98 protein-coding genes, 1 tRNA gene, 1 pseudogene and 1 riboswitch (1 of these 101 running past the window's edge) are annotated in these 115,343 nt (G+C 69.0%); of the genes and pseudogenes, 62 read left to right on the forward strand and 38 right to left on the reverse strand.

Going from position 1 to position 115,343, the window contains the following annotated elements:
* Positions 1-385: 385 nt before the first annotated feature.
* Complete coding sequence (locus ACZ3II_RS34770; RefSeq protein WP_465523390.1) at positions 386-574, reverse strand: hypothetical protein; 189 nt, start codon at positions 572-574, stop codon at positions 386-388.
* A 48-nt stretch (positions 575-622) separates the two neighbouring features.
* On the opposite strand from ACZ3II_RS34770, the gene ACZ3II_RS34775 reads away from it, so the two are divergent.
* The 5 genes from ACZ3II_RS34775 to ACZ3II_RS34795 all read left to right on the forward strand — a co-directional run bounded on the left by ACZ3II_RS34775 (position 623) and on the right by ACZ3II_RS34795 (position 4,682).
* A complete protein-coding gene (locus ACZ3II_RS34775; protein ID WP_465523392.1) occupies positions 623-886 on the forward strand; it encodes a hypothetical protein in 264 nt (87 codons plus the stop codon).
* Between the two features lie 136 nt (positions 887-1,022).
* A complete protein-coding gene (locus tag ACZ3II_RS34780; RefSeq protein WP_465523394.1) occupies positions 1,023-1,367 on the forward strand; it encodes a hypothetical protein in 345 nt (114 codons plus the stop codon).
* Positions 1,364-1,735 (forward strand): hypothetical protein, encoded by a 372-nt coding sequence (locus ACZ3II_RS34785; protein WP_465523396.1) that lies wholly within the window; start codon positions 1,364-1,366, stop codon positions 1,733-1,735. The genes ACZ3II_RS34780 and ACZ3II_RS34785 overlap by 4 nt, the downstream gene beginning before the upstream one ends.
* Positions 1,736-1,944: 209 nt before the next feature.
* Complete coding sequence (locus ACZ3II_RS34790) at positions 1,945-3,048, forward strand: AAA family ATPase (RefSeq protein ID WP_465523398.1); 1,104 nt, start codon at positions 1,945-1,947, stop codon at positions 3,046-3,048.
* 29 nt (positions 3,049-3,077) lie between these two features.
* Positions 3,078-4,682 (forward strand): VWA domain-containing protein, encoded by a 1,605-nt coding sequence (locus tag ACZ3II_RS34795; protein WP_465523400.1) that lies wholly within the window; start codon positions 3,078-3,080, stop codon positions 4,680-4,682.
* Positions 4,683-5,049: 367 nt separating this feature from the next.
* Here the strand turns inward: ACZ3II_RS34795 and ACZ3II_RS34800 are convergent, their stop codons facing one another.
* On the reverse strand, positions 5,050-7,182 hold the full coding sequence (locus ACZ3II_RS34800; protein ID WP_465523402.1) for a S8 family serine peptidase: 2,133 nt from the start codon (positions 7,180-7,182) through the stop codon (positions 5,050-5,052).
* 339 nt (positions 7,183-7,521) lie between these two features.
* Positions 7,522-10,719 (reverse strand): BTAD domain-containing putative transcriptional regulator, encoded by a 3,198-nt coding sequence (locus ACZ3II_RS34805; protein WP_465523404.1) that lies wholly within the window; start codon positions 10,717-10,719, stop codon positions 7,522-7,524.
* 410 nt (positions 10,720-11,129) lie between these two features.
* Here ACZ3II_RS34805 and ACZ3II_RS34810 point away from each other — a divergent pair, with 410 nt between their 5' ends.
* From ACZ3II_RS34810 to ACZ3II_RS34830, 5 genes are all read left to right on the forward strand, one after another.
* A complete protein-coding gene (locus tag ACZ3II_RS34810) occupies positions 11,130-12,989 on the forward strand; it encodes an Hsp70 family protein (protein ID WP_465523406.1) in 1,860 nt (619 codons plus the stop codon).
* A gap of 3 nt (positions 12,990-12,992) precedes the next feature.
* Positions 12,993-14,672 carry an AfsR/SARP family transcriptional regulator gene (locus ACZ3II_RS34815; protein ID WP_465523408.1) on the forward strand — a complete coding sequence of 560 codons (1,680 nt, stop codon included), beginning with the start codon at positions 12,993-12,995 and terminating at the stop codon, positions 14,670-14,672.
* A 77-nt stretch (positions 14,673-14,749) separates the two neighbouring features.
* Entirely contained in the window at positions 14,750-15,499 is a 750-nt protein-coding gene (locus ACZ3II_RS34820) for an 8-oxoguanine DNA glycosylase OGG fold protein (protein WP_465523410.1), read from the forward strand.
* 177 nt (positions 15,500-15,676) lie between these two features.
* Positions 15,677-16,249, forward strand: a complete 573-nt coding sequence (locus tag ACZ3II_RS34825; RefSeq protein ID WP_465523412.1) for a hypothetical protein — start codon at positions 15,677-15,679, stop codon at positions 16,247-16,249.
* A gap of 547 nt (positions 16,250-16,796) precedes the next feature.
* On the forward strand, positions 16,797-17,930 hold the full coding sequence (locus ACZ3II_RS34830) for a toll/interleukin-1 receptor domain-containing protein (RefSeq protein WP_465523414.1): 1,134 nt from the start codon (positions 16,797-16,799) through the stop codon (positions 17,928-17,930).
* Positions 17,931-17,947: 17 nt separating this feature from the next.
* On the opposite strand, the gene ACZ3II_RS34835 is transcribed toward ACZ3II_RS34830, so the two are convergent.
* The 3 genes from ACZ3II_RS34835 to ACZ3II_RS34845 form a co-directional block, all read right to left on the reverse strand.
* Positions 17,948-18,169 (reverse strand): DUF397 domain-containing protein, encoded by a 222-nt coding sequence (locus tag ACZ3II_RS34835; protein ID WP_465523416.1) that lies wholly within the window; start codon positions 18,167-18,169, stop codon positions 17,948-17,950.
* A gap of 562 nt (positions 18,170-18,731) precedes the next feature.
* Positions 18,732-19,355, reverse strand: coding sequence for a hypothetical protein (locus ACZ3II_RS34840; protein ID WP_465523418.1), 624 nt, complete (start codon positions 19,353-19,355; stop codon positions 18,732-18,734).
* 73 nt (positions 19,356-19,428) lie between these two features.
* Positions 19,429-20,340, reverse strand: coding sequence for a helix-turn-helix domain-containing protein (locus ACZ3II_RS34845; RefSeq protein ID WP_465523420.1), 912 nt, complete (start codon positions 20,338-20,340; stop codon positions 19,429-19,431).
* 638 nt (positions 20,341-20,978) lie between these two features.
* On the opposite strand from ACZ3II_RS34845, the gene ACZ3II_RS34850 reads away from it, so the two are divergent.
* The 3 genes from ACZ3II_RS34850 to ACZ3II_RS34860 all read left to right on the forward strand — a co-directional run bounded on the left by ACZ3II_RS34850 (position 20,979) and on the right by ACZ3II_RS34860 (position 23,495).
* Positions 20,979-21,899 carry a DNA-processing protein DprA gene (locus tag ACZ3II_RS34850; protein WP_465523422.1) on the forward strand — a complete coding sequence of 307 codons (921 nt, stop codon included), beginning with the start codon at positions 20,979-20,981 and terminating at the stop codon, positions 21,897-21,899.
* Positions 21,886-22,650, forward strand: a complete 765-nt coding sequence (locus ACZ3II_RS34855; protein WP_465523424.1) for a phosphoribosyltransferase — start codon at positions 21,886-21,888, stop codon at positions 22,648-22,650. Before ACZ3II_RS34850 ends, ACZ3II_RS34855 begins: the two co-directional genes overlap by 14 nt.
* Positions 22,651-22,946: 296 nt before the next feature.
* Positions 22,947-23,495 carry a ComF family protein gene (locus ACZ3II_RS34860; protein WP_465523426.1) on the forward strand — a complete coding sequence of 183 codons (549 nt, stop codon included), beginning with the start codon at positions 22,947-22,949 and terminating at the stop codon, positions 23,493-23,495.
* 375 nt (positions 23,496-23,870) lie between these two features.
* On the opposite strand, the gene ACZ3II_RS34865 is transcribed toward ACZ3II_RS34860, so the two are convergent.
* Positions 23,871-24,722: a tyrosine-type recombinase/integrase gene (locus ACZ3II_RS34865; protein WP_465523428.1), complete on the reverse strand. Its 852-nt coding sequence runs from the start codon at positions 24,720-24,722 to the stop codon at positions 23,871-23,873.
* A 10-nt stretch (positions 24,723-24,732) separates the two neighbouring features.
* Here ACZ3II_RS34865 and ACZ3II_RS34870 point away from each other — a divergent pair, with 10 nt between their 5' ends.
* Entirely contained in the window at positions 24,733-24,897 is a 165-nt protein-coding gene (locus ACZ3II_RS34870; protein ID WP_465523430.1) for a hypothetical protein, read from the forward strand.
* On the opposite strand, the pseudogene ACZ3II_RS34875 reads toward ACZ3II_RS34870, so the two are convergent.
* Positions 24,856-24,942, reverse strand: a pseudogene (locus ACZ3II_RS34875) (hypothetical protein); the annotation flags it as partial. The gene ACZ3II_RS34870 and the pseudogene ACZ3II_RS34875 sit on opposite strands and share 42 nt — an antisense overlap.
* Before the next feature lie 660 nt (positions 24,943-25,602).
* On the opposite strand from ACZ3II_RS34875, the gene ACZ3II_RS34880 reads away from it, so the two are divergent.
* From ACZ3II_RS34880 to ACZ3II_RS34900, 5 genes are all read left to right on the forward strand, one after another.
* Positions 25,603-31,911, forward strand: a complete 6,309-nt coding sequence (locus ACZ3II_RS34880) for a carboxypeptidase regulatory-like domain-containing protein (RefSeq protein ID WP_465523432.1) — start codon at positions 25,603-25,605, stop codon at positions 31,909-31,911.
* The gene (locus tag ACZ3II_RS34885) at positions 31,908-38,303 is read left to right on the forward strand and encodes an RHS repeat domain-containing protein (protein WP_465523434.1); all 6,396 of its coding nucleotides are present in this window, start codon (positions 31,908-31,910) and stop codon (positions 38,301-38,303) included. The genes ACZ3II_RS34880 and ACZ3II_RS34885 overlap by 4 nt, the downstream gene beginning before the upstream one ends.
* A gap of 229 nt (positions 38,304-38,532) precedes the next feature.
* A complete protein-coding gene (locus ACZ3II_RS34890) occupies positions 38,533-39,633 on the forward strand; it encodes a HEAT repeat domain-containing protein (RefSeq protein WP_465523436.1) in 1,101 nt (366 codons plus the stop codon).
* A gap of 574 nt (positions 39,634-40,207) precedes the next feature.
* Positions 40,208-40,276, forward strand: a tRNA-Lys gene (locus ACZ3II_RS34895).
* 86 nt (positions 40,277-40,362) lie between these two features.
* A complete protein-coding gene (locus tag ACZ3II_RS34900) occupies positions 40,363-40,548 on the forward strand; it encodes a hypothetical protein (protein WP_465523438.1) in 186 nt (61 codons plus the stop codon).
* 283 nt (positions 40,549-40,831) lie between these two features.
* Here the strand turns inward: ACZ3II_RS34900 and ACZ3II_RS34905 are convergent, their stop codons facing one another.
* The 4 genes from ACZ3II_RS34905 to ACZ3II_RS34920 form a co-directional block, all read right to left on the reverse strand.
* Positions 40,832-41,548, reverse strand: a complete 717-nt coding sequence (locus ACZ3II_RS34905) for a hypothetical protein (protein ID WP_465523440.1) — start codon at positions 41,546-41,548, stop codon at positions 40,832-40,834.
* 2 nt (positions 41,549-41,550) lie between these two features.
* A complete protein-coding gene (locus ACZ3II_RS34910; RefSeq protein WP_465523442.1) occupies positions 41,551-42,105 on the reverse strand; it encodes a SigE family RNA polymerase sigma factor in 555 nt (184 codons plus the stop codon).
* A gap of 196 nt (positions 42,106-42,301) precedes the next feature.
* Entirely contained in the window at positions 42,302-43,474 is a 1,173-nt protein-coding gene (locus tag ACZ3II_RS34915) for a calcium-binding protein (RefSeq protein WP_465523444.1), read from the reverse strand.
* Positions 43,475-43,549: 75 nt separating this feature from the next.
* Entirely contained in the window at positions 43,550-44,473 is a 924-nt protein-coding gene (locus tag ACZ3II_RS34920; RefSeq protein ID WP_465523446.1) for an SDR family NAD(P)-dependent oxidoreductase, read from the reverse strand.
* An 82-nt stretch (positions 44,474-44,555) separates the two neighbouring features.
* Between ACZ3II_RS34920 and ACZ3II_RS34925 the strand changes: the two genes are divergently transcribed.
* Positions 44,556-45,107 (forward strand): TetR/AcrR family transcriptional regulator, encoded by a 552-nt coding sequence (locus ACZ3II_RS34925; RefSeq protein ID WP_465523448.1) that lies wholly within the window; start codon positions 44,556-44,558, stop codon positions 45,105-45,107.
* Positions 45,108-45,298: 191 nt separating this feature from the next.
* Positions 45,299-45,694: a hypothetical protein gene (locus ACZ3II_RS34930; RefSeq protein WP_465523450.1), complete on the forward strand. Its 396-nt coding sequence runs from the start codon at positions 45,299-45,301 to the stop codon at positions 45,692-45,694.
* A 4-nt stretch (positions 45,695-45,698) separates the two neighbouring features.
* On the opposite strand, the gene ACZ3II_RS34935 is transcribed toward ACZ3II_RS34930, so the two are convergent.
* Positions 45,699-46,478 carry a L,D-transpeptidase family protein gene (locus ACZ3II_RS34935; protein WP_465523452.1) on the reverse strand — a complete coding sequence of 260 codons (780 nt, stop codon included), beginning with the start codon at positions 46,476-46,478 and terminating at the stop codon, positions 45,699-45,701.
* A 99-nt stretch (positions 46,479-46,577) separates the two neighbouring features.
* On the opposite strand from ACZ3II_RS34935, the gene ACZ3II_RS34940 reads away from it, so the two are divergent.
* Together ACZ3II_RS34940 and ACZ3II_RS34945 are read left to right on the forward strand one after the other, a co-directional pair.
* Complete coding sequence (locus ACZ3II_RS34940; RefSeq protein WP_465523454.1) at positions 46,578-47,174, forward strand: CGNR zinc finger domain-containing protein; 597 nt, start codon at positions 46,578-46,580, stop codon at positions 47,172-47,174.
* Between the two features lie 124 nt (positions 47,175-47,298).
* Positions 47,299-48,087: a zf-HC2 domain-containing protein gene (locus tag ACZ3II_RS34945; protein WP_465523456.1), complete on the forward strand. Its 789-nt coding sequence runs from the start codon at positions 47,299-47,301 to the stop codon at positions 48,085-48,087.
* Between the two features lies 1 nt (position 48,088).
* Here the strand turns inward: ACZ3II_RS34945 and ACZ3II_RS34950 are convergent, their stop codons facing one another.
* The 3 genes from ACZ3II_RS34950 to ACZ3II_RS34960 form a co-directional block, all read right to left on the reverse strand.
* Positions 48,089-48,322, reverse strand: coding sequence for a hypothetical protein (locus tag ACZ3II_RS34950; protein WP_465523458.1), 234 nt, complete (start codon positions 48,320-48,322; stop codon positions 48,089-48,091).
* A gap of 54 nt (positions 48,323-48,376) precedes the next feature.
* Positions 48,377-48,829 carry a large conductance mechanosensitive channel protein MscL gene (gene mscL, locus ACZ3II_RS34955; RefSeq protein ID WP_465523916.1) on the reverse strand — a complete coding sequence of 151 codons (453 nt, stop codon included), beginning with the start codon at positions 48,827-48,829 and terminating at the stop codon, positions 48,377-48,379.
* Positions 48,830-48,921: 92 nt separating this feature from the next.
* Positions 48,922-49,275, reverse strand: a complete 354-nt coding sequence (locus tag ACZ3II_RS34960) for an STAS domain-containing protein (protein WP_465523460.1) — start codon at positions 49,273-49,275, stop codon at positions 48,922-48,924.
* Positions 49,276-49,441: 166 nt separating this feature from the next.
* Here ACZ3II_RS34960 and ACZ3II_RS34965 point away from each other — a divergent pair, with 166 nt between their 5' ends.
* Genes ACZ3II_RS34965 through ACZ3II_RS34990 form a run of 6 tightly spaced genes read left to right on the forward strand, consistent with a single transcriptional unit; the run spans position 49,442 to position 55,024 of the window.
* Positions 49,442-50,275: an STAS domain-containing protein gene (locus ACZ3II_RS34965; RefSeq protein WP_465523462.1), complete on the forward strand. Its 834-nt coding sequence runs from the start codon at positions 49,442-49,444 to the stop codon at positions 50,273-50,275.
* A 1-nt stretch (position 50,276) separates the two neighbouring features.
* Positions 50,277-50,696, forward strand: coding sequence for an STAS domain-containing protein (locus tag ACZ3II_RS34970; RefSeq protein ID WP_465523464.1), 420 nt, complete (start codon positions 50,277-50,279; stop codon positions 50,694-50,696).
* The gene (locus tag ACZ3II_RS34975) at positions 50,693-51,097 is read left to right on the forward strand and encodes an ATP-binding protein (protein ID WP_465523466.1); all 405 of its coding nucleotides are present in this window, start codon (positions 50,693-50,695) and stop codon (positions 51,095-51,097) included. Before ACZ3II_RS34970 ends, ACZ3II_RS34975 begins: the two co-directional genes overlap by 4 nt.
* Complete coding sequence (locus tag ACZ3II_RS34980; RefSeq protein ID WP_465523918.1) at positions 51,094-52,125, forward strand: SpoIIE family protein phosphatase; 1,032 nt, start codon at positions 51,094-51,096, stop codon at positions 52,123-52,125. The genes ACZ3II_RS34975 and ACZ3II_RS34980 overlap by 4 nt, the downstream gene beginning before the upstream one ends.
* The gene (locus ACZ3II_RS34985) at positions 52,122-53,465 is read left to right on the forward strand and encodes an ATP-binding protein (protein ID WP_465523468.1); all 1,344 of its coding nucleotides are present in this window, start codon (positions 52,122-52,124) and stop codon (positions 53,463-53,465) included. Before ACZ3II_RS34980 ends, ACZ3II_RS34985 begins: the two co-directional genes overlap by 4 nt.
* Positions 53,462-55,024: a SpoIIE family protein phosphatase gene (locus ACZ3II_RS34990; RefSeq protein WP_465523470.1), complete on the forward strand. Its 1,563-nt coding sequence runs from the start codon at positions 53,462-53,464 to the stop codon at positions 55,022-55,024. Before ACZ3II_RS34985 ends, ACZ3II_RS34990 begins: the two co-directional genes overlap by 4 nt.
* Before the next feature lie 28 nt (positions 55,025-55,052).
* Here ACZ3II_RS34990 and ACZ3II_RS34995 read toward each other — a convergent pair whose 3' ends face one another.
* Both ACZ3II_RS34995 and ACZ3II_RS35000 read right to left on the reverse strand, forming a co-directional pair.
* Positions 55,053-56,213, reverse strand: coding sequence for a serine hydrolase domain-containing protein (locus tag ACZ3II_RS34995; protein WP_465523472.1), 1,161 nt, complete (start codon positions 56,211-56,213; stop codon positions 55,053-55,055).
* A 92-nt stretch (positions 56,214-56,305) separates the two neighbouring features.
* Positions 56,306-58,360, reverse strand: a complete 2,055-nt coding sequence (locus ACZ3II_RS35000) for a S9 family peptidase (RefSeq protein WP_465523474.1) — start codon at positions 58,358-58,360, stop codon at positions 56,306-56,308.
* 107 nt (positions 58,361-58,467) lie between these two features.
* Between ACZ3II_RS35000 and ACZ3II_RS35005 the strand changes: the two genes are divergently transcribed.
* Positions 58,468-59,547 carry an FAD-binding oxidoreductase gene (locus ACZ3II_RS35005; RefSeq protein WP_465523476.1) on the forward strand — a complete coding sequence of 360 codons (1,080 nt, stop codon included), beginning with the start codon at positions 58,468-58,470 and terminating at the stop codon, positions 59,545-59,547.
* On the opposite strand, the gene ACZ3II_RS35010 is transcribed toward ACZ3II_RS35005, so the two are convergent.
* Positions 59,544-60,164 (reverse strand): dihydrofolate reductase family protein, encoded by a 621-nt coding sequence (locus tag ACZ3II_RS35010; protein WP_465523478.1) that lies wholly within the window; start codon positions 60,162-60,164, stop codon positions 59,544-59,546. The genes ACZ3II_RS35005 and ACZ3II_RS35010 overlap by 4 nt on opposite strands.
* 281 nt (positions 60,165-60,445) lie before the next feature.
* Positions 60,446-62,479, reverse strand: a complete 2,034-nt coding sequence (locus ACZ3II_RS35015; protein ID WP_465523480.1) for a SpoIIE family protein phosphatase — start codon at positions 62,477-62,479, stop codon at positions 60,446-60,448.
* Between the two features lie 112 nt (positions 62,480-62,591).
* Here ACZ3II_RS35015 and ACZ3II_RS35020 point away from each other — a divergent pair, with 112 nt between their 5' ends.
* From ACZ3II_RS35020 to ACZ3II_RS35040, 5 genes are all read left to right on the forward strand, one after another.
* Positions 62,592-66,989: a HAMP domain-containing protein gene (locus ACZ3II_RS35020; RefSeq protein ID WP_465523482.1), complete on the forward strand. Its 4,398-nt coding sequence runs from the start codon at positions 62,592-62,594 to the stop codon at positions 66,987-66,989.
* 33 nt (positions 66,990-67,022) lie between these two features.
* A complete protein-coding gene (locus tag ACZ3II_RS35025; protein ID WP_465523484.1) occupies positions 67,023-67,571 on the forward strand; it encodes a response regulator in 549 nt (182 codons plus the stop codon).
* A gap of 146 nt (positions 67,572-67,717) precedes the next feature.
* Entirely contained in the window at positions 67,718-69,205 is a 1,488-nt protein-coding gene (locus ACZ3II_RS35030) for a pectate lyase (RefSeq protein ID WP_465523486.1), read from the forward strand.
* A gap of 61 nt (positions 69,206-69,266) precedes the next feature.
* Positions 69,267-69,782 (forward strand): SigE family RNA polymerase sigma factor, encoded by a 516-nt coding sequence (locus ACZ3II_RS35035; protein WP_465523488.1) that lies wholly within the window; start codon positions 69,267-69,269, stop codon positions 69,780-69,782.
* Positions 69,779-70,582, forward strand: coding sequence for a hypothetical protein (locus ACZ3II_RS35040; protein ID WP_465523490.1), 804 nt, complete (start codon positions 69,779-69,781; stop codon positions 70,580-70,582). The genes ACZ3II_RS35035 and ACZ3II_RS35040 overlap by 4 nt, the downstream gene beginning before the upstream one ends.
* 120 nt (positions 70,583-70,702) lie before the next feature.
* Here ACZ3II_RS35040 and ACZ3II_RS35045 read toward each other — a convergent pair whose 3' ends face one another.
* Entirely contained in the window at positions 70,703-71,032 is a 330-nt protein-coding gene (locus tag ACZ3II_RS35045) for an STAS domain-containing protein (protein WP_465523492.1), read from the reverse strand.
* A 125-nt stretch (positions 71,033-71,157) separates the two neighbouring features.
* Between ACZ3II_RS35045 and hemL the strand changes: the two genes are divergently transcribed.
* Genes hemL through ccsB form a run of 6 tightly spaced genes read left to right on the forward strand, consistent with a single transcriptional unit; the run spans position 71,158 to position 77,035 of the window.
* Complete coding sequence (gene hemL, locus ACZ3II_RS35050) at positions 71,158-72,495, forward strand: glutamate-1-semialdehyde 2,1-aminomutase (protein WP_465523494.1); 1,338 nt, start codon at positions 71,158-71,160, stop codon at positions 72,493-72,495.
* A gap of 2 nt (positions 72,496-72,497) precedes the next feature.
* Complete coding sequence (locus ACZ3II_RS35055) at positions 72,498-73,154, forward strand: histidine phosphatase family protein (RefSeq protein ID WP_465523496.1); 657 nt, start codon at positions 72,498-72,500, stop codon at positions 73,152-73,154.
* Positions 73,154-73,714, forward strand: coding sequence for a TlpA disulfide reductase family protein (locus ACZ3II_RS35060; protein ID WP_465523498.1), 561 nt, complete (start codon positions 73,154-73,156; stop codon positions 73,712-73,714). Before ACZ3II_RS35055 ends, ACZ3II_RS35060 begins: the two co-directional genes overlap by 1 nt.
* Positions 73,714-74,514 (forward strand): cytochrome c biogenesis CcdA family protein, encoded by an 801-nt coding sequence (locus tag ACZ3II_RS35065; protein ID WP_465523500.1) that lies wholly within the window; start codon positions 73,714-73,716, stop codon positions 74,512-74,514. Before ACZ3II_RS35060 ends, ACZ3II_RS35065 begins: the two co-directional genes overlap by 1 nt.
* Entirely contained in the window at positions 74,511-76,103 is a 1,593-nt protein-coding gene (gene resB, locus ACZ3II_RS35070) for a cytochrome c biogenesis protein ResB (protein ID WP_465523502.1), read from the forward strand. Before ACZ3II_RS35065 ends, resB begins: the two co-directional genes overlap by 4 nt.
* On the forward strand, positions 76,103-77,035 hold the full coding sequence (gene ccsB / locus ACZ3II_RS35075; protein ID WP_465523504.1) for a c-type cytochrome biogenesis protein CcsB: 933 nt from the start codon (positions 76,103-76,105) through the stop codon (positions 77,033-77,035). The genes resB and ccsB overlap by 1 nt, the downstream gene beginning before the upstream one ends.
* A gap of 53 nt (positions 77,036-77,088) precedes the next feature.
* On the opposite strand, the gene ACZ3II_RS35080 is transcribed toward ccsB, so the two are convergent.
* Positions 77,089-77,910 (reverse strand): hypothetical protein, encoded by an 822-nt coding sequence (locus ACZ3II_RS35080; RefSeq protein WP_465523506.1) that lies wholly within the window; start codon positions 77,908-77,910, stop codon positions 77,089-77,091.
* 75 nt (positions 77,911-77,985) lie between these two features.
* Here ACZ3II_RS35080 and ACZ3II_RS35085 point away from each other — a divergent pair, with 75 nt between their 5' ends.
* From ACZ3II_RS35085 to ACZ3II_RS35105, 5 genes are read left to right on the forward strand one after another with little or no spacing between them, the layout of a single operon-like run.
* On the forward strand, positions 77,986-79,446 hold the full coding sequence (locus tag ACZ3II_RS35085) for a menaquinone biosynthesis decarboxylase (protein ID WP_465523508.1): 1,461 nt from the start codon (positions 77,986-77,988) through the stop codon (positions 79,444-79,446).
* On the forward strand, positions 79,434-80,336 hold the full coding sequence (gene mqnP / locus ACZ3II_RS35090; RefSeq protein WP_465523920.1) for a menaquinone biosynthesis prenyltransferase MqnP: 903 nt from the start codon (positions 79,434-79,436) through the stop codon (positions 80,334-80,336). Before ACZ3II_RS35085 ends, mqnP begins: the two co-directional genes overlap by 13 nt.
* 31 nt (positions 80,337-80,367) lie before the next feature.
* Positions 80,368-80,880: a SigE family RNA polymerase sigma factor gene (locus ACZ3II_RS35095; protein ID WP_465523510.1), complete on the forward strand. Its 513-nt coding sequence runs from the start codon at positions 80,368-80,370 to the stop codon at positions 80,878-80,880.
* On the forward strand, positions 80,864-81,916 hold the full coding sequence (locus tag ACZ3II_RS35100) for a hypothetical protein (RefSeq protein WP_465523512.1): 1,053 nt from the start codon (positions 80,864-80,866) through the stop codon (positions 81,914-81,916). The genes ACZ3II_RS35095 and ACZ3II_RS35100 overlap by 17 nt, the downstream gene beginning before the upstream one ends.
* A gap of 12 nt (positions 81,917-81,928) precedes the next feature.
* Complete coding sequence (locus ACZ3II_RS35105) at positions 81,929-82,552, forward strand: UbiX family flavin prenyltransferase (RefSeq protein WP_465523514.1); 624 nt, start codon at positions 81,929-81,931, stop codon at positions 82,550-82,552.
* Here ACZ3II_RS35105 and ACZ3II_RS35110 read toward each other — a convergent pair.
* On the reverse strand, positions 82,549-82,824 hold the full coding sequence (locus ACZ3II_RS35110; RefSeq protein WP_043522826.1) for a BldC family transcriptional regulator: 276 nt from the start codon (positions 82,822-82,824) through the stop codon (positions 82,549-82,551). The two genes, ACZ3II_RS35105 and ACZ3II_RS35110, sit on opposite strands and share 4 nt — an antisense overlap.
* Before the next feature lie 211 nt (positions 82,825-83,035).
* On the opposite strand from ACZ3II_RS35110, the gene ACZ3II_RS35115 reads away from it, so the two are divergent.
* The 3 genes from ACZ3II_RS35115 to ACZ3II_RS35125 are packed head-to-tail and all read left to right on the forward strand — an operon-like array spanning position 83,036 to position 85,924.
* The gene (locus ACZ3II_RS35115; RefSeq protein ID WP_465523517.1) at positions 83,036-83,485 is read left to right on the forward strand and encodes an Lrp/AsnC family transcriptional regulator; all 450 of its coding nucleotides are present in this window, start codon (positions 83,036-83,038) and stop codon (positions 83,483-83,485) included.
* Positions 83,485-84,582, forward strand: coding sequence for an L-cysteine desulfhydrase Cds1 (cds1, locus tag ACZ3II_RS35120; RefSeq protein ID WP_465523519.1), 1,098 nt, complete (start codon positions 83,485-83,487; stop codon positions 84,580-84,582). The genes ACZ3II_RS35115 and cds1 overlap by 1 nt, the downstream gene beginning before the upstream one ends.
* Positions 84,583-84,640: 58 nt before the next feature.
* Positions 84,641-85,924 (forward strand): gluzincin family metallopeptidase, encoded by a 1,284-nt coding sequence (locus ACZ3II_RS35125; protein ID WP_465523521.1) that lies wholly within the window; start codon positions 84,641-84,643, stop codon positions 85,922-85,924.
* A gap of 59 nt (positions 85,925-85,983) precedes the next feature.
* Here the strand turns inward: ACZ3II_RS35125 and ACZ3II_RS35130 are convergent, their stop codons facing one another.
* Positions 85,984-87,618 carry a DEAD/DEAH box helicase gene (locus tag ACZ3II_RS35130; RefSeq protein WP_465523922.1) on the reverse strand — a complete coding sequence of 545 codons (1,635 nt, stop codon included), beginning with the start codon at positions 87,616-87,618 and terminating at the stop codon, positions 85,984-85,986.
* A 411-nt stretch (positions 87,619-88,029) separates the two neighbouring features.
* Positions 88,030-89,148: a hypothetical protein gene (locus tag ACZ3II_RS35135; RefSeq protein WP_465523523.1), complete on the reverse strand. Its 1,119-nt coding sequence runs from the start codon at positions 89,146-89,148 to the stop codon at positions 88,030-88,032.
* 22 nt (positions 89,149-89,170) lie between these two features.
* Between ACZ3II_RS35135 and ACZ3II_RS35140 the strand changes: the two genes are divergently transcribed.
* A complete protein-coding gene (locus ACZ3II_RS35140) occupies positions 89,171-89,902 on the forward strand; it encodes a hypothetical protein (RefSeq protein ID WP_465523525.1) in 732 nt (243 codons plus the stop codon).
* 130 nt (positions 89,903-90,032) lie between these two features.
* On the opposite strand, the gene ACZ3II_RS35145 is transcribed toward ACZ3II_RS35140, so the two are convergent.
* Positions 90,033-91,760: a C40 family peptidase gene (locus ACZ3II_RS35145; RefSeq protein WP_465523527.1), complete on the reverse strand. Its 1,728-nt coding sequence runs from the start codon at positions 91,758-91,760 to the stop codon at positions 90,033-90,035.
* A 248-nt stretch (positions 91,761-92,008) separates the two neighbouring features.
* On the opposite strand from ACZ3II_RS35145, the gene mqnE reads away from it, so the two are divergent.
* The 7 genes from mqnE to fliQ all read left to right on the forward strand — a co-directional run bounded on the left by mqnE (position 92,009) and on the right by fliQ (position 97,286).
* The gene (gene mqnE / locus ACZ3II_RS35150; RefSeq protein ID WP_465523529.1) at positions 92,009-93,178 is read left to right on the forward strand and encodes an aminofutalosine synthase MqnE; all 1,170 of its coding nucleotides are present in this window, start codon (positions 92,009-92,011) and stop codon (positions 93,176-93,178) included.
* 21 nt (positions 93,179-93,199) lie between these two features.
* On the forward strand, positions 93,200-93,610 hold the full coding sequence (locus tag ACZ3II_RS35155; protein WP_465523531.1) for a hypothetical protein: 411 nt from the start codon (positions 93,200-93,202) through the stop codon (positions 93,608-93,610).
* 12 nt (positions 93,611-93,622) lie between these two features.
* Positions 93,623-93,940, forward strand: coding sequence for a DUF4229 domain-containing protein (locus ACZ3II_RS35160; protein ID WP_465523532.1), 318 nt, complete (start codon positions 93,623-93,625; stop codon positions 93,938-93,940).
* Positions 93,941-94,106: riboswitch (cobalamin riboswitch) on the forward strand.
* Between the two features lie 91 nt (positions 94,107-94,197).
* Positions 94,198-95,121: an ABC transporter substrate-binding protein gene (locus tag ACZ3II_RS35165; protein ID WP_465523534.1), complete on the forward strand. Its 924-nt coding sequence runs from the start codon at positions 94,198-94,200 to the stop codon at positions 95,119-95,121.
* Positions 95,118-96,173, forward strand: coding sequence for a FecCD family ABC transporter permease (locus tag ACZ3II_RS35170; protein ID WP_465523536.1), 1,056 nt, complete (start codon positions 95,118-95,120; stop codon positions 96,171-96,173). The genes ACZ3II_RS35165 and ACZ3II_RS35170 overlap by 4 nt, the downstream gene beginning before the upstream one ends.
* On the forward strand, positions 96,170-96,940 hold the full coding sequence (locus ACZ3II_RS35175) for an ABC transporter ATP-binding protein (RefSeq protein ID WP_465523538.1): 771 nt from the start codon (positions 96,170-96,172) through the stop codon (positions 96,938-96,940). The genes ACZ3II_RS35170 and ACZ3II_RS35175 overlap by 4 nt, the downstream gene beginning before the upstream one ends.
* Before the next feature lie 76 nt (positions 96,941-97,016).
* A complete protein-coding gene (gene fliQ, locus ACZ3II_RS35180) occupies positions 97,017-97,286 on the forward strand; it encodes a flagellar biosynthesis protein FliQ (RefSeq protein WP_465523540.1) in 270 nt (89 codons plus the stop codon).
* 2 nt (positions 97,287-97,288) lie between these two features.
* Here the strand turns inward: fliQ and ACZ3II_RS35185 are convergent, their stop codons facing one another.
* From ACZ3II_RS35185 to ACZ3II_RS35210, 6 genes are all read right to left on the reverse strand, one after another.
* The gene (locus ACZ3II_RS35185) at positions 97,289-98,050 is read right to left on the reverse strand and encodes a VOC family protein (RefSeq protein ID WP_465523542.1); all 762 of its coding nucleotides are present in this window, start codon (positions 98,048-98,050) and stop codon (positions 97,289-97,291) included.
* 51 nt (positions 98,051-98,101) lie between these two features.
* On the reverse strand, positions 98,102-98,839 hold the full coding sequence (locus tag ACZ3II_RS35190; protein ID WP_465523544.1) for an ABC transporter permease: 738 nt from the start codon (positions 98,837-98,839) through the stop codon (positions 98,102-98,104).
* Positions 98,836-99,717, reverse strand: coding sequence for an ABC transporter ATP-binding protein (locus tag ACZ3II_RS35195; RefSeq protein ID WP_465523546.1), 882 nt, complete (start codon positions 99,715-99,717; stop codon positions 98,836-98,838). The genes ACZ3II_RS35190 and ACZ3II_RS35195 overlap by 4 nt, the downstream gene beginning before the upstream one ends.
* 44 nt (positions 99,718-99,761) lie before the next feature.
* Positions 99,762-100,286, reverse strand: a complete 525-nt coding sequence (locus tag ACZ3II_RS35200) for a winged helix-turn-helix domain-containing protein (protein ID WP_465523548.1) — start codon at positions 100,284-100,286, stop codon at positions 99,762-99,764.
* Positions 100,283-100,915 carry a transporter gene (locus ACZ3II_RS35205; protein ID WP_465523550.1) on the reverse strand — a complete coding sequence of 211 codons (633 nt, stop codon included), beginning with the start codon at positions 100,913-100,915 and terminating at the stop codon, positions 100,283-100,285. The genes ACZ3II_RS35200 and ACZ3II_RS35205 overlap by 4 nt, the downstream gene beginning before the upstream one ends.
* Positions 100,916-100,984: 69 nt before the next feature.
* Positions 100,985-101,806 carry a hypothetical protein gene (locus ACZ3II_RS35210; RefSeq protein ID WP_465523552.1) on the reverse strand — a complete coding sequence of 274 codons (822 nt, stop codon included), beginning with the start codon at positions 101,804-101,806 and terminating at the stop codon, positions 100,985-100,987.
* Between the two features lie 467 nt (positions 101,807-102,273).
* On the opposite strand from ACZ3II_RS35210, the gene ACZ3II_RS35215 reads away from it, so the two are divergent.
* The 3 genes from ACZ3II_RS35215 (at position 102,274) to ACZ3II_RS35225 (ending at position 105,153) form a co-directional block, all read left to right on the forward strand.
* On the forward strand, positions 102,274-102,972 hold the full coding sequence (locus ACZ3II_RS35215) for an SDR family NAD(P)-dependent oxidoreductase (RefSeq protein ID WP_465523554.1): 699 nt from the start codon (positions 102,274-102,276) through the stop codon (positions 102,970-102,972).
* Positions 102,973-103,158: 186 nt separating this feature from the next.
* Entirely contained in the window at positions 103,159-103,584 is a 426-nt protein-coding gene (locus tag ACZ3II_RS35220; protein ID WP_465523556.1) for a GNAT family N-acetyltransferase, read from the forward strand.
* Positions 103,585-103,623: 39 nt separating this feature from the next.
* On the forward strand, positions 103,624-105,153 hold the full coding sequence (locus ACZ3II_RS35225; protein WP_465523558.1) for a hypothetical protein: 1,530 nt from the start codon (positions 103,624-103,626) through the stop codon (positions 105,151-105,153).
* A 1-nt stretch (position 105,154) separates the two neighbouring features.
* On the opposite strand, the gene ACZ3II_RS35230 is transcribed toward ACZ3II_RS35225, so the two are convergent.
* The 3 genes from ACZ3II_RS35230 to ACZ3II_RS35240 form a co-directional block, all read right to left on the reverse strand.
* Positions 105,155-106,030 carry an LLM class flavin-dependent oxidoreductase gene (locus ACZ3II_RS35230; protein ID WP_465523560.1) on the reverse strand — a complete coding sequence of 292 codons (876 nt, stop codon included), beginning with the start codon at positions 106,028-106,030 and terminating at the stop codon, positions 105,155-105,157.
* On the reverse strand, positions 106,030-108,036 hold the full coding sequence (locus ACZ3II_RS35235) for a HelD family protein (protein WP_465523562.1): 2,007 nt from the start codon (positions 108,034-108,036) through the stop codon (positions 106,030-106,032). Before ACZ3II_RS35235 ends, ACZ3II_RS35230 begins: the two co-directional genes overlap by 1 nt.
* Positions 108,037-108,195: 159 nt before the next feature.
* Positions 108,196-109,914 carry an ATP-binding protein gene (locus tag ACZ3II_RS35240; protein ID WP_465523564.1) on the reverse strand — a complete coding sequence of 573 codons (1,719 nt, stop codon included), beginning with the start codon at positions 109,912-109,914 and terminating at the stop codon, positions 108,196-108,198.
* 116 nt (positions 109,915-110,030) lie between these two features.
* Between ACZ3II_RS35240 and ACZ3II_RS35245 the strand changes: the two genes are divergently transcribed.
* On the forward strand, positions 110,031-110,882 hold the full coding sequence (locus tag ACZ3II_RS35245; RefSeq protein ID WP_465523566.1) for a menaquinone biosynthetic enzyme MqnA/MqnD family protein: 852 nt from the start codon (positions 110,031-110,033) through the stop codon (positions 110,880-110,882).
* A gap of 62 nt (positions 110,883-110,944) precedes the next feature.
* Entirely contained in the window at positions 110,945-112,468 is a 1,524-nt protein-coding gene (locus tag ACZ3II_RS35250) for a COG1361 family protein (protein WP_465523568.1), read from the forward strand.
* A 3-nt stretch (positions 112,469-112,471) separates the two neighbouring features.
* Here ACZ3II_RS35250 and ACZ3II_RS35255 read toward each other — a convergent pair whose 3' ends face one another.
* The 3 genes from ACZ3II_RS35255 to ACZ3II_RS35265 all read right to left on the reverse strand — a co-directional run.
* Positions 112,472-113,443 (reverse strand): aldo/keto reductase, encoded by a 972-nt coding sequence (locus ACZ3II_RS35255; protein ID WP_465523570.1) that lies wholly within the window; start codon positions 113,441-113,443, stop codon positions 112,472-112,474.
* Between the two features lie 110 nt (positions 113,444-113,553).
* A complete protein-coding gene (locus tag ACZ3II_RS35260) occupies positions 113,554-114,369 on the reverse strand; it encodes an SWIM zinc finger family protein (protein WP_465523572.1) in 816 nt (271 codons plus the stop codon).
* A gap of 1 nt (position 114,370) precedes the next feature.
* Positions 114,371-115,343: the final stretch of a DEAD/DEAH box helicase gene (locus ACZ3II_RS35265; RefSeq protein ID WP_465523924.1), read on the reverse strand. The gene runs 1,994 nt beyond the window's last position; the window shows 973 of its 2,967 coding nt (coding positions 1,995-2,967); its start codon lies off the right edge, out of view; its stop codon occupies positions 114,371-114,373.

Raw genomic sequence — 115,343 nt, forward strand, 5'->3', positions numbered from 1 at the left:
TTCTACGGCAACACCGGCTCCGCCCAAGCGGTGAGAGCAAAAGTCGGCTCCGACACGAATGAACGGGTTCCAAGGACCACGTCGGCGGCATGAGACCCGATATGCCCGTCAGGAACTCTCATGACCCGACTACGGCCACGAAGCCCAACTCGGACTAAATAACGCAAACCCTCAATATTAACAACACCACACTCGCCGGCCGACCAATCGACGTCATCGTCCAAGGCCTCGACCTGCCATCCAGCCTTGCGCGCAAGATGGACCCACGCACCGAATACCTGCTCCTGATGCTTCGCGACCAGCTCACTCGGCCGGGCGATGATCTGGACGGGGTCTGGACGTTGATCCATGCCACCTCACTCCTGAGGACCAAGAGTCGATCTTGTCAGACGCGCCGATCCGCAATACCGGGCGGCCGGTAGTCGAAGGCACCTGTCCAGAACGCATTAGTGCAGGTCAGGAATAAAATCTGGACGCAGAAGTCGAGATAAGCGCCGCGATCGTCGACCGGATCACCTTCGGCGGCAACATCATCGAGACCGGCACCGACTCCTACCGCCTCGCTCAGACCCACGCTCGAACCGAAGATGCGACTCGCACGCAATCTTGAATCGGCCGCCTCATGAACACCGACGAACCCCACAACGATCTGCTGCCGCTACTACTCGGGATCTGCGAAGACTTCTTCATCGACGGCGGCCCCGCCGTCCACCACGACCTTGACGCACTCCTACAAGCCAGGCACATCACCGGCGGGCGTGGCTGGCTGATCGACATGCTCGCACTCACCCGCCAACGCCTCGAGACGCCGGTCGAGCCCTACGGATCGCGCTCCCGCCAGATGGCCGGCTCACATGAGAGTGGCGCTCGAACTCACCAACATTGATCATGCCGACCGACGCGAGCTGGCTCTGAAAATCGCCTACAAACGGCTCCGCTTCTCGCGGACATAATCACGCACCCTGCGCGCCGACACCCTGGAGGACTTCCGCCAAGCCTGCCCGCCCCTGCAACATCAGCAGGTGCTGGCGCCGACCGGCCGGCAGTGGCAGCGCATCGACCTGATCGCTCACGGCCTCACCGTCGCGATGTCCGTCGAGGTGCCGGCCGATGCGACCGCACCCTGGCCACTCGTCAAGGCCGATCTTCGGCTGATCGACAGGCTCGTCGGACTGGCGGCATCACCGCAGCCGCAGATCCCGGTACTGCGCGGGCCAGTGGACGGGGCCGTCCGCCTCGACCACCACGGCAACCGCCGGTGGATACTGCCCGACGCGGACCACCGATACTGGCTGCACGGTTTCGCCTGGTCCACCCCACCCGGGGACGACACCCACGCCGCGGCCGGGGAAGGCGACAACCGGTGAACCACCCCGACGCCGACGCCGACGCCGACGCCGGCGAGCCGGCGATGACCGGACCGGACGGCCTGTCGGTCGGGGACCCGGTCACGATGAGGACCCGGCGGCTGGCCCGGATGTGCGACACCTGCGTGTTCCGGCCCGGCAATCTGATGCACCTCCAGACCGGTCGCCTTCGCGACCTGGTGGAACAGGCACGGCAGGCGCAGAGCTACATCGTCTGCCACAGCACCCTGCCCGGCATGGCCCCCGACGGCGTGGAACCGGCGGTCTGCCGCGGCTTCGCCGACCGGTATCCCACCCAGGCCCTGCAGGTCATCGAGCGGCTCTTCGGGTTCACCGACGTCGAACCGCCGACCAGACCCTGCGCCTGACCCACCCCTACCGGCCATCCGGCCGGCCACAGCACGACCCGGCGTTATGCCCGATGACCACCACCCAGAACCCGGGTGCGGCGTTCCCGACCCGATCCCAGCGATCGAGGCCAGGGGCGATCCCCGCCCGTCTCCGCTGTGCGGCTGCATGCCTGCGCACCCGGAGACGGGTGTGCAGGCATGGCCGCCTTCTCCAGGAAGGCCCACCCGTGACCGCATCCTCGACCACCGATCCCACTCCCGGCGGCGCCGGCTACCTGTACCGCAAAGTCGCCCTCTACCTGCGCGACCACCCGGACCAGCTCCTCAAGACCGGCGAGATCACCAAAGCCCTCGGCGTGCCCTCGACCGGCGCCGTCTTCGAAGTCGGCAAGAAGATGGCGGCCGCGGGACACGCCACCCACCACACCAACCCGCACCGCTTCCAGATCACCCAGGCCGGCATCGACGCCGCCGGCGCCCTCCCCGCCCCCACCGGCGGCAGCCGCGGTGGTGGCACGCGCGGCAGGCCGGGGAAGCCGGCACCGATCACCCGGCCCAGCGGACAGCTGTACTACCCGCGCCGGCTCGGCGGCGACTGGGACGTCAACGTCCTGCACCGACTACGCCGGGAGAAGATGCCGGTCCTGCTGTACGGCCCGCCCGGCACCGGCAAGACCGCCATGGTGGAAGCCGCGTTCCCGGACCTGCTCACCGTCGCCGGCACCGGCGACACCATCGTCGACGACTTCCTCGGCTCGTACGCCCCCCTGCCCGGCGGCGGCTACGCCTTCGTCTACGGACCGCTGGTCCAAGCCATGCGCGAAGGCCGGGCGCTGCTGGTCGACGACGCCACACTCATCGCGCCCCGCGTACTCGCGGTGCTGTACCCGGTGATGGACGGCCGCGGCAAAGTCACCGTCACCACCCCGCACGGCACCGAGATCATCGACGCCGCCGACGGGTTCTACATCTGCGGCGGCCACAACCCCGGCGTCCACCAGGCCGTCCTCACCGAAGCACTCAGCAGCCGGTTCACCGTGCAGGTCGAGGTCACCACCGACTGGGACCTCGCCGCCGACCTGAAGGTACCCAGGCAGGTGGTCGCCGCCGCCGTCGACCTCAACCTCGACCTGGCCGCCGGCCGTCTCACCTGGGCGCCGCAACTGCGTGAACTGCTCGGCTTCGTCAAGGTCAAGGACACCCTCGGCATGACCGCCGCCCTGGCGAACCTGGCCGGCATCGCCCCTGACGACGCCCGCGAGGCCGTCACCAGCGCGCTGTCGCGGCACACCGGCAAACCGATCACTGCCCTCGCCCTCGGCAAACGCTGACCCACCCCCGGGAAAGGAGCAGAACTCTCATGTCGCCTACGCACCCGCACCGCCGCACCGGCACCGCTCCCAGCACGCCGGCCGACGCCGACTGGCAACCCTGGTCCGATGCCTGGACCCGACACGTCCCCACCTTGACCGGCCGCACCGACCTGCACGTCCACGTCGCCCCCGGCGCCGGCGGCGGCGCCCCCGAATGCTTCTATCCCGCCCAACGCCGCATCGAGGTCGACGCGACCTACATCGCCGACAGCCCCACCATCACCGACCCCCGCCGCGCCGGCCACAAGAACGTCGTGCCCACCGGCTACGGACTCCTCGTCCACGGCGCCGCACACGCCGCCCACAGCCTGTGGACAACTCCCGACGGCACCCCACCCATCCTCGCCGAGGTCGCCGACCTCCTGGAGGAGTCCCGCGCCGAGGGCCGGCAACGCGGCCGCCGCCGCACCGACCGCCGCTGGCTGCGCCACACCGTCATCACCATCCTCATCGACGCCAACACTGCCCCCGTCGACGACCCGTGGCACGCCGGCGTCCTCGCCGCCCTGCTCCTGGCTCGCGTCGACGTCCGTATCCTGACCAGCAAAGACGTCCGCCCGATCCGGGCCGCCGTCACCGCGGTTTTGGGCCGGCCTCGCCTGCACCGGCTCCGCGAGATCTGGCGACAGGCCCACACCGTCGACGACACCGACGCCACCACCATGATCAGACTGGCGCGACAGTGGTGCGAGACCCTCGGCATCGACCCGCGACACCAGCCGGCGATCCCCACCGCCGATCCCGGTGTCTTCCCCGGCCGCCTCGCCCAAGCCCTCACCGACCTGCTCGCCGCCCTCGCCGGCATCACCCCCGCCGACTACCAGGCCCGGATCCGCGCCCACCGGCACACCCCACCCTCCGACTGGCCGCGCACCGAACCGACCGCCGGGCAGCACGCCGCCGCGCGGCACCTCGCCGACCGGATCCAGCAGGCCCGCACCCGCAACCCCGAACCCACCCGGCGCGGCGCCGCCCTACCGCCCGGCCGGCTCCGCACCCGCCACGCGATCACCGCCGACGCCCAAGCTGCCACAGGCCAGACCCCCACCGCCCAGCCGTGGCAGCACCGCACCCAGCAACCGCCTCCGAAACCGGTCCTGCACCTGGCGATCCTGGTCGACCTGTCCGGCTCCATGACGTCTTATGCGGCCGAACTGTCGTCCGCGGCGTGGATCTTCGCCCACGCCGCCCGCCGAGGCCAAGCTGTCACCACCACCATCGGCTTCGGCTCGAACACCACCCTGCTCGTGCCACCGCACAGCCGACCCCGCCAGGTTCTGCACATGCGGCCCGGCGGTGCCACCCACACCTTCGGCGACACGGTCAAACTCGCCGACCAGCTCCTCGACCTGCGCCACGGCCGGACCTTGCGCCTGTGCGCGGTCGTCTCCGACGGCGACCTCCACGACAAACCCGCCGCCCAGAAACTCATCACCACCCTGCACCGGGCCGGTTGCGCGGTGCTGTGGCTGCACCCGGCCGGCATCCGCAGCCACACCTTCACCGACACCACCACGATCACCGTCGCCGACCCGATCGACGCCGTCACCCGCATCGCCGACGCCGCCGTCACCGCCCTCGAAAAGGCCTGAACACCGCGGCCCTCCCCGCCGCCGCACCCAGTCAGGTCATACACCGCGGGCATGATCGCGCCGTGGCGGTGCGTGACCAGGAGACCCGGGCGGTTGATGCCGACCGAAGACGCATCGAGGCCGCCGAGTACCGGGACTCGGCGGCCTCGGGCTGCCAGGACAGGATTTTGAAAGTAGCGGCGCGTTCAGGTACGCCCCGGACGGTCAACGGGTACGCATCCATCACCGATGGCAGGGATTGGCCGCTGGTGATCGCGCGTGTTTCTAATCAGCGTCAAGGCCAGCGGGACTCGGGCCGTGCGAGCTGCCCGGGGGCGGCGATCGTCAAGGGGCGACCTCACCGCCGGCCGGCGAGCGGGACAGGTGGTCAGCGGTACCAGACGCGGCTAGCGGTGTAAGTGACGTTGCCGAGCCGATCGTATGCGCGTACCTGGATCCACATGGTCTTCGCCTGCTTCTTGGTATCGAGGGCCAAGACGTAGGGGGCGGCGGTGTCTCGGGCGGCCACCACCTTGCCGTTGACCACGAGGTCCACCCAGACGATACCGCTGGCATCGGCGGCTGTGGCATAGACCTTAACGGTGCCCTGCACCTTCGCCTTGTTCGCGGGAGCACTGGTGATGGCCACGGCCGGAGGCTTGTTGTCGGCGACGACGACGCGCGCCGGAAGCGTCCGCGACTGACCCCAGCGATCGGTGACCTTCCACACCAGCGACACGTTCCCGCTGTACGTTCCGGTCTTCACCGCCAGAGCGTAAGGAGCGGTGGAGTCGGCGCCCACCAATGCGCCATTCGCCCACAGCTCCGCCTTCGCGACCCCACTGGCATCGGTGACACCGGTCAGGGTGCTGGTGAAGCTACCGCGCACCCTCGTGCCGGCGGCCGGCCCGACAGCCCCGCCGGCCGGCGGGGCGTTGTCGGCGACCAGCGTGCGCTGCAGATAGGTGCGGTTTCCCGCCTTGTCCACCGCGCACAGGTGCAGTGTCATACCCAAGTCCAGAGGAACCTTGCCCGTCCAGAGGTTCGTGCCGGCCACTCGGGTCAGTCGGCTGTTCACACCGTCGACCTGCAAAATCGAATAGACGTAGTCGATATCGGTGTCCGGGATGGCGACGGTCGCTGTAACGGCTGAGCCGTGCACGGGTTCAGCCGGTCTCGGCGCGACCATGGTCATCGTGGGCGCGATGGTGTCGGCCTGCACGGTGACCGTGACGGGAGCGGCGTTGCCGGCGAAGTCGTAGGCGACGACCGTGACCGGCAGCGGGCCGTTGGCACCCTTCGGCGGGGAGAAGAAGACCTGGCTGCCCGAGCGGCCGGTGTTGAGAACGCGCCCACCGACGACATAGTCGATGCGCTGGACGCCGTGGTCGTCGGTCGCCTTGGAGATGGCCGACACCCCGCCGGCCGGGACCGGCTGGTTCTCGGTCAGCCCGGCCTTGACCAGTTCCGGCTTCGTCGTGTCGGTGCCACCGAAACCGTAGACCACCTGCGCGGCGTTGACGATGCGAGGCTGGTAGGCGTAGGTGCCGAAGGTGGGCAGCGGCGCTGTTCCCCGGATTGCCGTTCGTACCTCGTCGGCGGTCGCCGTGGGCTTCATCGAGAAGGCAAGCCCGGCGATACCCGATGCGGCAGCGGTCGCCCCGGACGCAAGGGGCAACTGGGTCCACTCGCCGTCGGGCCCCAAGGCATCCTCGGCGTAGGTGCTGGTATCCACCCACTGGTCCGTCGAGGAGTTCCTGACCGTTCCCGCATGACTGACCGCCAGGACGGGCTCATACGCCGCCGGGTACCGGCGTGCCGTCGATTCGACGTTGCCGGACGAGGCGACGATCAGCGAGCCCGCGCCGACGGCATGATCGACGGCGTCCTTCAGTAACCGGCTCGGCGTGGCGGTGCTGAGCGACACGTTGATCACCTGTGCGCCGTGGTCAGCCGCCCAGGCGATGCCAGCCGCGACGTCCGCGGTCGTTCCCTGCCGGCCCGCCATCACCCGGACCGGCATGATCGTGCACTTCGGGCAGGCACCTACAGTGCCGACGCCATTGCCTCCCTCCGCCGCGATCAGGCCGGCGACGACCGTGCCGTGACCGTTGACGTCCGTGGCGTCGGTGTCCCCATCGACGACGTCATAGCCGGGCGCCAACCGACCAGGGCTCAAGTCGGCGTTCGGAGCCACCCCGGTGTCGACGACGGCGACCTTCACGCTCGCCTCGCCTCGGGTCCACGTCCAAGCCTCGGGCAGCTGCAGGATGCTCCAGGAATTCGGCGCTGTCGCACCGTCGGCTCCGACCGCAGCGCCACGTTCGGCGTATCGCACCCCGGCGGTCGATGCGAGTACGGCGAGGGCGGTGTCGGCCCTGTCGGCGCGGACATCGAGGGCTACCGCGTTCAAGCCCGTGACCGGTTTGTGGCTGACCACCGTGTCCCCAAGGACATCGATCACGGCAGAGGCCTCGGTGCCCGTGACGAGCCCGACGTCCAGCCGGACGGTGTCCGCCACGGCCACAGCCGGCCGTGGCGAGCTGACGCTCAAAAGACCGGTGCAGAGCAGACAGGAAGCGGCGACCCGCATGCCCGCCCTGACTCTGAAAGAAATCGATACACCCCGCATGAAACGGAACCGTATCGACGTCACAAATAGCCGTCAAGATCCATCACCTGAGTGAGTCGAACACCCCAGTGAACCTGCATCCGAGACCCGGCCGAAGCGATTCTTGTCGCTGTATGACCGACATCGCCCGGTTCCGGGGCCCGGCCCTGACGTGCCCGGACACCGAGGACCAAATCTGGGTCCTTTTTTGTTTCGGCACGTCAGCAGTAAGCCGGGTCTGGCGGCGAGTCAAGCGGGACGCGACGCCACGGTGGCGGCACGGCGGCCGGAGTGCTGTAGCTGGTCGATGAGTTGATCGGCAAGGTCGAGGGTGCCGTCGGACGGCTCCGCGTCGATCTCAGCCAGAGCACGGCTTAGACTCCGGCGCAGTGTGCGGATCGCGTCGAGGTGCCCGAGCGCGGCGCGGGCCCGCATCGCCTCCCGATACACCTCTTCGGCGTACGGGCTGTGAGCGATGGCGTCATCCAGGACCCGTACTCGGGCTGCCGGGTCATCGGCGAGCGCTTCCGCCAACGCGAGATGGGCGTCGAGAGCCTGCTGCCGGATGGCCTCCCGATACGGTTCGACCCACTCGTAGTCGGCGCCGTCGGCGAGCGGCCCCCGATAGCAGTCGACCGCCTGCCGCAGCGCGGCGATGCGCTGCCCAGGATCCGTCGCCTGCTGAGCCTGCCGCAGCGTGGCGCGCATCCGCCACAGGTCGATGCCGACAGCCTCGGGGTTGAGCGCATACCGCTGCTGCGGGTGGGTCAGGTAGGTGGCGGGACCGCCGATCCGGCGCATGACGGCCCGCAGATCGGACACGTAGGTGTAGAGCCGCTCGGCGGCCTTGCTGGCCGGAGCATCAGGCAGCAGGTCGTCGAGGATGGCCTCGACCGTGGCGCTACCGTCGTGCACGGCGAGGTAGACCAGCAGCTCGAGGGACTTCTTACGGGGCAGCCGGTCCGGGTTGACGGCGACGATGCCCGCCGGGCCCAGCACCGTCACGTCGACCCGGCCCGCCGGCCCGGCAGCATCGGGCTGCAGCGCGGGACTCTCGGTCCGGTCGCTGGTGAAGGTGACCTGCGGATCCCGGCAGGCCAGGGCGTCGCCGATGGCGGCGTACCGGCCGCCCGCCGGGGCCTCCGGATCGCTCGCCGCGACCGGGGCGGCCGAGGCCGGCGTGGTGGCGGGAGCCGGGGCGGTGGCCTCCCGGCCGGCGTCGGTGGGCCGCCACGAGGTCTGCCCGGTGTCGGTGCGAAACGTTTCGGCGTGACCACGGAACTCGGCGGCGACGAGCGCGGCGGTGACGGCCGGGTACGGCAAGCCGAGATCGCCGGCGAGCCGGGCCGCGGTGGCCTCGCCCGCCTCCACCAGACCCGCCAGCACCCTGCCGGCCTCGCTCGGCTCCGCGCCGCTGGTGTCACCGGGCTGTGCTCGAGGGCCGGCGGCGGGGGAGGGGAGCGGCCGGCCGGTATGGGCCTCCGCCAGCGTGGCCAGGACAGCGAGGGTCTCGGCCGGGTTCAGGACGGCGAGTCGGCCGATGTCGGCCGGATACCGGTCCGGGCGGTGCTCCTCGCCGACCGTGGTGGTTCCGTCCGCGGCGACGACGACGGTGTCCCCGGCCGGCCACGCGCCGAGCAGGACACCGTGCACATCAAGGCGTCGGCCCTGCGTGAGCAGCGCCGCGACCCGCGTGCGGTCCTGCTCCTGCGGGGCCTCCGCCAGCAGCAGCAGCGGCGGCACCGGTTCCTCGTGGGGATCCGCGGCGCGCATCGCGGCGACGGTGTCGGCGGCATGGTCGTCCAAGAGCCGGCCACGGTGCAGGACGTGTTGCTCCACCATGGTGAGGGCGGCGTCGAGGTCGGCGGTGACGATCAGGTCGGGCGACGGGGGCAACCCGCCCGCGGTGGCGCCCAGCAGGGCCGCAGCCGTGGCGGACGGCAGCACGACCTGGCCGTGCGGTGCCTGCGGATCCGTGTCGGCCAGAGCGGCGGTCAGCAGGCCACGCGCCGCCGCCTCGGCGCCGGGGCCGGTCAGGCCGAGCCCGGAGGACGCCCATGCCGGTGCGGCCGGGTTGCTCGGCGACTCAGTCGCGGGACGGTGAGCCGGTGCGTCCTCCTGGCTTTCTGTCTCACCCGTGGCGCGGACGGGCTTGCTGTCGGGGGCGTCGGCCGGTGGGTGGATCGTGGGGGTTGCGGTCGCCGTGACCGGCGGTGTCGATGCGGGGGTGCAGCGCGGGGCGGCGGCGTCGCGCAGTTGACGGCGGACCTCGGTGATCACCGGAGGCAGGGGAGTGAGGTCCGTGTCGTCGAGGCGTAGTTTGGGAGTAGGCGGGCGATGGGCGTAACGGCGGCGCCGGTGGGCCCACACGAGCCCGGCGGCGGCCGCGACGGCGGCGGCGAGGCCGAGATCCAGCCAGCTGCCACTGGCCAGAACTATCCCGGCCGTGCGGTCCTCCTCGGTCTCCTGCACCGCAGCAGGCGGGGCAGGTTGCGTTGCGGCCGGGGAGGCCGATACTCCGGTGGGCCGGAGTGACGTTGTCCCGGGTTCGGTCGTGCGGGCGGCGGTCGGCGACGGCGCAGCCGTGGACGGGGTCCCGGCGGCCGGCGGGCCGGCAGTCTGGTCGTCGCCGATACCGTCAGAGTTCGACGGGGAAGGCCGGGTAGCCGGCGCCGTTCCGGGCGGCGCGGTGGGCCGCTGCGGATGGGCGGTCTGCCCAGACGCGCCCACGGTCGGCAGGTCGAGCCGCCAGCCGGGGTAGATCACGTCCGGGTTCCGCAGCGTCCCTCCGACACCGGTGAACCGGGTGCCCCGGTTGAGCGCGAAGATCTCCGGCCACCGGTCGGCGTCGCCGAGACATGCCGCGGCGATCCCGGAGAGCGTGTCACCGCGCCGAACGGTATACCGCTCACGAACGTTTTCAGGCGAGGCCGCGTCCCCGCTGACGGGCACCTCCATCCGGCCATGCCCGGCTGCCGGCCCGCTGTCGCCGGACTCCGCGGTGAGGCTGGTGGTGCTGGTCTGCAGCCTCGCCGGCAGCGCGTTCACCGGCACGGTCTCGCTGTCACCGGGCGCAGCGGCGGCCTGAACCGGTGCCGCCGGAGCTACGGCGGTGACCGCGGCAGCCCCGAGCAGCGCGGCCGTCAGACCCTGCAACGGAGCCGGCAGATAGCCGGTCAGCCGTGCCCACCGCCAGCGCCGCAGCCGTGCCACAGCAGCCACGACCGTGACCCCGATCGCCATCAACCACAGCAGCCAGGCTGCCCCCAACGCCAGCGTCACGATCATCCCGCCGCCCAGGGGCTGATTCGTCCACTGCTGGACCTCGGTCGCCGACGGGATCCGGCTGGGCAACGGATTCCCACCGAGAAGCAGCAGCACGGGAACCCCGCCCACCCAGCCGGCGAGCAGCAGCATCGATCGCAGCACCACGAACACGCGCGCCATGAGACGTCGGCCTCCCCCTCGACTGCCAGACGCCACCGCGCCCACGGACCCCTCCGGAAAACATCGGCGGGTGGCTATGCCGAAACGCTAAGCCGACACGACCGCGCGGCGCTGCCACCGAGCACTCACAACTACTCACAAACCGCTGTGCAGCGCTTACACCTGGGGCGGACCGGTCGGCGGTAGTGGCATCACCGCGGCCACTGACTCGCTCGCAGCCCCCACGGACCCGGTGAGTTGGCGCGAGAGGCAATCAGCGCGCACGGAACGCGGTTCGGAACGGAGACGGTCGACGTGCCGTGGCGGGCGGTGGCGTCACGCCGGGCACGGAAACCATGACGGAATACGAACAGTGATTCCCGGATGACGCATTGGCGATCTTCTGTTTCACTGGGCCGGTGAAGTCATCGGTGGTGATCGATTACGGGGCGGCTGTCACACGCGCGGTTCTGATCCGAACCGACGGCACTCTGACCCCGCTGCAGTTCGACGGCGGCTGGCTGTTGTCCTCCGCGGTGCACACCAAAGACGACAAGGTCACGGTAGGCGCGCAGGCGTGGCGCGACGCCGCGACCGACCCCGACGGGTTCGTGGCGTCCCCCCTGCACGCCGGCACCGGACAGGTCACCGCCGGCGCGACGACGGTGGAGGCCGCCGACCTCGCCGCCGCCACCCTGCGCCACGTCACTGCCGAGGCGACCCGGGTCGCCGGCGAACCCGTCGAACAGGCGCAACTGCTCGTACCCGCCGGCTGGGGCCCACGCCGCAAGACCTGGCTGCGCCACGTCGCCCGCACCGCCGGGCTGCACGCGTCCCGGCTCATCGAAGTACCGACCGCCGCCGCCCACCGCCTCGCCCCTGCCCCGACCCCGACGGACGACCGGTACCTGCTGATCATCGACATCGGCACCGGCTGCGAGACCACGGTGCTCCACCAACACGGCAACGCCACCGAGGTACTGGCTACCCTCCACGACCCGGCAGCCGGCGGCGACCGCATCGACTCGCTCCTCACCACCACGCTCACCGGCACTGCCGCCGACGACCCGCCCACCACCCACCGGTGGACCACACTCGCCACGATCCGCACGGCACAACAGGCCCTGGCACAGCAGATGGCGGTCGCCGTGACGATGCCCGGGGCCACTACACCACTGGTCGTCACCCACACCCACGTCCTGCAGACCGCGCAACCCATACTGGAACGAGCCGGACAGCTGGCCGCCGCCACGGTCGCCGCCGCCGACCTCACCCTGGCCGACATCCACGGCGTACACCTGATCGGCGGCGTCGCCTCGCTTCCCGGAACCGCGGATCTGATCGCCGCGAAACTGGGCGCCATGCCGCAGGTCGCCGACCAGCCGACCCTGGCGGCCGTGCTGGGCGCAGCCGAGGGCGACCCGGCAGCCGCCGCCCGCCGCGAACACCGTGACGCCGAGCCGCTACGGCTACCGCCGCTGCGAAGGCTGCTCCTGCTCGGCGTGCCCGGCCTGGCGTCGATCCTGCTCTACATCTTCTTCCTCGCCAAAGCCGACCTGTACGGCAGCGACCCGTTCGGGCCGTACCGCCGCGGCTACTACGAGCTGACCGCCGCCTGGCCCCAGCTCACCATCGCCGTCCTCCTCGCCCAGATCGGCCTGATCCAGGCGGCCTCCGTGTTCGCTGCCCTGCTGGACAAGAACCCCGCCACTCCCGGCCGGGCCGGCTCCATCAGCAGGATCACCGCCGGCCTCGGCATCGCCGCCGTCACCGGCCCGGTCATCGCCTACCTCTACGCGCTGCTCGCCACGGCCTACTTCAACGGCGACGGCACCAACGTCCCCGCCTGGACCACGCAGTGGGCCCTCTGGCCGAGCCTGCCCGTAGCCGCCGGCGTCGCCGTACTCGCCATCACCGCACCCCGCCACCCACAACCCTCCGGCGGCTGGGACCAGCTGCTCAGCTTCCCTGCCAGCTCCTGGACCCTCGCCACAACGGCAGCCGTCCTCAGCGCCTTCTACAAGGTCATCCCACTGCCGTACTGGCTCGACGGCTGGGGAACGGCCATCAGCTACGCCAGCAGCGCCCTGTTCGCCGCCGCCATCGCCTGCGCCCTCGCCCGCCAGCCCACCCTCCGCATCACCTTCGCCCTCGTGCTCACCGTCCCGCTGCTGATCCTGGCGGAGACCTGGTGGGGCTACCGGATGCTCGGCGCCTTCTACGCCGCCGCCATCACCGTCTGGCTGCTCACCCGCCTGTGGACGCTGCTCGCCGGACGCCGAACGAGGTGACCCATGCGCCGGCTCGCCCGCGTCACCACCGCGCTGATCACCGCCGCGTTCTTCGGCGGCCCACCCCTCCTGGCCGGTCTGTGGCTCCTGCACCGACCAGCACCGCACCTGACCATCGACGGCGTCCACGACTGGCTGCAGCGACCCCGCACCGCCACCGACATCGTCGGCGCCGTCATTGTCGTCGCCGCCCTGCTCTGGCTACTGCTCGTCGCCCACCTCACCCGCCGCGGCCTACAAACGCTCCGCAAGCGATGGCAGTCACGGCACACCCTCGCCCTGCCCACCCCGGCCCAGATGACCGCGAGCTCACTGGTCGGCGTCGCCGCGCTCACTCTCCCCACCACCGACGCCAGCTACGCCTCGGCGCCCGTGCCGGTCACGCCACAGTCCGCGCCCGATCACGCCGACACCGCCGACGCGCCGCCCGGCATCACCCTGCCCGCCGGCGGCTGGCTGCCCTACCCCACCGCCCTCGCCGTCGCCGCGACCGCCGCTCTCCTGCGACGGCACCGCCGTCACCCGAACCCGACCGACACCGGCCCCGCACGGCCCCCACGGCAGCAGCTGCCCCCTACCGTCGACGCCATTACCACCGCCCTCGCCGCGAACCCGCCACCCCACCCGCCGGCGCCGCTACCCGAGCGGCTCCCGCCCGGCATCCTGCACCTCGACGGGCCCGGCGCCGCCGCAGCGCTCCGCGGCCTGCTCGTCACCGCCGCCGTCACCGCGACACCTCACCCCCGGATCCAGGTGCCCGCCGAAGAGTGCCGACGCGTCCTGCCTCACCTCGACATCACCCATCCCAGCCTCACCGACGTGATCGCCACTGACACCAGCCCCCGCCGACCAGCCCTCGGAACAGACCCGACAGGCCACCGCGGCGACCCCCACTCATCACGACGCACGGATCTGCCCGCCATGAGCGGCTCTCCCCGGGAACCGACGGTGGTCACGCTGGATCCTGGCACTGCCGACGCGGCCCGCTGGTTCATCGCCGCCGACGGCACCGTCATCGGCTGGCCGTACCGCCTCTGCGTCCTCGACCACCAAGCAGCCACCGATCTGCTCGACCTGGTACGCGACACCCACACCGCCGCCCGACAGCAGGCACCCGCCGAGGCCGACCGAGCCGCCGACCCCCGAGAAACCGACCTCGGCCACCGCAGCATCGCCGAGATGACCCTGATGGGCGCGTGCCACCTCACCATCAGCGGCGCCCCAGTGAAGCTGCGGCGCACCGCCGCTCTACAGATCCTCGCCTACCTCGCCATCCACCCGGGCGGGGCGACGCGCACCGAACTCGTCCGCGCCGTCTGGCCCCAACTACCGCCCGCCTCGATCGGCCAGCGCCTCCACACCACCCTCAGCGACCTCCGTCAACAACTACGGCCGCTACTCGACGACGAACCGGTCATCCGCCGCGATGACCGGTACCACCTCAACGACCATGCCATCAGCACCGACCTGCACCGGCTGCGCGCCGTGGCCCAGGCCGCCACCGACCCGGCCGCCACCACCCACACGCGCCAGGAAGCCCGCCGGATACTGCACGAACACCCCCGCCCACTCGCCGCTGGCCGAGACTGGCCCTGGCTGACACCCGCCCGCGAGGCATTGACCCGCGACCTGGACCACGCCCGCGCCGCGCTCACCGGACAGCGGCCCACACGAACGCCGTGACCGGAAATGTGAGAATTCGCGGTGATGTCGCACGACCAGCGCCGTCATAGAGTCAGAAGGACGGAGCACCGAGCCGGATGATCACCGACACCGATACCCTGCAGCTGCCCGCCTACTGGCGCGAACCCCAGCCTATCGACCGGGAACAGCTGCTGGACACCACGCAGCGAGTGAACATCGGCTGGTGGAACCAGCAGCTTACCGCGATGGGACTGTCGGGCGGCCCACTACAGGGCCTCGACGCAAGCACGCCGGCCGACCGGATCAGCCGACGGATGATCCTTACCCTGGATCCGACAGCGCCCGACGCGGACCTGCGCCGACTCTGGTACGCCGTGGCGTGGGGGACCGGCATGAAACCCCGCAAAGGACTTCAACGACTGACGGCGATCGCCGCCGACCTGCCCAAGACGTTGAACCTGCTGGGCACAGCGGCCGCGATCGCACACCGTAACCCTCCGCAGGCCTATGCCCTGTTCTTCCCCACTGACCGCCGATACGCGATCAGTCATCTCGGGGCCGCGTTCTTCACCAAGTACCTCTACTTCTGCCCGAGCGCTGCCGCCGACCGGCACGCGCTGATCCTCGACGACCGCGTGGCCGACGCGTTACGTCACCGGCACGGCTGGACCAGCCTGCGCCTCGGCGGCTACTGGCCGGCCACCACGTACGACCGGTACTGCCGCCTGATGGCCCGGTGGGCGAGCGAGGCGTCGGTATTCCAGGACCGGCCGGTATGGCCGGAGGAGATCGAGTACCGCCTGTTCAGCGAGGGCGCAGGACCGGCCGTACGTCGCGAACGCGGCGCTTCCACCGCTGCCTCTTGACTCCCGGAGCATCATCGCGAGCTGACCACCGCAGCCGACGAATCGGCCCTCGCCATGCCCTAACCTGTCGCTCCAGCGATCGATCTGTGGAAGAGGGTCGCCGGCGAAGTCAAGCTAATCGATTAATTCAAGAATCGCGTGCTTCCGCTGTCGGGCGAGCGCAGCGACAATAGGCGCATGGCTGTTGCCGCCACGCCCGCCATCGCACCTGCCATCATCACCGCCTCGGCGAGCATCGTGGTCGCCGTTGCCGTGTTCATCGCCAATCAGTACACGCGGCTGCGTAACGAGCGTCGGCAAGCCGCTCTGACGCGGGTCAACGACCAGCTACGGGCGCTGTACGGCCCCTTGTTCGCCCTTGTAGCGGTCAACGAGCATCTCTGGACCACCATGCGGAGCGCGCAGCTGCCGGATCGTGAGCGTCGCCGGGCCGGCACGTTGAGTGATCGCGAGGCCGAGGAGTGGCAGCACTGGCTGCAGGAGGCCCTGATGCCAGTCAACAGGAAGATGCGCGACCTGATCGTGGAGCATGCCGACCTGATAGCCGAGAACGACATGCCTCAGCCGCTCCAGGACTTCTGTGCGCACGTCGCCTCATATGAAGTCTTCCTGGCCCGCCCTGCCGACAAGCGGCTAGTCCGCGCATTGATCGGGCACCCGGGCGAGCCCTACGTGACGTACGTTCGTGACAGGTTCGCCAGCTTGAAAGCCAGACAAGCCAATCTCCTGGACGGCAAGCGTACGAGTTGACTCCGCGCGGCCGCCCTCAACGACGCGGGCTGGGACTGCAGATGTCCTTCCGGTCGCAGTGTCACCTGGGAGTGGCCCACACCTTCCTGAACCGGGTGGCTGCCGCCCAGCATGTCGCCCGGCAGAGGGGTCGCGCGGGGATCGGCCTGCGGCCGCCGTAAACCGATTGTTGAATCGTCCGGGCGGATCCTGGCCGAGTGGCAGATCCGCTGACCGGTGATGTCGCCTCCGGCCCAGCGCCGCACGTGAGTCCGGCCTCCTCACGCGAGTCCACGGCTGCGGCTCTCGTCCCCTGCGGCCAGTAGCGTTCCCGAGGCGTCGCTTCTTGCTGAGCATCGTGATGTCGCCACGGCCGTGTGCTTCTGACCCTGTAGATGGCGCCGCAAGCTCACATGAGCCATGCTGAGGACAGATAGGCGATTCGAGATCGACGATTTCCTGCTGCCGCAAGCAACTTCCAATGATCATTAGAAGTGACTCGAACACGCTTGTCTTGAGGGCCTACAAGAGATCTTCTTGCTGGATGTAGAGAGGTACCCCAGGCAAAATGATCAACGTCTTCCTGAGCTGGTCGGGGGAAACGAGTCAAGAGGTAGCGAAAATTCTCAAGCGCTGGCTACCTCGTGTATTACAGAACGTGAAGCCCTTCATGTCGGCGGAAAGCATCCCCAAGGGGGCCAAGTGGCTGCAGGAGATGATTGCCCAGCTCGAGAAATCAAGTTACGGGATCATCTGCATCACCTCAGACAATTTCCATGCTCCCTGGCTCAACTTCGAGGTCGGCATGATGTCCCACTCGATGCAAGGAGCGCGGGTGGCTCCGTTGCTGTTCGGTGTCGACGTCGCGAACGTCACCGGCCCCGCTACAAAGATCTACCAGGTCACGACCGTCACGAGGCATGACATCTACCAACTCGTGGAGGACATCAACAACTTCGCCACCGAAGGGAAAGTGTCTTCAGAAAGCCTTCAAGCATCTTTCGAGGCATTCTGGCCAGAGCTTGAAAAGTCATTCGATGAGCTCACTAAAAAAGCCCCCTCGCCGGCGATACAGCCGCGAAGCGCGAACGATCTGCTCGTAGAGGTCCTCGAGGCAGTGCGTGGTCAAGGCCGCTTACTAGCCGATCCGGCCTCACTTCTTCCCGCCGACCATCTGACCGACGCCATCACGAGGGTATTCGCCGCCCGCAACGGCGCCGCCCCGGAGGGTGGTGATGAGCTGAGTCCGGTGCTCGCTATCGCTACCGCCAAGTACGCTGTATCAGGAATTCTGAACTGCGGTATCGGCGATTCTTATGACGCCGACAAACTGGACGCCTTCTTGGAGTACCGCGCTAGCGACCGAGTGCGCGTCCGCCGGATCGTCGTCACTGACCAAACGGGCGGCCCGGCGGATCTGGTCTCCAGCCTCGCGAGCCAAGCGAAGCGCCACCAGAGCTACGACGTGAGGGTTATGTCGGCAGCCGAGGCACCAAACCTTGGCGGTTGGGCCTTCTCGGTCGTCGACCGGCAGGTTGCCGTCATCAGATTGCCCCATAATGAGGCTTTCGCGATCCGTAATGACCGGGCGGCCCATCTCCTCATGGAACTCTTCGAGCTCCTGTGGGTCGGCTCGAAGCCCGCGGTCGGGGGCTCGGTGGCTCCGTCGCAGCGTACCGGCGTCGAGGAGCCTCAACCGTGACCGGGCCGGCGATCACGTCAGGCCTCGTCCACATTGACGCTTTGGTCCCAATCGCCATTTTTCGCAGAAGAAATAAAATTGGTCCATGCTGTGCGGCTGAATGTGAGGTGGCCTGCCGCAAGATTCTTGGAATCCCGGACTAATACGGAATCTGCTTGATCGGCTACCTCGACGCAATTGCTAGTGCCGCTCTTCGAGCTCTTCCGCCAGTTCGGCGCCTCAGGATCTTTGCTGCTCATGCGCACTCCCGGATGTAAATAGGCTATTCGGCCAGTCTGTTCGGCAGGGTGTGCCTGTTAGCTGGGCGTATATTGCCTAACTTCCGCCGTCCTGCGACAGTGTAGAAGGACATCAATGGATGAACTAGATGACCGGTTTTCCTCGAACGGCCAGAGAGTATGCATGCCCATGCCGGATCTCGGTCAGGCGCGCACTGTCGGTGATCCATCGCAGCATGACGCACCAGGAGGGTGACGGCGTCAAAGTTCGCCCGATACGGTCGTGCATCATCAGGCGTGCCGTCGTGGCGGCCTCGGGCGTTAACGTGGAGAGCAACAGGTCGGAGATGGAGGCAGCGTGACGAGGACAGCGCGCGATGAGTTCGCAACGCTTGAGGCGGCATCCCGACCGCGTCCGGAAATGCCTCGATCGGATGCCTACAAGAACGCCGCTGTCGCCGCGAGCTGGCCACGTCTTCTGATGTTCGGAGTAGCGGCCGGAACTCTGGCGGCCGGCACCGCCTACGTCCTCGGTGGTCTCGGCGTCGCCCTCGCCGGGCGACCTACCTACCTCGGGGCGTTGTTACAGATTCTTATCGTCATACTGATATTGGGAGTAGCCGGGGTTACCGCTGATCGGGTCCTGGCCGCCATCCGCCGGCGGACCGACGCGCTCCGACGTCGGTTCTGAATGCTGTCCGTACCGGGATGAGGGCTCCAGCGGCTCATCCTCGCGGCGACCGTTCGTGTCCCGGGGGTCCCAGGGCGGGGCGGACCGCTCTCTCCGGCGAGCCATCCGCCGTTGCCACAGGGTGATCAGCACCACCGCAGTGGCACCACCCGGGATCAGCACCCACATCGGCACGACCGTGCCCAAGGGCCTGAGGTTCAACTCCTTCGGGACCAGCATCGCCAAGGCGATCAACAGCGTCAGGCACAGCAACGCGTACAACGCTGGCCGCACGAAAATTCGGTACGCCTGCCGAAACTGCTGCTCGTCGCCTCGTGCGGCGTTGCCCAGGATCTGCAGGAGCTCCCACAGAAGGTCGATCAGCGTCCGGGGGCGTCTCGGCCCCTCCGTCTCCGACTGCGAGCGTTCCCGACCAGGCTCGCCTGCAGTACGGGAAGGACCCGGCGAAGAAGCTGTGCTGTTTTCGCGAGGGCGCGGGAAAGCATCACGGGCTTCGAAGCGATCGTGCAGCGTCACGCGGAGGTCCCCCTTTCACGCTTCGACTGGTCCACGGGATCCCGAGCGGCTCGCAGCCGGGAGGATCTCAGACTTACAAGCTCTGAGCCAGAACCGAGTGGGCGATCGAGTCCAACATGGCGTTGGTCTCCTCAGCTGGCCGAATTCTCTTCTTGAGGTGGGAGAACATATCGATGTGCCGCGCCATCGCGTCGCTGTCCTCCCTGATCACGATGTCGCCATCGGGATTCTCGAAGAACATCATCGTCTCCAGGTTCCGATCATCGAACTCAGCGATCTCGAAGGCGCTCCGCATAGAGGAGTAGGCGCCGAGCTTGAACGGAACGATCTGGATGGAGATGTTCGGATTCAGGTCGGCCTCAATACTCTCTCCCGCAACCCGACGTCCTTTGGTGTTCAGCCTCTTCAGTTGGGCGAACTGAGACTCCATGGCTGCGAATCCCTGATGGCCATCCTCGTTGCCCACCCACCGCCAAAGCGCACTCTCGTCGATGATGAAGTCCATCTTGGGCCCGTCGGGGCCGATCAGCGGAGCGGACCGCTCGAACCGGGCCTCTACGATCCGCTTCGCAGTCTTCTCATCGCGCTCGGTACCCAGTAGACCATCCACGATGCCCGTAGCGTAGTCATCGGTCTGCAATACACCTGGCACGAATTGCGTCTCGTACTGCCGGATGGCGGTCGCATACGCCTCGTATTCGAGCCACTCAGCGAACTCCCTGCTCAGGACGTCGCGATACCGGCTTGCGACAGTCGGCTGCCGGCTGAGCCGCGCGAGGTTGACAAGCTCCTCGGTTCGGCCCATCAGCGCGGGGAACTGCGTTACCAGAGCCCTGAGGTCGGAGGTCTGCACGCCTACCTGCCCGTTCTCGATGCGCATGATCTTCGAGGGTGACCAGTCGAGTTCCTCGGCCACCTCCGCCTGAGTGCGATCGGCATCGAGGCGGGCCTGGCGCAGGATCAGGCGCAACTGGCGCTTCGCCACGGCAGGACCACGTTCCCTCGTAGACATCGCAAGAACTCCTTGTAACAAGATAAAGGCGGTACAGGCTTGTGAGCCAGCAGAGACGGTTGAAATGATCTTGCGACCTCACATGATTGGCATGTCACGCCGAGCATACATCGCAAGAGTGAGCGTCGCTCCCCCCACCCCTTGCGTCTACTTGGCTACCGAATGTGAGGGCGGCACATATTTAGGGTCCGCATGTCTCGCGGCAACCGTCCCCCGCCGTCCTGGCCGTGCCCCGGGTCATCCGCGAGGGCGGCTACAACCAATGCGGCCCGGCGACAGGGTGACGGGCCCGTCCGGGAAGCGACACCTACGCCAACGACGGAGCAGGCCCGGCGGGTCCCCGGCCGACGCGGCGCCCCGCCGAGGGAGCGCCGACCGGCATGGTGAGCGGGCTTGGCGAGCCCTCGGTGATGAGAATCTTCGGTCACCCGTGAGGCGCGCACGTTCCAACCTGCCATCAATCACGCTTCTGGCATGTCTGATGAGCTGGAAGAACCCAAAAATGTCGTACGTTAGTTCGATAATCAATTCAGGCACCGATGCGAAGGGAGGACACCACGTTGGAGCCCACGTCACTGCCGTCGGAGACTCTTAGCTCTAGGATCACCGGCATGCGAGACGACCGTCAGGGGCAGGTAACAGCGCTCGTCGCGCTGCTCCGGCGGCCCGAATCACGCTGGCACGAGATCACGACAGAGGTCTTGACCGAAGGCGACGCCATCGCGGTCCTCGAGCGAACCCTCGGCAGTCAGGACACGCTCTTCCCGGACGACGACGCCGTCACGGCAGCCCTGGACGCCGCCGAACACGACCTCCGGACCTGGCACGCCGACGGCATCGGCGTGCATACCCTCTTCGATCACACCTACCCGGCGCGGCTACGCGACATCCGCGAGATGCCACCACTGGTGTTCACCCGCGGCACCCTGGCCGACGACCGGCGATCGGTCGCGGTCGTCGGCACCCGCCACCCTACCGACCGCGGTGTCGGCATCGCCGAAACGATCGCCACCGCCCTGGCCGAATCCGGTGTCACTGTCGTCTCCGGTCTTGCCCTCGGCATCGACACCGCCGCACACACCGCAGCCCTGCGCGCCGGCGGCCGGACGGTCGCGGTCATCGGCACCGGCGTCAACCGGTACTACCCGGCACCGAACCGTGACCTGCAGCAACGTATTGTCCGTGAAGGCTTGGTGCTCAGCCAGTTCTGGCCCGAGGCGACGCCGACGCGACAGAGCTTCCCGATGCGCAACGCCATCATGAGCGGGTATTCCGCCGCCACCGTCGTCGTCGAAGCCGCCGAGAAGAGTGGCGCCCGCATCCAAGCCCGCCTCGCCCTTCAACACGGCCGGCCCGTCGTCCTCGCCGACTCGCTGCTGGTACACCAGTGGGCCCGCGACTACGCCAGCCGGCCGGGTGTCGTGGTGGTCGGTACCGCGAACGAACTCGTCGCCGCCGTCGAACGCATCGTTCAGCAAATCCCCGCCTCTGACGACGCGCTGGAGGGTCTGCCGCGCCTTGTCAACACTTAGAGACTGGGCGGCCGCGCAGACCGCCGAGATGGAGCTGGTCCACAGGCAGAGCACCTACCTTCGCAACCCGCTCCCCGCCGGGGACGGCATCTGTGCGGTCTGCCGCAGCAGCGCCAGCGAGGGATATCAGATCTGCTACCAGTGCGACCAACATCGCATGGCAGCCCGTGGCCAGCTCGCCGACGTCGTGGTGCCGATCTCCTACGCGGTCAAGAACGCCCAGCACGCCCACAGCCTGATCGTTTACAAGACGGGCCTGCCCTCTGCCGAAGCCAGACTCAAGCTGTCCTCCCTGGCGATCATGTTCATCGGCCACCACTGGGACTGCCTCACCGCCCGTCTTGGCGGACCGTTCACACACCTGGTCACCGTCCCCTCCACCCGGGCGAGGGTGGGACCGCACCCGCTCACCAGCGTGGTGGCCGGTCGCATAGCTCTCCCTACCCTGCACCCCGCCGCCAATCCGCGATACCCCAACGAAGACCGCACGTTCCACCCGGACCGATTCCTCCTGCCGCCGGGCAGCGCCGCCGGCGCGCGGATCCTGCTCATCGACGACACCTGGACCACCGGCAGCCGGGTCCAGTCGCTGGCGTCCGCGCTCAAGCAGGCCGGCGCCGCCGCCGTGGCGGCAGTGATCCTCGGCCGGCACGTGAACCCCGAGTACGGACCCTCCAAGAACCTGGTGGCCCGCCTCCGTACGGCTGCCCCGTTCGACATCACCCGATGCGCACTCGAGGCGACTTCCTAGCGAGACGCGATCGGATGCCTGCGCGCACCAGCTCGTCTGCGGGTAACGGGGGCGACCGTCACCGCTATCGAGGACGCTGGCCGGAACGCACTACCGTCGCGGCCATGTCACCACTCGCCAGCCGTTCCGTCTCGCCGCCAGGGTTCCCGGCCTGTCTGCAGTGTCCCTACCGCCAGCGGGGCCCGATCGAGACCTGTATCGCGTGCGTGCTGACGAGCGTCCCTCCGCTGCCGGACCGGCGATGCGGCGTCTGCGCCCAGGCGGTGGACGGCCAGCCCTGCCGTAACCAGCTCTGCGTGACCTCGCCCTGGAACCGCGGCTTCCAAAAAGTCTCGGCGATCTCGATGCACGCGGGCCCGCTGGCCACGGCGCTCCACGACTACAAGTACGAGGGCGAACGCCGATGGCGGTACGTGTTCGGCCGGCTCCTGCTCGGCTGGCTGGCGGCGAATCACGACACCGCCCGCCACTACGACCTGATCCTTCCCAACCCCTCCTACGCCGGGCGCAACCCCTACCGGCACGTAGAACTCATACTTGATGCCGCGCAGGAGGACGACGAAGACGAGCAGTGGCCGATCTTCCCCCGCGGTCTGGTGAAACATCGGCCCACACCCCGTTCGGCTGGCAGTGACATCGCTACGAAGATCAACCTCGCCGACCAGCACGCGGCCGCGGTGAGAACCACCCGCGACATCTTCGAGGACCTCGGCGGCGCCCGCGTGCTGCTCATCGACGACGTCTTCACCACTGGCGCGCAGTTGGACGCAGACGGGCGCCGACTTTACGAGTGGGGCGTCGAACGGGTCGACGGGCTGGTCCTCGCCCGACAGCCCTGGCGGTGAAAGCACCAAGATCCAGCAGCTCACACCATGGCCTGCCCGGCGGGCGATCGGCGGAACCCCGCACCGCCGATCGCCCGCCCTGCGATATTTGATCTCGTGAGTGACCTGGTGGCCCGGGCTAAGGGCAAGCTGCTCATTCGGGGGCACTCACTGCAGCCGGTGGCCTGTGAGGTGAGCAAAGCTGCCATCGAGATGGCCGCCGCTGCCCAGGAAGGCACACCGCGCCAATTGGTCGAGTACCCCGAGGCGCTCGTTCGCATCGATGACTGCAGGGCGCTGCCCTGGCCGCCTGCCACTCGCGGTATTTTGCGGCTTTTATCCCCGCTGGTGTTCTTGCGGCGGCGTCGACCTGCGGATTTGCGGGAACGCGGCGGGTTAGACGGTGGTGGATCCGGGCCCGGGGGGTGCCAGAGCGCGTCGCTGGTTCTTTCGGGCGATCTTGCCGCAGGCGCGGCGGGCGGTGGTGAGGATCAGTCGGGCGGTGGCTTCGGCGGCCTGGTGGTGGGTGGCGGGGAGCACGCTGGTGTAGGTGTCGGCGGTCAGCACGATGCTGGCATGGCCGAGTTGGGCCTGGACGGTTTTGAGGTCGGCGCCGGCGGCGTGGGCGAGGCTGGCGGCACCGTGCCGGAGGTCGTACAGCCGAACCGGCGGGAGGCCGGTGGTGCCGGCGAGGTAGTGCAGTCGGTGAGTGAGGTAGTTCGGATGATAGGGCCGCCCGTCCGGCCGGGTGAACACGTAACCGCATTCCAGCCAGCGGCGGCCGGCGATGAGGTACGCGGCTCGTTGCCGGCGTAGGTGGGCGCGTAGGACGGTGACGGTCTGCCGGTCGAGGGCGATGGTGCGGCGGCTAGCCGCGGACTTGGGTGGACCCTCGATGATCTGGTAGCCGACGGTGGTGCGCTGGGTAGTGATGGTGAGCTGCCGGTTGTCGAGGTCGATGTCGCTCCACCACAGCCCGCCGGCCTCGCCACGTCGCAGTCCGCGGAGCGCGATCAGCCACCACAGCGGGTAGAGCGGGTCGTCGGCGGCGTTGGTGAGGAACTCGGTGAGCTGCTCGGTGGTCCAGACCGCTACGGCGGGCCGGGTGCCGTCGGTCTTCCACTGGGCGACCCGGCTGTCGGTCCAGACGACGGCGTGGGGCCGGCGGGCGGGTGGCATCTCGACGTGCCGGGCGGGGTTGGCGGTGAGCAGGCCTTCGCGGATGGCGGCGTTGTAGGCAGCGCGCAAGGTCGCCTGGATGCGCTGGAGGGTCGCCGTCGAACGCGGCTGGCCGGTGTGGGGTGGCGCCGGCGGCGAGTTCGGTGAACAGGGCGGTGAGGTGGCGGCTGGTCAGCTCGTTGAGCCGGAGGGCGCCGATGCCGGGGATGAGGTAGGCGTCGACGTGGTGGGTGTAGACCCGTAGCGTGGTGGGCCGGATGGAGCGGCGGGTGGTGAGCCAGTACCGCAGCCATTGCGCGACGGTCTAGGGTGCGGCCGGTGTGCTCCTCCTGCGACTCGGACAGAGTCTGGGTGCATGCCTGGCGGGCGGCGGTCTGGGAGGTAAGCCCGCCGCGGCTGATCTGTGTCGGCTTGACCCAGAGGTCGCGGACGTAGCAGCGGAAGTACCAGTTGCTGTGGCCGCGTTCGGCGAGCCGGGCACAGTGGCGTAGTAGCCGCTTCCCGGCCGACGTGTCGCGGCAGCCGCATCGCTTGAAGCTTCCTGGTGTGGGCACCGTAACTTCCCGAGTCGTTGTCCTACTAACACGGTCGGCACCCTGGTGCGTGAACGCTATCGCCGTCAGGGGCGATGGTCGGCGTTGCCTCGTTGGCATGGTCGCCATCAAGTGTCGTCGTGTACATAAAGGCTTCTCGATCTTGAAGCCGGGTTCAGGGCGTCGCTGTGCATGCATCGCCGGCTATCGGAATCTGCCGGTGCAGCGTGTGAGGCAGTGGTGGGCGATCGTTGCTCTGAGCAGCGCGTTGTGTTCGTTGAGTGAAAGTTTGCTTTACATCCGCGATCTTGCATGCCTAAGGTCATCGATCTACGGGGTGTTCTACGGCTTGCGGGGGATCGACGGTGGCTGCTGTCCGAATGCGGGTTTCGCGGCGTCTGGCACAGCTGTGCGCTGTGGCTTTGGTGGTCACCGGGCTGGAAGTGATCAGCTCCTCGCCGCCGCCGGCAGCGGCTGCGCCTCCACCGGCGTGTGTACCGGAGCAGGCGTCCGAAGCTGCCGCGCAGCAGACGGCGAAGGCGTGTAACCGGTCTGTCGAGGTCGTGTCGGCACGCACTGAGTATTCGCGGGTGTTCGCTAACGCTGATGGCACTCGTTCGCTGGAGCAGAGTGTCGAGCCGCAGCGGGTGCGGCAGGGTAACTCCTGGGTGCCGGTGGACACCGCTTTGAAATGGGCGGCGGCGGGTGTGGTGCCGAAGGCTGCGGTGCTGCCGATGACTTTCTCTGGTGGCGGTGACAGCCTGGTGGGCCGATTGGGCGACGGGTCGCGGCAGTTGGCGATGCGATGGCCGGAGAAGCTCCCGAAGCCACAGCTCAAGGGGGACACCGCGGTCTACCCGGATGTGCTTCCGGACGTGGACCTCCGGGTGACCGCGACAGCGACCGGGTTTTCCGAGGTTCTTGTGGTGCGCACGCGCAAAGCGGCCGCGAATCCGAAGCTGGCTGAGCTCCGGTTCGGTTTGGAAGCCAAGGGTGTGACGGTTCGCAAGAGCCCGGCTGGTGGTCTCAGGGTTCAGGATGGTTCCGGGGCGGAGGTGTTCACCGCGCCGGCGCCGTTGATGTGGGATTCGTCCGCGTCGGTGGAGTCCCAGGCCGTTGCCCCTGGCGGCTCTGCGCCCGAAGAGCGGCCGGGAACCCCGGATGCGTCAGGCAAGGAAACTTCTGGCGAGCGGGTCCGCCGGGCGGTGATGCCGGTCAAGCTGCAGAACGGCTCGGTGACATTGACGACGGATAAGGCGATGTTGTCCGATCCGCGTACCGAGTTTCCCGTATTCATCGATCCGGCGGTGACCGGGTCGTTGTCGGGTAATGCCTGGACGTCGGTGTGGAGCAAGTATCCGACGAAGTCGTTCTGGCAGAACACGACGGCGCTGACCGACGGCACGATCACGGGCGCGGCGGGGGTGGGGCGCACGGAGGACTGCGTCGGCTGCCCGGATCACATCATCCGATCGTTCTTCCGGATGGACACTACCGCCGTCAAGGGTGCTGTCATCAGTGCCGAGTTCCGCATCGAGCAGCGGTGGTCGTGGACGTGTAACCCGAAGAGCAACGCGAAGGTGTGGAGGACCGGCGAGATCTCGTCGGCGACGACCTGGAAGAACCAGCCGGCCTTCTCCGCCAAGAGCGCACAGGTTCTTGCTAATCATAAGTACGGCTCGGTCCATGGATGCGATGGCCCCGGCACCATCGAGTTCGATGTGACCAGCATGGTCAGCGACTCCGATAACACCGTGACACTGGGCATGCGCGCCATCGACGAGTCCACCCTGACCCATTGGAAGCGCTACAAGCCGTCCTCCGCGCGGCTTGCGGTCACCTTCAACCGGGCGCCCTACCAGCTCAAGGATCAGATAACAGCTGGCAACAAGCCGTGTATCACCGGCGCTAACCGCCCGTATGTAACGACTAAGACCGGTGTCACTCTGGGCGGGACGCAACAGGATCCGGACGGCGGCGGGCAGAAGCCGACTACGTACTTCTACTGGTGGCAGGGCGCTCCGAACTACAACAGCGTGTTGTCGCAGTCGGCAGGTAACCCGTCATCGGTGAGGGTCGCGCTTCCCACACTCACCGATGGCGCTACCTACGGTTGGCGGGCGAAGACCGTCGACACGCCTGGTGAGAGATTCGCGATGACGACCTGGTCGCAGAAGACGTGCGAATTCACCGTCGATGCGACCCCACCGCCGGCACCCGGCGCAGTGACCTCCACCGACTACTCGTCAACCACGCCGAGCGGTGGAGTCGGGTACCCCGGCACCTTCAACATCGCCGCCCCAGTCCTGACCGGCGTCCCCGCCGACGAAGCGCTCAAACGCAAGAAGGACATCGCCTCCTACGCGTGGACCATGGACGGCGGTATCAAGTCCAGCGCTGGCACCGTACCGGTCAACACCACTGACTTCACCGGGCAGATCCCGTGGACACCGATAGCCGACGGTATTCATAAGCTGCGGGTCTGGGCGAAAGACCGGGCAGGCAACATGTCCAGCGAGGTCACCTACACGTTCACCGTGCTACACGGCTCCGGCCCAGCGGGGCACTGGGACTTCGACGAAACCACGAACCCCGCCACGGCAGTCGATGTCACCGGACATGGCAACACGGCCACTCTTAGCGGAGCCACCCGCGTCCCGGGCCGCGGTAACGATGGCAGCGCGCTGTCGCTCGACGGCACCAGCGGGTACGCGGCGACCAGCGGCCCGGTCACCTTCCCGAACGTCACCACAGGCACCCCCGTCGCGGTTCGTACGAACGCTAGTTTTACCGTCACCGCCCGCGTCAAACTTGCTTCCACCGCAACCGGCACGGGGCACAACATCGCGGTCGCGGCCAGCGGAAGCCGCGTGTCCGCCTACACACTCGGCCATACCCAGAGTGACGGCAAATGGCGCTTCACGATGGCCACCTCGGACGCCGATAATGCGACGGTCGTCTCGGCGGTCTCCAGCGCCGTGGCAGTCGCGGACAAATGGACCCACCTGACCGGCGTCTACGACGCGACCACCAAGAAGCTGACCCTCTACGTCAACGCGGTACCACAGACAGCGACCGCGACCCTGACCGGCGGGTTCAACGCCACCGGCCCCGTCACCATCGGCAAACGCAAGTGGAACGGCACCGACAACGGCTTCTTCAAGGGCGAAATCGACGACGTGCAAGTCTACGGCACCGTCGCGAAAAACCAGTCGATCGGTGACCAGGCCAAATCCCTCCCGCCGGCGATCTCCTTCCCCAACGGCACCGACGTCTCGGTGGGCAACACGCTGAAGGTCGTCTTCGACGCCGAGGGCGACACGAACGTCCTCAAGTTCCAGTACAGCATCGACAGCGGCGACCTGGTCACCATCAGCCCCGACAAGCCCGGCGGTACCAAGACGGAGAACATCAACGTCGGTACCGCGAGAGGGGACCGGCAACTGTTCGTCGTCGCCCTTGACGCGCTGCGCAGCGGCTGGAAGGACCAGCGAACATTCCGGGTCGTGTCGGTGGCCAGCCTGTTCGGCCCAGTGACCGACGAGGGCGGACTTCCCCTCGAAGGCGCGACGGTCACGTTGAAACCTGGTGATTACACCGCTACCACGGACGCCAACGGCCTCTACACGTTCCCTGAGATCCCAGCGAACACTTACACGGTGCGTGCCAGGTATGGCGGCCGGTGCGGTATGGCCGGCAGTCAAGCCTTCCCGGTCACCCAGTACGGCCTCGAATTACAACTGACGGTCTTCCCGAATCTCAGCGGGGCCGGACACCTCTGTCGCGAACGCACCGCACCATTCGTCACCGGCACCAAGGTCTTGCCGGTGACCGGTGATACCGCGGTCACCAAGGTCAGTCTGCCGTTCGCGTTCCCCTTCTTTGGCCAGGCAGCCCGCGAGGTGTGCGTCGACACGAACGGCTTGATCACCGTCACCGACACCTGCGTCGCCTACCCGTACACCGGCACCGAGGAACTCGGAGCGATAGCCGAACAGAATGGAGCCATCGCCCCGTTCTGGGACGACCTGGTCGTTGACTCTGCGGCGAACGTGCGAACCGCCACCATAGGGCTCGCAAACGCCCGGGAGATGGTGATCGAGTGGAACAACGTGCACCGCAAGGGCAACACCAGCCAGCGGCTCAGCTTCTCCGTCACCCTCGACATGGACGGCGTGATCACCACCAACTACACCGGCCTCGACAACGCCGCTGAGCAAGGCGCCAACGCCATCGTCGGCATCGAATCACCAGGCGGCGACGACGGGCTCACCTACTCCAACAAGGAAGCCGCGCTCACCAACGGCACAGCGATCATGTTCACCAACCCGAACGCCAGCCCCCTCGACCTGCACAACCTCACCGGCAAACTCACCGACGGCGCGGGTAAGGCGGTTGCCGGCGCGGCAGTGACAGTCGACCCGACTGGGCTGAGCACCACCACAGGCGCCGACGGCAGCTACACCTTCCTGGGCCTGGTCGCCGACAGCTACACCATCACCAGCAAACAAGGCGGCCCCTGCGGGCCCAAGGCGGAAACCAACATTGACTTGACCGCCGACACCGCCCGAGACCTGCAACTCGGACCTGACTACGGGACTGTCGGATACACGTGTGCGGTCGGCCCCTCCGGCTATGTGCCAGCTGACACAGTGCTGCCGCTGACAGGCGACGAAGCGAGCACCGCAGTCGGTCTCCCGTTCCCGATGACCTACCACGGTAAGGCGCACAGCAATATCTGGGTCAGCACGGACGGCTTCATCCGCATGGGCGACACCGGCGGATGGCTCGACGTCTTCGAAGACGATCTCCTCGTCGATCAGAATGCCAGCATCCGCACCAAATTATCCGGCACTGCACCCAACCGGACCTTCATCATCGAGTGGCGCAACGTCGCGTTCTCTGCTGACTCGAGTCAGCGAACCACCTTCGAGGTGATGCTGCACGAGGACGGCCGGTTCGCGTACCACTACACCGATATGCCCACCGACCTACACCGTGGCAGCGGAGCATTGGTGGGGATCTACGCGGCTAGAGATCTGACCCATATGTTCTCCACCAACCAACGGGCGCTTGAGCCGCACACATCGATCACCTACACACAGGCACCCCGCGGCGCCATCAGCGGCGTGCTCACCGAGGCCGAAACCACCCAGCCGGTCCCCGGCGCCGTGATCACGCTCAATCCCGGCGGCCGCCGTACCGCCACCGCAGCCGACGGAAGCTACCGATTCGCCGATGTACCCGTCGGAGAGTATCGAGTCGCGCTCTCAACGGAAGACGACCGATGCCTTGGCCAGTACGCCGCAGCAACGCTGTACAAGAGCGGCAGCGACCAACAAGCAGACCTGACCCTCACCGACGGCGACCCCTTCTATCGCTGCACCACCAGCGTACGCGCCTACCAGCCGGCTGACACGGTGCACGACTGGGCCGGCGACGACGCATCCTGGCGCACCAAAACCCCTTTCCCCATTCACCTGTACGGCGCCACTGCGACTACCGTTTGGATCAGCAGCAACGGGTTCGTGTCGTTCAGCCCCGTAGGGGCAACCGACTCCCAACCCGTCCCGATCCCCGTCACCGGTTGGGAAACACCGGACAGCGCCGTCTATGCATTCTGGGATGACTGGGTCGTCGATGAGCACGCGGCAATCGCCACCAAGGTATCCGGCGCCGCCCCGAACCGACAATGGATCGTGGAATGGCGCAACGTCCACCGCTACGGCCAGGAATCACAGCGTATCTCCTTCGAAGTGATCTTCGCCGAAGCCGGCGATATCACCCTGAACTACGACGGCATCGACCCATCCAACGCCGCCGAACGAGGGGGATCGGCAACCGTCGGGATCGAAAACTCCGACGGCACCACCGGCTACCAGCACATGTACAAGATCGAGTCGCTGACCGATGGGCTCAGCGTCAACCTGACACTCGATGTTCCGGCTATGAGCCCCATCCGCGGGGAGGTCTCGTGCCTTGGCAGACCGGTTCCTGAAGCCCTGATCACGGCCGCCGGTCAAACGGCAGTCACCGATGCCAGCGGCGCCTACTGGATCGACGCAGTCCCGACCGGCACCACGACCGTCATCGCGACCATCACCGAAGGCGACTGCAGGCGATCCCTCACCCAAGGGGTACTCGTCGGCAGGCAACCCGCAGTAGCCGACTTCCAGGTCGAACCGCCGGAAAAGGGTGTGCAATTCGGCTACACGATGACCGAGGTCGAATCCGAGTACGTGCCAGTCGACGCGACTTCAGTACTCCCTATAACACAAAGCGAATCGTCCCAGGTTGTCGAGCTTCCGTTCACCGTCGACCTGTACAGCTTCTCCGGCGACTGGGCGGAAGTTAAGGCTAGCGGCGGGCTCGGCTTTGAAGTCGCCAGCCTCTACCCGTTCCTGGACAACTGGACCGTGGATACCGAGTCCAGCATCAGAACCACCACACGCGGTGCTGCTCCCAATCGAGATTTCGTCGTCGAGTGGCATAACGTCCGCCATCTCGAGGACCCAGACACCAGAGTCACCTTCCAAGCGATCCTTCACGAGGCCGGCGGATTCACCTTCCTATACCCCGATAACGGTGAGTCGTTCATCAACCGCGGCGGCTCTGGCGAAGTCATCGTGCACGGCGGATGGGGCGAAGCGGAAATCCGCTATAGCTACCGGCAACCAGTCCTTCGCCCCGGCCTCGCCCTACGTATCGACAGGGTCCAAGCATGACCTCGACCGAGCAGCCCCACCGACCGTTCACTCCACGGAAGAACGAGATGACCTCGCCGAAACCCGTAGGCCGCCCCGTTAGGGCAAGACTGGTGGCAAAGTCGCGTACTGCCATCGCAGCCACTCTCACTGCCGTTCTGATTTTTGGGCTCGGCCATGCTCCTGCCATGGCGGCCGAGCCAGTGCCCTACAAAGCCGAGGCATCGAAACCGGTATCGAAAGTGCCAGTCAAGGCCGTCCCCATCGCCCCTGCACCCAAGGCCAAAGAACTCCCGCCGGCCTCAGCGCGGCCCGCCCCGGCATGGCCCAAGGCAGCCGCCGAGATCATCAATGTTCCCGCTCCTGGCAGCCAACCCAAGCAAGCCGACGTCATGCCCGTACGCATCGAGCAGCCCGCGAAAGCGGCGGCTGCCCGATCTGCCAAACCGGCACCGTCACGGGTACTAGTGGAGATGCTGGACCGCAAGGCCACCGAACGCGCCGGAGTCCAGGGTGTCCTGATGCGCCTGGGCCGAGCCGACGGCATCACCGAAGCCAGCACCACCAAGGTCACCCTCGACTACCGGGCGTTTGAGACGGCCTACGGCGCCGACTGGAGCAGCCGCCTGCGCCTGGTCACTCTGCCCGGCTGTGCCCTGACCACACCGCAGCACAGCGGCTGCGAGAGCACACCTTTGGCCACCGACAACGACATCACCGCCCGCACCCTGACCGCCGAGGTCCCTCTCGCCAGCACCTCCACCCTGGTAGCCGCAACAGCAGCGCCATCAGGGCCAACCGGCAACTACGCCGCGACCGCACTGAACGCATCATCGACCTGGAACGCGGGCGGTAACTCCGGTGACTTCACCTGGAGCTACCCCATGAAAGTCCCGCCGTCGCTCGGAGGGCCCGGCCCTCAGCTGCAGTTGTCGTACTCGGCACAGTCGGTCGACGGCCGTCACGCCGCCTCGAACAACCAGCCCTCACGGGTCGGTGAAGGCTTCGAAGAGCCTGCTGGCGGCTTCATCGAACGCCGCTACGTGCCCTGCTCTGAGGACATGAGTGACACGTCCAACAATAAGGAGAAGACCGGCGACTTGTGCTGGGAGACTGACAATGCCACCCTGTCGCTGGCCGGGCACTCTGGTGAACTGATCTATAACGCCACCGAAAAACTTTGGCACTTGCGCGGCGATGATGGCAGCCGCATCGTGCGTAACCCCGTCGCGCCCACGAACCTCAAAGCCGTTAATGGAGACGACAACGGCGAATATTGGGTTCTGACGACTACCGACGGCACCCAGTATTGGTTCGGTATCAACCGGCTACCCGGGTGGACCACCAACAAGCCCCTGACCAACTCAGTGCTGACCGCCCCGGTGTTCGGCAATGACCCCGGGGAACCGTGCTACGCCACCGCGTTCGCGGACTCCGACTGCACCCAGGCCTGGCGCTGGAATCTCGACTACGTCGTCGATCCGCTCGGCAATTCAATGTCGTACTGGTACGAGAAGTTCACCAACAAGTACAGCCGCAATCTTGACAAGGCCGACGCTGCCTCTTACGACCGCGAGGCTGTCCTTGACCGTATTGACTACGGCACCCGCCGCAGCGGTGGCATCGACTCGGTGCACAAGACGCTCGCTCCGATGCGCGTCGACCTCACCTACGCTGGCCGTTGCCTGAGTGACTGCGACACCCACGACGCCACACGCTGGCCGGACGTGCCGTGGGACTTCGAATGTACGGCCACCACGTGCGGGGATAAGTACTCACCTACATTCTGGTCGACCAAACGGCTGGCCACCGTCACCACCCAAATCAAAGAAGACAGTGGCTACAGCAACGTCGACCGGTGGACCCTGACACCTGACTTTCTCGACCCAGGCGATGGCACGCGGGCCGGCCTGTGGCTCAAGAAACTTTCGCATACAGGGCTCGCTGGCGGCACCATCGCCACACCCGACGTCGAGTTCACAGCGGTGCAGAAGGCGAACCGAGTTGACGTCACCGGTGACTTCGCGGCCGCGATGAACTGGATGCGCATTGCCCGTATCCGCACCGAGTCCGGCGGCTCCATCAGCGTCAACTACTCCGAGCAGGACTGTAAGCCCGGTAGGCTGCCGACTCCGGAGACCAACACCAGTCTCTGTTACCCGGTGAGATGGGTCCCCGAAGGGAAGAAAGGGCCGGTCACTGACTGGTTCAACAAGTACGTGGTCACCAGCATCTACGAGAACGACAACACTGGTGGCCAACCGCCGATGGGAAGCCCACGCAAGGCCTACAGTTATACCTACCTCGATGGTGCAGCTTGGCATTACAGCGATGACGACGGCCTGACAAAGAAGAATTACAAAACCTGGTCAAGCTACCGCGGCTTCGGCAGGGTCGGCGTCACCGTCGGCGACCCCGGCGAGTCGACCTACACGGAGACCCGTTACTTCCGCGGTATGAACGGCGACCGGCCTAAAGCTGCGGACGACATCAAGCCGCCGGTGACCATCGACGGGATCGCCGACGAGGATTGGTTCGCTGGTCAAACCCGGGAATCGATCATCTATGCCAACGGCCCGAACAGTGCCGTGCTTTCCAGAACCCGCTACACGCCATGGGCGTCCGCACCTACTGCCACCCGAACGATCAACGGCGACATCGTGACATCACGGTTCACCGGCGTCGCCACAACGGTCAATCACGTCACGCTGGACAACGGCCGCGGCGAACGCATCACTAAATCCGTCAATACGTTCGACGACTATGGCATGGTCACGCAGGTCGATGACCTCGGCCAGGACGGCGTTGACGGCGACGAGCAATGCGTGCAAACCGATCGCACACCACGCAATATCACCTCGTGGATTATAAACCGGGTACACGCGGTCAAGTCGTACGCGGTCAAATGCACCGCCACCAGTACCGTCACGGAAGCGCAGGTCATCGGGGAAACTCGTACACACTTTGATAAACAGGCCTACAAGGCTGCCCCAAAGCAAGGCATACCCACAGTAACCCAGGAGATTTCCTCCTGGAACGACGGGACTCCGACCTTCGTCACTACCGGTCAAATCGCTTATGACGTACACGGCCGCCCTACCACCGTCACCGATGCCCGGGGTTATGCGACGACCACAACATACACGCCCGCGAGCGACAGCCCGGTCACCTCGACGTCGACGATCAACTATCTCGAGCACACGTCGACAGCGACGGTCAACCCAGCTACTGGTGCGGTCCTCTCTACTATCGATGCGAATGGCAAACGGACCGACACGGATTTCGACGCGCTCGGACGTTTGACTGCGGTGTGGTATCCGGGGCGTGCCAAGGGAACCGACAGCCCCCACGTCAAGTACGGCTACGACATCAACACCACGACCCCGTCGGTGGTCACCACCTCGGCACTCAACAACGCCGGCGCATACATCACCTCCTACACGCTTTACGACGGGCTGCTAAGGCCGCGCCAGACGCAGTCACCGTCACCGTCACCGTCTGGCGGCCGCGTCATCACCGAGACCTTCTACGACACTGCCGGCCGGCAGATTCTTAAGTACGGCGAGTACCACGCGGACGGCAACCCCGGCGGAACCCTGCTCACTAGTGCCGACCAGGCGTTCGTGCCGAACCAGACCCGAACCCTCTACGACAGCGCTGGCCGTACTGTCGCCAGCGTGTTCCAGCCTTACGGCAAAGAACGTTGGCGGACCACCACCGCCTACGGCGGTGACCGCACCGACATCACCCCACCCGCCGGCGGCACCGCAACCTCAACAGTGGCCGATTCGCGCGGTCGCACCATCGAACTACGCCAGTACCACGGGGTCACCCCCACGCCACACACCGCAGACAGCTGGGACAGCACCGAATACAAGTACAACGCACGCGGCAACCGAACCCAGCTTATCGACCACCTCGACAACACATGGACCACAACATACGACCTCCGAGGCCGCCAGATCGAGGTGGACGATCCCGACCGTGGAACCACCAAATTCACCTACGACAACGCCGGTAACGTCCTGACCACAACAGACGCCCGCGGTAAGAAAATCGTCTATACATACGACTCCCTCAACCGCAGGACCAATGCCTACGACAACCAAGTGGGCGGGTTCCTCCGCGCCCAGTGGATCTACGACACGGTCGCCAAGGGCTACCTCTCGACCTCGACCAGGTTCACGGGCTCCGCCGCCTACCAGACCCGGATTCTCGACTACAACGATCGCTACCAGCCCGGTAACACCGAAATCGTCATTCCCGACACCGAGACCGGCCTCGGCGGCATCTACCACTACAACACCACCTACAACACCGACGGCACCGTCGCATCGTCCAGCATCCCCGGCACCAACACCGGCCTTCAGCCCGAAACCCTGACCCACGCCTACAACGCGTTCGGTCAGCCGACCACAGTCAACAGCCTCTACGGCAGCACCGAGCAGCCCTACGTCACCGACACCGACTACAACGCACTTGGCCAACTCGACCAGGTCAAGCTTCACACCGGAAGTGGCGAAGGCGGACGCGTCTACACCAAATACACGCGCGAACTCGAAACCGGCCGACTCACCGGCATCCGCACCGACCGCGATTCAGTCGCCCCCTACGTTCTCGCCGACACCACCTACAAGTACGACGACGTCGGCAATATCACCAAGATTGCCGACTCCGCTCCTGCAGACGTCGATGACACGCAATGCTTTCGCCACGACTACCTAGCCCGGCTCACGGCGGCGTGGACACCCGCAAACGGCGACTGCGACGCCGAGCCCGCCACCGAGGCACTCGGTGGACCCGCGCCGTACTGGCAGACCTGGAAGATCAACGCCACCGGCAACCGCACCGAAGAGAGCACCTACACCACCACAGGCGAAATCCTCACTACCGCCTACCACTATCCCAACCCGGGCAGCACCACCGAGCCGCCGCATGCGGTTACCAGCACCACGGGCGCCCATACCGGCACCTATACCTACGATGCCGCCGGTAATACCCTCACCAGGCCTACCGAGTCTGCAGGCACCCAGACCCTGACCTGGGACCCTGAAGGTCACCTCAGCACTGTCACCGACAACACCGGCACTACCACCTACATCTACGACGCCGACGGCAATCGCCTCATCCAACGCGACTCCACCGGCCACACCCTCTACCTGCCCGGCCAAGAAATCCGCTACACAACTAGTACCGGCGCCACCATCTGCACTCGGTACTACAGCCACGCTGGTGCCGCGATCGGCTCCCGCACCAGCGCCGGCCTCACCTGGCTGTCATCGGACCACCAAGGCACGGCCGGCCTCGCCATCAACGCCGCCACCCAACAGGTCACCACCCGCCGACAGACCCCATACGGGACACCCCGCGGCGTCACCCCTGACATATGGCCTAACACCCACGGCTACGTCGGCGGCACCAAGGACAACACCGGACTGACCCACCTCGGCGCCCGCGAATATGACGCCATTGCTGGCCGTTTCATTTCTGTTGATCCGCTGCAGGACCTCGCCGATCCGCAGCATTGGAACGGCTACTCATACGCAAACAATTCTCCGGCCACTCTTTCCGACCCCGACGGGCGAATTCCTGTCTGGGAAGGGAACCCACTCCAGGAAAAGAAAGCTCTCGACGAGTTGGGGCAGAAACAGGTCCAAGTCGACGGGAAGTGGGTCTATCAGGACAAGCCGGCGGGCGGTGGTATATCAGCTCCCAAGGGGTCCTGGATGGAGTATTACGCAAATAACGTTAAGAAAAAGCCGACTACCGGCGGATTTTCACCAACATATGGATACGGGATTACGGATGAGACGATGTTCGGTGCAGCGGCAGTTTATGACGAGAAAGGCAACATGATCGCCGCCGATACCAACTTCCGCAGCGGCGGCGGACTACTGCCCGGCGAGACGGCTCGGAACCACCAGCACCTCGATGTTCGGGTACTTCGATGGTACCTCTCAAAGGGGCTGATCAAGCAGGGGTACACGTTGCGTATCGTTTTGGGTGAGGAAGGAAGAACCGCTTGCGGCAACTGCTTTTCCGCAATCAGGGCTGCAAGCGACAAGTACGGTATGAAGGTACTGATCGAGTCGCCAGGGACTCATGAAGTGATCGGCGAGAAGCATTCCTCGGCGCAGCTCAAAGGCGAAGCCGTTAAGCCTCGCGCCGGTTTTAGGGGGTCGCCGTCGCTGATGGGTCCAGAACCTCCTCCTGCCGGCCGTAATATCACCCAGTACGAGGGCGCGAACCGTGCGGGCAATGGAGCGAAGGTGGCTGGAACGATGGGCGCGATTGGTTTTGGTGCCGACATGTACTTCCTATGGCGCTACGGACCGTGTGCGCTGGTGGCGGCTCCGACACCTGCCTGTTCGGGATTGTTCTCAAGTCGCGAAACCGGAATCTCCGATGCCTGATGTCCTGCCAAGTGGCGCCCGACCCAGTGCCTAGACTAATCTAGGCGACGATCGGAGCTGAATAACGACTGTTAGGGCGGCTGGTATGCCGGAGCGTACTGAAATGGTAGATGCTGTCGACTGGGCCTCGTTGACCAACGTGTCCGCATCCCGTTACGAGATACCGGCCGCCCTGCACGCACTGTGGTCCGAAGATCACGAACTCCGTCCTCATGCCTATAGATTTCTGGTGCGTCAGCTCGTAGATCAGGGTTCTCGCTCCAGAGCAAGCGTTGCCGCGGTTCCGTTTCTTATCGATGTAGTCGTGGATCCGGCAGCTCCGGATCGATTCGGCGCCTGTCAGCTTCTACGGGCGATTGCCATCGGAGATGAAAGCTACTGGCTTACCGAACAACCTGACCCTACGACAGAACGCGCTGAGGTCGAACGTCGTCGCCTTCTCAGCCGGACCGAATTGCAAGAAGAAAAGTCCGCTTGGGTTGCCGCAGCCCAAGACGAGGAAGAGAAAAGCGCCAGGGAAATCAGCGCTTCGATTCATGACGTAGAACTTGACCGTGAGGCTGCGCAGTTAGATATGGAGGCGTACGATGCAGTTCGCCTCGGTGTTCCGGTATATCTTCTACTGTTAGAATCAGAGAACCCGGCAGTTCGTTTGCACGCTGCCCATCTCCTGGCCTACTTTCCCGAAGATCGGGACACGATCATCCCGGCACTCATTCGCCTTATCGAGTCCGAGCCAAAGGAAACAGTCGAGATTGCTGCGGTTGCTTCGGTGGCTGCAGCTTACGTCGGCGGTACTTCCACTGACGCTGGATTGCTCAATGCCCTAGAAGCTCGCCGTCATAGCCAATTGCCGCCGGAGCGGTGGGCGGCCGCCATCGCGTTGACGCGCATCCTTGAACGGCCCGACCGGTCTATCCTCGAGCAGGTATACGAGTGTCTCGTCGAGGCCGAGGAGCAAGTCCTAAACTGGCCGTTTCTAGATGGTGATATGGCAGGTTTGGCCGCTCTTGCCCTAAATAACCTTGACGAGTCGATTGCCATCGACCGGATTGATATTCTCGCTTTGCGCATTCGTGAAAATGCTGCCACTGGCATAGATCGATCAATGTTGATCGGCATATTGCTGGACACGGCTTTTCCGTCTGGGTCCATGCCCCCTGAAACGGCTTTCTCTGATCTGTCCGGTTTGCAGCAGGCTGCTGTGCGCGCCCTCGTTTACGCTCAAGTATGGCGCGACGGTGGACACGTCAAATCGATATTGAGCCAATTCGGGCTTCCGGGCGAGGGTGACGCGCTATTGGCTTGGTCTGGAATCGGCTGGCACTGACTGTTCATCTTAGGGTGAGCCGTAACGGCTGCTCAACGGCGGGCGGGGTGCACGCCTCGAGTACCCATACCGGTTCAGTGGCGGCCGTAAGACGGCGGTAAGCCTGTACCCAGGTACTGAATGCAAGGTCTTGCAGCCTGGCCCGCAAATACCAAATTTTTGCCGCGCGCCGCCGCGGCTTACTCATCTCAACCCGAGACGGTCGACTCATCCGCTGATGTACGGGCACTGCCGCCATCAGTGCCCGCCTCCTCGCCTGCTGCCTACCCTCGCCCGCCGATACGCATACGCTCACCTGAAGAATCCGGCGATTCGGCTCGAAATTGACGGCAGAAGAGCCCGACAGATTTGGCCGCCGGGTCCCGTGGCGCGGGTGATGCGGTCTACCCCGCGCGACGGCGACCGTGGTCGCTCCGTGGTCGCTCGGATGTCCTGTAACCAGGGCGGACGTGCCCGGACCTCGCCGGACTTTCGCGATCAAGCACCTTGCGAGGCCCAATCATGAAACACGGACGGGTCATGATGTAGCCGGATGGGGTCGGACTGTGCGAGTATTAAGTCCAATTCTTAAAGTGGGCCAGAATGGGACCGGACCTGCGGACTTTTAATCCATAGGTTCAGGGTTCGAGTCCCTGGCGGCCCACTGTTCGTCACTGGTCAGCGTCGGGTTCCCGGTGCTGACCAGTTCTGTTTCCGAGGGTCGTACAGCAGCCCGGCTTGGGAGGCGTGATGGCCGAGCGCGTGATCGCTGATCGGCTGGTGCTCGTCGACACGGTCGGCCGGTGGTTCCACCTGGAGGAGCCGACTTTCGTCGACGCCGGGCAGGCGTACTGGGTCGACCGCTCGACGAGCGAGCTGTGCGTGGATCGTGGAGACGGCCGGGTGTCCCGGCACGCCGGCGCGATGTGCCGGTAATCAGTGATCAAAGCGCTGCGCGAGCCCGGCTGGTCGTGCTCGACGCCTCGATGGACCAGGTGGCCTTTCGTGAAGACGCGAAGAGTCCGTGGAAGCCGGAACCGCGGGCGGGCTCCATCGATCAGCAGTCGTCGGCCGTGCGTGTGACGTGCATAAGCGCGTCAGACCGTTGCTGGCCGCGCTCGGGTCGCCCTCGACGAGGTGCAGGCCGGCGTTGCTGTACGGCAGTGAAGTACAGCAACGCCGGCAGCCGGACCGGCCGAGACGGATCCTGGTCAGAGGGTTACTTGCCGGTCTTCTCGGTGTTGCCGGTCGCCGCGGCCATCCGGTCGACGGCTTCCTTGCGCACGTGCAGGCCGGCGCCGAGTTCGATCAGCTGTTCCCGGGTCAGGGGGACATCGGCCTGGATGGTGGCGTAGACCTTCGGTGACACCCGGATCATCAGCTGTTGCGGGGCGGTGCCGTGCAGGACCGCCGGGAATCCGCCGACCGTGAGCTGCTCGCCGTCGTCGCTGCCCTCGCGGTACCAGGTCGGCTCCAGATAGATGGCGATCTTGCCGGTGAGGGAGCTCGGGTCGTACCGCGGGTCCGTGGACGGGCCGGCGCTCGGGGGCGTGTTCCTGACCGCTTCCGGGGCGATCGTCAGGCCGCCCTCGTCGTCCCCCTGCACGAAGAAGCCCTCCGGCACCTTGTCGATGGTGAACCACTTCGGCTGCGCGCCGGTGTAGTTGACCAGCTTGACCCGCGCGGCCGGAGAAGTGACGGCGGCCGGGGCGCTCCCGGCGACGGCGGGTCCGGACGGCGTGGTGCCGGTGACCGCGCCGGTGACGGAGATGGCGGCGACCATCGCGGCCACCCCGAACGCGGTCACCGCGGTGGTCTGGAAGGTGCGGCGGCGGCGCAGGGCCCGCTGCCCGCGTTCCACGTCGCCGGCGATGGTGTCCGCGGAGGCGGCCTCGATGGGACCGCCGAAACGCTCGAGTCTGGTGTGCAGATCCATGGTCAGTTCACTCCCTGTGGTTGTTCGGAGAATCGGGGTGCGATGGCGGGCTGCCCGAGTGCGGCCCGCAGTTTGTCGAGAGCCCGCGCTGTCTGGCTCTTCACCGTGCCGGCCGAGCAGCCCAGCGCCTGGGCCGTGTCGGTCACGGTCATGTCGTGGACGAAGCGGAAGACGACAGCCGCGCGCATCCGCGGTGGCAGTTCGCCGAGGGCCCGGGCCAGTTCCGGGTCGGCCTCGTCCGGTACGGCGGGCTGGCCGGCCTGCTCCGGGACGTCCGCGACCGGCCGCTCGTGCCGCCGCCAGATCCGCTTGCGCTCGTCGATCAGCGCGTTGAAGAGGGCCCGCCGCACGTAGGCGTCCGGATTGTCGGCCCGCCGGAACGCCGCCCACGAGATGTAGAGCTTCGTCAGCGCGGTCTGGACGAGGTCCTCGGCGAGGAAGGTGTCACCGGCGGTCAGCAACCGCGCGGTGTACAACATCCGGCCACGTTGCTCGGCCACGAAGCCGGCGAACTGGCCGTCATGCTCGGTGTTGCCCGAGCCTCTGTCTGCTCTCACGTCCGGGTAGACCGGCGAGGGCGGCGGCGAGGTTGCATGATCGCAGTGTCACTCGCCGGGACCACGTGAGACGTGCGGCAGGGCGTCCACCGGTAGGTTCCCTGTCGGGCGGTCCCGGACCGGGTCTACACGGCGGCGTCGTCCCCGGCGGGCATCACCGCGCCGGCTGCCGGCCGCGCGGTGATGTAGCGACGGTTCACCAGGGCCGGATGTCCTCGCAGGCGAGCACGGTGTCGTTGACGTTGCGGTAGCACAGGTCGCTGTCCGGGCCGGCGTCGATGTAGTTGACGCCGGCGGACGACGTGATCGTGTCCCGGCCGGCGAAGCCCCAGATCCGGTCGTTGCCGTCCCAGCCGTTGAGCTGGTCGTCGCCGGCGCCGCCGCCGATCAGGTCGTCGCCGCCGTAACCGTTGATCTCGGTGGCTGTGTTGCCGCCGATGAGGATGTCGTTGCCGTCGGTGCCGTTGAGGATCTCGATGTCGGCGCCGATGGTGTCGCCTTCCCCGGCCGCGCCGTCATCACCGGTCGCGCCGTCCAGGTCGACCCGGACACCTTTGGTGCGGTAGGAGTAGTCGAGCCGGTCCACCCCGGGCCCGCCGCGCACCACGTCCGCCGCGACCGGCGCCTCGGCGGTGTCGTCGGTGAGCCAGTCGTCGCCCGCGCCGGCGACGATCACGTCGCGGCCCTGGTCACCGGTGAGACCGTCGTTGCCGTTCTGGCCGTACAACTGGTCGTTGCCGCCGCTGCCCTGCAGCAGGTCGTGGCCGTTGCCGCCGTCGATCCAGTCGTTGCCGGGACGGCCCGGGCCGCCGATGCAGGAGTCCTCACCGATCAGGTGGTCGTCACCGTCGCCGCCGGAGATCAGGTCGGAGCCGTTGTCCCCGTCGATCCAGTCGTTCCCGCCGCCGCCGTAGATCTTGTCGTTGCCGGTCTCGACGCAGAAGCCGTCACCGTCGAGCTCGTCGGCTTTCGGCCCGCCGACGATCAGGTCGGCGCCCGGTCCGCCTTCGGCCTTCAGCCGCAGGTCGCTCTTGTTGATCACGGTGTCGTTGTATTCGCGCAGCTTGACGGCCACCACTGTGGGCGTGTTGGGGGTGGTGCAGCGGACCCTCGTCTTGTCGCCGGGGACCCGTTGGCAACCGGGGCCTGGCGCGATCTCCACCCGGTCGTCAAGGATGACGGTCCGCCCGGAGCGGGTGATCACCAGATGATTGCTCGCCGGGGTCTCGGCGTTGAACCACACCGTGGCGCCGGCGGCGGCGGTGGTGGAGCCGTAGGATGCCGCCGCGGCCGGTCCCGCGAAGGCGCCGGTCGCCGCGACGGTGACGAGAGCCAGACCGATCTGAACCGGCCGAAAGGTGCGCTGCACGTGGATCCTCCCCCGGGACCCGGCGGCTGTGGACGGCCGCGAGTGCGATGATGGTAGAACGAATCCGTATCGACGTCACGTGGCGGGGACCGGTTCGCTGAGGTAGTGGACTCCGGTCGCCTGTTCGGAGACCTCCCACAGGCGGGCGGCGAGGGCCGGGTCGTCGGCGGGCGCGGCGAGCGGCGCGGAGTGCACCCGCAGGTCGGTCCTCCGGTTGCCGGGGCCGATGGCCACGCCGGGGCGGGCGTCGGGGCTGGTGGCGGCGAAGGCGAGGGGCAAGGTGCCCTGTTCGGCGGTACGTGCCAAGAGTCTCGTACCGATCAGCAGGAAGGTTTTCTGAAGCACGCCGCGAGCGGTGTCGTGCATGGGGGTGGTGGCCATGCCGGGGTGGGCGACGAGGCTGCGCACAGGGCTGCCGGAGCGGCTCAGCCGGCGGTCCAGCTCGACGCCGAAGACGATGTTGGCGAGTTTGCTCTCGGTGTAGGCCCGCGCCGATGACCAGCGGCCGGCGGCGGCCAGGTCGGTGAACGGGTTGCGGATCTTGATGCGCCGGTAGAAGTCGGACGTGACCGTCACGACGCGCGGGTCGTGACCGGGGCGGAAGAGGTCGAGCAGGGTCCCGGTCAGAGCGAAGGCGCCGAGGTGGTTGGTGGCGAACGTCAACTCGTACCCCTGTGGGCTCAGTTCTCGCTGTTGCGCGCCGATGCCGGCATTGTTGACCAGCACGTCGAGGGCGCGGCCGTCGGCGTGCATCCGGTCGGCGAAGGCGCGTACCGAGGTCAGGTCGCCGAGGTCGACCCTCCGCACCTCGATGTCGCCGGTCAGGCCGGCGCGGGCCCGGTCGGCCTTCGCCGTGTCGCGCACCGCCATGATCACCGAAGCGCCGCGGCGGGCCAGTTCCCGGGTCAGGATCAGGCCCAGTCCGCTGCTCGCTCCGGTCACCAGCACGGTGCGCCCGTCCTGGTTCGGGATGTCGTCGAAGCTCCAGTTCACGGCCATGGTCGTCCCCCTTCGTCAGATCGGATAACTTATCCGCTCGGAGTCGACCGTAGCATGAGAACGGATGAACTATCCTCTGCGTGTGACACTCCGCGCAGACTCCGCCCGTGTACGCGCCCGCATGCTCGCCGCCGCCCGGACCCGGGTCGCCGCCGGTGACCTGGAGTTGCCGATGAACGCCGTGGCCAAGGACGCGGGCGTCGGCGTCGGCACGATGTACCGGCACTTCGCCACCCGGCAGGCGCTGCTCGAGGCGCTGGCCGCGGAGAGCTTCCGCGATCTCGTCCAGCGGGCCCGGGCGGCCGCGACGGCCCCGGACGCCGGCGCCGGACTGGCCGGCCTGATCGGGGCCACCTTGCGGGGCCAGCTCGCCGATCCGGCGCTCGCCGACGTGCTCGCCTCCGGCGAGGTGGCGTGCGCGGAAGCCGGTGGGCTGCTCGCCGAGCTGATGGCGGCGGCCCAGCAGGTGCTGGACCGGGCCCGTGCCGAGGGCGCGATCCGGGCCGATGTCATCCCCGACGACCTGCGGCGTCTGACCTGCGGAATCCGCTACGCGATGACCAGCGGAGGCGACGCCGGCCCGGGCGCCCTCGACCGCTATCTGGAGATCATGATGCGCGGGCTCCGGCCCTGAGGCGGGCGGCGAACACGGTCGGGTTAACCGGGAACGTCGGAAATTTCGGGCTGACCGAAGGCGTGTATTCGGTGGTCAGCGAGGCGCGAACATGCCAGGGTTTCGAGGTGACCGCGTTCCGTGCGGTCTTGCGAACGGAGAGTGTGTTGTCGGTGTACGACCCTGGGCAGCTCGTGGCCGGATTCCGGTCCATGAGCATGTTGGCCGGTCTCGTGGAGCGGGGCGGGCGGCCGGCGCCGGTGAGCCCGACCATCCCGCTGCGGGCCGGGGAGAAGCAGTACGGCTGGTTTCCCGTCGACGTGACCGGTGCGGGACGGAAGCTCGCGGTGATCACCAGCCAGCGCCTGATCCTGGGCGACGAGGAGTATTCGCTGCGCTCGGTGTGCGGGCTGCGGCCCCGCCCGGAGGACTGGGCGCTCACCGTGGACGCGCGCGGCGGCCGGACGGTGGAGATCGCCGGACCGTGGGTGCCGTGGCTCGGTGTGGTGCTCTGCGCGGAGATCTACAACGCGGCCTGGCCGCCCGGTTACGCCCCGGTCATCCCGGCCCCGCGCCGGCGTCCGCGCACCCTGGAGACCATCCAGTGACCGGTCAGTAGACCCAGACCCGGCTCTTCAGCGGGATGGCGTCGTGAGACCACAGCCAGTTCATCGCGGCGACCGAGACGCGGGCGCAGCCGTGCGACGCCGGATAGGGCGGCACGCTAGGGGCGCCGTGCACGGCGATGCCGCCGTTGAAATACTTCGGGCGCCAGAGCAGGCCGAGCGGGGCATCGCGCCAGCCGTCGATCTGGCGGCTCACGGTGAACCTGCCGCGCGGGGTGTCGGCCAGGAAGGTCTCGCCCTCCTGCTCGTAGTACTCCCCGGAGCCGGTGGACGTGTTGAAGACCTGGGTCACCCGCCCGCCCTCCACCAGCAGCAGCAACTGGCGCTTCAGGTCGATCTCGACAAGGTCGCCGTCGCTTGAGCGCGGCTCGGGGCGTACCCCCTGGTCCAGGGCTTTCCAGGTGGCCGGGCCGACAGTGCCGTCGCGGCCGATGCCGGCCGCCTTCTGCAGCGCGTAAACCGCCTGCTGAGTGGTCCCGCCGAATTTCCCGTCGGCCTTGCCGATCCAATAGCCCAGCTCGATGAGGCGCTGCTGCAACTGCAGGACCACGGCGCCCTTGGCGCCGCTTTTCAGTTTCGGGGGACGTTCCGGCAGGGCGGGGGCCGCGGTCGGACTTGAGGGGTACGCCGAAGGAGCCGGCACCGTCGATATGGCGGGCGAAGGCGACGGCGAATAACGGGCCGGGCCCTTCGACGGGGAGTCGCACCCGGCTGCCAGCGTCGCCGCCACCACGACGGCGATCACGGTCGCCAGAGCTCTGCGCACAGGTGAAGTCTAGATACCCATTCACGACCGTCCACCTGTTAACGGCGATCGACCACCCGCGCGAGTGATCGGGCTAAAAGAGCCGAGTAGGCTTTGGATATGTCATGGAAGGCCTGCGCGCGGCACGGCGTTCGGGAGGCGCCGAACGGTTTCGCCCTCGTTCAGGAATTGCTGAACACCCGGGCCGCGATGCCGTACGCGCCGGATCTGCTCGCCACCACCGAGGACGCCCAGTGGTGGGTGACCGACGCGCTGGGCCTCTGGTCGCGGGTCTCCGGGCTGCCGGCGCCGACCCTGCTGCTCTCCGCCGCCGATCTGCGTTCGATGCGCCGGCTACGGGCCGCCTTCGAATACGTCGTGGTCGCCGGGGCGAGTCCCGAGCCGGAGCACGCGCTGCCACCGGCCGACGTGCAGGTGAGCCTGGTGCCGGACGGGACCGGCTGGGTGCGGGTGGTGCCGACCGGCCGGGGCGTGCGCTGGCTGGCGTCGGCGCTGTGGGCCGAGGCGCTGCTGGCCCAGCAGGCGGGGTTCTGGCCGCGGCTGAAACTCTGCAACAACCAGGCGTGCCGGGCCGCCTTCTTCGACACCTCCCGCAACAACAGCGGTGTCTGGCACGACGTCAGCACCTGCGGCAACACGGCGAACCTGCGGGCGTTCCGGGAGCGGCGCCGGCTGCTCGGCCAGGACCACCGGTAACGGCCCGGCTCTTTGGGCGCAGGCGGCCCGGTTCTCTGGGCACAGGTGGCCCGGCCAGCGAAATTCATGAGATCGGTGGCCACCCGGTGGGAACTCGGCGCCCCGCACGCGCGACTATCGAGTCATGGCATGTGAGCGGTGGCGCGAGATGCTCTCCGCGCAGCTGGACGGTGAGGACGATCCGGTGCTGCGCCCGTTGGTCGACGAGCACCTGGCCGGATGCGCCGGCTGCCGGGACTGGCTGGACCGGGCCGCGGCGGTGAACCGGCTGACCCGGACGGCCCCGGTGCCGGACGTGCCGGATCTCAGCGCGGCCATCCTGGCCGCACTACCGCAGCAGGCGCCCGTGCCGCGACGCCGGCGGGTGCCGGTGCAGGCATTCCTCTACGTGGCGCTGGCGCTGGTCGGCGCGGTGCAACTGATCCTCGGGCTGACCCAGGTCGGTGGCGGAGTCAGCGCCGGGCACGCACACAACGGGCTGAGCGCCAGCCAGGGCCACCTGTGGCACGAGTCGGCGGCGTGGAACGTGGCGGTGGGCGCGGGCTATCTCTTCATCGCGCTGCGCCGCACCCGGCCGGCCGGTCTGCTGCCGATGCTGACCGCGTTCGTCGGGATGCTGCTGCTGATCTCGGTCACCGACCTCACCGGCGGGCGGGTCGACGTGACCAGGCTGGTCGGCCACGGTTTCGTGATCGTGGGGTACCTGCTGGTGGTCGCTCTGTCGCGCGGGGTGGGCGGCGCGGGGGCACCGCCCGGGGCGCGGGTCGGCTCGGGCTGGCGGGCGCGTTTCGACAGCCCGGCACCCTCCGACGGCCTCACCCCCGAGGTGGACGAAGCTCGGCCGGGGCTGCGGCTGCTACCGCCACCGCACGGCCCGCTGACCGCGCGGCACGAGGACCGGCGAGTCGCCTGAGTCAGCGATCCGCCGGGCGGACCGACAGCTCACGCCACTCGTCGGGACCGGCCAGCAGGGCACGCACCATGTCGAAGGCCGCGTCCTCGCTGTCGTACTCGAAGAAGTGGGAAGGGCCCTCGGAGCCGCCGGCGCGCTGCTCCACATACCACTGATCGCCACTGGTCCGTAAGTAGACGTCCTTACGGGCCAGGCGGCCCCACTTGCCGTTCCACCAGTGCTTACGCTGCTCCATCCCGGCACTGTATCGAACATCTGTTCGAACCGTGCCGGGAGGGCGGATCTTTTTTCAGTAGTTGCGCGGGGGCTCCGGGTTGCGGCCCAGCACCTCGTCGAGGGCGCTGTTGGAGACCTGGTGACCCTGGCCGCGCAGCAACGCGTCGCGGATCTCGGTGAGCAGCTTGACCTCCTCGCTGGGGGCCTTCGGCGGCGGCTCCTCACCGCGGCGACGGCGCTCGGCGAGCTTGTTGAGCGGGAAGACGACCAGGAAGTACAGCACCGCGGCGGTCAGCATGAAGGTGATCAGCGCGTTGATGAAGGACGCGTAGTCGAAGACGACGCCCCGTACTTCCCACGTGCCGGCGGTGACGCCCTTGCCGCCGCCCATCAGCTGGATGAGCGGCTTGAGGAAGGCGTCGGTGAATTTGGTGACGACCGTGGTGAAGGCAGCGCCGATCACGACGCCGACCGCGAGGTCGACGACGTTGCCGCGCATGATGAAGTCTTTGAAGCCTTGGAACATCTTGCTCACGAACACACTCCCGGGGGCCGGATTGGCAGTCCGGCAACGGGGTGCCCGCCGCCGGTCGACGACAAACTACGCCGACCGGCGCCTCAGTCGAGGGCAGGCTCCTCGGCGGTGACCGCCTCATCCACCGTGGGATAGGTGTGCAGCACCTCGACCAGCCCGCTCACCTCGAGGATGCGGAGCACGCCGCGCTGCGGGGCGGCCAGCCGGACGGTGCCGCCGGCGTCGTCGGTGCTGTTCTTCGCGCGGACGAAGACCGACAGGCCGGTCGAGTCGCAGAAGGACACCTCGGCGAGGTCGAAGACCAGGCGGGTCCGGCCCTTCTCCAGCAGGTCACTGATCTGATCCTGGAGCTGGGGGGCGGTTGCCATGTCGAGTTCGCCATCGACCGACACGACGACCATGTCGCCGCGCTGTTCCGTTTGTACCGTAAGGGACATTCGCCGACCTCCAGTTATTGCTGAACGGTACTCCACGTTCCCGGTGCTGCGCAGAACGGGACGGGTCTTCGAGCCGTGTCCGTTACTTGGCTTACAGCAACTAACGAACATGCTGATGGTAAAGTCCGGCCGTTGCGCTCAGATCGTGTGGTGGGAGGAAGCAGCGATGTCGCTGAGTCCGGACGAGGCGAGTCGCTTCGCCGAACTGCTGAACCGTCACGCGGAGCCCATGGTGGCCCGCTGGACCGAGCTGGTCACGGTGGGCCTGCGGGGGAGGTTGAGCAGCGCCGAGTTGCGCCGGCAGACGACCGACCTGCAGCGCGCCTTCCAGTTGGCGTTCGCGGGCGGGGCCACCGACCTGGGTGACGACTCGGCGGCTGAGCTGCGGGCGCAGCTCAGCGAGCTGTCCAACGGGCGGGCCCGGCAGGGCTTCACCGCCACCGAGACGGCGATCAGCGTCTACTCCCTCAAGGAGGCGGTGCTGGAGACGCTCGGTGACCAGAGCGACGCCGCCGCCTTGAAGGACTACGTGGCCTTCTCCTCGTTCGTGGACCGGGCCGCCCTGTTCACCTTCGACACCTACGTGCGCGTCCGCGAGTCGATCATCGCCGACCAGACCGAGCAGCTGCTCGAGCTCTCCACCCCGGTGGTGAAGCTGTGGGAGGGCGTGGTGGCGGTGCCGCTGGTCGGCACGCTGGACTCGGCCCGCGCCCAGGTGGTGATGGAGCGCCTGCTGCAGACCCTGGTCGACACCAGCTCGCCGTACGCGATCATCGACATCACCGGTGTGCCGGCGGTGGACACCCAGGTCGCCCAGCACATCCTCAAGACCGTGGTGGCGGCCCGCCTGATGGGCGCCGACTGCATCATCTCCGGCATCCGCCCGCAGATCGCGCAGACCATCGTCGCCCTCGGCATCGAGTTCGGCGACATCGCGACCAAGGCGTCCCTGGCCGACGCGTTGCGCTACGTCATCGGCCAGAACAAGCGGGAGCGCTGACGTGGAGCGCGTCCCGGTCCTGAAGATCGGTGACATCCTCCTGGTCTCCATCCAGATCGACATGGAGGACCAGGTCGCCCTGCAACTGCAGGAGGATCTCGCCGAGCGGATCGTGGCGACCGGCGTGCACGGCGTGATCATCGACATCAGCGCGCTCGACATCGTCGACTCGTTCGTCGGGCGCACGCTCGCCACCATCGCCTCGGTCTCCCGGGTGCTGGACGCCGAGACCGTGGTGGTCGGCATGCGCCCGGCGGTGGCGATCACCCTGGTTGAGCTGGGCCTCTCCCTCCCCGGTATCCGTACGGCCCTGAACGTCGAGCTGGGCATCGAGCTGCTCGGCCGGCGCGAGGTGGTCACCATCGGCGACGACGATCCGGCCGACGACGGATCCGATCCGGCCGCGGTAACCGCGCCGTGAGCGAGGACAGCCAGCGCCTTCCGGTGACGACCGACCAGGACGTCGTCCGTGTCCGGCAGCTGGTGCGGACGGTCGCGGTGGCGGTGAAGCTGTCCCTGGTGGACCAGACGAAGCTCGTCACCGCCGCGAGCGAGCTGGCCCGCAACACGCTGGTCTACGGTGGCGGCGGCGAGGTCGAGGTGAGCCGGGTCCACAACGACCGGCGGGGCGGCATCCGGATCGTCTTCGCCGACCAGGGGCCGGGCATCGTCGACCTGGAGCTGGCGCTCACCGACGGCTACACCACCGGTGGCGGTCTGGGGCTGGGGCTCAGTGGCGCACGTCGCCTCGTGGACGAGTTCGAGATCGACACCGAACCGGGCAAGGGTACGACCATTACGATCGTCAAGTGGTGCCGATGAGCGGAGGCGCGGTGGCGTCCCTACCCGAAGGACTCCTGGGTGAAGGGGTCTGGTTCCGGGTGGAGGAGCCGGGAGCGGCCTCTGCCGTGCGCCGGGCCGCTGAACGCCTGGCCACTGACCTGGCCCTGCCGGAGAACCGTGTCGCGGACCTCTCCATCGTCGCCGCCGAGGCGAGTGGGAACCTGGTCAAGCACGCTGATCAGGGCACTGTCCTGGTGCGGGCGGTGCGGTCCGGAGACCAGGCCGGCGTCGAGTTGATCATGGTCGACAGCGGGCCTGGAATGCTCGACGTGCAGCGGTCGATCGGTGACGGGCACTCCACCGCCGGGACCCTGGGCATCGGCTTCGGGGCGATCCTGCGCCAGGCCAGCCGGTGGGACCTGCACTCGGTGCCGGGCAAGGGCACCGTGATGACCGTCCAGGTCTGGCCGGCGACCGCACCGGAGCCGGCCTGGGGCGCCGGGCTGACCCGGCCGCTGACCGGGGAGACGGTGAGCGGCGACGCGGTCGCGGTCCGCGTCTCCGAGGGCCGGCGGCAGATGCTGGTGAGCGACGGGCTCGGGCACGGCGGCCTGGCCGCCGCCGCGTCGCACGAGGCGGTCCGGGCGTTCCAGAAAGCACCCGCCGTGCCACCGGCGCAGGTGGTGGAGGCTCTGCACCGGGCTCTCGGGCACACCCGGGGCGCCGCGCTGGCCGTCGCCGATCTCGACACGGACGCCGGTGTGGTGCGCTACGCGGGTCTGGGCAACATCTCCGGCACGGTGCTGGCGCCGGACGGCGGCCGGCGCGGCATGGTCTCGATGCCCGGCATCGCCGGTCACCAGCGGCGGCAGATCCGGGAGTACGAGTACCCGCTCGCCCCCGGCGCGGTGGTGCTGATGCACACCGACGGGCTGGTCGACCGGTGGAATCAAGCCGACTATCCGGGCCTGCTGACCCACACGCCCGAGGTGATCGCCGCGACCGTGCTGCGCGACGCCGGGACCCGCCGGGACGACGCCGGTGTGCTGGTGGCGCGAGTCCGATGACCGCTGTGCCGCTGATGCGTATGCGCCTGCGGGTCGAGCAGGACATCTTCGTGGTGCGGCAGCGAGGGCGTGAGGTGGCCCGCGCGGTCGGACTGGAGACGCAGGACCAGACCCGCGTGGCCACCGCGCTCAGCGAGGTGGGCCGGGTGCTGCTCGCCTCGGGCCGGGAGACGGACGTTGCGTTCAGCGTCGAGCCGATCGGGGTACCTACGCTGCTCGTGACGATGGCGCAGCCGGGCGTCGGGGAGACGGGCCGGCTCGCTGAGCAGTTACAGCAGGTCGGCCGCCTGGTCGACACGATGGAGGTCGACGATGGTGGGTCCCGGACTGTCGTGCGGATGGCGCGGCGATTGCCCTCGGGCGCTCCCCGGCTGACGCCTGATCGGATGGACGAGATACGCGACGGTCTGGCCAACCACGTGCCCGGCACCCCGCTGGACGAGCTGGCCGTACAGAACCAGCAGTTGATCGCGGCCCTCAACGAGGTGCGCGCGCAACGCGACGACCTGGCCCGGCTCAACGCCGAGCTGGAGGAGACCAACCGTGGGGTGATGGCCCTCTACAACCAGCTCTCCCAGGAGCTGGAGGAGACCAACCGCGGTGTGGTCGCGCTCTACGCCGAGCTGGACGAGAAGTCGGCGCAACTGCGGGCGGCCAGCGAGGCGAAGAGCCGCTTCCTGGCCAACGTCAGCCACGAGCTGCGCGCCCCGGTCACCGCGATCATCGGCCTGGGCCGGCTGCTCACCGACTCCGGCTCGGACGAACTCACCAGCGAGCAGGGCCGCCAGGTGGATCTGATCCGCACCTCGGCCAGCGACCTGCTCACCCTGGTCAACGGCCTGCTCGACCTGGCCAAGGCGGAGGCCGGCCGGATCGAGCCGAACTGGTCAGAGGTGGACCTCAAGGCGATGTTCGGCCAGTTGCGCGGCACGCTGCGGCCGATGGTCACCCGGCCCGAGGTCGACTTCGTGGTCGACGAGCCGGCCGTGCCGGTGCTGCGCTCCGACGAGGTGCTGCTCGCCCAGGTGCTGCGCAATCTGCTGACCAACGCGCTGAAGTTCACCGAGACCGGATCGGTCCGGCTCAGCGTCCGCCCGATCGACGGCGACGCCGAGTTCGTGGTCGCCGACACCGGCACCGGCATCCCACCGGAGCTGCAGGAACGCATCTTCGAGGAGTTCTACCAGGTGCCCGGCAGCAAACCGGTGAGCGGCAAGGGCACCGGCCTCGGCCTGCCCTACGCGCGGCGGCTGGCCGGCATCCTCGGCGGCGGCCTGCGGGTCGACTCCGCCCCCGGTGAGGGCAGCATCTTCACCCTCCGGCTGCCGATCACGTCATGACCGAATCGCGCGTTCCCGCCACCCTGCTGGTCGTCGACGACAGCGCCACGAAGCGCTATCTGCTGGTGAGCTGGCTCAGCCGGGCCGGTTTCACGGTCCGCGAGGCGGAGACCGGCGGGGAGGCGCTGACCCGCCTGCTGGAAACCGAGATCGACCTGGTCGTGCTGGACGTGAAGCTGCCGGACATGAGCGGCTTCGAGGTCTGCGAACAGATCAAGACCGATCCCCGGTACGGGGTACTGCCGGTGATCCACGTGTCCGCGCACGCCGTGGACGTCAACGACCGGACCCAGGGACTCAACCGCGGCGCCGACGCCTACCTGGTCGAGCCGATCGAGCCGGACGAGCTGATCGCGACAGTGCAGGCCGTCCTGCGCTACTACCGTGCCCGGCAACGCGCCGAGCTGCTGGCCGCCCGGATGGTCAAGCTCGCCGAGACCACCCTGGCGATCAACTCGGCGGCCACCCTGCCGGCTCTGCTGTCGGCGGCCGCGGACGGCGCCTGGAACATCTTCGGCGGCCCGGTGGCGGTGGTCGCGGAGACCTCCGAGGGCGAGAGCCTGGCCGCGGTGGGCAACCCTCCGGAGGTACGCCGATGGGCTGTCCCCCCGGAGCCGGTGACCGTCGGATCGCTGGTACGCGCCGACGAGGCGGCCGCCTGGAACGTGGTCGACTGGCCGGCCGGCGAGACGGTCGCGGTCGGGGCGGCCCGGCTGCGCGCCGACCGGCCACCGGTCTACGTCGCCGTCCCGGGCAGCACGCAGATGGCCGGCTTCCCGGTGCTCCGCCAGCTCTCCCAGGCCGTCGCGGCCGCGGTGGAGGCGCAGCGCTCCTTCGACGAGGAACACCGGGTCGCGGTCACCCTGCAGCGCAGCCTCCTGCAGTCCCGGCTGCCCGAGGTGCCCGGCCTGGACCTGGGCGTGCTCTACGAGCCGGCCGGCGCGCAGACCGAGGTGGGCGGCGACTTCTACGAGCTGACCGTGGTCGGCGACCGGCTGCTGGTGGCGATCGGCGACGTGGCCGGGCACTCGCTGCACGCGGCGACCGTGATGGCGGAGATCCGGCACGCGGTCCGCGCCTACGCCATCGAGGGGCACTCGCCGGGTGCGGTGCTGGAGCTGGTCAACCGGTTCATGCGGACCGTGCTGCCGGCCGACTCGGCGACCCTGTGCCTGCTCACCCTGGAACCGGCGACCGGCCTGATCCGGATGGCGACGGCCGGGCACCTGCCGCCGCTGGTGCACGTGGACGGCGAGGTGCGGTTCCTGGAGCCGCGCGGGGCGCTGCTCGGCATCGCCGCGCCCCGCCGGGCCGAGGTGGAGTACGTCCTGCCGCCCGGCGGAACCCTGGTGCTCTACACCGACGGTCTGATCGAGCGCCGGGACATCGACATCGACGAAGGGCTGCGGGCGCTGGCGGACCGGGCCGCCACCGTCGAGCCGGACCTAGACGCGTTCTGCCGCCGCCTGCTCACCCAGCTCGCCGGAGCCAGGGAGCAGGCGGACGACATCGCCGTCGTCGCGGTCCGCCGAAACGGTGTGGAGTTCGGGCGCGAATAGCGGCCGAACTCCACACACCGGAAAGAGGTCAGCAGAACGCCTCGTCGAGGAGGGTCTGGGTCGCCTCGCGGAACGCGCCGGCCTGGGACTGCGCGACGTCGTCGGCGTAGGTGAACGAGGCGGTCAGGGTGCGGCTGCCGTCGGGCGTGCTGTACATCATCGTGGCGTACCCCTGCAGGCTGCCGTTGTGGGTGATGACCGGGGTGCCGCAGGTGGGCAGCGGGAACGGCGACGGGGCGCTGCCGTCCTGCACGAACACGCCCAGGCCGTACCCGAGCTTCGGGTGCGGGGTGCGCATCTCGGCCAGCAACGGCGCCGGCAGGAGCCTGCCGCTCATCAGGGCCGAGAAGAACGTCCGCAGGTCCTCGGTGGTCGAGATCATGTCACCGCCGCCACCGACCCAGGACGGGTTCTGCCGGGTGATGTCGACGGTCCTGCCGTCGTAGCGGTAGTAGGCGTGGGCGTGCGGCCCGGGGATCTCCGGTGACGTGCCCGGCGCCACGGTGGCCCGCATGCCGAGCGGGCGCAGGATCCGCCGCTGCAGCTCGGTGGCGAACGAACGGCCGGTGACCTGCTCGATCAGCATCCGGGCCAGGACGTAGTTGGTGTTGGAGTAGCTCCAGTCGGTGCCCGGCTCGAACCGCAGCGGGTGGGACAGCGACAGCCGTACCAGATCGGCGGGGTCGTAGCTCGTGAACCTGTCCTTCTCCACCCACTCCTTGCCGTTCCAGCTGACGCCCGCGACGATCGTGCCGTCGGCGTTGTACTCGCCGGTGTGGTTGAAGACGCCGCTGGTGTGCTGCAGCAGCATCCGCAGGGTGATCCGCTCGTCAAGGCCGTACCCGGGCAGGTGGCGGGCGACCGGCTCGTCCAGGCCGACGCGGCCCTCGGCCACCAGTTGCAGGGCCATCGTCGCGATGAACGTCTTGGTGCTGCTGCCGATCCGGAACCTGCCGTCCACCGGCGGTTTGCCGGGCCTGCCCAGCTCACGTACGCCGGCGGTGGCGACCCGGTCGCGCCGGCCGTCGGAGATGCGGACCTGCACCCCGGTGAAGCCGGAATCGGCGATCTGCTGGACCACCCGCCGGAGATCCGGCCGGTCCGGGCCGGCGGCCTGCGCGGGGGCGGCGGTTCCCGCCAGCAGGGTGGTGGCGGTCAGGGTGGCCAGGAACTTCGCTGTCGTCGTCATGGGAACAACGATCACGGTCCGCTCTGACACGGGACCGCCACGGCACTGACACGGCTTGCGGGGTACGGGTTTCGCCCGTACCCCGCAAGGTCTCAAGCCTTCAGGACGTCGAGGATCCAGGCGAGGTTGAAGGCCTCTTCCTTCCACGAGTCGTAGCGACCGCTCGGCCCCGCGTGACCGGCGCCCATCTCGGTCTTGAGCAGGTAGTCGCCTTCGGGGGCGACCGAGCGCAGCCGGGCGATCCACTTGGCCGGCTCGTGGTAGAGCACCCGCGTGTCGTTGAGGCTGGTCACCGCGAGGATCCGGGGATAGGTCTGCTTGGTGACGTTCTCGTAGGGGCTGTAGGACTTCATGTACGCGTAGACCTCGGCCGATTCGAGCGGGTTGCCCCACTCCTCCCACTCGGTGACCGTCAGTGGCAGTGACGGGTCGAGGATCGAGGTCAGCGGGTCCACGAACGGGACCTCGGCCAGGATGCCGGCGAACGTCTCCGGGGCGATGTTGGCGACCGCGCCCATCAGCAGGCCACCCGCCGAGCCGCCGCGGGCCACCAGCCGGGACGCGGTGGTCCAGCGGTTGCGGATCAGGGCCTCGGCGGCCGCCACGAAGTCGGTGAAGGTGTTCTTCTTGGCGAGCATCTTGCCGTGCTCGTACCACTGGCGGCCCATCTCGCCGCCGCCGCGCACGTGCGCGATGGCGAAGACGACGCCGCGGTCCAGCAGGGACAGGCGCGGAATCGAGAAGTACGGGTCGATGGAGTGCTCGTACGACCCGTAGCCGTAGAGCAGCGCCGGCGCCTCTTTCGGCACGCCCTTGCGCGCCACGATCGAGATCGGGACCCGGGTGCCGTCCGGGGCGGTCGCCCACTCACGGAACTGCTCGTAGGCGTCCGGGTCGTAACCACCCAGCACCGGCCGCTGCTTGCGCAGCGTCTGCACCCGCGTGTTCAGTTCCACGTCGTAGACCGAGTCGGGAGTGATCAGCGAGGTGTAGGTGATCCGGACCGAGGACGTCTCGTACTCCGGGTTGGCGGTCAGGCCGACGCTGTAGAGCGGCTCGGGGAACTCCATGTCGTACGCCGCGGTGCTGCCGTCGGTGAGCACCCGCAGGCCGGTCAGCCCGTCCCGGCGCAGCGAGATCACCAGGTGGCGGGCGAACGCGTCCACCGACTCCAGCCGGGTGCCCGGCTGGTGCGGGATCATCTCGATCCACTCGCCGGGGCGGTCGGCGGAGGTCCAGGCCAGGGCGAAGTCCTCGGCGTCCCGGTTGTGCAGGATCAGGAACCGGTGGCCGTGGTGCTCGATCGAGTATTCGACGCCCTGACGGCGCTCGGCGATCAGGACCGGGCCGGAGTCCGGCGCGTCGGCCGGGATCACCCGCACCTCGGAGGTGACCTTGCTGTGCGCGTCGATGACGATGAACTTCTCGCTGCGGGTCAGGTCGACGCCCACCCAGAACCGCTCGTCCGGCTCCTCGAAGACCAGCTCGTCGTCGGCGCCGCCGATGGTGTGCCGCCACACCCGGTTGGGCCGCCACGCGTCGTCGACGGTGATGTAGAACAGCACGCTGCCGTCGGCCGACCAGGCGCTGCCGTAGAACACGTCGGAGATCTCGTCGGCCAGCACCTCGCCGGTCGTCAGGTTCTTGACGCGCAGGGTGAACCGCTCGTCGCCGGCGAAGTCGGTCGAATAGGCCAGCCAGTCGCCGTCGGGGCTCACGTCGAAGGTGCCGAGGGCGAAGAAGTCCTTGCCGTCGGCGAGCGCGTTGCCGTCGAGCAGGACCTGCTCACCGGGCTTGTCGTCGCCCATCGGCGGGTCGGTCTCACCGGGGCGCACCGGCACCCGGCAATGGATCCCGTACTGCTTGCCCTCCTCGGTGCGCGTGTAATACCAATACGCGCCCTTGCGGGACGGCACCGAGAGATCGGTCTCCTGGGTGCGGCCCTTGATCTCCTGGAAGATCGTCTCGCGGAGCGGCGCCAGGTGAGCCGTCGCCTGATCGGTCCAGGCGTTCTCGGTCTCCAGGTGGGCGATGGTCGCCGGGTCCTCCTTGGTCATCAGCCACGCGAACTCGTCGGTGACCGTGTCGCCGTGGAAGGTGCGCTCGGTGGGCGCCTGGCGAGCGATGGGTGGACCTTCAATCGTCACCGGAAACACGTTACCGCCCGAATTTCCGACACACACGAACCTCGGTCATTCGAACATGTGTACGATGTGCCAGAGTGGACGATCTTCGACGTGGGGAGGCTTCGGACGTGAGCGGTTCCCTTCTCTCCGAGCTCGTGGAGATCTGCGGCCCGGGGTCCGCGCGCGTCGCGGGCACCGGGTTCGTCGCCGCCCCCGCCACCCCCCGTTCGCTGTCCGCGCTGATGGTCCTCGCCGGCAAACGCGGGCTCCGCGTCCGGCCACGCGGCTCCGGCAGCAAGTTCTCCTGGGGCCCGCCTCCGCAGACCGTGGACATCGTCATCGACACCGCGCGGCTCAACGGCCTGTGGGACCACGACGGCTCGACGGCGATCGTGGCCGCCGGCACCGCGGTCGGCGCCGCCCAGGCCGCGCTCGCTCTGCACGGCAAGCGCCTCACCCTCGACCCGCCGTCCCGGGGCGCCACCATCGGCGGCGCCCTCGCGCTCAACGAGGCGGGCCCGCTGCGCCACCAGTTCGGCCCGCCCGACGGTCAGGTCCTCCGCACCGACCTGGTCGACCCGTCCGGCCAGGTGCTGCGGACCGAGGGGTGGGAGCACACCGACGGGGTGATCACCGCGGCCGTGCTGCCGGTCGAGCCGCTTCCGGCGGCGCGATGCTGGGTGATCCGTCCGGTGTCCACCCCGACCGAGGCCGGTGACCTGGTCGCCGCGGCCACCCGGGAGTTCTCGCCGAGCGCGGTCGAGATGGATCTGCCGGCCTCCGGAGCCGGCGCGCTCGCGCTGCTGCTGGAGGGCACGGCCGAGTGGGTCGGCATCAGCGCCGGCCGGCTGGCCCGGCACCTCGGCCCGTCCGCCGGCCTGCAGTCCGCGGCGCCGGCCTGGTGGGGGCGCTATCCGTTCGGTTCCGGTGACGTGGTGCTGCGGCTGCGGGTGCGCTCCTGGGACGTGCCGGCCGTGGTCTACACGCTGCTCGACGCGGTCGGGGCGGCGGTGCCGGTCCGCGGGTCGGCGGGCGCGGGTGTGCTGCATGCCGTGCTGCCGCGCGGGGTGAGCGCGGCCCGCGTCGGCGACATCGTGGTGAGCCTGAAACAGGTGCTGATGGCGCGGCGCGGCCAGGTCGTGGTGCTGACCGCGCCACCCGGGCTGGCGGCGGAGATCGAGATGGCCCGCCCGGCGGACTTCTTCTAGGTTCTGCTCAGGACCGGGATCACGGCGGCGGTCTCGGCGGCCAGGTGGCGGCCCATCCGGGCGACCTCGCCGACGGCATAGGTGAGATAGGCGAACTGGCCGACCTCGCGGACCCCGGTGAGGATCAGGTCGTCGACGAGCAGGCGGTGGCGCAGCATCGGGACGCCCGACCCGAGGATCGTCGGCGCGATCCCCAGGATGATCTCGTCGAGCAGGTCCTCGGCGACGAACTGGCTCACCAGGTCGCCCCCGCCGGCCAGCCAGACGTTCTTGCCCTGGGCCGCGACGACCATCGCCTCGTGCACCCGGCGGACATCGCCGCTGATCATGAACACGTTGGCGTCCGGCACCGGCGGCAGGTCACGGTGGGTGAAGACCCAGCACGGGACCTCGCCGTACATGTCGTGCCAGTTCTGCGGTTCCTCGAGCAGATTGTCGTGCTCCAGGACCCATTCGTAGGTGGTCGCCCCCATGGCGAACGCGCCGACGCCCTCGAAGAACTCCCCGAACGGGTTCTCGGTGCCCTCGTCCACCTCGAAGAGCCAGTCCAGCGAGTTGCCCTCGTCGGCGATGAAGCCGTCGATGCTGGTGGCGGTGTAGTACTGCGTCTTCGCCATGAGGAACACCATGCCATGACCAGGCCGACAAAAAGGGCAGATCGATCAGGACGGTCGAGGGCTCGTGTGGGGTGCCGGTGGCGGGCAGGGCGTTGCCGCACCCGGCCCGCCACCGTCACCGGCATGGGCTCCGCCACATCCGGATTCACCGGCGGCGGGGTCCCACACCGTACTCCAACGGACGAGGCGGCGGGATCGACTCTCACATCTCGGATTCCCCGCGAAGGGGTGAGCGTCGATGCTGCTCACAGCGGGGCGGCGCGGCGCGCGGATGCGGTTTGTCAGGCGTCGTTGCGCAGCACCAGGATCGCGATGTCGTCGCGGGGCTCCTCGACCGAGAAGTTGATCGTGGTGGAGCGCAGCCGGGCCGCCATCACATCCGCCGGATAGCCCGCCAACGGCGCCGACGCCTCGCGCAGCCGGGCCGAGCCGAACAGCTCCCGGCCGCGGCGCCGCTCGGTCACCCCGTCGGTGTAGAAGATCAGCGAGTCGCCGGACTCCAGCGTGATCGACACGTCCGGCGACGTGATGGTCTCCAGCAGGCCCAGCGCCGTCCCGCCCTCACCGACGAACGACGTCTTGCCGTCGGCCCGGACCAGCACCGCCCGGTCGTGTCCGGCCAGGTGCAGGCAGACGCCGAGGTTCCCGTTCGGCTGCCGGGTCACCGAGGCCATGGCCAGCGTGCAGTACCGCCCGCCGCCGCGCTGGACGAGCGTCCGGTTGACCCGCCAGAGGATCTCGCTGAGCGCCTTGCCGTCGTCGACCAGGATCCGGATCACGTCCCGGACCAGCCCGGTCACGGTGGCCGCCTGCACGCCCTTGCCGGACACGTCGCCGACCACGACCAGCCACTTCTCGGTGCCGCTCGGGACCACGTCGTAGAAGTCGCCGCCGACCTCCGAGCCGGTCGGGACGTACTCCGCGGCGAAACCGATGCCGTCCACCCGGGGCAGCGCCGGCGGCAGCAGCGAGGCCTGCAGGGTCCGGGCGACCCGGTGCCGCTCGTCGTGGATGCGGGCGTTGTCGATGGCGAGAGCGGCCCGCCGGGCCACGTCCTCCAGGACCGCGACCTCGTCGGCGTCGTGCCGGTGTTTCGGGTGCCGGCCGACCGCCAGGGTGCCGAGCCGGGCGCCGCGGGCGACCAGCGGCACCGCGTAACCCTCCATCGGCGAGCCGAACATCACCTGGGTGCCGAGCCGGGACGCCTCCTCCAGCCGGGCCAGCAGCGACTCCGGGCCCGGCTCGGCCAGCGTCGCGTGCAACTGGGGCAGCGCGGCCTCCTCGGCGTGGGTGGCGGCGGCCAGTTGCAGCCGGCCCCACGCGTCGGTGGTGTGCACCGCGCACCACTGGCCCAGCCGGGGCACCACCAGCTGCGGGATGAGGGCCATCGTCAGGTTCACGTCGAGGGACTGCGCGAGCAGCTCGCTGGCCTCGGCGAGGAAGGTGATCCAGGTCTGCCGGCGGATGTCGGCGCGGCGCAACCGGTCGTTCTCCAGGTGCAGGGCGAACCGTTCGGCGACCATGGTGGCCAGGGCCAGGGCGTACCCCTCGGGGGCGGCGTCGAGTTCCAGCTCGCCCGAGTACGGCCGCTGCACGTTCAAGGGGACCCGGATGGTGTCGGCGTTGTCACGGGGCGCGCGGCCGTACCTCGCAAGAAGTTGCCGTCCCATGCCGTCGCCGCGGTCCAGCCGCAGCACGCCGCCGGCCGCGCCGGTCAGCCGCGCCAGGCGGGACAGCAGGTCGGCCGCCAGGTCGGTCAGGCCCTCCTCGGAGTGCCGGTCGGTGCCGCTGCGCAACAGGCCGGTGAGCGCGCCGAGGCTGGGCGACTCGGTGGTGCTGGGCAGCCGCACCGGCCCGGAGTCGGCACGCTGGTCGAGCCGGAACCAGACGCCCTTGCCGTCGCCCTCGTGCACGGTGCCCCACCGGCTGGCGAAGTGGTCGACCAGCAGCAGGCCCCGGCCACGCTCGGCGACCTCGCCGATCTCCGACGTCTCGTTGCGCGGGCCCACGGTGAGTTGCTCGACCGGGCCGACCGCGAAGTCGGTCACGGTCACGGTGAGCCCGCCGGTGTCGGCGGCCACCTCGATCTCCAGCTCGGTGTTGGCATGCACCACGGCGTTGGTGGACAACTCGGTGGTGAGCAGCAGGGCCTCGTTGAGCAGCCCGACGAGCCCGGTCTCCTCCAGCACGGAGCGAACGAGCGCGCGGGCCGCCGCCGGGGTCCGACGATCGTTCGGCAGCCTGGTGCGGCGCACCAAAGCCTCGGACGGCGCACCCGACGGGATGCTCGTCCTGGTTCCCACCTCGCCTGGCACCCATGCATCCTCTCCCGTGGACGGGTTAATGCACAAAGTCGTCTCTCGCATTGACCCGGTCGAGCGAGAGAGGATAGGGGACCCCCCGTGATTTACAGCGAGTGAGGACAGCATGACTACGGCTGAAGAGGGCAGCGTCGGCGTGCCCGACGAGACCGTTCTGCTCGGTGAACTCGCCGATGCGCTGCGCCGTGTGCGCCGTGGCGATCTGAAGGTTCGCCTGCCCCGGCGCAGCGGCATGGCCGGGGCGGTGGCGGAGGCGTTCAACGAGGTCATCTCCACGCAGGAGCGGCAGAACCTGGACCTGCGCCGGATCAGCCGGATCGTCGGGCGGGACGGCCGGCTCACCGAGCGCCTCGACGAGGAAGGCCTGGACGGCGCCTGGGCGGACAGTGTCCGCTCGGTCAACTCGCTGATCGACGACCTGGCCCGGCCGACCACCGAGATCTCCCGGGTCATCGTGGCGGTGGCGGAGGGTGACCTGTCGCAGCACATGGCCCTGGAGATGGACGGGCGGCCGCTGCGCGGCGAGTTCCTCCGGATCGGCCGGACGGTGAACACGATGGTGGACCAGCTGTCGTCGTTCGCCGACGAGGTGACCCGGGTGGCCCGCGAGGTGGGCACCGAGGGCGAGCTGGGCGGCCAGGCCGACGTGCGGGGCGTGGCCGGCACCTGGAAGGACCTCACCGACTCGGTGAACACCATGGCGTCGAACCTGACGCACCAGGTGCGGTCGATCTCACAGGTGGCGACCGCGGTGGCCCGCGGCGACCTGTCCCAGAAGATCACCGTGTCCGCCCGGGGCGAGGTGGCCGAGCTGTCCGACACCATGAACGGGCTGACCGACACCCTGCGGCTGTTCGCCGAGCAGGTGACCCGGGTGGCCCGCGAGGTGGGCACCGAGGGCAAGCTCGGCGGCCAGGCCGACGTGCCGAACGTGGCCGGCACCTGGAAGGACCTCACCGACTCGGTGAACTCGATGGCGTCCAACCTGACGAGTCAGGTCCGCAACATCGCCCAGGTCTCCACCGCTGTCGCGAAGGGCGACCTGTCGCAGAAGATCACGGTGGCCGCGCAGGGCGAGATCCTGGAGCTCAAGGACACCGTGAACACGATGGTGGACCAGTTGTCGTCGTTCGCCGACGAGGTGACCCGGGTGGCCCGCGAGGTCGGCACCGAGGGCCGGCTGGGCGGTCAGGCCCAGGTCCGTGGCGTCTCCGGCACCTGGCGCGACCTCACCGAGAACGTGAACCAGCTCGCCGCCAACCTGACCGCCCAGGTCCGCAACATCTCCCAGGTCTCCACCGCTGTCGCGAAGGGCGACCTGTCGCAGAAGATCACGGTCGACGCGCGCGGCGAGATCCTGGAGCTGAAGAACACCGTGAACACGATGGTGGACCAGTTGTCGTCGTTCGCCGACGAGGTGACGCGGGTGGCCCGCGAGGTCGGTTCCGAGGGCAAGCTCGGCGGACAGGCGCAGGTCAAGGGCGTTTCTGGTACGTGGCGCGACCTCACCGACAACGTCAACTACATGGCGTCCAACCTGACCAGCCAGGTCCGGAACATCGCCTCGGTCACCACCGCCGTGGCCAAGGGCGACCTGGGCCAGAAGATCACGGTCGACGCCCGCGGCGAGATCCTGGAGCTGAAGTCCACGGTGAACACGATGGTGGACCAGTTGTCGTCGTTCGCCGACGAGGTGACGCGGGTGGCCCGTGAGGTGGGCTCGGAGGGCAAGCTCGGCGGGCAGGCCCAGGTGCGGGGCGTCGCGGGCACGTGGCGTGATCTGACCGACAATGTCAACTCGATGGCGTCGAACCTGACCGGCCAGGTCCGGAACATCGCCTCGGTCACCACGGCAGTGGCCAAGGGCGACCTGTCGCAGAAGATCACGGTCGACGCCCAGGGCGAGATCCTGGAGCTGAAGAACACCGTGAACACGATGGTGGACCAGTTGTCGTCGTTCGCCGACGAGGTGACCCGGGTGGCCCGCGAGGTCGGTTCGGAGGGCAAGCTCGGTGGCCAGGCCCAGGTGCAGGGCGTCGCCGGCACGTGGCGTGACCTGACCGACAACGTCAACTACATGGCGTCCAACCTGACCAGCCAGGTCCGCAACATCGCCCAGGTCTCCACCGCTGTCGCGAAGGGCGACCTGGGCCAGAAGATCACCGTCGACGCGCGTGGCGAGATCCTCGAGCTGAAGAACACCGTGAACACGATGGTGGACCAGTTGTCATCGTTCGCCGACGAGGTGACCCGGGTGGCCCGCGAGGTCGGTTCCGAGGGCAAGCTCGGCGGACAGGCGCAGGTCAAGGGCGTTTCTGGTACGTGGCGCGACCTCACCGACAACGTCAACCAGCTCGCCTCCACCCTGACCATCCAGCTGCGCGCCATCGCCGAGGTGTCCACCGCCGTGACCCGCGGCGACCTGACCCAGAGCGTCGCCGTCGAGGCGCAGGGCGAGGTGGCGGAGCTCAAGGACAACATCAACCAGATGATCGTCACGCTCCGCGACACCACCAAGACCAACGCGGAGCAGGGCTGGCTCGACTCGAACCTGGCCCGGATCGGTGGCCTGCTGCAGGGCCAGCGGGACGTCGGCGAGGTCTGCCGCATGATCATGACCGAGGTGACGCCGCTGGTGGACGCGCAACTCGGCGCGTTCTTCCTGGTCGACAACTCGGAGGCGGTGACCCGGCTGCGACTGGCCGCGGCGTACGGCTACGTCGCCCGCGACCACGAGGTGATCTTCGGCCCGGGCGAGGGACTGGTCGGCCAGGCCGCGGTGTCCCGCCGCACGATCCGGGTCCGGGCCACCCACGACGGGATACTGACCATGCGCTCCGGGCTGCTGGCCATGCCGCCGAACGACATGGTGGTGCTGCCGGTGCTGTTCGAGGGCGAGATGCTCGGCGTGATCGAGTTCGCGTCGGTGGCCGCCTTCTCCGGGCTGCATCTGACGTTCCTGGAGCGGCTGGTCGCCACGATCGGGGTGGCGCTCAACACCATCCAGGCCAACCGGCGTACCGAGCAGTTGCTGGCCCAGTCGCAGCGGCTGGCCCGGGAGATGCAGGACCAGTCGGCCGAGCTGCAGCGCACCAACGCCGAGCTGGAGGACAAGGCCAAGCTGCTCAGCGAGCAGAAGGCGAACATCGAGCTGAAGAACCGGGAGATCGAGCTGGCCCGGCTCGGCCTGGAGGAGAAGGCGCAGCAGCTGTCGCGCGCCAACACGTACAAGTCGGAGTTCCTCGCCAACATGAGCCACGAGCTGCGGACCCCGCTGAACTCGTTGCTGCTGCTGGCCCGGCTGCTCGCCGACAACACCGAGCAGAACCTGACGAGCAAGCAGATCGAGTTCGCCCGGACCATCCACAGTGCCGGCTCGGACCTGCTGTCGCTGATCGACGACATCCTGGATCTGTCCAAGATCGAGGCCGGCCGGATGGACGTGGAGCCGGACGTGGTCGACTTCGACGGCATCCGCAGCTACGTCGAGCAGGCGTTCGTCCCGCAGGCGGAGATCAAGGGCCTGGACTTCCGGGTGGACGTGGCGCCCGAGCTGCCGGACTCGCTGGTGACCGACCCGCAGCGGCTCCAGCAGATCCTGCGCAACCTGCTGTCGAACGCGGTCAAGTTCACCGACAACGGCTCGGTGACGCTGAGCATCTTCCCGACCGCGCTGGATGCCGGCGTCGACGCGCCGCCGTCGCTGCACTCGGCGCAGCAGGTGGTGGCGTTCGCCGTCACCGACACCGGCATCGGCATCTCCGACGAGAAGCTCGCGATCATCTTCGAGCCGTTCCAGCAGGCCGACGGCACCACCACCCGCAAGTACGGCGGCACCGGCCTGGGCCTGTCGATCAGCCGCGAGTTCGCCGCGCTGCTCGGCGGCACCATCGCGGTGTCCTCGGTGCCGGGGGAGGGTTCCACCTTCACCCTCTTCATGCCGGAGGCGCTGACCCCGGACGCGATCCCGATGCCGGTGCTGCCGTCGGTGCCGGCCAAGGCGATCTCGGTGCGGCCGGCCGCCTCGCTGGGGCTGCCGCTGATGGAGATGCCGCCGCGGGTGGTCGAGGAGAAGCCCACGGCCAGCCCGGCCGCCCGGAAACTGGAGGGCGTCACGGTGCTGATCGTCGACGACGACGTGCGCAATGTCTTCGCCCTGACCAGTGCGCTCGAGATGCATGGACTGCACGTGCTGTACTCGGACAATGGGGTGGACGGAGTGCGGATCCTGGCCGAGCATCCGGAGATCGACATCGTGCTGATGGACGCGATGATGCCGGATCAGGACGGCTACGAGACGACCCGGGGAATTCGCCGCAATCAGCGTTTCCGGGACCTGCCGGTAGTCTTCCTGACGGCGAAGGCGATGCCGGGTGACCGGGAGTCCGCTCTCGCCGCCGGGGCCAGTGACTACATCACGAAACCGGTCGACCTCGATGAGCTGATCGAACTGATGGACCGCTGGGTAAACCAGGAGGGAAGGACCGAGCCGGACCACGGCTGACCAGGCACGACTCTTTTGGTGGGGTGAGTACGAGTGGGTGAGCGCGCCAAAGCGCTGTTGGTCGACGACCGGCGGGACAACCTGCTGGCCCTGGAGGCGATCCTGCAGGGCCTGCCGGTCACGCCGGTCGCCGTGGAGAGCGGCGAGGCCGCGCTCAAGCAATTGCTCACCGACGACTTCGCGGTGATCCTGCTGGACGCGCACATGCCCAACATGGATGGTTTCGAGACGGCCAGCCACATCAAGCGGCGGGAGCGGACCCGGCACGTGCCGATCCTGTTCCTGACCGCCGCGGACCGGGACGCCCAGCTCGCCCTCCGGGGTTACGCCGTGGGCGCCGTCGATTACCTCACCAAGCCGTTCGACCCGTGGGTGCTTCGCGCCAAGGTCTCCATCTTCGTCGAGCTGTGGACGAAGAATCAGCAGCTCAAGGCGCAGGCCGAGGCATACCGGGAACGCGAGGCGCAATGGCAGCGGCTCACCGGGACGATCGACGAGGCGGCCCGGGTGCTGCGGGCCGGCGGCGACAAGGCCGCCGGCGAGGCGCTCGATCTGCTGGAGAAGGCGCGCTGGGGGGACTGATCCCGGCCCGCCTGTGACCTGGGTCACTGCGGACAACCTTGCCGGGCAGCCGCACCACTACCGGGGCGTGATCGCTTTGATCATGCGACGCCCGCCGTCGGAGACGGTGGCCTCATCCCCTGAGTAGGAGCAACATGCGGCACGCAATGCCCAGCGCGACCCCGAGCCGCCGGCGCCGTCGTCTGGTCGCGGGTCTCGGCGCGGCCGGTGCGGCAGGCGCCGTCACCGCGCTGGTCGCCGTCCTCGTCCCGTCGGCTTCCGCCGCGACCCTGTTCAGCGACGACTTCGAGGGCGGCGCGGGCAACTGGTCCAAGTCCGGTGGCGCCTGGTCCGTCGTCTCCGACGGCTCGAAGGTCTACCAGCAGGCCAAGGCGGACAGCGAGCTCGCCCGGGTCTTCGCCGGCGAGACGTCCTGGACCAACTACTCGGTCGAGGCGAAGGTCAAGGGCCTCGACCTGAGCAAGGGCCTGGCCGGTGTCGCGGCCCGGGCCAGCGGTTCCTCCACGATGTACCGGCTCGCCCTGACCTCGGCCGGCAAGGCCGAGCTGCAGTCGGTCAAGGGCAGCACGATCACCAGGCTCGGCTCGGCCGCGGTCGGCAACCTGACCTCGTGGCACACCCTGCGGGTCGACGTCTCGGGCAGCACCGTCACCGGCTGGGTGGACGGCGCCAAGGTCGCCTCGGGCACCGGCACGCTCGCCGGAACCGGGCGCATCGGCCTGATCACCAGCTTCGCCTCGGCCGAGTTCGACGACGTCGCGGTGAACCCGCTGGGCGGCGGCGCTGCCACGTCGGCGACCGCGACGGCGACGCCGACCGCCACCAAGACGGCCACCGCCACCCCGACGGCCACCAAGACGGCCACCGCCACCCCGACGGCCACCAGGACCGCGACAGCGACCCCCACGGCGACCAGGACGCCGACCGCCACCCCGACCGCCACCAGCTCGTCCGCCGCGTGGCCGAAGGCGACAGGTGAGAAGCCGGTCACCGCGACCATCCCGGTCTCCGGCACGCTGGACGGCGGCAACGCCCGCTACTTCGGCAGCGGCGCGCTGGGCGGCGACGGCCAGGACGAGGGTCAGGACCCGCTGTTCAAGCTGGCCGACGGCGCGGTGCTGAAGAACGTCATCCTCGGCGCCCCGGCCGCGGACGGCATCCACTGCTCCGGCTCCTGCACGCTGATCAACGTGTGGTGGGAGAACGTCGGTGAGGACGCGGCCACCTTCAAGGGCGGCGCCTCGGCGACCTACACCGTCGACGGCGGCGGCGCGAAGGGCGCGGACGACAAGGTCTTCCAGCACAACGGCGGCGGCACCCTGACCATCAAGAACTTCCAGGTCGCCGACTTCGGCAAGCTGTACCGCTCGTGCGGCAACTGCTCCACCCAGCACAAGCGCGCGGTCGTGGTGCAGAACGTGGTCGCCACCGCCCCGGCCGGCAGCCTGGTCGGCATCAACGCCAACTTCGGCGACACCGCCCGGATCTCCGGCGTGACCGTGGTCGGCAAGAAGAGCCTGGACATCTGCGTCAAGTTCACCGGCAACAGCTCCGGCAAGGAGCCGACCAAGATCGGCACCGGCCCGGACGGCGTGAACTGCATCTACAACGAGTCCGACATCACCTTCAAGTGATCGACCGTGGCCGTCGGGAGGCTCTCCCCGGCGGCCACGGCCCCGGAAACGAAGGACGCCGATGCGCGACGCCGCCTTCCGTGAGTACTTCGAGCGGCACCACGACTCCCTGTCCCGGCTGGCCTACCTGATGACCGGTGAGCACGACGCCGCGGACGATCTGGCAGCCGACGCGCTCACCGAGGTGTGGCGGCACTGGGACCGGGTGGTGGCGGCGGACGACCCGGTGGCGTACGGGCACGGCATCCTGATGAACCTGGCCCGCAACCGGGTCCGGCGCAGGAGACGCGAGCGCCTGCTGTCCCTGGACCCGATCATCCGCCGGGTCCTGGACCCGGACAGCGCCGCGGTGGTGGACGTGCGCAGCGCGCTGGCCCGGCTGCCGCACCGGCGGCGGGCCTGTGTGGTCCTCCGGTACGCCTTCGACCTCCCCGAGAAGGAGGTCGCCACGGCACTCGGCATCTCGGTGGGCGCGGTCAAGAGCGCGACGTCGCGCGGTGCCCGGCAACTCGCGGAACTACTCGGCGGCAGCAGCGTCGCCCTGGCACGACTCAACGGTTGGGAGGCGGCGCGATGACGCTCATCGAATCTGAGCTGCGCGCGGCACTGCGCGCCGAGGCGGCGGTGCACCGTCCGGACCGGGAGGCGATGCTCGACCGCATCACGCAGACGGCGATGCGCAACCAAGCCGGGCAGCGGCGGTCACCGCGGCTGCGGGTCACCGGCGCCGCCGTGGCGGTCGCGGCGGTCCTCGGTGGTGGCGGCTTCGCGCAATGGGCGGTCGCCGGCGACGGCGAGCCGAGCCCCGGCCCCACCCCGCCCACGGTGGTGGTCACCGTCGATCCGGTCCCGAGCGGTCCGGCGCCTTCGACGATCGACACCCCGTCCGGTACGCCGAGCGCCCCGCCCAGCCGATCACCGAAGTCGAAGCCGTCCAGCCGGTCGGCGAGCCCTCCGGCGGCCACCGGCACCACCGCCGCCATCGTCACGACACCGGCCGGCACGCTGTGGGCCGACGGCTCGGTCCGGCCCGACGGCGACTCGCAGGCCAGCAGCGTCGTGACGGTGACGGCCCGGGAGCGGCTCACCGCGCTCGAGGTGACGATCCGGATCGCCAAGACCCCGGGACTGGCCGGCCGCGGCGGCAGCCAGCAGGTGCCCGGTGCGAGCGTGACCAGCACGGTCACCGAGGAGCCCGGCGTGCTCGTCTACCGCTTCGTGCTGTCCTCCGGCGACACCCTGGAGCCCGGGACGTACACGTTCTTCGCGCGGTACACGTACCCGAAGGGGGTCCGGGACGCCGGCGGCGACACCTATGCCGCGGCGGCGACCACCGCGGCGGGAGGCGCGCCGACCGCGTCCGGCGACTTCCGCTGAGAGTTATCCACAGGCTTGTCCACAAGCTCCCGGCTGTGAATCAGCTGGGGGTTTCGCCACTTCCTGTGTGTTGAGTTCGGCCGTCCTACGCGCCGCAAATCAACACGCGGGAATGGCGGTTCAGCTGTGGCTGCTGATCATCAGGGCTGAGCGCAGGCCGGTGATGTCGAGCACACGCATCAGGAAATCGCCGACGTTCGACAGCGCCAGGACGACCTGTGCGTGCTGTGCCTTACGGCTGAGCACCACCAGCGTGCCGAGGCCCTGCGAGTCGCAGAAGGTCACGCCGGCCATGTCCAGCACGATGCGATGGGGCTGGTCATCGGCGAGCAACTCGTTCACGACCATGGACAGCTCGGCAACCGTGAGCACGTCGATCTCCCCGGCGAGCTGAATGACAACCTCGTCGGGTACGCGCTGAACCGTGATGGACAGCTCGGGACGCTCCACGCCGGTCAGCCTATCCTCTTCGGGGCGAATCAGCCCGTCCGGCGCGGTCAGACGGGGCGCTTGCGGGACATCATCCGGTGACGTGAAGAACCCTCTCGCAATACTCGTTCCATGCCGCTGACAGAATGGGGTCTGCTGTGACCACGACATATCCCACCGCGGAGCTTCCGTACCCGGAGGACGCCCCGGTCTCCCAGGCCCTGTTCGACCGCGCCCGAGCCATCGTGCCCGGCGGGGTGAATTCACCTGTGCGGGCGTTCCGCGCGGTCGGTGGCACGCCCCGCTTCATGGCCTCCGGCGCCGGCCCCTGGCTCACCGACGTGGACGGCAGGCGTTACGTCGACCTGGTCTGCTCCTGGGGCCCGCTGATCCACGGGCACGCGCACCCCGAGGTGATCGAGGCGGTGCAGCGGGCCGCAGCCCTGGGCACCAGCTTCGGCACCCCCACCGCGGGCGAGGTGGACCTGGCCGAGGAGATCGTCCGGCGCACCGCGATCGACGAGGTCCGGCTGGTCAACTCCGGCACCGAGGCGACGATGACCGCGATCCGGCTGGCCCGTGGCTTCACCGGCCGGTCGAAGATCGTGAAGTTCGCCGGCTGCTACCACGGGCACGTGGACGCGCTGCTGGCCGCGGCCGGCTCCGGTGTGGCCACGCTCGGCCTGCCCGACTCGCCCGGCGTCACCGGGGCGGCGGCCAGCGAGACCATCGTCCTGCCGTACAACGACGTCGCGGCCGTCGAGGCGGCTTTCGCCGCGGACGGCGGCGAGATCGCCGCGATCATCACCGAGGCGGCGCCCGGCAACATGGGTGTGGTCACCCCGCGGGAGGGCTTCAACGAGGCGCTCGCGGAGATCGCCCACCGGCACGGCGCGCTGCTGATCATCGATGAGGTGATGACCGGTTTCCGGGTCTCCGCCGGCGGCTGGGCCGGTCTGCACCCGGTCGATGCCGACCTGTTCACCTTCGGGAAGGTGATGGGCGGCGGCCTGCCCGCCGCGGCGTTCGGCGGCCGCCGGGAGATCATGTCCCGGCTCGCCCCGGCCGGCCCGGTCTACCAGGCCGGCACCCTCTCCGGGAACCCGCTGGCCTGCGCCGCCGGTCTGGCGTCGCTGCGGCTGGCCGACGCCGCCACCTACCAGCGGCTGGACGAGCTGGCCGGCACGATCGGGTCGCTCTGCTCGGACGCGCTCAGCGCCGCCGGCGTGACGCACCGCCTGCAGTACGCCGGCAACATGTTCTCGATCTTCTTCACCGGGACCGAGGTCGTCGACTACGACTCGGCGAAGACCCAGAACGCGGCGGCGTTCAAGGCGTTCTTCCACACCATGCTGGCCAACGGCGTCTACCTGCCGCCGAGCGCCTTCGAGTCGTGGTTCGTCTCGACGGCGATCGACGACGCAGCCCTGGAACAGATCGCCGCGGCGGCGCCGCTCGCGGCCCGAGCCGCAGCGGGGGCCTGACCTTGTCCGCACCGACCAAGACCACCGTGCACGTGCTCCGGCACGGCGAGGTCCACAACCCCGGCAAGATCCTGTACGGGCGCCTGCCCGACTTCCACCTCTCCGAGCTGGGCCACCAGATGGCCAAGGCGGCCGCCGAGGTGCTGGCCGGCCGGGACATCACGCACGTGGTGGCGAGCCCGCTGGAGCGTGCCCAGGAGACGGCCGCCCCGTTCGCCGCCGAGTTCAAGCTGGACATCGCCACCGACATCCGGCTGATCGAGAGCGCCAACTACTTCGAGGGCAAGAAGGTCTCGGTCGGCGACGGCGCGTTCAGCAACCCGCGGCACTGGTGGGTGCTGCGCGACCCGATCACCCCGTCCTGGGGCGAGGCCTACCTGGTGATCGCGCAGCGGATGTTCGCCGCCGTGCAGGCCGCCCGGGTCTCCGCCGAGGGCCACGAGGCGGTCTGCGTCTCGCACCAGCTGCCCATCTGGACACTGCGCCGCTACGTCGAGGGCAAGCGTCTCTGGCACGATCCGAGACGACGGGAATGTGGTCTGGCGAGTCTGACCTCGTTCCGGTTCGAGGGTTCCAAGGTGGTCGGCATCGACTACTCCGAGCCCGCCGCCCACCTGGTCGCCATGTCCGCGACGGCCAAGACCGCCAAGGGGGCCTGATGCGCCGCCTCGCCGCCGCTGCCATGGCCGCGGCCGTCACCGCCGGGGTCCTGAGCGGCTGCGGCGGCGAGGAGAACTGGGCGAAGAAGTGCACCACCGCCAACCTGGTGGTGGAGTGCACGCCCGAGCAGCGCCCGCTGGTCGAGGACGTCACCGGGGAGCTGCTCGACGGCGGCACGTACGAGCTGAAGTCGGACCGCGGCAAGGTGGTCGTCGTCAACTTCTGGGGCTCCTGGTGCGCGCCGTGCCGGGCCGAGGCCGACGACCTGGAGAAGACGTACCAGGCCACCAAGGCCAAGGACGTGACGTTCCTCGGCGTCGACACCCGGGACGACAAGGACTCGGCGAAGGCGTTCGAGCGGGCGTACCAGATCACCTACAAGAGCCTGTACGACTTCGAGGGCCGGGTCGGGCTGAAGTTCGACGTCACGCAGAGCTCGATCCCGAGCACCCTGATCCTGGACCGGGAGGGGCGCATCGCCGCCGCGATCCGCCGGGCAACGACCGCCGACGAGCTGCAACCGCTGGTCGAGAAGATCGCTGCGGAGGCGAAGGGCTGATGGGCGACGCCTTCGAGAACGCGGTCACCGGCGGGCCCATGCTGCTGGCGATCGGCGCGGCCCTCATCGCCGGGCTGGTCAGCATCCTGTCACCGTGCGTGCTGCCGTTGCTGCCAGGCTACCTCTCGTACGTGACCGGCCTCGCCGGTTCCGATATGGAAGCGGTGACCGGCCGGGGCGACTCCGAGGGCGCCGTGATGACCCGGACACGCACCCTGGCGGTCAAGGGCCGGGTTCTCGCCGGTACTGGGCTCTTCGTGCTCGGTTTCTCCGTGGTCTTCACCCTGATCACCCTGCTGACCAGTGCCGGGTTCGCGCTGATCGAGCACCGGCAGCAGCTCAACGTCATCCTCGGCGCCTTGATCATCGTGCTGGGCATCGCCTACCTGGGGTGGATCCCGGGCCTCCAGCGTGAGGCGCGGATCAGCAAGCTGCCGTCGGCGGGGCTGGCCGGCGCACCGGTCTTCGGAGCGATCTTCGCGGTCTCCTGGATGCCGTGCGTCGGGCCCACGCTGGGCGCGGTCAACCTGCTGGCCGTCACCACCGGCCAGACCGACCGGGCCGTCGTGCTCGCCTTGGCCTACAGCCTCGGCCTCGGCATCCCGTTCATCCTGTTCGGGCTCTTCTTCCGCCGGCTCCTCGGCGTCTTCCAGGCGATCCGTCGCAACAGCCGGTGGGTCACCCGGATCGGCGGCGTGCTGCTGATCGCGGTCGGCCTCTCGCTGGTCACCGGCCAGTGGGACCAGTTCGTGCTCTGGCTCCAGACCAGTTTCATCCTGGGGGAGGCGACACTGCTGTGACAGTCGTCGAGGACCGGCCCGCCACGGCCGGCGCGCCGCCGCCGAGACGCGGCAACCCGGTGTGGGCGCTGCTGCGCAACTCGTGGCGGCAGTTGACCAGCATGCGTACGGCGCTGATCCTGCTCTTCCTGCTCGCGGTGGCCGCGGTGCCCGGCTCGATCTTCCCGCAGCGCGGGGTGAACCGGGAGAACGTCGCCGAGTACTTCGCCGAGCATCCGAAACTGGCGCCGCAGCTGGACCGGTTCTTCGCCTTCGACGTCTACTCGTCACCGTGGTTCGCGGCGATCTACCTGCTGCTGTTCGCGTCGCTGATCGGGTGCGTCCTGCCCCGGCTGCGCGATCACATCCGGGCGCTGACGACCGTACCCCCGCAAGCTCCTCAGCGTCTGGATCGCCTGCCGCACCACGACAGCGGACCGCAACGCCCGGAAGAGCCCGCGGCAGCCGCCGCGGAGGTGGCGAAGATGCTGCGCCGCCGCAGGTGGCGGACCCGGCTGCGGGAGACGCCCGACGGGTGGACGATCGCGGCGGAGAAGGGTTTCCTGAAGGAGACCGGCAACCTGCTCTTCCACTTCGCCATGCTCGCGGTGCTGGTCGGCGTCGGGTTCGGGCACTGGTACGGCTGGCACGGCAACCGCCTCCTGGTGGAGGGCACCGACCAGGGCTTCTGCAACCTGATCACGCAGCACGACGAGTCCGTGCTCGGTCCCCGGGTGGACGCCTCCGACCTGCCCGACTTCTGCCTGCGGATGACGAAGTTCGACGCCACCTACCAGAGCACCGGCGTGCCGAAGTCGTTCCAGGCGACGGTCGACGTCAGCGAGGACGGCGGGGCGTACCGGAGCCGCACGTTCACCGTCAACGACCCGCTGCGGCTGGACGGCGCGAACGTCTACCTGCTCGGCCAGGGTTACGCGCCGGTGCTGAAGTACACCGACCGGTACGGCGCCGAGCAGACCAAGGTCGTCCCGTTCCTGCCCACCGACGGCATGCTGACCAGCGAGGGCGTCGTCCAGTTCCCGGACGTCAACATCGATCCGGCGACCGGCAAGCGCGATCCGAAGCTGCAGATGGGCTTCGAGGGCGTCTTCCTGCCGACCGGTGGCACCGACGGCAGCGCCCTGTCGAAGTTCCCGGCCGTCGGCAACCCGGTGCTCTACCTGGCCGCCTACCGCGGTGACCTGGGGCTGGACGTCGGCACACCCGGCTCGGTGTACGCGCTGGACCGCCAGCAGATCGCCGACGGCGACCTCAAGAAGATCAGCGGCGAGCGGCCGTACGTGCTCCGCCCGGGCGAGAAATGGACCCTGGACGACGGCGGCACCCTGGAGTTCGCCGGCATCCGGCGGTTCGCCACGATCTCCCTGCGGCACGACCCGACGCAGGGTCTGATGCTGGTCGGGGCGGTGCTCGGGCTGGCCGGGCTGATGCTGTCGCTGTCGATGCACCGGCGCCGGGTCTGGTTCCGGGTCACCCCGGCCGAGGGCGGTAGCGTGATCGAAGCCGGTGGCCTCCCGCGCACCGACTACTCAGGTTTCGGCGAGGAGTTCGCGACGCTCACCCGCCATATCAAGGAAGGGAAGCCCTGATGGCGGAGTTGTCCAATCAGCTCATGGCGCTGACCGTGCTGGCCTACCTCGCCGCCATGGTCTGTTATGCCGGGGAGTACGCGTTCGGCAAGCGCAGCCACATCGGCAAGGCGGCTTTGGTCGGTGCCGGTGCCCCGGTCGCTGTTCTGGAGAAGGCGCCGGAACGCGACAGGAGCGAAATCGTCGGCCGTGTCGCGGTGGGTCTCAACCTGCTCGCGCTCGCCCTGCACCTGGGCACCACGGTCACCCGCGGCATCGCCGCCGACCGGATGCCCTGGGGCAACATGTACGAGTACATCCTGTCCACCGCGCTGATCGGCTCCGCGGTCTGGGCCGGTGTGCTGCTGCGCAAGCCCGCCGTCCGGCACCTGGGCCTGTTCGCATCGCTCACCCTGGTGGTGCTGCTCGGCGCGGCCGCCCTGATCGCCTACACCCCGGTCGGCCCGCTGGTCCCCGCGCTCAACTCGTACTGGTACGTCTTCCACGTCTCGACGATCATCATCTCGTCCGGGATCTTCCTGGTCGGTGTGGTGCCGGCCGCGATGTTCCTGATCAAGAACGGGTGGGACGCCGGCAAGCGCAGCTTCCCGTACACGCTCGGCCGGCGGGTCGGTGACGCCGGCACCCTGGAGCGGCTCACCTTCCGGCTGCACGCGTTCGCGTTCCCGCTGTTCACGTTCGGCGCGCTGATCGCCGGGCCGCTGTGGGCCGAGGCGTCCTGGGGGCGGTACTGGGGCTGGGACCCCAAGGAGGTCTGGGCGTTCATCTCCTGGATCGTCTACGCCGCGTACCTGCACGCCCGGGCCACGCCGAGCGTGAAGCGCACCACCGCGACGTGGATCGCGATCCTCGGGTTCGTGACGATGCTGATGAACCTGTTCGGCGTCAACCTGTTCTTCGAGGGCCTGCACTCGTACGCCAACGCCGGCTAACGCGTGTGGATTTCGGGCGCGCATAGCGGCCGAAATCCACACGCTCTCGGGGTTCAGCAGTCACCGGCGGTCCAGGTGTCGTAGCGGGTCACCCAGTTCAGGCAGAACCCGCCGCGCATCCCCGCCGCCGTCTCGGTCGGGACGTCCTCCCGCCAGTACCGGGCCGGCCCCCCACCGGCCGGCCGCAACTGCACGTTGTCCACGGTGACCTTGGGCACGTCGATCTTGGTCTGGCGGGTGGCGTCCACGTGCACCTCGACGTACTGCTCGATGCGGGCTGACGTGCCCAGCGGCAGCCGCTGCTGGGTGAGCAGGTTCCACCGGTTGTTCCACCACAGCCAGGCCCGCCACATCCCGGTCCGGTCCGTGCCGATGTCCAGCCACACCTGGTCGCCGGGGCGGACCGCGTACTGGTCGTAGAACTGCCACCGGTTGGTGTTCGTGTCGAACGTGTAGATGTGCTGGCGGCCCGGGGTGGCCCAGCCGGTCTCCGCCCAGCCGGCCTCCAGCCAGGCGATCCGCCCGCCGCCCATGTCCCGCTTGGCCATCAGCCGGCCGACCAGGAAGTCGTAGGTCTGCGGCCGCACCGAGCCGTCCACCACCGAGAACCGGCCGGACACGCCACCCCAGTCGCCGCTGGTCCCGGCGCCCAGGTGGTGGTACCCGCTCGGGGTGAACGAGGTCCGGGCCGACTCCAGCACCGGACCGCCCGATCGGCAGGCGCGCGGGCTGCCCAGGCCGGCCGGGCCGGTCGGCGGTTTCGTCGATGCCGGGCCGGGGGTGCAGACCGGCAGCCGTTCGGCGGTCGACGAGGCGGCCGGCGCGGCGCCGGCGAGAGCCACGGCCAGACCGCTCAGCAGGCACCATCGGGTCACGTTCCGCAGCTTCACGAAGCGCTCAACGGGACTCCCGGATCTCCAGTGACGGAGCCTGGTGCCAGACTGGGTGTCATGGCGCCGCGTGGATTCCCCTATGCCGATCTGCAGAGCTTCATCGCAGCCCTCGAGGCAGCCGGTGAGCTGCGACGAGTGACCGTCCCGGTGGACCCGACGCTGGAGATCAGCGAGATCGTCACCCGGACCGTGCGGGCCGGTGGCCCGGCGCTGCTCTTCGAGCGGCCGACCCGCGGCGAGATGCCGCTGGTGATCAACCTGTTCGGCACCGAGAAGCGGATGGCGATGGCCCTCGGCGTCGACCGGCTCGACGAGGTCGGCGAGCGGATCGGCGCGATGATCAAGCCGGAGCTGCCGATCGGCTGGTCCGGCATCCGCGAGGGCATCGGCAAGGTGCTGCAGCTCAAGTCCATGCCGCCGAAGAAGGTGAAGACCGCCCCCTGCCAGGAGGTGGTGCTCAAGGGCGACGAGGTCGACCTGAACAAGCTGCCCGGCCTGCAGATCTGGCCCGGTGACGGCGGCATCTTCCACAACTACGGGCTGACCCACACCAAGCATCCGGAGACCGGCAAGCGCAACCTCGGTCTCTACCGGCTGCAGCAGCACTCGAAGAACACCCTCGGCATGCACTGGCAGATCCACAAGGACTCGACGGCGCATCACGCGGTGGCGGAGCGGCGCGGCGAGCGCCTTCCGGTCGCTGTCGCCATCGGTTGCGACCCCGTGGTGTCGTACGCGGCCAGCGCGCCCCTGCCCGGCGACATCGACGAATACCTGTTCGCGGGTTACCTCAAGGGCGAGCGGATCGAGATGGTCGACTGCCTGACCGTCCCGCTGCAGGTCCCGGCCGAGGCGCAGATCGTCCTCGAGGGCTACCTGGAGCCCGGCGAGCGGCAGCCGGAGGGCCCGTTCGGCGACCACACCGGCTACTACACCCCGGTCGAGCCGTTCCCGGTGCTGCACATCGAGTGCATGACGATGCGCAAGAAGCCGATCTACCACTCGATCATCACGTCCCAGCCGCCGCAGGAGGACCACGGCCTGGGCAAGGCGACCGAGCGGATCTTCCTGCCGCTGGCGAAGCTGCTGATCCCGGACATCGTCGACTACGACATGCCGGCCGCCGGCGTCTTCCACAACTGCCTCATCGTGTCGATCAGGAAGCGGTACCCGAAGCACGCCCAGAAGGTGATGAGCGCGCTCTGGGGCGCCCACCTGATGTCCCTGGTCAAGCTGATCGTGGTGGTCGACGAGGACTGCGACGTCCACGACTACAACGAGGTCGCGTTCCGGGCCTTCGGCAACGTCGACTACGCCCGCGACCTGGTGCTCACCGAGGGCCCGGTGGACCACCTGGACCACGCCTCGTACCAGCAGTTCTGGGGTGGCAAGGCGGGCGTCGACGCGACCCGCAAGCTGGTCACCGAGGGCTACACCCGGGGCTGGCCGGAGGAGATGAGGATGTCGCCCGAGGTGGTCTCGCTGGTCGACAAGCGGTGGAAGGAATACGGGCTGTGACAGCCGTCGCCTCGGAGCCGGGGAAGGTCAAGGCCTTCCTCCGGCTCGTCATGATCGAGCACTCGATCTTCGCGCTGCCGTTCGCCTACCTCTCCTCGCTGACCGCGATCCAGTCGCTGGACGACGCGGTCGGCGAGCACTGGCTCGATCTGGTGCTGGTCACGATCGCGATGGTGGCCGGGCGGACCTTCGCCATGGCCGCCAACCGGATCCTGGACCGCAAGATCGACGCGCTGAACCCGCGGACCAAGAACCGGGAGCTGGTCACCGGCGCGGTCAGCCTGCGTACCGCCTGGACCGGCGCGCTGGTCTCGCTGGTCGTCATGATCGTGGCGGCCGGCCTGCTGAACCCGCTGTGCCTGGCCCTCTCGCCGCTCGCCGTGATCCCGCTCGTGATCTATCCGTACGCCAAGCGGTTCACGAACTTCCCGCACTACGTGCTCGCGCTGGCCCAGGCGGTCGCCCCGGTCGGCGCCTGGCTGGCGATCACCGGCACGTTCAGCGGCTCCTGGCCGGCCTGGGTGCTCGGTGTCGGGGTCGGCCTGTGGATCGGCGGGTTCGACATCATCTACGCCTGCCAGGACGTCGAGGTGGACCGGGAGATCGGTGTGCACTCCACCCCGGCCCGGTTCGGCGTGCGGACCGCCCTGCACATCTCCACCGTCACCCACGTGATCTGCTTCGCGTTGTTCGTCTGGTTCGGTCAGCTCGCCGGGTTCACCTGGGCCTGGTGGGCGGGCCTGCTGGTGACCGGGGCCGGCCTGGTCTACCAGCACGTGGTGGTGACCGCGCACGACCTCTCCAAGGTCAACCGGGCGTTCTTCACCGCCAACGGGTTCATCGCCATCGCCCTGTTCCTCTTCGCGCTGATCGACCTGTACCTGGTGTAACCGCCGGAGCAACGATCTCCGTCTAACTTCCGTGAGCGATAGAGAGGCCGAATTCCGCGAGTTCGTGGCCGCGCGGATGGAGGCGTTACGAGGGCTTGCCTATCTCACCTGCGGCGACTGGCAGGTGGCCGAGGACGCCGTTCTCACCGCCCTGGCGAAGCTGTACGCCAAGTGGAACCGGGTGGACAACCCGGAGGCGTACGCGCGGACCGCCGTGGTGCGGGCGGCCATCGACGAGACCCGCCGGCCGTGGTGGCGGCGGGAGCAGTCCCGCAGCCATGCCATGCCGGACCGGACGCTGCCCGACGACGCCACGGGGGCGGTCGACGAGCGGCTGCGGATGCGGCAGGCGCTGAGCGGTCTCCCGGCTCGGCAGCGGGCGGTGCTGGTGCTGCGGTTCCTGGAAGGGCTCAGCGTCCAGCAGACCGCCGCGACCCTGAAGTGCCCGGAAGGCACCGTGAAGGTCTACACGTCGCGTGGTCTCGAAGCGCTCCGCGGAATCCTCGGCACGGAGTGGGAGGCCCACCATGAAGCCGCTGCCTGACATGCTCCGCAACGCCAAGTCCGATCCGCCGCCGCCGCGCTACGACGTGGACGCCGTGGTGGCCGCCGGGCGCCGCCGGGTGCGCCGCCGCAACACCGGCTGGGCCCTCGCCGCGGTCGTCGCGGTCGCCGCCGCGATCGGGGTGCCGCAGGTCCTCGCCCGCCACGACGAGCCCGGCCCCCGGCCGGCGCCGGTCGCGTCGAAGCCTGCCGTGCTGGTGCCGACACCGGCGCGTGGTGAGGTGATTCCGCTGGTCAGGCGGTTCACTGGATACCAGACGGCCAGATTCCGGGTTGAGGATCCGAACAGCGCGAGTCTGGGATCCTCCGACGCCGTGGTGATTCGGCTCGGCCCGCGTACCAACCAGAACGAGTTCAGCGGCGCCCGGCTGACCGTCTACGAGCCAGGGATCGATCCGGTCGGCAGGCGGACGGCCACCGGGAAGGCCGACACCGCGCCGATCAAGGGCCGGCCGGCGTTCTTCTTCAAGGGCCAGGGCGGTCTCGCCGGGGATGAGAACGATGAGTCCCTCGCCTGGGAGTACGCCGACGACGGATCACTCGCCGTGCTCACGCCGGATCCGTACGGCGTGACGCGGGCGGAACTGCGAGAGGTGGCCGAGGCGTTCACGATGTCGGCGGACCGGCCGCTGACGGTGCCCTTCAAGCTCCGCTATGTGCCCGCCGGATATCGGCTGGACTCGGTCACCGCCAGCAAGGATTACTGGGCGCTGGGGATCACGTCGCTCTCGAAGGCGCGAGATCAGTTGGCGAGCGGCCGGGCGCGGGCGTCCGAGATCATCATCTGGCTGGACAAACTGCCGGACACCAGCGGCGGCGTGCGATGCGGCCCGGACGGCTGCCCCGGCAAGAACGTGTTCGGCGGGCGATACCGGTTCGAGCTGGGCACCCAGCTGCCGGCGGCCGAGGTGCAGAAGATCATCAACGGTGCGGTGATGTCCGCGGTCGACGATCCGAAGACGTGGATCACAGTCAATCAGGCGGTGCCGGAGGCGAACCAGCTCAAGGCCGAGTAGCACACTGGGTGCATGCGTGAACCATGGATCGTCGGGGTCTCCGGTGCGTCGGGGACCCCGTACGCGAAGGCGGTCTTGACCGCTCTGCTGGACGCCGGCGAGGCCGTCGACCTGGTGATCTCCCGGGCTGCCCGGCTGACGCTGCTGGACGAGACCGGGGCGACCGTGCGGGACGCGCACTGGAAGGACGACGTGGGCGCCTGGCTGGGCCGGGACCTCGGCGATCTGGCCTACTGGCCGGCCGGGGACCTGGCCGCCGGGCCGAGCAGCGGCTCGTACCCCGCGAAGGGCATGGCGGTGGTGCCGGCGAGCACGGCGGCGTGCGCCGGGATCGCCATCGGGCTGTCGAAGGATCTGTTGCAGCGGTCGGCCGAGGTCAACCTGAAGGAACGACGGCGTACGGTCGTCGTGCCCCGGGAGACCCCGGTCACCCGCAGTCATCTTGAACATTTGATCGCTCTGCACGATGCCGGAGCGGTGGTGCTGCCGGCCAGCCCCGGGTTCTACGGTTCCGGGGCCGGCGCGACGGCACAACAACTGATCGACTTCGTGGCCGGAAAGGTGATGGACGCGCTCGGCGTACCCCACACGCTCTTTCGCAGATGGACCGGCGAATTAGGTGAAGGGAGGTCCTAGCGCAAGCCGTTGGGTGGGCCGAAGCCCGACCCGGGATTGGTGGGGCCGTTGTTCCTTGGCTTGTTGGCGGCGTCGTCCTCGCGCATTTCCTCGATAACGCCATCGCCCTCAAGCAGGGCGCGAACTTCGGACTCACGGAATCGGCGGTGTCCACCGGGAGTCCGGATGCTGCCGATACGGCCGGCGGCGGCCCAGCGCGTGACCGTCTTGGGGTCGACGCGGAACAAAGCGGCCACCTCGCCCGGTGTCAGCAGACGATCTCCAGTGTCCACAACCCCCTCCTCGGTTCGGTTTCTGGAGCGGCCGTGGTCACGGTGAGTGTCGGCGTGCTCGATCTGGACGTAAAGTCATTAGAGCACCGCCCCTGAAGCAAGTCCGTGAAATGCGGAAAAAGCCCCGATTGCGACAGTGGTCATTATCCTGCCCCCCATTCGCCGCTACCGGGCGTGAAGGCCGGAGCGCCACCCGTTTAGGGTTTCAAGCATGGACTCCATCGACCTCCGGCTGATCGACCTGCTACGAGAGAACGCACGCTCGTCGTACGCCGAACTCGCCCGCAAGGTCGGGCTCTCCGCCCCCGCCGTGCACGAGCGAGTCGGTAAGCTCGAGAACGCCGGGACCATCCGCGGCTACCGCGCCGACATCGATCACGAGGCGATCGGGCTGGGTGTCACCGCGCTCATCGGCATCATCGAGGACTCGGGCGCCGACACCGACGACGTCCTCGCCGCGGTGCGCGCCATGCCCGAGGTGGAGAGCTGCTATTTCATGGCAGGCGTCGAGTCTTACCAGCTCACTGTGCGGGTCGGCACGATTGCGGAACTGGAGCAGTTGATCGTGCGGATCAACCGGACGCCCGGTGTGGCATCGACCCGGACCGCTATCGCCCTCTCCACGAAGTGGGAGAACCGGCCGCAGCCGGGCCTCGGGTAATGGAGATCACCGACTTCGGGCGCTGTGAACGCGCCGCCCGCGACTGGGCCCGGGACGCCATCGCCCTGGTCGAGGCGGACGCCAACCGGTCCGCCGACACGCACCTGCTGCCGTTCCCGCTGCCGGCCGCCTGGGGCATCGACCTGTACCTCAAGGACGAGTCGTCGCATCCCACCGGTTCACTCAAACATCGCCTGGCCCGGTCGCTTTTCCTGTATGCGCTGTGCAATGGCTGGATCGGCCCGAGCACGACAGTCGTGGAAGCATCGTCCGGATCGACGGCGGTGAGCGAGGCCTATTTCGCGCGAATGCTCGGCCTGCCGTTCATCGCCGTGATGCCCGCCGCCACCAGCCCGGAGAAGATCTCGCTGATCGAGTTCCAGGGCGGCAAGTGTCACCTGGTGCGCGACGCCAACCAGGTGGTGCCGGAGGCCCGGCGGCTCACGGCCGACCTGGACGGGCACTTCATGGACCAGTTCACGTACGCCGAGCGGGCCACCGACTGGCGCGGCAACAACAACATCGCCGAGTCGATCCACAACCAGATGGCCCTGGAGCGGCACCCCGTACCCGCATGGGTCGTGATCGGCGCCGGGACCGGTGGGACCAGCGCGACCATCGGGAGATTTGCCCGGTATCGCCGGCTGGACACCAAGATCTGCGTTGTCGACCCCGAAGGGTCAGCGTTCTGGCAGGCTTACCTGGCCGGCGACTTCACGCTCGTCACCGGCCGTGGCTCGCGGATCGAGGGGATCGGCCGCCCGCGGGTCGAGCCGTCCTTCCAGCCCTCGGTGGTCGACCGGATGATCCACGTCCCGGACGCCGCGTCACTGGCCGCCATGCGGGCCGGGTCGGAGGTGCTGGGCCGGCGGCTCGGCGGCTCCACCGGCACCAACCTGTGGGGCGCGTTCCGGCTGATCGCCGAGATGCTCGGGGCCGGCCGGACCGGCTCGGTGGTCACGCTGATCTGCGACGGCGGCGAGCGGTACGCCGACACCTACTACTCCGACGACTGGGTGGCCGGGCAGGGACTCGACCTGGCGCCGTACACCGCGGTGATCCGGGAGTTCCTCGACGGCGGTGGCTGGCCGGGGTAGCTCACACCGGCGGATAACCCGATGGGAAGCCATGCATTCGCATGGTTAGATCCGGGTCATGCACGATCTCACGGCGCCGAGCCGGCCGTCGCCGGCTGTCTGGTTCGCCTTCATGGTGCTGGTGTTCGTCTCCAGCGTCGTGGTGCTGCGACCGGCCGGCGACCAGGCCACCGCCACCCCGTCACCCGCCGGCGCCTCGCCCAGCCCGTCCCAGCGCCCCGTCGACCTCATCGAGCAGGCGCTCGACGCGCAGTCCGCGGCGCTCCTCAGCGGTGACCTGCCGGGGTGGCTCGCCCCGGTGGACGCGAAGCTGCAGGTGCGGTACACCACGATCTTCCAGAACATGCGGGCGCTCGAGGTCACGCACGCCGAGCAGCGGATGGACAGCATGCCCACCGCGCTCAGCGACATGGTGACCGTCTCGATCAAGCTCGCCTACTGCTTCAGCGACGTCATCTGCCCGGCCTGGTCGGACGCCACCGACGAGGGCGCCCCCAAGCTGGCCTACCGGACCTCCTGGCGGCTGGTGAACGGGTCGTACAAGATCGTCAAGCTGGAGGAGCCCCGCGAGTCCAACCCCCTCCAGCCCACGCCCTGGGAGAACGAGCCGATGACGTTCGCCCGCGGCAAGCGGGTGATCGTGGCCGCGCCGGTCGCCACCGCCCGCTACGTCAAACGGGTCCTGCCGCTCGCCGAGAAGGCCGCCGTGGTCGCCGACCGGTACGCCGGATCCGGCGGCAACCAGCAGATGAAGTACCGGGTCTTCATCGCCGACAACAAATCCTGGAACAGCTGGTACGGGGGGATGGAGTCGGACTTCGCGGTCGCCTACCACCTGTCGCTGAACGCCACCGGCGGCGACATCGTGCTGAAGGCCAGCGAACTGATGCCCGAGGAGGACCGCATGGTCACCCAGGTCGTCCAGCACGAGTTCGCCCACGCCGTGACCCTGGTCGCCCAGTCCAACGACGACAAGTCCGACGAGCTGTGGCTGGTCGAGGGCATCGCCGAGTACATCGGCTACCTGCCCACCAAACCGCAGAACAGCTACAGCCGGGAGGTCCTGCGCTACCTCCGCTCCGAGCGCGGCCCGCTGAAGACCGTCCAGGTGCCGCCGCCCACCGACGAGTCCGACGACCTCGACTCGGCCGCCGTCTACGCGATCGGGCACTTCGCTGCCGGCTGCATGGCCGCGAAGTACGGCGAGCCGAAGATGCTCGACTTCGCCGACCGGGTCCTGCAGTACGGCGAAGGGCTCGACTCGGCCTCCCGCGCCGTCTTCGGCAAGCCGTTCCCTGCCGTCGACAAGGAATGCGTGACCTGGATCAAGTCGAAGATCTGAACCCCGGAAACGGGCGAAGCCCCGGTCCGCTCAGCGGGCCGGGGCTTCGACGTCGTTGCTCAGTAGCTGCGGGCGGGGCGGGGCGTGCCGAAACGGCCGCCCGGGCCCTCACGGCGGTCGCCGCGAGGGCTGTCGCCACGGTGGCTGTCCCGGCGCTGACCGGTCGGCCGGTCGCCGAAGGAACGCTGCGGGCGGTCCCCGAACGAACGGTCGCCGGCGGGGCGGTCGCCTGCCGGGCGGTCGCCGTAGGAGCGCTGCGGGCGGTCACCGTAGGAACGGTCACCGGCCGGCCGGTCGCCGTACGAGCGGTCGCCCGCCGGACGGTCACCGAAGGAACGCTGCGGACGGTCGCCGAAAGAACGCTCGTTACGGTCGCCGTAGCCGCCGCGCTGGGGCCGGTCACCGTACGACCGCTGCGGGCGGTCGCCACGGGGACGGTCACCGAACCGGCCACGCGAGCCACCGGACCGCTCACGACGCGGCTCCGGCTCCGGCGGGACCGGGATGCCGCTGGGCTCACGGGCGCCGGTGACCTCGGCCAGCTTCTCGTCGCCGAGACGCACCCGGAACTCGCCCGGGTTCACACCGGCCCGCGACAGCATGGCCTGGGTGGTGCGGCGCTGCTTCGGCAGGACCAGCGTGACGACCGCGCCGGACTCGCCGGCCCGCGCGGTGCGGCCGGCCCGGTGCAGGTAGTCCTTCGGGTCCTTCGGCGGGTCCACGTGCAGAACCAGCGAGATGCCGTCGACGTGGATGCCACGGGCCGCAACGTCCGTCGCGACCAGGACGTTCGTCCGGCCTTCCTTGAACTCGGCGAGCGTGCGGGTGCGGACCCGCTGCGTCTTGCCGCCGTGCAGGGCGCCGGCCCGGACACCGACCGCGGCGAGCTGCTCGACCAGCCGGTCGACGCCCATCTGGGTGCGGGCGAAGACGATGCTCTTGCCGTCCCGGTTGGCGATCCACGAGGTGATCGGGAACTTGTCCGCCGGCGGGATCAGCAGCATGTGGTGATCCATGGTGGACACGCTGGCCTCGGCCGGAGCCGTGGAATGCGTCACCGGGTCGTGCATGAACCGCTTGACCAGGGTGTCGACATCACCGTCCAGAGTGGCCGAGAACAGCAGGCGCTGCGCGTTCTCCGGCGTCTTGGCCAGCAGGTCGGTGACCTCGGGCAGGAAGCCCATGTCGGCCATCTGGTCGGCCTCGTCGAGAACCGTGATCTCGACGTCGTCGAGCTTGCAGGCGCCCCGCTCGATCAGGTCGGCGAGCCGGCCCGGCGTGGCGACGATCACCTCGACGCCGCGGCGCAGGGCGTCCATCTGACGGTCGTACGGCACGCCGCCGACAGCGGTCTTCAGGAACACGCCGACCGCGCGGCCCACCGGCATCAGCGAGTCGGCGACCTGCATGGCCAGCTCACGCGTCGGCACCAGGATCAGGGCCTTCGGGTGGTGCGGGCGGGCCCGGCCACCCTGCGCGGTGCGGGCGAGCACCGGCAGGCCGAAGGCCAGGGTCTTGCCGGAGCCGGTCTGGCCACGGCCCAGGACGTCCCGGCCGGCCAGCGCGTCCGGCACGGTCGCGGCCTGGATCTCGAACGGCGTGGTGATGCCCTCACGGGTCAGCACGCGGACGATCTCGGCCGGAAGACCGAGGTCGGCGAAGCTTTTCGTCTCAGGAGTGACGGTCGTCTCGATCGTGTCGGAAACCGTCTCGGCGACCTCGGCAGCGACCTCTTCGGTGGCCTCGATGATCGCGGGGGCGTCGTTTTCGGTGGTGCTGTTGTCGAAGACGGACGGGAACGTGCTGGCATCAGCGAAAGTGGTCAAGAGAACCTCTCTACGGGGGCGCATGCTCGCGAAATGGCCCGCCGCGGTCGCTGAGGACCGCTCGCTGAAATGCCCGCAAGAACGCCCGTGGCGTGCACCGGGTGGGCACGCCGCGTCAATAACTACCATCAGTGTACGGGTGAACGTCGGAACCGCCGACCGCATTCCGGTCCGGTAGTGGGCCTGCTCACCCCAAGTGCGCAACCTCGCCAGTTTAGATGTTCGAGGCCCCGGTCGCCAAAGCGCCGGGGCCTCGCCACACTGTCGGACCTGCGTCAGTTACGTCAGGTTCCCCAGGAAGTCGGTGAAGGCGTCACCCGCTGTGAACACGAAGATCAAACTGACCGTGACCAGCAGGCCGAGCACCACCAGCATCGCGACGACCACCTTGAAGTTGCTGCGGCGCTGCTCGGTCGGGGCGTCGTACCAGCCCTGGGCCAGGATGTGGCCGGTCAGCGAACCCGAGTTCTCCACCGGGTCCATCGAGACCGGCATCGTCGTGTCGATCGACGGGTAGGCGCCGGTGCCGTACACCGTGCCGGCCTGGCCACGCTGCTGCGGCACGCCGCCCGAGGTGGGGTTGACCGGGGTGGTCGGCGAGCCGTACGGGGTTCCGGTGGAAACCGGCTGAGTCATCTCGATGTTCTCCGGCGACGACGGGTAGCCACGGTAGGGCGTTCCCCGGGGGGAGCTCTGCGGGGCCGGTGGCAGGCCTGCCGAGGCGGCGGTGGGCGGCAGGGTGTAGCTGGGCAGGCCGTTGCCGTTGCCGTTCCCGATCACCGGGGGCGGCGGGACGATCGGCGGCACCGGGCCGGGAACCGGGCTCGGGCCGGGGCCCGGCGGAACCGGGCTGGGGCCAGGGCCGGGCGGCACCGGACTCGGGCCGGGACCGGGCGGGACGGGGTTGGGGCCAGGGCCTGGGGGTACGGGACTCGGCCCCGGGCCCGGCGGCACCGGTCCGGGCGGCGCCGGGGTCGGCTTCACCGGTCCAGGCGGCACCGGAACCGGCGTGGGGGCCGGCTCCGGGGTGGGCGCCGGAATCGGGGCGGGCGGCGCGGGAGTGGGCACAGGCGGCGCCGGGACCGGCGCGGGCGGCTCGACCGGCGCCGGGCGGATCGGCTCGGGCCGGGCCGGCTCCGGATCCGCCGGCTTCGACGGCGCGGGACGCGGTGGCACGGGCGCGGGCTTGTCCGGTTCCGGCTCCGGTTCGGCGGGGTCCTTCTCGGGCTCGGCCGGTTTCGGCTCGTCGGGCGCCGGTTCGGGGTCGGCGGGCTTCTCCGGCTCCGGGCTGTCATTCGGTTCCGGGCTGTCGTCCGGTTCCGGCGCGGAGCCGTAGACGGTCGGCTGAGCAGCGGCCCGCGCGGAGGCGGGCACCTCGTCGGCGGTCGCCCGGACCACACCGGGAACGGCGGCCCGCGCGGTGCTCGACCCCGACCCGGCGGTCGAACCCGACTCGGCGATCACGCCGGGCGCGGCCGAAACAGGCCGCACCGACGACCCGGCGGGCGCCGCGGGCACGGGAGCGGCGGCGGGCGCCGCGGAAACCGGCGTGGCGGCAGGCGCTGCGGAAACCGGTGCCGAGGCGCTGACCCGGTCCGCGGGCGGGCTGGAGGCCGGCGCTGCGGAGACGGGAGCGGAAGCGCTGGAAGATGTCGCGGCGGGTGCTGCGGAGACCGGCGCGGAAGCGCTCACCCGAGCGGCCGGGGCCGGCGCCGCCGAGACGGGAGCAGCCGAGACGGGAGCAGCCGAAACCGGCGCGGAAGCGCTGACCCGGTCAACGGGAGCCGTGGCGGGCGCGGCCGAGACCGGAGCGGAGGCACTGACCCGGTCGGCGGCGGGCGCGGCGGAGACCGGCGCCGAGGCGCTGACCCGGTCGGCGGGCGGGCTGGAGACGGGCACCGAGGCCGACGCCTTGACCACCGGCGCTTCGGGTGCCGGCGGAGCCACCGGCTCGTCGGGAGCGGGCTCGTCGGACGGCGTGGCCCACAGCGCTCCCGCTGCGGGTGCCGGCGGAGGAGCGTACCCCTCGATGTCTGTCGCGGGCGGCCGCGCAGCGGACGGCGTGCTGATCTCGCCGTCCCTGGTCGCCTGCTGCTCGTCCATGGGGTTTCCTCCCGACCACCGCTGCCGACGCTCGGACGTCGCGCGCTGACCTTAACCGTGCCATATCAGCCGGTGTGAGCACACCCGGCATCAGCGTCAGCCGTGAAGCTCCGAGAGACCGAGAGGCAACCGGCCGTTTCGACCGTATTTCTCCGGGTGCGTACTACCCGATTAACGGACTAATCGCCACTCGATGCGCTGCCGGACGAGGCGGCCCCGGTCGTCGATGCCGACGTCGTGCTCGTCGCCGCCGAGGTGGTCTTGGCCGGGGTCGGGATCGGCTTGGGCTTGGTGGTGGTCTTGGTCGTGGTCTGGCTCGGCTCTGGCTCCTCCTCCTTCGGCGGCGTGGAGGTGGTCGAGCTGGACGTGTTGGCGGGGTTGCCCGAGCTGGATGACGTCGACGAACTGGGGCTGCCCGAACCGGAGCCGGCCGAGGTCGACGTGCTGGGACTGCCGGAACCCGAGCCGGTCGACGTCGACGTGCTGGGGCTGCCGGAGCCCGAGTTGCTGGGGCTGCCCGAACCCGAGTTGCTGGGGCTCCCGGAGCCCGAGTTGCTGGGACTGCCGGAACCCGAGTTGCCGGGGCTGCCCGACCCCGAACCTGACGAGCCGCCCGGGTTGGACGGGCCGCTGGGACCCGACGAATTGCCCGAGCCGGGGTTCTTCGGCGGGTCCGGGATGGTCGGCGGTTTCGTGGTGGTGGCTGTCGGCTTCGGCGTCTTGGTCGGGGTGGCCGGTTCGTCCGGGTCGGGGGTGCCGAGGTCGGGCAGCGCCGTGTCCCCCTCGATCGAGCCGAACACCCGGGTGGCGCCGAAGAGCCGGGACCACCGGACCGGGGTGAGGCGGACGTTGAGGCCGGTCCGCGGGGCCTCGACCATCATGCCCTCACCCGCGTACATCGCGACGTGGTGGATGCCGGTCCAGCTGTTGGAGTTGCTGAAGAACAGCAGGTCGCCGGGAAGCAGCGAGTAGCGGGAGACGGCCCGGTCGCGGGTTTGGTAGTACTGGTCGCGGGAGACCCGGACGAGCGGGTAACCGACGCCGCGGTAGGCGGCGAACATCAGGCCGGAGCAGTCGTACTGGTCGGGGCCTTCCTCGGACCACACGTACGGGTCGCCGCGCTGGGCCAGGGCGAACTGAAGCGCCTGGACGGCCCGGGGATCGGCGCCGCGCCCGTCCTGGGCGCCACCGAGGATCTCCGAGCCGAGCTGCTGGTCGGTGATGGTGGAGGCGGCCTCGGCGGCGTTGATCTCGTCCCGGTTGGCGGCCTCGAGCGTCGCCTGGGCGGTCTGCTTGCGGGCCAGGGCCGCGTTCAGCGTGGTCCACTGCGTGAGCCGCTCCGCATAGCGCGCCTCGGCGGCCTGGTGATCGGTGGTCGCGGCTTTCGCGGCCTCCTCGGCGGCGAGCACGCGCCGGGCGGCGGCCTCGTAGGACGTGGCGTCGCCGCGCTGCATCCGGGACAGCGCCTCCAGCTCCAGCAGCCCCGAGTCCAGCGCGCCGGGCGGGAGGGCGGCGGCCTGCTGCATGGTCGCGTCGGCCGCGGCCTCCGCCTCCCGGCGAGCCTGCTCCAGCGCGTGCTGGGTGTCGGTGACCCGCTGGGACGCCGCGGTGACGTGGGTCTGGGCGAGGTCGCGGTCCTGGCCGGCGCGGACGAGCCGCTCACCGATGGCGGTGATCTCGGCGCGGCCCTTCTCCACCTTCTGGATGATCGGGCTGGCGACGCCGCCGGGCGGGAGCAGGGACGGCGCGGACGCCGTGGTGGTGGTGACGGGTGTGCCGGGCAGGACGAGCGCGCCGCTCAGGGTGGGGCGCGAGCCGGCCGAGGGCACGCTGGCGGTGCCGGGGGCGGAGGCCGGGTCGGCGAGTGCCGGGATCGGCTGGAACAGCGCCGCGATGGCTGCGGCCACCACGGCTGAGCAGGCCAGAGGCCGAAAGCATGAGTGCACGAAACGCCTGAGTTGGGGGCGTCCGTACCGCGATGCCTTGCCCATGAGCTCCCCGTCCGCGTCGGTACCGACCGTCGCTAGTCGTCCCTAATGGTTCATACCGCAAGCGCCGTACCGGTGTCGATCGAATGAAGGTGAAAGCACGCTGAGATTTTTTCAGATCAGTGGTGCCAGGGGTGTCCAGAGGGGCGCGACGTACTCTCGACCGCATGGATGCGGGGTTGAAGCGTGAGCTCGAGGCCAAGGTCTACGCCGGTGAGCGGCTGACGCGGGAGGACGGCGTCGCGCTCTACGCCTGTGACGATCTGGCCTGGCTCGGCCGCCTGGCACATCACCGGCGCACCGAGCTGAACGGCGACCGGGTGATGTTCAACGTCAACCGGCACCTCAACCTCACCAATGTCTGCTCGGCCAGCTGCGCGTACTGCTCCTTTCAACGCAAGCCCGGCGAGAAGGACGCGTACACGATGCGCATCGACGAGGCCGTCGCCAAGGCCAAGGAGATGGAGGACGAGCAGCTCACCGAGCTGCACATCGTGAACGGGCTGCACCCGAGCCTGCCCTGGCGCTACTACCCCAAGGTGCTGCGCGAGCTGAAGGCCGCGCTGCCCAACGTGAAGCTCAAGTGCTTCACCGCGACCGAGGTGCAGTGGTTCGAGAAGATCAGCGGGCTGCCGGCGAGCGAGATCCTGGACGAGCTGATGGACGCCGGGCTGGAGTCGCTGACCGGCGGCGGCGCGGAGATCTTCGACTGGGAGGTCCGGCAGCACATCGTGGATCACGAGTGCCACTGGGAGGACTGGTCCCGCATCCACCGGCTGGCCCACGAGAAGGGCATGAAGACCCCCGCGACCATGCTGTACGGGCACATCGAGGAGCCGCGGCACCGGGTGGACCACGTGCTGCGCCTGCGTGAGCTGCAGGACGAGACCGGCGGGTTCGCGGTCTTCATCCCGCTGCGCTACCAGCACGACTTCCACGACTCGGCGGACGGCAAGATCCGCAACCGGATCCAGGACCGCACCACGATGGCCGCGCCGGCCGAGTCGCTGAAGACCTTCGCGGTGTCCCGCCTGCTGTTCGACAACGTGCCGCATCTGAAGAACTTCTGGGTCATGCACGGCCTATCGGTGGCACAGCTCTCGCTCAACTTCGGCGCTGACGATCTGGACGGCTCGGTGGTCGAATACAAGATCACCCACGATGCCGACTCGTACGGGACACCGCACACCATGCACCGCGACGACCTTCTTCACCTGATCTGGGACGCCGGGTTCCAGCCCGTCGAGCGGGACACTCGTTATCAGGTGGTACGGGAGTACGAGAAGGCGCCGTCGCTGGCCGAGCGGCGCAGCGAGCCCCAGAAGATCTGGGCCTGACATCCGCGGACGGTGAAGTCGATGCCCCAGCTGAAGAAGGACGCGACCGGTCGCCTGGCGACGATCGGTGACCTGCTGGGTTCCGCGTTCGCGGGCCTGGCCGTCGGCGCCGCCGTCCTGCTGGTCTTCGAGGCGGTGCTGGCGCTGACCGGCCTGGGCGAGTTCGGCGAGTCGAACGGTTGGCTGATGCTGATCCTGCCGGTCTGGTTGTTCGTCGAGGAGTTCCGGGCCGAGGGCTTCGGCGCACACCGGATCATGGTGGGTGCGCTGGCCATCGGGTTCGGTGTCGCGGCCGGGATGACGGTGGCCGGTCTGGTGGCCGGGGTCGCTCCGGCCTTGGTCAGCGGCGGCAGCGGCGCCCTGACCGGTACGGTCGTGTACTGCCTGGTCTGGTTCTACGGCCTCCGGTGGCTCAGTCACCGGTCCGGCTGAGGGAGATAACGCATGAAGCCCGCCGTCAAGTACACGCTCGGCCGTCTCGGATTGTTCCTGGCGGTCTTCGTCGTGCTGTTCCTCCTGACGCCGTTGAACATCCTGGTCAGTGCGATGGTCGCGTTCGTCGCCTCGGCCGGGCTGTCGTTCATCCTGTTGCGCGGCTGGCGTGACGAGATGGCCGAGCAGCTCGGCGAGATCGCGGCGCGCCGCACGGCGGAGAAGGACCGGCTCCGGTCGGCGCTGGCCGGCGACGAGGACGCGGCGGCCGAGGGTGACCGGGTCACCGCCGCCGACATCGTCGAGCACCCCCGGCGCACCGGAGCCTGAAAAAGCCGGTGCGCGTCCGGGCTGCCGCAGGGTCGTGGGTTAGCGTTTGAAGGACCGCGCCGCAGCGAAGCCGGTGTGAAACCGGAGCTGTCCCGCAACTGTGATCCCTGCTGGCCCTGATCCGGCCGGGAGGTCTAGCCAGGTCGCCTGGGCGCGGTCGCGATTCAGCGCTCCCGGGGAGGGGCGCCTCGCGGGCGGCGGCCGGTGTGTTGGGCCCTGTCGGCGAAGCACCACACGCCCGGCCGACAGGAGGACTCATGAAACGCCTGCTCACGACCGCGATGGCGGCCACCGCCCTGCTCCTCGCCGGATGCGCCGGGAACGATCCGGCGCCCACCCCTGCCGCGTCCGGGCCGGCTGCGGCCGCGTACCCCGTCACGGTCGGCTCGGTGACCTTGGCCACCCGGCCCGAGAAGATCGTCTCGCTGAGCCCGACGGCGACCGAGATGCTGTTCGCGATCGGCGCCGGCCCGCAGGTCGTGGCGGTCGACGACCAGTCGACGTACCCCGCGGAGGCGCCGAAGACGAACCTGTCCGGGTTCAAGCCGAACGCCGAGGCGATCGCCGCGAAGGACCCGGATCTGGTGGTGCTCTCCGGTGACGCCGACAACATCGTCGCTCAGCTCGGAAAGTTGTCGATTCCGGTCTTCGTGTCGCCGGCCGCCGTCACCCTCGACGACACCTACCGGGAGATCACCGAGTTCGGCACGCTCACCGGGCACACCGGCGAGGCGAAGGCGCTCAACGAGCGGATGGCCGCGGACATCGACCGGATCGTGAAATCGGTGCCGGCCCGGACCAAGCCGCTCACCTACTTCCACGAGCTCGGCCCGGACCTCTACTCGGCGACCTCGAAGACCTACATCGGCTCGGTCTACACCCGCTTCGGCATGAGCAACGTCGCCGACGCCGCCGATCCGGCCGGCAAGTTCGCCGGGTACCCGCAGCTGTCCCAGGAGTCGCTGGTCAGGTCGAATCCGGACACGATCTTCCTGGCCGACACCAAGTGCTGCCAGCAGTCCCCGGAGACGGTGCGGGCCCGGGCCGGCTGGTCCACGGTCACCGCGGTCACGAAGGGCCAGATCTACCCGCTCGACGACGACATCGCCTCGCGCTGGGGTCCCCGTACCGTCGATCTGTTTCAGGCGGTAGCCGACGCCATCAGCAAGATTCCCGCGTGAGTTCCCGCCGGCCCGCCGGGCTGCGCCCGGTGTGGCTGGCGGCGGGTGTGCTGACGGTGCTGGTCGCGGTGGTTCTGGGCCTCGCCTTCGGCTCGGTCCCGTTGCCGCCCGGCGGCGTCGCGGTGGAGATGCTCAACCTCGTTCCGGGGGTACGGCTGCACAGCGGCCTCACCGAGCGTGAGGTGGCCATCCTGACCCAGCTCCGGCTTCCGCGCGTGGTCCTCGGCCTGATCGTCGGCGCCATGCTGGCCCTCGCCGGCGCCGCCTACCAGGGCGCCTTCCGCAACCCGCTGGCCGACCCGCACCTGCTCGGGGTGGCCGCCGGGGCCGGGCTCGCGGTGACCGTGGTGATCGTTCTCGGACGGAGGGCGCAGGACGGTCTCACCGAGCTGCCGATCGGTGTGCCGATGGCCGGGTTCGCCGGCGCGATCGGGGCGGTCGCGCTGACCTGGCTGCTCGGGGCGGCAGGTGGCCGGGACCGGTCTCCGGCCACGCTGATCCTGGCCGGGGTGGCCGTGTCGGCGTTCCTGTCCGCGGCCCAGACCTACCTGCTCCAGCGGCACGTCGAGTCGCTGCGCGAGGTGTACTCCTGGCTGCTCGGGCGGCTCGCCACGGCCGGCTGGCACGACGTGCTGGTGGTGCTGCCGTACGCGGTGATCACCGCCGCGATCGTCCTGGCCCACCGCCGCGAGCTGGACGTTTTGACCGTCGGCGACGCCGAGGCGACCAGCCTGGGCCTGCATCCGGAGCGCAGCCGGTACCTGCTGATCATCGCGGCGTCGCTGGGGTCGGCCGCCGCGGTCAGCGTGTCCGGGCTGATCGGCTTCGTCGGGATCATCGTGCCGCACACGCTGCGGCTGCTGGCCGGGCCGAGCTACCGGGGCCTGCTGCCGCTGTCGATGCTGTTCGGCGCGGCGTTCCTGGCGCTGACCGACCTGGTGGCCCGGACCGTGGGCGGCGAGGCGGAGATCCCGATCGGCGTGATCACCGCGTTCCTGGGGGCGCCGTTCTTCATTCTGGTGCTGCGGACCAGCCGGACGGCGCCGGTATGAGCGCCGTCGAGGTGGCCGGGCTGACCGTGCGGCTCGACGACAAGCTCATCGTCGACCGTGTGGACCTGGACGTGGCCGAAGGCGAATGGGTTACCGTCATCGGGCCGAACGGGGCCGGCAAGTCGACGGCGTTGCGGGCGATCGGCGGGCTGCTGCCGTTCGGTGGGACGGTCCGGTGGCACGGCCGGGCGGTGGACACCCTGCACCGGCGGGACCGGGCCAAGGCGGTGGCCACGGTGCTGCAGTCACCGGTGGTGCCACCGGCCATGCGGGTGTTCGACTACGTGCTGCTGGGGCGTACCCCCTATGTCCCGCCGCTGGGCCGGGAGTCGGCCGCCGACCTGGCCGCCGCTGAGGAGGTCCTCGCCGCCTTGGACCTGACACCGTTCGCCGGCCGCCGCCTCGACAAGATCTCCGGAGGCGAGCGGCAGCGGGTCTTCCTGGCCCGCGCGCTCGCCCAGGGCGCCGGGATCCTGCTGCTGGACGAGCCGACCAGCGCTCTGGACATCGGCCACCAGCAGGAGGTGCTGGAACTGGTGGACCGGCTGCGCGCCGAACGGGGCCTGACCGTGCTCGCCACCATGCACGACCTGACCACCGCCGGGGAGTACGCCGACCGGATGGTGCTGCTGGCCGGCGGCCGGGTGGTCGCGGCCGGCACCCCCGCGGAGGTTCTGACCGAGAACACCCTCGCCGAGCACTATCGGGTCAAGGTGCGGATCATCCCGGGGGATCACGGTCCGCTGGTGGTGGCTGTCCGCGGATGATCTCCGCAACCAGACCGCAACCGTGCCGCGCCCGTTTCGCACTCCACGGAATCCTCAAGTTCCCGAAGTGAAGGGTATGACGGACGCGAAGGTTGTCGAGATCGCCCTGCAGGCCATGACGATCGCCGCCAAGATGTCGGCTCCGGTGCTGCTCACCGCCCTCGGGGTCGGTTTCGCCATCTCGCTGTTCCAGTCGGTCACCCAGATCCAGGAGGCCACGCTCTCCTTCGTCCCGAAGGCGATCGCGATCGGCGCGGTGCTGCTGCTGGCCGGCAACTGGATGCTGCGCGAGATGATCACGTACACCACCCAGCTGTTCGAGAAGATCCCCAGCCTGCTCGGCTGACCTCAGCGATGCTTGTTCAGGATGGCGAACGTGCCGCCCTGCGGGTCGGTGAGAACCGCGTACCGCGCCCCGGGAATCGTCGTCGGCGGATGGACGAGCCGGCCACCCAGTCGTAGCGCGTGGTCGGCCGCCACATCGCAGTCACCGACCGCGAAATAGATCTGCCAGTACGGCGGCAGGTCGTCCGGCCAGCCGCTCCCGATCATCAGCTGGATCCCGGCCACCGGCGTCCGGCCGAGCTCACACACCGCATACGGCAGGCCACCGACCTGCCCGTCCCGGAACCCCCAGCCGAAGACCGACCCGTAGAACGCCAGCGCGCCCTCCAGGTCCCTGGTGTTCAACTCGGTCCAGGTCAGCGCGCCCGGGATGTCGAAGACCTCGGCGCCGCGCATCATCCCGGCCTCCCAGACGCTGAACGGCGCCCCGGCCGGATCCAGGAACGCCGCCATCCGGCCCTGATCCATCACGTCGAACGGCGGCACCAGCACCTTGCCCTGCGCCGCCTCCACCCGGGCGGCCACCGCGTCCGCGTCGCCGGTCGCGAAATACGTGCTCCAGGCGGTCGGCTGGCCCTCGCCGAACAGCGGGCCGGCGCCGGCCACCGGCAGCCCGTTGAGCAGGAACGTCGTGTAACCACCGAACTCGTCACCGGAGACCTCGGCCGTCCAGCCGAACAGGGCGGTGTAGAAACGGATCGCGTCGGCGAGATCGGCGGTGGCCAGATCCACCCAGTTGGGCACTCCGGGCGACGGAACGGTCATGCCCGCATAGTGGCACTTCCATACCCGCCGCCGATCGGAAGTGTCGGCCTTCTAGCCGAACCTGCGACCCTCGTCTCGTCGGAACGCCCACGTCGCCAGCAGACCGAAAAGTATCGTCCAGCCCAGCAGCGCCAGTGCCGCGCGCGGCTCGAACGGGTAGTCGCCGACCGTCGTCCACATCAACCGGACCGCCGCGCCGGTCGGCAGGTAGGGCGCCAGATCCTCGACGAAACCAGGCGCCCCGCCGGGTGCGGTCAGCAACCCGCCACCGAAGGCCAGCGGCAGGAACAGGATCTGCGCGACCACCAGCGCCGCCTTCGACGGCAGCGAATAGCCGATCGACAGTCCCATCAGGATGAACGGCACCGAGATCGCGGCACACAGCACCGCCGCGCCACCGAACGCGACCGGGCTCAGCGTCGCCTCGGTGAACAGGGCGGCGATCACCACCACCGGGACCAGCGCGACGACCATCATCAGCAGGCCGGTCAGCAGGCGGCCGAGGAAACGGGGCCGGGCGCCGGCGGGCAGCGTCCGCACGTAGGGATCCCACGGCTGCGCGCGGTCCTCGGAGACGCCGATCCCGTACTGGAAGAGATTGGTGTTCATCACCGCGAACGTGATCATCGAGGCGGTCGCGTAGGTGGCGGCGACCGGATCGTCGCCGGCGAACGGCACCACGAACGCCAGCATCGACGCGGCCGGCCAGAACGCGCTGCCCACCACCGCGATCGGGATCCGGAACAGCTCCAGGGTCTGGAACCGCGCGTGGGTCAGGGTGAGCGTCATCGCTGATCCTTTCCGGTCAGAGTGAGGAATGCCTCTTCGAGCGAGGCGGGCCGCACCTCGAGGTCGCGGAACGGCACGTCGCTCGCCACCAGATCCCGCACCATCCGGTCCGCGTCCGAGGTCAGGGCCTGCAGCCGGTCACCGTTGCGTTCCAGATCAAACCCTTGCGGCGGTACGGGTGAACTGAAGCTGACCCGGCTCACCTTCACCATCCCGCGCACCGCCTCCAAGCTGGCGTCCGCGAGCACCCTGCCGTCCGCCATCACCACCACCCGCTCCGCCAGCGCCTCGATCTCCTCCAGGTAGTGGCTGGTCAGCACCACCGTCCCGCCCCCGGCGTGGAACTCGCGGACCGCCTCCCACAGATCCCGCCGCGCCTCCACGCCCAGGCCCGTCGTCGGCTCGTCCAGGAACACGATCTCCGGCCGGCCGGCGAACGCCAGCGCCACCGCGAGCCGGCGCTTCTGCCCGCCGGAGAGGCCGCCGGTCTGCCGTCGCACCAGGTCAGCGAGGCCGAACCGGTCCAGCACCTCGGACCGGGTCAGCGGATCCGGGAAGTGCGAGCGAACGAAATCGATGACCTCACCGACCCGCAGCGAACCCGGCAGTCCCGTCTCCTGCGGAGTGACGCCCAGCGTGCGCCGGAAACGCGGGTCCCGCGGATCCCCGCCGCACAGCTCCACCCGGCCCGACGTGGGCCGGCGGCTGCCGGTGAGCAGGCCGACCAGGGTGCTCTTGCCGGCCCCGTTGGGCCCGAGCAGACCGACGATCTCCCCGGCCCGAACCTCCAGATCGACTCCGTCGACCGCCACATTCGACCCGAACCGTTTGGTGACCCCTTCCGCCCGGGCGTACGCCTCCAGTTGCCTCACGTGCATCCCCGTGTCCCTTCGTGTTCTTCCGATGTGGTCGTTGCTCTCGGTCACGGCGCACCGTCACCAGGAGTGATCAGCGACCGGAGAGAGTGGACGTACTCGTCGAACGCCAGACGACCACGCGCCGTGAGATGCACGAGGGTCGCCGGGGTGCGGCCGCGGTGGGTCTTGGTGACCTCGACGTAGCCCGCCTCCTCCAACTTGCGCAGATGCACCGAGAGGTTCCCGGCCGTCATCCGCAGGATCTCCTGCAACCGCGGGAACGCGATCCGGTCACAGCTGCCGAGCTGCGACAACGCCGCCACCACCCGCAGCCGCGCCTGGGCATGAATCACCGGATCCAGCTCCGGCAGCGTTTCCCCACCCACGGCCCCGCTTTGGCCGGTGGTCCCGTCTTGGCCCGTGGGCCTGCCCTGGCTTGCATGCCTGTCCTGGCTCGGGTTGCTGTCTTGGCCTGTGGGACTGGTCTGGCCTGGACGAACGTCTCGGCCCGGGTTGCCGTCGGATGGTCTGGTGCCGGCCGCCGCCGCGGTCCGGGCGTCGGCCGGAATGTCCGCCTGGTCGTCGGTCACCGGAGACGCCACCAGCCGATGAAGCCGGCGACCAGCAGGCCCCCGCCCCCGGCGACCGCGACCAGCAGCGCGTGCCAGCCCGGGCCGAGAAGGACACCGACGGCGTTGACCGCGCTGATCCAGGCGCCGAGCACGAACATGTCGCGCAGCTGCCAGATCGCTGCGCCGGCCATGTAGAGGACGCCGACCAGCGCCACCATGCCGCCACCCCAGAGCAGGCCGGCCAGCTCCGGCGACAGCGCCTCGCTCACCTGACCGAAAACGATCGCCAGCCCGGTGAAGCCGACCGACCAGGAGATCCCATACATCAGCCCCTGGCGGCTCGACGGCCCGGAGATGTGCCGCCCCGACCGTGCCCCGATGATGCCGGTGAAGATCCCCGCCACGATGAGCAGGGCGGTCAGCGCGGTCAGCGGAATCCACTCCGGCATGTCGACGAGGACCCGGCCGTCCGGCCCATAGCGCAGGAACGACAACCCGAAGCTGATCAGCCAGGTCAGGCCCCACGGCCAATACATCAACCGGGGATCCGGCGTGACCTCCCGGATGGCGTTGACCTGCTCGCGCTCGATGAGCCGCAGCGCTTCCCGCGGATCCTCGAAGATCGATTCGTCATCGGTCGATGTCATGCCTCGACTTTATGGCACAAAGTCAAAGAACTTTGTGCCATAAAGTTGACGGTGGTCGCTGTCGGGCGTTCAGCAGAACCGCGTCGGGCACAACCAGCCCGGAATGTTCACGTCGTCATCGTCGTCGGAATGCCGGGGAATCGACGGCAGATCGACGTCCCCACCCCCGCCCGTCGACGGCTTCTCGGGCTCCGGCCGTACCAGCACCACCAGCAGCCGTCCCGGGCGCAGCGGCTGACCGGCGGCCGGGATCGACCCGACGATCAGATCGCCGGCCCCGTACGAACCCTTCAAGCCCGCCCGCGCTCTCGCCTCTGCCGGGGGCTCGTTCTCGTAACTCTCGCGCGGATCGGAGGCGACCTTCGGCGCGTGGCCCTTCGCGTACCGGAAGATGACGAGTTCGCTCACCGGGTCGAATACCGACTTGTCGTCATACCGGACATCCGACGAAGACTTCCCGACCGGCAGCTTCGGCATCGCCGGATGCTTCGCGAACCAGCCCGCTTCACTGTTCTTCAGCAGCAGCAACGTCGCGGGGGACGTCATGATCGCGCCTGCCGCCGGTTCCGTCGCGACGACCGTCCAGTTGCTTCGGTCGAACATGCTGCGGTCCAGCGGCGACGCATCCCGGTACTTCTGCCGGATGTCGAGGTCGAACAGCGTCTGCGACGCGGTCTTGTAGGGCTGCCCCACGACGTCCGGCATCACTCTCGTCGGCGGCGTCTCCGAGATCGTGGGGGACGGGCTCACCGGCGGCCACGTCCACGGCGTGAACGACGGCGCCAGGCCGGCGGGTTTCGCCGCTGACGGATCGTCGGTCTTAAACCTGTTGGCGCAGCACCCGAGCACCAGCACCACCGCCAGCACACCGCCCCAGGTACGTGCCGTCACGTCGGTGTACCCCCGCAGCCGTCATCCCGGATCACCGGATCCTCCAACCCGTCCCACCAAAGTTGATCATCATCGCAGGAAGGTGTGGCGTGGTCACTCCGGCAGTCAGACAGCCCTCATCCGGCTGGTCGTGGGTGCTGTCTCCGGCCGCTCGACACAGCTCATGGCTGTCTCCGGGCGGTCGAGACAGCCATGAGAACCAGCCGACGGTTCACGGGCGGCGGATCCGCCTCCGGTCGGGGCCGAAGTCCGCGTGAGAGCTCGCGGGCGGCCGAAACCCCCTCCGGTCGGAGCCGGAGTCCGCGTGAGGGGCTGCGGGCGGCCGGATCCGCCTCTCGTCAGGGCTGAACTCTGCGCGAGGGTTGCGGGCGGCCGTCGACCAGGCGCCGAAGTTCGGGAGGTGGATCAGAGGTCGCCGTGGGTGTGTGGGAAGGGCCTACGGTGGGCCGGTGCGGAAAGTGGCGTTGGTGACGGGGTCGGTGTCGGGGATCGGGGCGGCGACGGCCAGGCGGTTCGCTGCGGACGGGATGACGGTCGCGGTTCACTCGCGGGCCAGCCGGGAGGCCGGGATCGCGCTGGCCGGGGAACTCGGCGGCAGCTATCACCAGGCGGATCTCGGGGACGACGAGGCGGCCGCCGGGCTGGTGCCGGAGGTGCTGGAACGGCACGGGCGGCTCGACGTGCTGGTCAACAACGCGGGGATCAGCTGGCCCGTACCGCACGCGCAGCTCGACGCCCTGACCGCTGCCGACTGGCGGCGGCTGCTCGACGTCAACCTGATCGCGCCGTGGCTGCTGTGCACCGCCGCGCTTCCGGCGCTGCGTACGACCGGCGGCTGCATCGTCAACGTGACCAGCCATGCCGGGGTCCGGCCGAAGGGCAGTTCGATCGCCTACGCCGCGAGCAAGGCCGCCCTGAACCACGTGACGAAACTGCTGGCCGCCGCGCTCGGGCCGGACGTACGGGTGAACGCCGTCGCCCCCGGCCTGGTCGACACGCCCCTGACCGCTTCCTGGACCGATGCGCAGGAGCTCTGGCGTACCGCGAGCCCGATGCGCCGCGCCGCCCAGCCGTCCGATGTGGCCGACCTGATCGCCACGCTGGTCACCAGCACCTACCTGACCGGTGAGGTGATCCTCCTCGACGGCGGCCTGAACCTCCGCTGACCCCATGGGAGGCGAGCCGTCGTTCCTGCAGGTCATGACCGGGGGATAGCCGGTCTGGCGTACGGCTGACGTGCCGTTCGTCGGTCAACGGCCGCGCCACGAACGGATCGCGGTCCCGGCGGGCCGTCGTCGAGGCATGCTTCGCGGTGGCCGAACGGTGTCTGAGCGACGGCTTACGATCGGGGCGTGAGCGGAACGATCTTGCGGGCGGCGCAGCGGCACGAACTGCCGGCGGTACTGGAGTTCTGGCAGGTTGCGGCGGAGAACGACAGCCGGCCCGCGGACACCAGGGCGGCGATCGAGGAACTGCACCGGCGGGATCCGGAAGCGCTGATCCTGGCGGTCGACGGCGACGAGATCATCGGCACCGTCGTGGCCGGGTGGGACGGCTGGCGGTGCCACCTCTACCGGCTCGCGGTCGCGCCGTGGCGGCGCCGGGAGGGCATCGGCGGCCGGCTCATCGCCGCTGCGGAGGAGCGTTTCACGAGCTTCGGGGGTACGCGGGCAGACGCCATGGTCCTCGACGGCAACAACGCGGCGCACGGCATCTGGAACGCGCACGGATACCGCCCGCAGGACGACTGGTCCCGCTGGGTGAAGCCGCTCACCTGAGTCGCGGGGAAATGCGGTTTACGCAGGAGGAGGCGTGACGTGGGGGATCAGGAGCTGTTGTACGCGCTCGCCCGGAACCCATCGTTGCCGCCTGAGCTGCTCGAACGGCTCGTCGCGAATGCTGGCGGGGAACTCGCCGCTCTGCTGGCGGAACGGTCCGATCTGGATCCGGAGCAGGTGCGGGCACTCGCCGGACGGTCCGAGGGCGCGCTGGTCACGCTGGTCCGGGACGGCCGGATGGGGGTGGCGGAGGTGGATCCGGTGGTTCACCCGTACGCCGCAATGCTCTTGCTCGGCAGCGGGATCGGCAGTGCGGAACAGGCGAACCTGTTCGCGCGCGATCCCGACGCGAAGCGGCGCTTCGATCTGGCGTCCTGCCCCGGGCTGCCGGCCGAGGTGACCGCCCTGCTCGCGTCCGATTCTGATCTGCGAGTGGTGGCCGAGCTGGCGTTCTTCACGGCTGACCGGGAGTTGCTCGCACGGTTGGCCACGCATCCGCACGCCGAGGTTAGGGTCGGGGTGGCGGGGAACCCGGCGACATCCCCGGAGGTGCTGGCGACGCTGGTAAGGGGCGGGGAAGGCGGGCCGGCGTCGTGTGCGGTTTGTGTGCGGCATCCGGTTCCGTTCGTGCATGACCCGGGATGCCGGCTCCCGGACTGTGATCTTCCGGCTGGGGCGGCCTGCGACGGGACGCACCAGTTCGCTGTCCACAGCCTGCTCTACCAAGCTGTGGATAACCCCGTGACCCCGGTAAACGCAGCGATCCGGGTGGCTGGTCATCCGTCGGCGATCGTGCGCTGGACGCTTGCGGCCCGGGCGGATCTTCCGGCGGACATGGCGGAACTGCTGGCCGGGGACCCGGTGCCGAGGGTGCGGAGCGCGGTCGCGGAGAACCCGGCGCTGTCCGGGGCCACGATCCGGCGGCTGGCCCGCGACGACTACGGGGAGGTGCGGCGGATGGCCGCCCGCAATCCGCGGGTTCCGCTGGAACTGCTCACCCGGTCCGGCGGTGACGGCCCGTTGCCGCGGATCGCCGCGGCCGGCCCGGAAGAGGTACCGGAGCTGGCCGGGAGCCGAAACCCGCGGCTGCGGATGCTGCTGGCGGAACGCCGTGACCTGCCACCGGATATCCGCGACCGGCTCGCCGCCGACCCGGACGCCAGTGTGGTCAAAGCGGTCGCGCCGCATCCCGGCCTGCCGGTGGAGCTGATGCGGGACATGCTCGCCCGGCACGGCGTCCGGGTGGCCGCGAAGCTCGCCACCAACCCGGACGCCCCGGCTGACCTGCTGCTCGACCTGGCCCGGCACGTGCCCCGGGTACAGAAGGCACTGCGCGAGATCGCCCGGCATCCGAACGCCCCGGCCGCCGCGCTGGAGATCTGCCTGACCGACGCGCAGGCCCGGCCGATCGCGGCCGGTCACCCCGCGCTTCCCGCCGCCCGGATCGCCGAGCTGCTCACCGACCTGATCGAGGCCGGCGAAAGAAAGAACGATCAGTCCGGCGAAAGGGCGGGCGATCAGGCCGGGGAAAGGGCGGGCGATCAGGCCGGGGAAAGGGCGGGCGAGTAGCTCAGCGACCCAGAGCTTCGAGGGCGGCGATCGCCTGCCCCAGGTGATCGTCGCCGAACGGGCGCAGGACGATCGTGTCCGAGCCGCCGTCGGCGAGGAGGCGAACCCCGGCCGGAACGTCAGCGGCCGGGCCGATCAGCCCGAACACCTCGTCGACCGGCACACCCAGGAAACCGGCCTGACCGGCCAGAGCCGTGGTCCGGATCGCCGCCGCCTTCGCCGGGTCGTCCTCGACGTGCAGGAACGCGAAGTTGATGATCTCGTGGTCGTCGCCCGCGCCACCCCGGCGGAGGTGGCCGATCGACTCGGCGATCCGATCCGGCTGCAGGCCCTCGACCAGGATGGTGCCGTCCGCGACCCGGCCCGACAGCTCCAGCGAACGCTGCTTCACCACACCGGTGACGATCGGCGGGACCACCGCCGGCGGGTGCACCAGCTTGATGCCCTCCAGGTGCACCTCCCGGCCGTCGACGTCGACGGTCTCGCCGTTGAGCAGGCCGCGGATCGCGACGATGCTCTCCTCGAGCAGCGCCAGCGGAGACTTCGGCGCATTGCCGATCCGGCGCATCCAGTCGCCGACGCCGTGACCGATTCCGGCCACGAAACGGCCGGGGTGGACCCGGGCCAGGGTGGCGATCTCCATGGCGTACACGGCGGGGCTGCGGAACGGCGTGGGCGCGATGCCGAGACCGACCCGGATCCGGCTGGTGGCGGCCAGGGCCAGGGCGGCGGCGCTGACGCCACCGTTCCAGCCGAGGTCCTCCACCACCCACAGATCGTCGGCGCCGGCAGCCTCGAGGGCGGCTGCGAACTCCGGTAGTTCCTCGGGGGCACGGTTGCAGTCGAACATCACGCCGATACGCGGTTCACGAGACATCACGAGAGCGTAAGCGGCTCCGGCAACGGCTTCGAGTGCAATACCGAAAGCCGGGTGACCGCCCTGGTCAGGACCACGTACAGGCGGTTCAGGCCCTTCGGTTCGGCGGCCACGATGTCGGCCGGCTCGTGCACCACGACGTGGTCGTACTCCAAGCCCTTGACCACCGTGGCCGGGACCACCGTGACGCGCGCGCCGGAGTCGACGTCGGCCGGCGTCGCGTGCTCGATCCCGGCGGCGTCCAGCAGGTCGCGCAGCCGCTGCACCGCGGAGTCCGCCGCGATCACCGCGACCGAGCCCTCGTGCGCCAGCGCGGCGGTCACCTCGGACACGGTCCGCGGGTCCAGCTCGGCGGGCTCCGCGACGCCGATCACGGCGAGATCGCCGTCGCGGCGCAGGGAGACGGCTTCCGGCACATTGACGCCGAGCGCCGGGAGGAGGCGGTTGGCCAGGGCCACGACAGCTTCCGGTACGCGGAAACCGACGGTCAGCGGAACCACCGCGGCGTCCGGCTTCCCCAGGTGGACGAGGATGTCCCGCCAGTCGGTGGTGGCCCACGGCGCGGTGCCCTGGGCCAGGTCACCGAGGAGCGTGATCGACCCGTGCTCGCTGCGCCGGGCGATCGCCCGGGCCTGCATCGGTGACAGGTCCTGCGCCTCGTCGACGACCACGTGACCGAAACTGGTCTCCCGCTCCAGCAGCCCGGCCGCCTCGTCGAGCAGCAGCAGATCGGCCGCGCTGAACTTGGCGGACTTCACCGTCTTCGGCGGCTTGACCCAGCGGATCGCCTCCTGCTCCGCCTCGCTGAGCAGGTCGCCGGCCGCCGACGGGTCGGTCAGCAGGGCCACCACCAGCGACTCCGGGGTGACCGCCGGCCAGCACTGCTCCAGGAACTCGGTGACCTGGGTGATCCGGCTCATCCGGCGCAGCCAGGAATCGCTCGGCGAGTTGCCGGTGCGGTACTCCGACTGGCGTTGCAGCAGGCCGACGACCCGGGCGCGGACCCGTTCCCGGCCGACCGCGTACGGCAGGCCCTCCCGGCGGGCCTCGTCGACGATCCGGCGCAGCGGCTCGGTGTCGATCCGCCAGCGGTAGGAGCCGTCGGACACCATGATCGGGTCGGTCGGCTTGCTGATCCGGGACCACAGGGCTCGGCTGAGGACTTCGGCCATCCGTACGTCATGCTTGATCGCCGTGGCCGCAACCGGATCGCCCGCTCGGACCGGCGCCCGGCTGACCAGGTCGTCCAGCGTGGACTGGTGCACCTCGACCTCGCCCAGGGTGGGCAGCACCGCCGAGATGTACGACAGGAACGCCGTGTTCGGGCCGACGATCAGTACCTTCGACTTCCGCAGCCGCTCCCGGTGCAGATAGAGCAGGTACGCGGCCCGGTGCAGGCCGACCGCGGTCTTGCCGGTGCCGGGCGCGCCCTGCACGCAGATCGAGTCGGCGAGATCGGCCCGGACCAGCTCGTCCTGTTCCGGCTGGATGGTCGCCACGATGTCCCGCATCGGCCCGACACGCGGCCGCTCGATCTCCGCGGTCAGGATGCGGGAGCTGGTGCCGAGCTCCTCGCCACGGTCCAGGTGCTCGTCCTCGAAGCTGGTCAGCTCCCCTTTGACGAACCCGAACCGGCGCCGGGTGCTCACCCCTTGCGGATCCCGGACGCTGGCCCGGTAGAACGAGCGGGACAGCGGCGCCCGCCAGTCCAGCACCATCGGCTCGCCGGCGTCGTCGGTGACGTGCCGCCGCCCGACGTGGTAGGCGCTCTCCTCGATGTCCAGGCGCCCGAAGAACAGCGGGGTGTCCGGGTCGTCGGCCAGCTCCTTGACCCGGCGGGCCATGTGCCGCCCGAGCTGCTCGGCGGTGTAGGAGTCACCGGCGACCTTGTCCCCGGTCGCGAAGAGGGATTCGGCACGGTCCCGCATCCGTCGCAGAGCGGCCCGGGAGCTTTCCAGATGCGTACGTTCGGCGACGAGTTCGGTGTCCAGTTCAGTGGCAGGCACAGGTCATCCTCGGCAGGCTGATCAGGGCTGCGCTCGCGTATCCGAGCAGGCGGGTCGGCCGCCCTCGGCGCGGGGACGCCCGCTGCGGTGCATGCTCACCACGGCCGTCAAGCGGCCCTCCACGCTACTCGGCTCTGTTCTGTTGTCCAGCGAATTTCGTCAGCGGGACAGCCGGTATCGGCGTAGCGGTGATCGTGGCGGCGCGGTCGGCTGGACACGTCCTGCGGCTTCGAGGCCCTTCAAGGCACGTATGACCTTCATATAGCTGAGCCCGGTGCGTTCCTCGATCTCCCGCCGGCTCAGGTCCGCGCCATCGGCCAGGGCGTGGCAGATGCGATCGGCATCGGTGGCGTCCGCGGCGATGTCCAGTGCCAACTGTTCGGTGGGGGAGGCGAGAAGGTAACGCGCGTGCCGGCGTTCCCCGACTCGGACCACGATCCCGCGGTTGACCAGATCCGCCAGTTCAGCGGTGGCCCGGTGAGCCTCCAGGCCGAGGTTGCGCATGGTGGAGTTGGTGACGGCCCTTCCCTGCCGCATCTCCGCGAGGGCCAGTCGCTGGGGGGTGGACAGATCCTGTTGCGCGAGCCCGGCGATCCAGGCGGTGGTCTCATCGTCCAGCAGCGTGTGCCGTGGGAGCAGGAGCTTGAACCGGGTGATGCGGTTGTGGAACTCCGGCAGTGGGGAGCCCGTCCGCCGTAGCTCACGGAGCATGGTGGGGATTCCGCTGGCGCGGTTCTCGCACACCATGCGCCCGGTCTCAGGCAGGCGGACGTCCTGCAGCAGACGGGCAAGGACCGGATTACGGGTGGAGGTGACACCCTCCCCGCCGAGGTCGTCCTCGGTGACAGCTCCGAACAGCCCACCGGGGTTCGCAATGACCAGTCGATCCGAGTACAGGGTGATCTGTACCGGTGTGCCGCGGGAGTAGGACGAGTAGTCCCGGTGCAGGAGGGCGTTGGCGACACCTTCACGGATGACTTCAGCCGGGTAGTCGTAACGGTCGATGCGCCCGCTGCCGTCGATGAACGAGCGGACGGAGGTGTTACGAAGAACGGCGGAGACCGCCTCGTCAACGATCACCGGGATCGGGCCGTCGAACGATCGGTTCTCCAGGAAGCGTGGCCCGTTGGCGGGGATGTCCTGAGAGGACGTGCCCGGATAGACGACAAGCGTGGCATTGAGCTGAGGAAAGAACTGCTGAGGATAGGCGCCCAAGGTCAGGAGCCCGCCCAGGGTGGGCCGCAGATCGCCGTTCGGATCTTCGGCGAGCACGTTCAGTCGACGGAGCGCCTGCTGACTCTCCAGATCCGCGAAGGCCCGGGGCTGCCGCTGACGGACTCGCGCGAGCAGGATCTGGACCTCGGCCTCGTCGAGATCGGCCAGGGTGGCGCCGGGAACCGGCTCCCGGTCGTCGGCGGGCTGGCCGCGATTGGTGTGCAGGAGATGAATCTCGAAGTCGGTCAGCCGCCGATCGCCGTCGCCACCCCGAGTGAACGAACCGTTGTACTCGCCGCGTGCAGCCACGTAACAGGGCTTGAAACGGGGATCGAGTTCACCGACCTCCGCGGCCACCACCAGGGCGTCCTCGAATGGCACGATCTCGATCTCCGCCCGTACCGGTGGGTGCAGGTCGTCGTTGCAGGCGGACGCGAGTGAATCCCGAATCCGGGCCGCGTCGAAGCCAGGAGCGGACTGGAACCCGGTAGCCTCGTCCAGCCCGAGGATCACCGTTCCGCCACGGTCGTTACTAAAAGCGCTCAGGGTGTCGCGTACCGATTTGGGCAATCCGCCGCCGGCGGCTTTGACCTCGACTTCTCGCAGGTCCGTACCGCTGCGGCGAAGGAGGGCAACGAGACGGGCGAGTTCTTCTCGAGTCATGAGCATCCTTGCCAAAGACTTGTGCAAAAGACTTTAGCAACAGGTGCCTGCGATGTAAGCCACGCTGAGGCACTGCCGACCAGCATGCGAGACACGATCGGGGATAACGTCGCAGCATGAGCGACAGCGTTCGTCGGCCCCGGGTCGGGCACATCCAGTTTCTCAACTGTCTGCCCATCTACTGGGGGCTGATGCGTTCGGGCGCCCTCCTCGACGTGGACCTGCACAAGGACACCCCGGAGCGGCTCAGCGCCAGCCTCGTCGCCGGTGATCTGGACATCGGGCCGATCACCCTGGTCGAGTTCCTGCGGCACGCCGACGAGCTGCTCCTGCTGCCGGACCTGGCGGTCGGCAGTGACGGCCCGGTGCTCTCGGTCAATCTGGTGTCGACCCGGCCTCCGGCCGAGCTCGACGGGCGGCCGGTGGCTCTCGGTTCGACGTCGCGCACCGGTGTGCTGCTGGCCCAGATGCTCCTGAGCGAGCGGTACGGCGCCGAGCCGCACTATTTCCGCTGCCCGCCCGACCTGTCCCGGATGCTGCAGGAGGCGGACGCCGGGGTGCTGATCGGTGACCCGGCGCTGCGCGCGATGTATGAGGCCCCCCGCAACGGCCTGCGGGTGATCGACCTGGCCGAGGCGTGGAAGGAGTGGACCGGCCTGCCGATGGTCTTCGCGGTGTGGGCGGTCCGGCGGGATTTCGCTGCCGCGCACCCCGGTCTGGTCAAGGATGTGCACGAGGCGTTCCAGCGGTCCCGTGATCTCTGTCTGGGTGAGCTGGACGAGGTGGCCGAAGCGGCGGCCCGGTGGGAGCCGTTCGACGCGAAAACTCTGGCCAACTATTTCCGGGCCCTCGACTTTTCGCTCGGGGACCGGCAGATCGCCGGTGCCCGGGAATTCGCCCGGCGCGCGGCAAATCGTGGCGAAGTACCGGCGCTACCTGCGGGTGGACCCCTTTTCGCGGACGTTTGATCTTTCCGGCTCGGGCGCTTTAGGATCCGCGGACTTCTCACTCCGCCCGAAATTCGGTGACCATGCGTCTGCGCGCCCTGTTCAGCCGTCTTGCCCTGTCCACCGCGGCTTCCGGCCTGGCCGTGGCCGGTCTCGCCCTGCCCGCGCAGGCCGACTCGAAGGTCGACGTTCCGTACGTCGGCATTTTCGGCCCGGAAGCGGTGACCGTCATCAACGGTCAGTCGAAGACGGTCAAGTTCGAGCTTTCCAACTTCGGTTCGGTGGCCGCGAAGGATGTGGTTCTCGAATTCGGGAGCAAGGCCGCGCCGATCAGCCCGGAACTCGGTTTCACCGCCCCGAGTGGCTGCACCGGCAACGTCTGCCGGATCGGTGATCTGCAGGCGGGTGAGCGGCGCTCCCTGAAGTTCTCGCTGAAGCCGGCGACGGCCACGGCGACGGCCCCGGCCGAGAGCATCGCGCTGTCCGTCACGGCGGGCGGGAGTCTCAGCGACGAGACCGTGATCGGGGTGGTGCGTACCGACAAGGGCGGCGTGGACCTCGAGATGGAGGACATCGCCGACCTGAAGCTCAGCGGCGGCAAGTCGGCGGACGTGCCGGTCACGGTGCGCAACAGCGGCAACCAGGACGTCAAGGCCGTGGGCCTGGTGGTGCTGGCCGGTGGGATCACGCCGGTGCTGGACTACACCAACTGTGAACGGATCGACGAGGAGGGTGTCGCGGCGGCCGTCTGCGTCTTCAACGACACCCTGCCGGCCGGTGGCACGTTCACGCTGCCCGCGGCCACCCCGCTGCGGATCAAGGCGCCGGCCGGGGTGGCCGGCCCGTTCGACTACCCGGTCTATGTGGGCGCGGTCGGTCTCACCGACAAGTACGTCTACGACTTCGCGAAGCGGACCGCCGGCGCCACCGGCACGAAGCTCACCCTGGAGGCCGTCGCGTCGGCCACGGCGGCCGAGCCGGAGGAGGCGCCGGACCTCAACGAGGACGACAACTTCACCGATTTCGCGGTACGGGTGCCGAAGACGAGCGCGGACAGCGCGGCGGTCGGCGGCGCTTTCACCGGTGAGGTCGGCGAGGACGACACCGTGCAGGTCGGCCTGCGTAACCTAGGCCCGTCCGGGACCATCCCGCCGTCTCCCGCGTGGATCCAGTCGGTGCACGTCAAGCTGCCCACCGGCCTCCAGTTGACCCGGGTCGACGAGCGGTGCGCCCCGGGCACGTCCCTGGACGACGTCGACGAGACGATCACCGATCTCTCCGAGATCACCGACCTGGTCTGCATCGTCGTCGAGTCGGTGCCGGCCGGCGGCCGCTACCTGTTCGAGCTGTCCGGCGAGATCCTCGACGTGGCCGAGCACAAGGCCGGATCGGTCACCGCCGACGGCGGCGTGCAGGACGCGAAGAGCGGCAACGACAAGGCCGCGCTCACCGTCGCGGTGACGTCGGCCGGTGGCCAGGGCGGCGGCCTGCCGATCACCGGCGCCCCGGCGGGCATGATCGCCGCCGGTGGCGCGGTGCTGCTGGCCGCCGGTGCGATCGCCCTCCGGACGGCCCGCCGCCGCCGGATCGTCACGGTCGTCGAGTAGACGTCACGGTCGTCGATTGGTGGACGGCAGCAGACCGTCGAGCGCGGCCACGTCGGCGGCGGTGAGTTCCCAGCCGCCGGCGGCCGCGTTGGCCTGCACCTGCTCGGCCGTGGTGGCCCCGGCGATCACGCTGGTCACCGCGGGCCGGGCGGCCAGTCCGGCGATGGCCACCTCCAGCAGGCTGCGGCCGCGTTCGGCGCCGAAGGCGGTCAGCGCCTCGATGGTGTCCCAGTCGGCGTGGTCGAACCAGGGCGCCCAGCGCTCGTCGGCCAGCCGGGTGCCGGCCGGCGGCCGCTCGCCGCGCCGGTACTTGCCGCTGAGCAGGCCGGAGTCGAGCGGGAAGAACGGCAGCAGCCCGAGCCCGAACCGCTCGCAGGCCGGGATGACCTCGTTCTCGACGTCCCGGCTGAGCAGGCTGTACTGGTTCTGCGCGCTGATGAAACGGGTCAGGTTGCCGGCCCGGGCGGTCCAGTCGGCGTCGGCGATCTGCCAGCCGGAGAACTGCGAGTTGCCGAGGTAGCGGACCTTCCCGGCGCGGACCAGGTCGTCGAGGGCGGCCAGGGTCTCCTCGATCGGGGTCGCCGGGTCCGGCTGGTGCAACTGGTAGAGGTCGATGTAGTCGGTCTCCAGCCGCCGCAGCGAGGCCTCGACCGCGCGGACGATGTATCGCCGGGAGCCGCGGGCCCCGAAGTCGCGCCCGTTCTGCCCGTCCATGTCCATGCCGAACTTGGTGGCCAGCACCACCTCGTCACGGCGGCCCTTGAGGGCGGCGCCGAGCAGCGACTCGGACGATCCGCGCGGGGTGCCGTAGGTGTCGGCGGTGTCGAACAGGGTGATGCCGGCGTCCAGGGCCGCCTCCACCACCTCGCGGGTGCCGTCGGCGTCGAGTTTGCGGCCGAAGTTGTTGCAGCCGATCCCGACCGCGGAAACGACCAGACCCGAGTCGCCGAGCCGGCGATAGGTCATCTCACTCATGCACAGCTCCGTATCGGTAGATGCCTATCATCACGCCTGGTAGCGTGACGTAACGCCGCGTCCATCGTGGACTCGCCCACGATCGGTTCACGATGGGCGCGGCCCCCCGTTCATTCGTCGCCCTCCGGGTTCGCCAGATCGCGGTAGTGCGGGCGCAGCACATCGACCAGCGGCACGTGCCGCACCTTCACCGGTGGTGCGTCCAGCGCCCGGAGCAACAGTTCCGGCGGTGTGGCGCCGCGCGCCGGGCGTTCCCGCAACCGGCCGAGGCTGATCCCGGGGGAGTAGAAGTCGGCGAGCCGCCCGTCCAGCGGTTCCTCGTCCACGGCGAGCGGATTCGGCGTGCTGTCCGGTTCGGCGGTCCCGCGCAGCGCGTCGAGCAGCTCGTCCCGGCCCCGCCCGCGCCAGGCCAGCACCAGGAACGGGTCGTCGTCGAACGCCTCGGCCAGCACGTAGAGCAGCGCCGAGCCGTGTTTGCAGGGGTCGCCCCAGTCCGGGCAGGAGCAGTCGATGTCCAGCCGGTCCGGGAAGAGCGGCGCGCCCAGCTCGGTGAACAGCTCGACGATCTCGTGCGGCATGTCCCCGGCCAGCAGCGCGGCGCGGTACAGCGCCCGGGAGCCGAGCTGCTCGACGATGTCGGCCCACTGATCGTCGCCGAACGCGCTGATCCGGATGGTCACCCGGTACGGCGTGGCCCGCGAGCCCTGGACCCGGGCCTGAACCTGCCCCGGCTTCAGGGCGAAGTCGATGACCTGCCCCTTCCTGGCGTAGGTCCGGCCCCGGGCGAGCCGTCCCGGATCGCAGACGCCCTCCAGCACGTCGACGAACCGGCGCGACCACCACTGCTCACCGATCTTGCCGCGTTTCGACCGTACGGCCAGCCCGCCGTCCACCTCGATCGGCCGGCCGCTCTCGAAGAAGACCATCTCAGCGCACCGCCGCCGGGTCGAGCGAGAACAGCTCCCGCAGCTGGTCGGTGCTCAGGTCGGTGATCCATTCCTCGCCGGTGCCGACGACCGACGAGGCGAGCGCTTTCTTCCGTTCGATCATCGCGTCGATCTTCTCTTCCAGGGTGCCGGTGCAGATGAACTTACGGACCTGCACGTTGCGCGACTGCCCGATCCGGAACGCCCGGTCGGTGGCCTGGTCCTCGACCGCCGGGTTCCACCACCGATCGAAGTGGACGACGTGGTTGGCGGCGGTCAGGTTGAGGCCGGTGCCGGCCGCCTTCAGCGACAGCAGGAACAGCATCGGCTCGTCGTCGGTCTGGAACCGTTCGACCAGCTCGTCACGGCGGGCCTTGCTCAGCCCGCCGTGCAGCCACAGGACCGGGCGGTCGGTGTGCGCGGCGAGGTAGGGCTGCAGCAGGGTGCCCCACTCGGCGTACTGGGTGAAGATCAGCGCCTTGTCGCCCTCCTCGACGATCTCGCCGGCCAGCTCTTCGAGGCGGGCCAGCTTGCCGGACCGCCCGGGCAGCCGGGAACCGTCCTTGAGCAGGTGCGCCGGATGGTTGCAGACCTGCTTCAGCTTCATCATCGCGGCCAGCACGTTGCCGCGCCGCTGGATGCCCTCGCTGCTCTCGATCTCGGCCATCATGTCCTCGACCACCGCCTGATAGAGGGTGGCCTGCTCGGGGGTGAGCGAGCACCACACCTTCATCTCGTTCTTCTCCGGCAGGTCCGAGATGATCGTCTTGTCGGTCTTGAGGCGGCGCAGCACGAACGGCCCGGTGGCCCGTTTCAGGGCGGCGGTGGCGACCTCGTCCTGCCGGGTCTCGATCGGCTCCTGGAACCGGCGACGGAACCGTTTCGCCGGCCCGAGCAGCCCCGGATTGCAGAAGTCCATGATCGACCACAGCTCGGCCAGGTGGTTCTCGACGGGCGTGCCGGTCAGCGCGAGC

The organism is Actinoplanes sp. NPDC019969, assembly GCF_055562375.1.

Bases quoted from the DNA above. Each gene is read 5' to 3' on its own strand.
- ACZ3II_RS34775 (WP_465523392.1), top strand. From the start codon at position 623: ATGAACACCGACGAACCCCACAACGATCTGCTGCCGCTACTACTCGGG.
- ACZ3II_RS34795 (WP_465523400.1), top strand. From the start codon at position 3,078: ATGTCGCCTACGCACCCGCACCGCCGCACCGGCACCGCTCCCAGCACG.
- ACZ3II_RS34805 (WP_465523404.1), bottom strand. From the start codon at position 10,719: ATGGCGCGCGTGTTCGTGGTGCTGCGATCGATGCTGCTGCTCGCCGGC.
- ACZ3II_RS34815 (WP_465523408.1), top strand. From the start codon at position 12,993: ATGCGCCGGCTCGCCCGCGTCACCACCGCGCTGATCACCGCCGCGTTC.
- ACZ3II_RS34820 (WP_465523410.1), top strand. From the start codon at position 14,750: ATGATCACCGACACCGATACCCTGCAGCTGCCCGCCTACTGGCGCGAA.
- ACZ3II_RS34825 (WP_465523412.1), top strand. From the start codon at position 15,677: ATGGCTGTTGCCGCCACGCCCGCCATCGCACCTGCCATCATCACCGCC.
- ACZ3II_RS34830 (WP_465523414.1), top strand. From the start codon at position 16,797: ATGATCAACGTCTTCCTGAGCTGGTCGGGGGAAACGAGTCAAGAGGTA.
- ACZ3II_RS34835 (WP_465523416.1), bottom strand. From the start codon at position 18,169: ATGAGCAGCAAAGATCCTGAGGCGCCGAACTGGCGGAAGAGCTCGAAG.
- ACZ3II_RS34850 (WP_465523422.1), top strand. From the start codon at position 20,979: ATGCGAGACGACCGTCAGGGGCAGGTAACAGCGCTCGTCGCGCTGCTC.
- ACZ3II_RS34870 (WP_465523430.1), top strand. From the start codon at position 24,733: ATGCGCTGGAGGGTCGCCGTCGAACGCGGCTGGCCGGTGTGGGGTGGC.
- ACZ3II_RS34885 (WP_465523434.1), top strand. From the start codon at position 31,908: ATGACCTCGACCGAGCAGCCCCACCGACCGTTCACTCCACGGAAGAAC.
- ACZ3II_RS34900 (WP_465523438.1), top strand. From the start codon at position 40,363: ATGGCCGAGCGCGTGATCGCTGATCGGCTGGTGCTCGTCGACACGGTC.
- ACZ3II_RS34905 (WP_465523440.1), bottom strand. From the start codon at position 41,548: ATGGATCTGCACACCAGACTCGAGCGTTTCGGCGGTCCCATCGAGGCC.
- ACZ3II_RS34920 (WP_465523446.1), bottom strand. From the start codon at position 44,473: ATGGCCGTGAACTGGAGCTTCGACGACATCCCGAACCAGGACGGGCGC.
- ACZ3II_RS34930 (WP_465523450.1), top strand. From the start codon at position 45,299: ATGAGCATGTTGGCCGGTCTCGTGGAGCGGGGCGGGCGGCCGGCGCCG.
- ACZ3II_RS34940 (WP_465523454.1), top strand. From the start codon at position 46,578: ATGTCATGGAAGGCCTGCGCGCGGCACGGCGTTCGGGAGGCGCCGAAC.
- ACZ3II_RS34945 (WP_465523456.1), top strand. From the start codon at position 47,299: ATGGCATGTGAGCGGTGGCGCGAGATGCTCTCCGCGCAGCTGGACGGT.
- ACZ3II_RS34950 (WP_465523458.1), bottom strand. From the start codon at position 48,322: ATGGAGCAGCGTAAGCACTGGTGGAACGGCAAGTGGGGCCGCCTGGCC.
- mscL (WP_465523916.1), bottom strand. From the start codon at position 48,829: ATGTTCCAAGGCTTCAAAGACTTCATCATGCGCGGCAACGTCGTCGAC.
- ACZ3II_RS34960 (WP_465523460.1), bottom strand. From the start codon at position 49,275: ATGTCCCTTACGGTACAAACGGAACAGCGCGGCGACATGGTCGTCGTG.
- ACZ3II_RS34965 (WP_465523462.1), top strand. From the start codon at position 49,442: ATGTCGCTGAGTCCGGACGAGGCGAGTCGCTTCGCCGAACTGCTGAAC.
- ACZ3II_RS34980 (WP_465523918.1), top strand. From the start codon at position 51,094: ATGAGCGGAGGCGCGGTGGCGTCCCTACCCGAAGGACTCCTGGGTGAA.
- ACZ3II_RS34985 (WP_465523468.1), top strand. From the start codon at position 52,122: ATGACCGCTGTGCCGCTGATGCGTATGCGCCTGCGGGTCGAGCAGGAC.
- ACZ3II_RS34990 (WP_465523470.1), top strand. From the start codon at position 53,462: ATGACCGAATCGCGCGTTCCCGCCACCCTGCTGGTCGTCGACGACAGC.
- ACZ3II_RS34995 (WP_465523472.1), bottom strand. From the start codon at position 56,213: ATGACGACGACAGCGAAGTTCCTGGCCACCCTGACCGCCACCACCCTG.
- ACZ3II_RS35010 (WP_465523478.1), bottom strand. From the start codon at position 60,164: ATGGCGAAGACGCAGTACTACACCGCCACCAGCATCGACGGCTTCATC.
- ACZ3II_RS35020 (WP_465523482.1), top strand. From the start codon at position 62,592: ATGACTACGGCTGAAGAGGGCAGCGTCGGCGTGCCCGACGAGACCGTT.
- ACZ3II_RS35030 (WP_465523486.1), top strand. From the start codon at position 67,718: ATGCCCAGCGCGACCCCGAGCCGCCGGCGCCGTCGTCTGGTCGCGGGT.
- ACZ3II_RS35035 (WP_465523488.1), top strand. From the start codon at position 69,267: ATGCGCGACGCCGCCTTCCGTGAGTACTTCGAGCGGCACCACGACTCC.
- ACZ3II_RS35040 (WP_465523490.1), top strand. From the start codon at position 69,779: ATGACGCTCATCGAATCTGAGCTGCGCGCGGCACTGCGCGCCGAGGCG.
- hemL (WP_465523494.1), top strand. From the start codon at position 71,158: ATGGGGTCTGCTGTGACCACGACATATCCCACCGCGGAGCTTCCGTAC.
- ACZ3II_RS35060 (WP_465523498.1), top strand. From the start codon at position 73,154: ATGCGCCGCCTCGCCGCCGCTGCCATGGCCGCGGCCGTCACCGCCGGG.
- ACZ3II_RS35065 (WP_465523500.1), top strand. From the start codon at position 73,714: ATGGGCGACGCCTTCGAGAACGCGGTCACCGGCGGGCCCATGCTGCTG.
- ccsB (WP_465523504.1), top strand. From the start codon at position 76,103: ATGGCGGAGTTGTCCAATCAGCTCATGGCGCTGACCGTGCTGGCCTAC.
- ACZ3II_RS35085 (WP_465523508.1), top strand. From the start codon at position 77,986: ATGGCGCCGCGTGGATTCCCCTATGCCGATCTGCAGAGCTTCATCGCA.
- ACZ3II_RS35100 (WP_465523512.1), top strand. From the start codon at position 80,864: ATGAAGCCGCTGCCTGACATGCTCCGCAACGCCAAGTCCGATCCGCCG.
- ACZ3II_RS35105 (WP_465523514.1), top strand. From the start codon at position 81,929: ATGCGTGAACCATGGATCGTCGGGGTCTCCGGTGCGTCGGGGACCCCG.
- ACZ3II_RS35115 (WP_465523517.1), top strand. From the start codon at position 83,036: ATGGACTCCATCGACCTCCGGCTGATCGACCTGCTACGAGAGAACGCA.
- cds1 (WP_465523519.1), top strand. From the start codon at position 83,485: ATGGAGATCACCGACTTCGGGCGCTGTGAACGCGCCGCCCGCGACTGG.
- ACZ3II_RS35125 (WP_465523521.1), top strand. From the start codon at position 84,641: ATGCACGATCTCACGGCGCCGAGCCGGCCGTCGCCGGCTGTCTGGTTC.
- mqnE (WP_465523529.1), top strand. From the start codon at position 92,009: ATGGATGCGGGGTTGAAGCGTGAGCTCGAGGCCAAGGTCTACGCCGGT.
- ACZ3II_RS35155 (WP_465523531.1), top strand. From the start codon at position 93,200: ATGCCCCAGCTGAAGAAGGACGCGACCGGTCGCCTGGCGACGATCGGT.
- ACZ3II_RS35160 (WP_465523532.1), top strand. From the start codon at position 93,623: ATGAAGCCCGCCGTCAAGTACACGCTCGGCCGTCTCGGATTGTTCCTG.
- ACZ3II_RS35165 (WP_465523534.1), top strand. From the start codon at position 94,198: ATGAAACGCCTGCTCACGACCGCGATGGCGGCCACCGCCCTGCTCCTC.
- ACZ3II_RS35175 (WP_465523538.1), top strand. From the start codon at position 96,170: ATGAGCGCCGTCGAGGTGGCCGGGCTGACCGTGCGGCTCGACGACAAG.
- fliQ (WP_465523540.1), top strand. From the start codon at position 97,017: ATGACGGACGCGAAGGTTGTCGAGATCGCCCTGCAGGCCATGACGATC.
- ACZ3II_RS35185 (WP_465523542.1), bottom strand. From the start codon at position 98,050: ATGACCGTTCCGTCGCCCGGAGTGCCCAACTGGGTGGATCTGGCCACC.
- ACZ3II_RS35190 (WP_465523544.1), bottom strand. From the start codon at position 98,839: ATGACGCTCACCCTGACCCACGCGCGGTTCCAGACCCTGGAGCTGTTC.
- ACZ3II_RS35195 (WP_465523546.1), bottom strand. From the start codon at position 99,717: ATGCACGTGAGGCAACTGGAGGCGTACGCCCGGGCGGAAGGGGTCACC.
- ACZ3II_RS35205 (WP_465523550.1), bottom strand. From the start codon at position 100,915: ATGACATCGACCGATGACGAATCGATCTTCGAGGATCCGCGGGAAGCG.
- ACZ3II_RS35230 (WP_465523560.1), bottom strand. From the start codon at position 106,030: ATGTCTCGTGAACCGCGTATCGGCGTGATGTTCGACTGCAACCGTGCC.
- ACZ3II_RS35240 (WP_465523564.1), bottom strand. From the start codon at position 109,914: ATGACTCGAGAAGAACTCGCCCGTCTCGTTGCCCTCCTTCGCCGCAGC.
- ACZ3II_RS35245 (WP_465523566.1), top strand. From the start codon at position 110,031: ATGAGCGACAGCGTTCGTCGGCCCCGGGTCGGGCACATCCAGTTTCTC.
- ACZ3II_RS35250 (WP_465523568.1), top strand. From the start codon at position 110,945: ATGCGTCTGCGCGCCCTGTTCAGCCGTCTTGCCCTGTCCACCGCGGCT.
- ACZ3II_RS35255 (WP_465523570.1), bottom strand. From the start codon at position 113,443: ATGAGTGAGATGACCTATCGCCGGCTCGGCGACTCGGGTCTGGTCGTT.
- ACZ3II_RS35260 (WP_465523572.1), bottom strand. From the start codon at position 114,369: ATGGTCTTCTTCGAGAGCGGCCGGCCGATCGAGGTGGACGGCGGGCTG.